The sequence below is a fragment of the Desulfomicrobium escambiense DSM 10707 genome, from assembly GCF_000428825.1.
In the GTDB taxonomy this organism is placed as follows: Bacteria; Desulfobacterota; Desulfovibrionia; order Desulfovibrionales; family Desulfomicrobiaceae; genus Desulfomicrobium; species Desulfomicrobium escambiense.
In genome coordinates this window covers 1-115,343 of the sequence record NZ_AUAR01000002.1, presented here as the reverse complement: position 1 = coordinate 115,343, position 115,343 = coordinate 1, and the positions used below count along the sequence as shown (strand labels likewise).

100 protein-coding genes and 2 tRNA genes (1 of these 102 running past the window's edge) are annotated in these 115,343 nt (G+C 64.7%); 48 read left to right on the top strand and 54 right to left on the bottom strand.

The features are described from left to right. Both G394_RS0102345 and G394_RS0102340 read right to left on the bottom strand, forming a co-directional pair. Positions 1-1,419, bottom strand: the 5' end (the start) of a protein-coding gene (locus G394_RS0102345) for an efflux RND transporter permease subunit (protein WP_028576277.1). Its footprint begins 1,800 nt before the window's first position; only the first 1,419 of its 3,219 coding nucleotides appear in the window; its start codon is at positions 1,417-1,419; its stop codon lies beyond the left edge, outside the window. Positions 1,420-1,421: 2 nt separating this feature from the next. After that, positions 1,422-2,597, bottom strand: coding sequence for an efflux RND transporter periplasmic adaptor subunit (locus G394_RS0102340; RefSeq protein WP_028576276.1), 1,176 nt, complete (start codon positions 2,595-2,597; stop codon positions 1,422-1,424). Positions 2,598-3,449: 852 nt separating this feature from the next. On the opposite strand from G394_RS0102340, the gene G394_RS0102330 reads away from it, so the two are divergent. The 3 genes from G394_RS0102330 to G394_RS19925 are packed head-to-tail and all read left to right on the top strand — an operon-like array spanning position 3,450 to position 7,488. After that, a complete protein-coding gene (locus G394_RS0102330; RefSeq protein ID WP_043774512.1) occupies positions 3,450-4,400 on the top strand; it encodes a DUF4123 domain-containing protein in 951 nt (316 codons plus the stop codon). Next, positions 4,397-5,335: a hypothetical protein gene (locus tag G394_RS21030; RefSeq protein ID WP_156902387.1), complete on the top strand. Its 939-nt coding sequence runs from the start codon at positions 4,397-4,399 to the stop codon at positions 5,333-5,335. Before G394_RS0102330 ends, G394_RS21030 begins: the two co-directional genes overlap by 4 nt. A 20-nt stretch (positions 5,336-5,355) precedes the next feature. Continuing rightward, on the top strand, positions 5,356-7,488 hold the full coding sequence (locus tag G394_RS19925; RefSeq protein WP_028576272.1) for a lipase family protein: 2,133 nt from the start codon (positions 5,356-5,358) through the stop codon (positions 7,486-7,488). A gap of 152 nt (positions 7,489-7,640) precedes the next feature. On the opposite strand, the gene G394_RS0102315 is transcribed toward G394_RS19925, so the two are convergent. From G394_RS0102315 to G394_RS0102305, 3 genes are read right to left on the bottom strand one after another with little or no spacing between them, the layout of a single operon-like run. Next, the gene (locus tag G394_RS0102315; RefSeq protein WP_028576271.1) at positions 7,641-8,840 is read right to left on the bottom strand and encodes an aminotransferase-like domain-containing protein; all 1,200 of its coding nucleotides are present in this window, start codon (positions 8,838-8,840) and stop codon (positions 7,641-7,643) included. Between the two features lie 17 nt (positions 8,841-8,857). Continuing rightward, positions 8,858-9,184, bottom strand: coding sequence for an AzlD domain-containing protein (locus G394_RS0102310; RefSeq protein ID WP_028576270.1), 327 nt, complete (start codon positions 9,182-9,184; stop codon positions 8,858-8,860). Then, positions 9,160-9,882 carry an AzlC family ABC transporter permease gene (locus tag G394_RS0102305; RefSeq protein WP_028576269.1) on the bottom strand — a complete coding sequence of 241 codons (723 nt, stop codon included), beginning with the start codon at positions 9,880-9,882 and terminating at the stop codon, positions 9,160-9,162. The genes G394_RS0102310 and G394_RS0102305 overlap by 25 nt, the downstream gene beginning before the upstream one ends. A gap of 452 nt (positions 9,883-10,334) precedes the next feature. On the opposite strand from G394_RS0102305, the gene G394_RS0102300 reads away from it, so the two are divergent. Further along, positions 10,335-11,765 carry an aminotransferase-like domain-containing protein gene (locus G394_RS0102300; RefSeq protein WP_028576268.1) on the top strand — a complete coding sequence of 477 codons (1,431 nt, stop codon included), beginning with the start codon at positions 10,335-10,337 and terminating at the stop codon, positions 11,763-11,765. A 57-nt stretch (positions 11,766-11,822) separates the two neighbouring features. Further along, entirely contained in the window at positions 11,823-13,121 is a 1,299-nt protein-coding gene (locus G394_RS0102295; RefSeq protein WP_028576267.1) for a radical SAM/SPASM family putative metalloenzyme maturase, read from the top strand. Positions 13,122-13,173: 52 nt separating this feature from the next. Here the strand turns inward: G394_RS0102295 and G394_RS0102290 are convergent, their stop codons facing one another. Further along, positions 13,174-13,515, bottom strand: a complete 342-nt coding sequence (locus tag G394_RS0102290) for a P-II family nitrogen regulator (RefSeq protein ID WP_028576266.1) — start codon at positions 13,513-13,515, stop codon at positions 13,174-13,176. Between the two features lie 13 nt (positions 13,516-13,528). Next, entirely contained in the window at positions 13,529-14,911 is a 1,383-nt protein-coding gene (locus G394_RS0102285; protein WP_043774509.1) for an ammonium transporter, read from the bottom strand. A 653-nt stretch (positions 14,912-15,564) separates the two neighbouring features. Between G394_RS0102285 and G394_RS0102280 the strand changes: the two genes are divergently transcribed. The 3 genes from G394_RS0102280 to G394_RS0102270 all read left to right on the top strand — a co-directional run bounded on the left by G394_RS0102280 (position 15,565) and on the right by G394_RS0102270 (position 19,690). Further along, on the top strand, positions 15,565-16,782 hold the full coding sequence (locus tag G394_RS0102280) for an ammonium transporter (RefSeq protein WP_028576264.1): 1,218 nt from the start codon (positions 15,565-15,567) through the stop codon (positions 16,780-16,782). Positions 16,783-16,804: 22 nt separating this feature from the next. Further along, positions 16,805-17,143 (top strand): P-II family nitrogen regulator, encoded by a 339-nt coding sequence (locus tag G394_RS0102275; RefSeq protein WP_028576263.1) that lies wholly within the window; start codon positions 16,805-16,807, stop codon positions 17,141-17,143. 243 nt (positions 17,144-17,386) lie between these two features. Beyond that, positions 17,387-19,690 carry a [protein-PII] uridylyltransferase family protein gene (locus G394_RS0102270; RefSeq protein ID WP_028576262.1) on the top strand — a complete coding sequence of 768 codons (2,304 nt, stop codon included), beginning with the start codon at positions 17,387-17,389 and terminating at the stop codon, positions 19,688-19,690. 10 nt (positions 19,691-19,700) lie between these two features. Here G394_RS0102270 and G394_RS0102265 read toward each other — a convergent pair whose 3' ends face one another. Next, positions 19,701-21,131 (bottom strand): DNA integrity scanning protein DisA nucleotide-binding domain protein, encoded by a 1,431-nt coding sequence (locus G394_RS0102265; protein WP_028576261.1) that lies wholly within the window; start codon positions 21,129-21,131, stop codon positions 19,701-19,703. A 127-nt stretch (positions 21,132-21,258) separates the two neighbouring features. Here G394_RS0102265 and G394_RS0102260 point away from each other — a divergent pair, with 127 nt between their 5' ends. Beyond that, the gene (locus G394_RS0102260) at positions 21,259-21,807 is read left to right on the top strand and encodes a type I restriction enzyme HsdR N-terminal domain-containing protein (protein WP_028576260.1); all 549 of its coding nucleotides are present in this window, start codon (positions 21,259-21,261) and stop codon (positions 21,805-21,807) included. Positions 21,808-21,822: 15 nt separating this feature from the next. Here the strand turns inward: G394_RS0102260 and G394_RS17615 are convergent, their stop codons facing one another. Both G394_RS17615 and G394_RS0102250 read right to left on the bottom strand, forming a co-directional pair. After that, positions 21,823-22,842 carry a bifunctional heptose 7-phosphate kinase/heptose 1-phosphate adenyltransferase gene (locus G394_RS17615; RefSeq protein ID WP_084435224.1) on the bottom strand — a complete coding sequence of 340 codons (1,020 nt, stop codon included), beginning with the start codon at positions 22,840-22,842 and terminating at the stop codon, positions 21,823-21,825. Continuing rightward, positions 22,839-23,723, bottom strand: a complete 885-nt coding sequence (locus tag G394_RS0102250; protein WP_028576259.1) for a ParB/RepB/Spo0J family partition protein — start codon at positions 23,721-23,723, stop codon at positions 22,839-22,841. The genes G394_RS17615 and G394_RS0102250 overlap by 4 nt, the downstream gene beginning before the upstream one ends. A gap of 93 nt (positions 23,724-23,816) precedes the next feature. Here G394_RS0102250 and G394_RS0102245 point away from each other — a divergent pair, with 93 nt between their 5' ends. Beyond that, positions 23,817-24,227, top strand: a complete 411-nt coding sequence (locus G394_RS0102245; RefSeq protein WP_028576258.1) for a hypothetical protein — start codon at positions 23,817-23,819, stop codon at positions 24,225-24,227. Here the strand turns inward: G394_RS0102245 and G394_RS0102240 are convergent. From G394_RS0102240 to G394_RS17610, 6 genes are all read right to left on the bottom strand, one after another. Then, on the bottom strand, positions 24,203-24,991 hold the full coding sequence (locus G394_RS0102240) for a ParA family protein (RefSeq protein ID WP_028576257.1): 789 nt from the start codon (positions 24,989-24,991) through the stop codon (positions 24,203-24,205). The two genes, G394_RS0102245 and G394_RS0102240, sit on opposite strands and share 25 nt — an antisense overlap. A 36-nt stretch (positions 24,992-25,027) precedes the next feature. Beyond that, positions 25,028-26,035 carry an NAD-dependent epimerase gene (locus tag G394_RS0102235; protein ID WP_028576256.1) on the bottom strand — a complete coding sequence of 336 codons (1,008 nt, stop codon included), beginning with the start codon at positions 26,033-26,035 and terminating at the stop codon, positions 25,028-25,030. A 119-nt stretch (positions 26,036-26,154) separates the two neighbouring features. Next, positions 26,155-26,778, bottom strand: a complete 624-nt coding sequence (locus tag G394_RS0102230) for a hypothetical protein (RefSeq protein ID WP_156902385.1) — start codon at positions 26,776-26,778, stop codon at positions 26,155-26,157. Further along, positions 26,754-27,965, bottom strand: a complete 1,212-nt coding sequence (gene coaBC, locus G394_RS0102225; protein ID WP_028576254.1) for a bifunctional phosphopantothenoylcysteine decarboxylase/phosphopantothenate--cysteine ligase CoaBC — start codon at positions 27,963-27,965, stop codon at positions 26,754-26,756. The genes G394_RS0102230 and coaBC overlap by 25 nt, the downstream gene beginning before the upstream one ends. Continuing rightward, the gene (locus G394_RS0102220) at positions 27,962-28,495 is read right to left on the bottom strand and encodes a hypothetical protein (RefSeq protein ID WP_028576253.1); all 534 of its coding nucleotides are present in this window, start codon (positions 28,493-28,495) and stop codon (positions 27,962-27,964) included. Before G394_RS0102220 ends, coaBC begins: the two co-directional genes overlap by 4 nt. 36 nt (positions 28,496-28,531) lie before the next feature. After that, on the bottom strand, positions 28,532-29,305 hold the full coding sequence (locus tag G394_RS17610) for a hypothetical protein (protein WP_211226208.1): 774 nt from the start codon (positions 29,303-29,305) through the stop codon (positions 28,532-28,534). A 69-nt stretch (positions 29,306-29,374) separates the two neighbouring features. Here G394_RS17610 and rfaE2 point away from each other — a divergent pair, with 69 nt between their 5' ends. Together rfaE2 and G394_RS0102205 are read left to right on the top strand one after the other, a co-directional pair. Then, positions 29,375-29,878 (top strand): D-glycero-beta-D-manno-heptose 1-phosphate adenylyltransferase, encoded by a 504-nt coding sequence (rfaE2, locus tag G394_RS17605; RefSeq protein ID WP_043774505.1) that lies wholly within the window; start codon positions 29,375-29,377, stop codon positions 29,876-29,878. Continuing rightward, positions 29,868-31,643 (top strand): GspE/PulE family protein, encoded by a 1,776-nt coding sequence (locus G394_RS0102205; RefSeq protein ID WP_245578244.1) that lies wholly within the window; start codon positions 29,868-29,870, stop codon positions 31,641-31,643. Before rfaE2 ends, G394_RS0102205 begins: the two co-directional genes overlap by 11 nt. Here the strand turns inward: G394_RS0102205 and G394_RS0102200 are convergent. The 7 genes from G394_RS0102200 to flgB are packed head-to-tail and all read right to left on the bottom strand — an operon-like array spanning position 31,640 to position 37,528. Beyond that, positions 31,640-32,986, bottom strand: a complete 1,347-nt coding sequence (locus tag G394_RS0102200) for a FliI/YscN family ATPase (protein ID WP_028576251.1) — start codon at positions 32,984-32,986, stop codon at positions 31,640-31,642. The genes G394_RS0102205 and G394_RS0102200 overlap by 4 nt on opposite strands. Beyond that, positions 32,983-33,681 (bottom strand): FliH/SctL family protein, encoded by a 699-nt coding sequence (locus tag G394_RS0102195; RefSeq protein ID WP_156902383.1) that lies wholly within the window; start codon positions 33,679-33,681, stop codon positions 32,983-32,985. Before G394_RS0102195 ends, G394_RS0102200 begins: the two co-directional genes overlap by 4 nt. Beyond that, positions 33,674-34,684, bottom strand: coding sequence for a flagellar motor switch protein FliG (gene fliG, locus G394_RS0102190; protein ID WP_028576249.1), 1,011 nt, complete (start codon positions 34,682-34,684; stop codon positions 33,674-33,676). The genes G394_RS0102195 and fliG overlap by 8 nt, the downstream gene beginning before the upstream one ends. Then, entirely contained in the window at positions 34,685-36,295 is a 1,611-nt protein-coding gene (fliF, locus tag G394_RS0102185; protein WP_028576248.1) for a flagellar basal-body MS-ring/collar protein FliF, read from the bottom strand. Between the two features lie 25 nt (positions 36,296-36,320). Then, positions 36,321-36,644 (bottom strand): flagellar hook-basal body complex protein FliE, encoded by a 324-nt coding sequence (gene fliE, locus G394_RS0102180; RefSeq protein WP_028576247.1) that lies wholly within the window; start codon positions 36,642-36,644, stop codon positions 36,321-36,323. Between the two features lie 36 nt (positions 36,645-36,680). Further along, positions 36,681-37,118, bottom strand: a complete 438-nt coding sequence (gene flgC / locus G394_RS0102175; RefSeq protein ID WP_028576246.1) for a flagellar basal body rod protein FlgC — start codon at positions 37,116-37,118, stop codon at positions 36,681-36,683. After that, on the bottom strand, positions 37,118-37,528 hold the full coding sequence (gene flgB, locus G394_RS0102170; protein WP_028576245.1) for a flagellar basal body rod protein FlgB: 411 nt from the start codon (positions 37,526-37,528) through the stop codon (positions 37,118-37,120). Before flgB ends, flgC begins: the two co-directional genes overlap by 1 nt. A 251-nt stretch (positions 37,529-37,779) precedes the next feature. Between flgB and G394_RS0102165 the strand changes: the two genes are divergently transcribed. The 3 genes from G394_RS0102165 to hflX all read left to right on the top strand — a co-directional run bounded on the left by G394_RS0102165 (position 37,780) and on the right by hflX (position 40,717). Then, positions 37,780-38,337, top strand: a complete 558-nt coding sequence (locus tag G394_RS0102165; protein ID WP_028576244.1) for a tetratricopeptide repeat protein — start codon at positions 37,780-37,782, stop codon at positions 38,335-38,337. A gap of 123 nt (positions 38,338-38,460) precedes the next feature. Further along, positions 38,461-39,054 carry an IMP cyclohydrolase gene (locus G394_RS0102160; RefSeq protein WP_028576243.1) on the top strand — a complete coding sequence of 198 codons (594 nt, stop codon included), beginning with the start codon at positions 38,461-38,463 and terminating at the stop codon, positions 39,052-39,054. A 202-nt stretch (positions 39,055-39,256) separates the two neighbouring features. Beyond that, positions 39,257-40,717 (top strand): GTPase HflX, encoded by a 1,461-nt coding sequence (gene hflX / locus G394_RS17600; RefSeq protein ID WP_245578243.1) that lies wholly within the window; start codon positions 39,257-39,259, stop codon positions 40,715-40,717. Positions 40,718-40,971: 254 nt separating this feature from the next. On the opposite strand, the gene plsY is transcribed toward hflX, so the two are convergent. From plsY to G394_RS0102130, 5 genes are all read right to left on the bottom strand, one after another. Further along, positions 40,972-41,559: a glycerol-3-phosphate 1-O-acyltransferase PlsY gene (gene plsY, locus G394_RS0102150; protein WP_028576242.1), complete on the bottom strand. Its 588-nt coding sequence runs from the start codon at positions 41,557-41,559 to the stop codon at positions 40,972-40,974. A 79-nt stretch (positions 41,560-41,638) separates the two neighbouring features. Then, a complete protein-coding gene (locus tag G394_RS0102145) occupies positions 41,639-43,681 on the bottom strand; it encodes a ribonuclease catalytic domain-containing protein (RefSeq protein ID WP_028576241.1) in 2,043 nt (680 codons plus the stop codon). Positions 43,682-43,750: 69 nt separating this feature from the next. Further along, entirely contained in the window at positions 43,751-45,025 is a 1,275-nt protein-coding gene (locus G394_RS0102140; protein WP_028576240.1) for an IMP cyclohydrolase, read from the bottom strand. 125 nt (positions 45,026-45,150) lie between these two features. Next, positions 45,151-45,627, bottom strand: coding sequence for an ecotin (locus tag G394_RS0102135; protein ID WP_028576239.1), 477 nt, complete (start codon positions 45,625-45,627; stop codon positions 45,151-45,153). A gap of 22 nt (positions 45,628-45,649) precedes the next feature. Then, positions 45,650-46,045 carry a DUF6982 domain-containing protein gene (locus G394_RS0102130; protein ID WP_028576238.1) on the bottom strand — a complete coding sequence of 132 codons (396 nt, stop codon included), beginning with the start codon at positions 46,043-46,045 and terminating at the stop codon, positions 45,650-45,652. A gap of 298 nt (positions 46,046-46,343) precedes the next feature. Here G394_RS0102130 and G394_RS0102125 point away from each other — a divergent pair, with 298 nt between their 5' ends. The 6 genes from G394_RS0102125 (at position 46,344) to pyk (ending at position 53,542) form a co-directional block, all read left to right on the top strand. Further along, positions 46,344-47,618, top strand: a complete 1,275-nt coding sequence (locus G394_RS0102125; RefSeq protein ID WP_028576237.1) for an adenylosuccinate synthase — start codon at positions 46,344-46,346, stop codon at positions 47,616-47,618. Positions 47,619-47,652: 34 nt separating this feature from the next. Beyond that, the gene (locus G394_RS0102120) at positions 47,653-48,495 is read left to right on the top strand and encodes a hypothetical protein (protein ID WP_028576236.1); all 843 of its coding nucleotides are present in this window, start codon (positions 47,653-47,655) and stop codon (positions 48,493-48,495) included. Between the two features lie 6 nt (positions 48,496-48,501). Beyond that, on the top strand, positions 48,502-49,737 hold the full coding sequence (gene serB / locus G394_RS0102115) for a phosphoserine phosphatase SerB (protein ID WP_028576235.1): 1,236 nt from the start codon (positions 48,502-48,504) through the stop codon (positions 49,735-49,737). Next, on the top strand, positions 49,737-50,132 hold the full coding sequence (locus G394_RS0102110; protein WP_028576234.1) for an FxsA family protein: 396 nt from the start codon (positions 49,737-49,739) through the stop codon (positions 50,130-50,132). The genes serB and G394_RS0102110 overlap by 1 nt, the downstream gene beginning before the upstream one ends. Before the next feature lie 121 nt (positions 50,133-50,253). Continuing rightward, positions 50,254-52,089: a UbiD family decarboxylase gene (locus tag G394_RS0102105; protein WP_028576233.1), complete on the top strand. Its 1,836-nt coding sequence runs from the start codon at positions 50,254-50,256 to the stop codon at positions 52,087-52,089. Between the two features lie 31 nt (positions 52,090-52,120). Then, positions 52,121-53,542: a pyruvate kinase gene (gene pyk / locus G394_RS0102100; RefSeq protein WP_028576232.1), complete on the top strand. Its 1,422-nt coding sequence runs from the start codon at positions 52,121-52,123 to the stop codon at positions 53,540-53,542. Positions 53,543-53,704: 162 nt separating this feature from the next. Here pyk and G394_RS0102095 read toward each other — a convergent pair whose 3' ends face one another. The 12 genes from G394_RS0102095 to ahbB form a co-directional block, all read right to left on the bottom strand. Further along, positions 53,705-56,689 (bottom strand): AIR synthase-related protein, encoded by a 2,985-nt coding sequence (locus G394_RS0102095; RefSeq protein ID WP_028576231.1) that lies wholly within the window; start codon positions 56,687-56,689, stop codon positions 53,705-53,707. Between the two features lie 20 nt (positions 56,690-56,709). Next, a complete protein-coding gene (locus tag G394_RS19920) occupies positions 56,710-59,211 on the bottom strand; it encodes a sensor domain-containing diguanylate cyclase (RefSeq protein ID WP_084435222.1) in 2,502 nt (833 codons plus the stop codon). Position 59,212: 1 nt separating this feature from the next. Then, positions 59,213-60,193 (bottom strand): polyprenyl synthetase family protein, encoded by a 981-nt coding sequence (locus G394_RS0102085; RefSeq protein ID WP_028576230.1) that lies wholly within the window; start codon positions 60,191-60,193, stop codon positions 59,213-59,215. Continuing rightward, entirely contained in the window at positions 60,190-60,981 is a 792-nt protein-coding gene (locus G394_RS17590; RefSeq protein ID WP_043774500.1) for a 1,4-dihydroxy-6-naphtoate synthase, read from the bottom strand. Before G394_RS17590 ends, G394_RS0102085 begins: the two co-directional genes overlap by 4 nt. Continuing rightward, entirely contained in the window at positions 60,978-61,664 is a 687-nt protein-coding gene (gene mqnB, locus G394_RS17585) for a futalosine hydrolase (protein ID WP_084435220.1), read from the bottom strand. Before mqnB ends, G394_RS17590 begins: the two co-directional genes overlap by 4 nt. A 15-nt stretch (positions 61,665-61,679) precedes the next feature. Next, complete coding sequence (locus G394_RS0102070) at positions 61,680-62,990, bottom strand: nucleotide sugar dehydrogenase (RefSeq protein ID WP_028576229.1); 1,311 nt, start codon at positions 62,988-62,990, stop codon at positions 61,680-61,682. A 58-nt stretch (positions 62,991-63,048) separates the two neighbouring features. Continuing rightward, entirely contained in the window at positions 63,049-63,750 is a 702-nt protein-coding gene (locus tag G394_RS0102065) for a ubiquinone/menaquinone biosynthesis methyltransferase (RefSeq protein ID WP_028576228.1), read from the bottom strand. Then, the gene (locus tag G394_RS0102060; RefSeq protein ID WP_028576227.1) at positions 63,737-63,928 is read right to left on the bottom strand and encodes a hypothetical protein; all 192 of its coding nucleotides are present in this window, start codon (positions 63,926-63,928) and stop codon (positions 63,737-63,739) included. Before G394_RS0102060 ends, G394_RS0102065 begins: the two co-directional genes overlap by 14 nt. A 192-nt stretch (positions 63,929-64,120) precedes the next feature. Further along, entirely contained in the window at positions 64,121-65,833 is a 1,713-nt protein-coding gene (locus G394_RS0102055) for a hypothetical protein (RefSeq protein ID WP_028576226.1), read from the bottom strand. Positions 65,834-66,015: 182 nt separating this feature from the next. Next, complete coding sequence (locus G394_RS0102050; RefSeq protein ID WP_028576225.1) at positions 66,016-66,444, bottom strand: cytochrome c3 family protein; 429 nt, start codon at positions 66,442-66,444, stop codon at positions 66,016-66,018. Positions 66,445-66,549: 105 nt separating this feature from the next. After that, positions 66,550-67,818, bottom strand: coding sequence for a glutamate-1-semialdehyde 2,1-aminomutase (hemL, locus tag G394_RS0102045; RefSeq protein WP_028576224.1), 1,269 nt, complete (start codon positions 67,816-67,818; stop codon positions 66,550-66,552). 22 nt (positions 67,819-67,840) lie between these two features. Beyond that, a complete protein-coding gene (gene ahbB / locus G394_RS0102040) occupies positions 67,841-68,311 on the bottom strand; it encodes a siroheme decarboxylase subunit beta (RefSeq protein ID WP_084435218.1) in 471 nt (156 codons plus the stop codon). Positions 68,312-68,464: 153 nt separating this feature from the next. Between ahbB and G394_RS0102035 the strand changes: the two genes are divergently transcribed. Next, entirely contained in the window at positions 68,465-69,457 is a 993-nt protein-coding gene (locus G394_RS0102035) for an NAD(P)H-dependent glycerol-3-phosphate dehydrogenase (protein ID WP_028576222.1), read from the top strand. Positions 69,458-69,460: 3 nt separating this feature from the next. On the opposite strand, the gene G394_RS0102030 is transcribed toward G394_RS0102035, so the two are convergent. The 4 genes from G394_RS0102030 to G394_RS0102015 form a co-directional block, all read right to left on the bottom strand. Further along, positions 69,461-69,853 (bottom strand): secondary thiamine-phosphate synthase enzyme YjbQ, encoded by a 393-nt coding sequence (locus G394_RS0102030; RefSeq protein WP_028576221.1) that lies wholly within the window; start codon positions 69,851-69,853, stop codon positions 69,461-69,463. Next, complete coding sequence (locus tag G394_RS17580) at positions 69,853-70,266, bottom strand: ATP-binding protein (protein WP_028576220.1); 414 nt, start codon at positions 70,264-70,266, stop codon at positions 69,853-69,855. The genes G394_RS0102030 and G394_RS17580 overlap by 1 nt, the downstream gene beginning before the upstream one ends. 2 nt (positions 70,267-70,268) lie before the next feature. Then, positions 70,269-71,390: a PP2C family protein-serine/threonine phosphatase gene (locus tag G394_RS0102020; RefSeq protein WP_028576219.1), complete on the bottom strand. Its 1,122-nt coding sequence runs from the start codon at positions 71,388-71,390 to the stop codon at positions 70,269-70,271. 74 nt (positions 71,391-71,464) lie between these two features. After that, entirely contained in the window at positions 71,465-72,712 is a 1,248-nt protein-coding gene (locus G394_RS0102015) for a M48 family metallopeptidase (protein ID WP_028576218.1), read from the bottom strand. A gap of 120 nt (positions 72,713-72,832) precedes the next feature. Between G394_RS0102015 and G394_RS0102010 the strand changes: the two genes are divergently transcribed. The 18 genes from G394_RS0102010 to G394_RS0101925 all read left to right on the top strand — a co-directional run bounded on the left by G394_RS0102010 (position 72,833) and on the right by G394_RS0101925 (position 95,097). Continuing rightward, a tRNA-Val gene (locus tag G394_RS0102010) sits at positions 72,833-72,907 on the top strand. A 56-nt stretch (positions 72,908-72,963) separates the two neighbouring features. Continuing rightward, complete coding sequence (thrS, locus tag G394_RS0102005) at positions 72,964-74,898, top strand: threonine--tRNA ligase (protein ID WP_028576217.1); 1,935 nt, start codon at positions 72,964-72,966, stop codon at positions 74,896-74,898. Beyond that, positions 74,882-75,403: a translation initiation factor IF-3 gene (infC, locus tag G394_RS0102000; RefSeq protein ID WP_028576216.1), complete on the top strand. Its 522-nt coding sequence runs from the start codon at positions 74,882-74,884 to the stop codon at positions 75,401-75,403. Before thrS ends, infC begins: the two co-directional genes overlap by 17 nt. A 102-nt stretch (positions 75,404-75,505) precedes the next feature. Next, positions 75,506-75,706 carry a 50S ribosomal protein L35 gene (gene rpmI / locus G394_RS0101995; protein ID WP_028576215.1) on the top strand — a complete coding sequence of 67 codons (201 nt, stop codon included), beginning with the start codon at positions 75,506-75,508 and terminating at the stop codon, positions 75,704-75,706. Between the two features lie 76 nt (positions 75,707-75,782). Next, positions 75,783-76,136 (top strand): 50S ribosomal protein L20, encoded by a 354-nt coding sequence (gene rplT / locus G394_RS0101990; protein ID WP_028576214.1) that lies wholly within the window; start codon positions 75,783-75,785, stop codon positions 76,134-76,136. Then, the gene (gene pheS, locus G394_RS0101985; RefSeq protein WP_028576213.1) at positions 76,136-77,179 is read left to right on the top strand and encodes a phenylalanine--tRNA ligase subunit alpha; all 1,044 of its coding nucleotides are present in this window, start codon (positions 76,136-76,138) and stop codon (positions 77,177-77,179) included. The genes rplT and pheS overlap by 1 nt, the downstream gene beginning before the upstream one ends. Before the next feature lie 18 nt (positions 77,180-77,197). Further along, entirely contained in the window at positions 77,198-79,579 is a 2,382-nt protein-coding gene (gene pheT / locus G394_RS0101980) for a phenylalanine--tRNA ligase subunit beta (RefSeq protein ID WP_028576212.1), read from the top strand. 24 nt (positions 79,580-79,603) lie between these two features. Then, positions 79,604-79,930 (top strand): MerR family transcriptional regulator, encoded by a 327-nt coding sequence (locus tag G394_RS0101975; protein ID WP_028576211.1) that lies wholly within the window; start codon positions 79,604-79,606, stop codon positions 79,928-79,930. A 140-nt stretch (positions 79,931-80,070) separates the two neighbouring features. Then, positions 80,071-80,541 (top strand): PilZ domain-containing protein, encoded by a 471-nt coding sequence (locus G394_RS0101970; RefSeq protein WP_028576210.1) that lies wholly within the window; start codon positions 80,071-80,073, stop codon positions 80,539-80,541. A gap of 28 nt (positions 80,542-80,569) precedes the next feature. Next, a complete protein-coding gene (locus G394_RS0101965) occupies positions 80,570-82,450 on the top strand; it encodes a GspE/PulE family protein (RefSeq protein ID WP_028576209.1) in 1,881 nt (626 codons plus the stop codon). Further along, positions 82,451-83,296, top strand: a complete 846-nt coding sequence (locus tag G394_RS0101960) for an HDOD domain-containing protein (protein ID WP_028576208.1) — start codon at positions 82,451-82,453, stop codon at positions 83,294-83,296. It begins immediately after the preceding gene. A gap of 42 nt (positions 83,297-83,338) precedes the next feature. Next, complete coding sequence (locus G394_RS0101955; RefSeq protein ID WP_028576207.1) at positions 83,339-84,520, top strand: pyridoxal phosphate-dependent aminotransferase; 1,182 nt, start codon at positions 83,339-83,341, stop codon at positions 84,518-84,520. Between the two features lie 13 nt (positions 84,521-84,533). Further along, positions 84,534-86,159, top strand: a complete 1,626-nt coding sequence (pgi, locus tag G394_RS0101950) for a glucose-6-phosphate isomerase (RefSeq protein WP_028576206.1) — start codon at positions 84,534-84,536, stop codon at positions 86,157-86,159. A gap of 88 nt (positions 86,160-86,247) precedes the next feature. Beyond that, positions 86,248-87,684, top strand: a complete 1,437-nt coding sequence (locus G394_RS0101945; RefSeq protein ID WP_028576205.1) for an ATP-binding protein — start codon at positions 86,248-86,250, stop codon at positions 87,682-87,684. Between the two features lie 11 nt (positions 87,685-87,695). Then, the gene (locus tag G394_RS0101940; RefSeq protein ID WP_028576204.1) at positions 87,696-89,072 is read left to right on the top strand and encodes a sigma-54-dependent transcriptional regulator; all 1,377 of its coding nucleotides are present in this window, start codon (positions 87,696-87,698) and stop codon (positions 89,070-89,072) included. Between the two features lie 281 nt (positions 89,073-89,353). Beyond that, on the top strand, positions 89,354-92,281 hold the full coding sequence (locus tag G394_RS0101935; RefSeq protein WP_028576203.1) for a DEAD/DEAH box helicase: 2,928 nt from the start codon (positions 89,354-89,356) through the stop codon (positions 92,279-92,281). Positions 92,282-92,352: 71 nt separating this feature from the next. Next, positions 92,353-93,555: an HlyD family secretion protein gene (locus G394_RS0101930; RefSeq protein ID WP_028576202.1), complete on the top strand. Its 1,203-nt coding sequence runs from the start codon at positions 92,353-92,355 to the stop codon at positions 93,553-93,555. A gap of 3 nt (positions 93,556-93,558) precedes the next feature. Beyond that, on the top strand, positions 93,559-95,097 hold the full coding sequence (locus G394_RS0101925; protein ID WP_028576201.1) for a DHA2 family efflux MFS transporter permease subunit: 1,539 nt from the start codon (positions 93,559-93,561) through the stop codon (positions 95,095-95,097). A gap of 203 nt (positions 95,098-95,300) precedes the next feature. Here G394_RS0101925 and G394_RS0101920 read toward each other — a convergent pair whose 3' ends face one another. Then, a complete protein-coding gene (locus tag G394_RS0101920; protein WP_028576200.1) occupies positions 95,301-95,483 on the bottom strand; it encodes a ferredoxin in 183 nt (60 codons plus the stop codon). A 140-nt stretch (positions 95,484-95,623) separates the two neighbouring features. On the opposite strand from G394_RS0101920, the gene G394_RS0101915 reads away from it, so the two are divergent. Both G394_RS0101915 and G394_RS0101910 read left to right on the top strand, forming a co-directional pair. Beyond that, positions 95,624-96,475, top strand: a complete 852-nt coding sequence (locus G394_RS0101915) for an OmpA/MotB family protein (RefSeq protein WP_169725518.1) — start codon at positions 95,624-95,626, stop codon at positions 96,473-96,475. Beyond that, the gene (locus tag G394_RS0101910; protein ID WP_028576198.1) at positions 96,475-97,332 is read left to right on the top strand and encodes a motility protein A; all 858 of its coding nucleotides are present in this window, start codon (positions 96,475-96,477) and stop codon (positions 97,330-97,332) included. Before G394_RS0101915 ends, G394_RS0101910 begins: the two co-directional genes overlap by 1 nt. 72 nt (positions 97,333-97,404) lie before the next feature. On the opposite strand, the gene G394_RS0101905 is transcribed toward G394_RS0101910, so the two are convergent. From G394_RS0101905 to G394_RS0101875, 7 genes are all read right to left on the bottom strand, one after another. Further along, complete coding sequence (locus G394_RS0101905) at positions 97,405-99,165, bottom strand: aldehyde ferredoxin oxidoreductase family protein (protein WP_028576197.1); 1,761 nt, start codon at positions 99,163-99,165, stop codon at positions 97,405-97,407. Between the two features lie 13 nt (positions 99,166-99,178). Beyond that, on the bottom strand, positions 99,179-100,336 hold the full coding sequence (locus G394_RS0101900) for an iron-containing alcohol dehydrogenase (protein WP_051306888.1): 1,158 nt from the start codon (positions 100,334-100,336) through the stop codon (positions 99,179-99,181). 63 nt (positions 100,337-100,399) lie between these two features. After that, entirely contained in the window at positions 100,400-101,806 is a 1,407-nt protein-coding gene (locus G394_RS17575) for a solute carrier family 23 protein (RefSeq protein WP_043774493.1), read from the bottom strand. Between the two features lie 378 nt (positions 101,807-102,184). Next, the gene (locus G394_RS0101890; protein ID WP_028576195.1) at positions 102,185-104,299 is read right to left on the bottom strand and encodes a sigma 54-interacting transcriptional regulator; all 2,115 of its coding nucleotides are present in this window, start codon (positions 104,297-104,299) and stop codon (positions 102,185-102,187) included. 37 nt (positions 104,300-104,336) lie between these two features. Next, a complete protein-coding gene (locus G394_RS21025; protein ID WP_028576194.1) occupies positions 104,337-105,575 on the bottom strand; it encodes a DUF190 domain-containing protein in 1,239 nt (412 codons plus the stop codon). 436 nt (positions 105,576-106,011) lie between these two features. After that, the gene (locus tag G394_RS0101880; RefSeq protein ID WP_028576193.1) at positions 106,012-106,749 is read right to left on the bottom strand and encodes an ABC transporter permease; all 738 of its coding nucleotides are present in this window, start codon (positions 106,747-106,749) and stop codon (positions 106,012-106,014) included. Beyond that, positions 106,746-107,717, bottom strand: coding sequence for an ABC transporter ATP-binding protein (locus G394_RS0101875; RefSeq protein ID WP_028576192.1), 972 nt, complete (start codon positions 107,715-107,717; stop codon positions 106,746-106,748). Before G394_RS0101875 ends, G394_RS0101880 begins: the two co-directional genes overlap by 4 nt. A gap of 658 nt (positions 107,718-108,375) precedes the next feature. On the opposite strand from G394_RS0101875, the gene yedE reads away from it, so the two are divergent. The 4 genes from yedE to G394_RS0101850 are packed head-to-tail and all read left to right on the top strand — an operon-like array spanning position 108,376 to position 111,085. Beyond that, positions 108,376-109,464, top strand: coding sequence for a YedE family putative selenium transporter (gene yedE / locus G394_RS0101865; RefSeq protein ID WP_028576191.1), 1,089 nt, complete (start codon positions 108,376-108,378; stop codon positions 109,462-109,464). Positions 109,465-109,476: 12 nt separating this feature from the next. Next, positions 109,477-109,695 (top strand): sulfurtransferase TusA family protein, encoded by a 219-nt coding sequence (locus G394_RS0101860; protein ID WP_028576190.1) that lies wholly within the window; start codon positions 109,477-109,479, stop codon positions 109,693-109,695. Next, positions 109,692-110,240 (top strand): putative Se/S carrier protein, encoded by a 549-nt coding sequence (locus G394_RS0101855; RefSeq protein ID WP_043774490.1) that lies wholly within the window; start codon positions 109,692-109,694, stop codon positions 110,238-110,240. Before G394_RS0101860 ends, G394_RS0101855 begins: the two co-directional genes overlap by 4 nt. Next, positions 110,228-111,085, top strand: coding sequence for an NAD(P)H-hydrate dehydratase (locus G394_RS0101850; protein WP_028576188.1), 858 nt, complete (start codon positions 110,228-110,230; stop codon positions 111,083-111,085). The genes G394_RS0101855 and G394_RS0101850 overlap by 13 nt, the downstream gene beginning before the upstream one ends. Before the next feature lie 28 nt (positions 111,086-111,113). Here G394_RS0101850 and G394_RS0101845 read toward each other — a convergent pair whose 3' ends face one another. Together G394_RS0101845 and G394_RS0101840 are read right to left on the bottom strand one after the other, a co-directional pair. After that, positions 111,114-111,875, bottom strand: coding sequence for a substrate-binding periplasmic protein (locus G394_RS0101845; protein WP_084435215.1), 762 nt, complete (start codon positions 111,873-111,875; stop codon positions 111,114-111,116). A gap of 210 nt (positions 111,876-112,085) precedes the next feature. Then, positions 112,086-112,172: transfer RNA gene (locus G394_RS0101840), tRNA-Leu, on the bottom strand. Between the two features lie 201 nt (positions 112,173-112,373). Here G394_RS0101840 and G394_RS0101835 point away from each other — a divergent pair. Then, on the top strand, positions 112,374-113,318 hold the full coding sequence (locus G394_RS0101835; protein WP_028576186.1) for a bifunctional riboflavin kinase/FAD synthetase: 945 nt from the start codon (positions 112,374-112,376) through the stop codon (positions 113,316-113,318). Positions 113,319-113,326: 8 nt separating this feature from the next. Then, positions 113,327-115,144, top strand: coding sequence for a chloride channel protein (locus tag G394_RS0101830; RefSeq protein ID WP_028576185.1), 1,818 nt, complete (start codon positions 113,327-113,329; stop codon positions 115,142-115,144). Positions 115,145-115,343 lie beyond the last annotated feature (199 nt).

Sequence of the window (115,343 nt, the reverse complement as noted above, 5' to 3'; positions counted from 1 at the left end):
GGGCATGATGGCCGCGATGACCGTGAAGGTGGCCAGGACCAGGGGCGCGCGGACCTCGCTCACGGCCTCGATGATGACCTGGGTGAAGGGGCGGCCGGCCGAGCCGGGCAGGCGCACGTGGCGCACGATGTTCTCCACGTCGACGATGGGGTCGTCCACGAGGATGCCGATGCAGAAGATGAGGGCGAAGAGGGTGACGCGGTTCAGGGTGTAGCCCATGAGCCAATAGGTGGCGAGCGTTACGGCCAGGGTCACGGGCACGGCGACCATGACCACCGCGCTGGCCCGGTACCCCAGGAAATACGCCACGATGGCGCCTACGGACAGGGCCGCGATGGCCAGGTGCAGGAGCAGTTCGTCGGACTTGTGCTTGGCCGTCTCGCCGTAGTCGCGCACGATCACGGCCTGGATGTCGTCCGGGATGACCGTGCCACGCAGGCTCTCGATGGTCTGCATGGCCTTGCGGCAGAGGTCCGTGGCGTTGATGCCCGGACGCTTGGCCACGGTCAGGGTCACGGCGGGCTGGAGCCTTCCCGCTTCCGCCCGGACGCCCTTGGCCTCGGCCCGTGGGCCTGGCGCGAAGAACACGTAGTCCTCGGGTTCGGCCGTGGCGTCGCGCACCTCGGCCACGCTGCCCAGGGTCACGGGCCGGCCGTCGCGCACGGCCACGACCGTGGCGGCAACGTCGGCGGCCGAGCGCAAGGCGTTGTCCAGACGCACCAGGCTCGACGCCCCGGCACGGGTCACCAGGCCGCTCTGGTCGGCCTGGTTCTGGCCCGCGATTGCCCCGGCCACGTCCACGCTGTCCAGGTTCAGGGCGCGCAGACGTTCGGGGCTGACGTCCACGGTCAGGGTGCGTTTGCGGCCGCCCGTGACCGTCACTTCCGACACACCCGGCAGGGCCCGCAGGCTTTCGGCCGCCTCGGCCGCGACCATGCGCAGGGTGCGGCCGTCGTGGGCCTCGCCGATGAAGGCCACGGCCAGGACGGGCACGTCGTCGATGGAGCGGGGCTTCAAAATCGGCTGGGAACAGCCCGGCGGAATCCAGTCCAGATGCTGGTACAGCTTGCTGTAGGCCTTGATGAGGCTCTTCTCCACATCCTCGCCGACCAGAAAGCGCACGATCGTCAGGGCCTCGCCGTCCATGCAGGTCGAATAGACGTACTCCACGCCCGGAATCTCCCACAGCAGCTTTTCCATGGGCCCGACGACGCGCTTCTCGATCTCCTCGGGCATGGCGCCGGGCATCCGCACCATGATGTCGATCATGGGCACGATGATCTGCGGCTCCTCTTCGCTCGGGGTGCGCAGCACGGCGAAGACGCCCAGGAAAATGGAGAAGGCGACGATGAGTGGTACGAGCTTGGAGTCGACGAAGCCGGCCGTGAGACGCGTCAGGACGTCGTGGTTGTGAGACATGGTCAGCCCCGCACCAGGCGGTCGCCTTCGCGCGCCACGTCCGGCGCGTCCGTGACCACCTCGTCGCCGGGGGCCAAGCCCGAGAGCACCTCCACCAGCCCCCCTGCCGGCATCGCTCCTGGCCGGTCCGTCCCGGTCTGGAGAACGAAGGTCTGCCCCTCGATGTCGGCCTTCTGGTAGACCCCGCCGGTCTTGACCAGGCGCAGGCGCAGCACGGAATCCCCATCCACGATGAGAGCCGTGGTCAGCTCCCCGCGCCGCCGGATGCAGGACTCCGGCACCAGGAGCTTGGGCCCTTCGGCCACAGGCACGCAGATCTTGCCGAACATGCCGGGCCGTGGGGCGGACTTGAGGGCCGCCTTGACGCGGAAGGAACGGCTGCCGGGGTCGACCTGGCCGATCACGGCCGACAGGGTGGTCAGGAAGGGTGCGGGGGACAGGGCCGGGATGAGGGCGACCACGGTCATGCCCGTTTCGACGCGACCCAGGAGCGTCTCGTCGGCCTGGGCCGTGAGCTCGAAGCCGCTCGTCAGGTCGTCGACTTCGGCCAGGGGCGCCCCGGCCTGCACGAAGGCGCCCAGGTCCGCGTGACGCCTGCTCAGCACGCCGTTCAGGGGCGAGGTCACGGTGCTGTAGCGCATGAGTTCCCGGATCTCGGCGCCCTGGAAACCCGACGCGGAAGACTGGGCGGCCATGGCCTTTTCCTGGTTGGACAAGGCTTCGTACTCGGCCCGGGCGCGGTCCACGTCGTCGCGGCTCACGGCGCTCTGATCCAGGAGCTTCTGCAGGCGGTCCAGGCTGGCCTTGGCCTGGGCCTTGCGCGCGGCCAGGGCCTTGGCCTCCAGTCCGGCCTGTCCGGCCGAGGAACGCACGCTCTGCTCCCGCTGGCGCAACTCCGCGTCGTCGATGCACAGGATGGGTTGGCCCGCCTGCAGGGCGTCGCCTTCCCGGGCCAGGACCTCGACCACGGTGCCGCTCAGCTTGCTGGCCAGGGTCACGCTGTTGCGGGCCTGGACCTGCCCGGGGAGGCTGACGCACTCCTGGGCCGTGGTCGGCTCGATGCGCATGGTTTTGGCCGTGATGGACCGCGGTTCGGGCTGTTTCGGGGCTTCCTGACCGCAGGCGGACAGAAGCAGGATGGCGGACAGAAGCAAGGCGGTGCGGAAGGCTGGACGCATGACGGGCTCCCCGGTGTGAAGGTGTGTCGTCCTGCATGTATACCCTGCAGGACGCGGAATTCAAATACGTTTTGCCGGCATTCCCCTCTCGACCGCGCTTATCGGAAATTGCCCCGCACCTGTTCGCGTCCTGACCATGCGCACGTGTGACGAACGCGCCCTCCGGGCGCCTATGCCGTAAAGGTTCCGGCCTGTCGCTGATTCCTTGTCTCCAGATTCCTCCCGCACAGCGTACGCATGTCCCCGAATTTCCCTGACGTTGCGATGCAGGCACAGTGGGCTGAAAACTCGTGTGCGCACGGCACAGGGAGGTTCAATGAGGCATCCGGCAGCAGACAGCCCGTGGTTCACGTTCGAGACTGCGGCCGCAAGCGGCTTCAGGGCCTATGCCTTCTCCGGCTTTGAGGAAGCGCATCGCGCCTACGAGTTCGAGATCGAACTCGTCCACGGTATGGACGACAAGGTGCAATTCCACAGGGACCGACTGGGGGGCCGCGAAGAGAACACCACCTGCTGGATCCGCACCTCCCAGGGCTGGGCCGGAGGGCAGTTCGGCACCATGGCCATCCCCCGCATCGGCCAGGAGGTGCTGTTGGCGCCCCGGACCGGTTCGTCATCACTGGCCGGGTCTTCAATTCCCGCAACCCGGTCCCGTACCCTCTTCCGGAACACAAGACGAGAACGGTCTTCAAGTCCATATCCACGCCGGGAAGGGAAGGTGCGCTGCGCGGATTCAACGAGCTGCGCATTGAGGACAAGAGAGGCCTGGAAGAGATCTACGCTCACGCTATCCAAGCGAACCTGCATGCTTTTGTGTACCGCATGCGCGACATCCCCGAAGGAGGAATGAACATGCCGGACAACAGCGCCCTCCGCAATTTCCGCAAACTCGCGTCGTCAGACCTTGCCGCCGCGTTCACCGACGCCCGGCATCGCGGCCTGCACATTGACGCCATTGTCGCCGTCGATGCGACCCCGCAGATGCTTGAGGACTATTTTGCCTGGAAGGGTGCCAACGCCTTTCACCCCGTGTTGAAAGATACGCCGTACGCATCGCTTTGGGCTTCGATGCCTTGCCTGAGTCGGATTGGGGCGGATTCCAGACTTGAGACCCATCTCCTTGCCGAGCATTCGGCCTGGGGATTTTTTGCCGTCACGGCGGCAAGCGAGCAGACGCATTGCGGCCACTGGCGGAGCCTGTGCGAAGTCCTTCTGCCGTCGGGCAAGAAATCATTCTTCAGGCTCCAGGACCCTGGTGGGTTGGAGAAGATGCTCCCGGCCTTCAGCGACCAGGAACTGGGCTGGTTTCTCGGGCTTGCCGCGCGTCTGTTCATCCCCATCCGCAATCATGACGGGGGGCGGGCGTGGCTGGATGTCCCGAGTCCGGTCTTGTCCGGGCGCACGGAGCGCGAGTTGGCAGACATATACCGGCCGGCGAAGGGCCGGCCATGGTGGGAGGTGCGGGAGGAGCATCTGGGAGGCATGTCGCAGGAAAACCGGGCGGCTCTGGTCTACAATCTTTCCCAGGATCTCAAGGAAAAGGCACCCGTTGCGGCGTCACTGGCGGCGGATCATTACGGCTCGCTCGAAGCGGCTGTCGGCGAATATGTGGATGCGGCCATGAGATACGGTCTTGCCGATGAAACGCACATATTCATCTTCCTGCGCCTGTGCCTGACCAAGCCCTTCGGCGCCCAGAACGACAGCGCTGTCAAGGATTCCATGCGGGACGCCTCGCAGGACCCCGTCTCGGCCCTCGATCAACTCCGCTTGCTGATTCAGTTGAAGGGAGAATCACGATGATCACGCGGACCAGGGTCTGCCTGTCGGTGCTCGGGCTCCTTCTCCTGGCCTTCCTGTTCGACACCCAACTGATCGTGCTGCGCGACGATGGCCTGTTCACCCTGCACTACAATGTGCCCGACGAGATGAAGGGCAAAATGTATGCGGGGGCGTCCTGGTACAGCGACTCCTTCATGTGTCGCCACCTGAGCTTCGGTTCGGGAAGGTTCGAAGGCACAGAATACGGAGATGCATTCGATAACGTGGAGGAGAAACCAGGGGAATGGGTTTCTCACATTCCTACCAAGGTATGGCACCCCTTCTGTACTTGGGAACTCGGGCTGTTGACCATAGGCATGGATGCCAATGAAGAAAGGACACGATTTTATGATTTGGCGTATGCCTATCTTCTTGAGGAAACAAAGTCAGATTTCGAAAATCCAGCCAAGCAGAAAGACTTTCAAGATTGTCAAAACGAGGCGTTTCTTGTTTGCGATATTTCCGAGTTCGATTCTGAAAAGATATTTCCAGACAAAAAATATGTGGAACAAAGGCGATCATATGAATGCAATAATCCAAAATCACAAGGCTCAACTCATATGTCTGCAACTCCATATGTTGCTCTATATTTAAGAGATTCTGGCAAAATTAATATTAATTTTTCAATAAATAAAATTTTATACATTACAAGAAACTATTATGACAATAATAAATCATTTATTAATTCTTATAATAAGAATATTACTTTTAAAAATAATGAAATAATTTATATTGATTCGTCTTTAACAGAAAATATCTTTTGGAAGATACAAAAAATGCCTGATTCATATGTATTAATATTGGTTAATGCTGGGTTGAAGGAAAAAAATCAAACATCGGTCACAATAACTCCAGAACAACTAAGCTATCTTGCCTCTGACAACGTGTGGGCGTTGCCGGATTTTCTTCAACAGTGAATGGAAGAGGAGGATGCATCATGCAGATTGCCCCAATTCGATGTTTTGAAAGACGCTGCCTGCGGCTCAGGATTGTTGATTTCGAAAACACGCCCATCACCGACCTTGTCCATCCCGAGACCGGTGAAGAGGTTGGAGATCTGCAGATCGTGGCTTACGACGCTGCTGGCGAGCCTCTTGGCGAGCATGTCTGTGCCAAGGGTTCTCTAGCCATCGACCTTTGTCGGATGGATCGGGGGTGGGCCTATCTGGAATTCAAGCCCCTTCCGCGGGCCAGGCCTCACGACTACCCTGGAGACGAGGAATGGGACCAGCTGACCCTGGCCGCGGACATCGTCGCGCACAAGGCCCTCAAGGCCTCGGCCGCCAACGGCCTTCGTCCGAACCAACAGGCGTTGCCCGAGGAACTTCGTGCCGACTGGATCTACCATCGCGTCAGCCACGGCGCTCTCAACATGCCCCGAAGAGTGGACTGGATCGAGGACAGGACGGAGGAAACTCGGCCCAAGCAGCGCTGTGCCTTTCGCTTCCTTTTGGCGGAACAGGAGCGCCGCTGTCCGAAATGCCGCAACCTCCAGACAGCCTATCTGCTCGAGCTTGCTCCACTTTTTTGCTGGATACCCGCTCTGGTCTCGTCCCGGGTCGGCGCCGCCGATGACTGGGACTGCGTCACCGCGAACAATCTGGCGGCGTTTTCCGCCCTGACCTACGCGGACCCCGACACCAGGAGCAAATCCGGGCAGGCAGGCGGTGAGAGGGCTCCCTATGACCAAACCATTCTGTACACCCTGGACAACCTCCGGACCCAACGCGTCAGACCGTACAGGGTCGCCGCGGATTGGATGGACATGGTGCTGCATGAGATGCCGTATTCCTGGCACTATCATGACATGCAATTTATCGGCCCAAAATCCAGAAGTAAAAACCCTACTGAAAGTCAGGCCTTCATGGTCACAAACAGGGACACCATCCTCATTGCCGTGCGCGGAACCGAGGGGCCGCTCAGTCACGACATGATTCTGAACAGCAAATTCTTCATGCAACCCTGTCCGGGAGAGCTTGCGAGCACTGGCTCGGCGCACCATGGTTTTTTGCAATCCTTCGAGTATCTGTGGCCAGTCGTTGAGGAATATTGCAAAAAACACCGTAAAAATTCTGGGGAAGAGATCAAAAGAATTTTTCTGACCGGCCACAGCCTCGGCGGTGCCGTGGCCACACTGTTAGCCTGTGCTCTTTACTTTGAATTCAAGGACAGCCCGGTCACCCTCTACACCTTTGCCAGCCCCCGCGTCGGCGACACCGAATTCGCCAAGCACTGGAACCATCTGTTGCCGCACCTGCGCCATGTGTTCCGCAACGACATCATCCCCGCCGTCCCTCCGGCGGCCCTGGGCTTTCGTCATTTCGGGCATCTGCGACAGATGAGCCTCGTGAAATACCAGTCGGAAGCATACCCATGGATAGGCGATTACGGGTTGCATCAGATCGAAAGCGCCACCGACCGAAGGCGGCGTTACACGGGCGACAACGCCCCGTGGGGGCCGGCGGAGTTGACTGGATACGAGACCACGGAAAGCGGCTTCTCCGAAGTCTTCGAGAAAGAGATGCGAAGAACCCTCAGGCCGCTGAACGGTCTCATTGATCTGGCCGGCATCCGTTTTCATTCCATGGCCGGGAAATACGTCCCCTTTCTGCATCAGGAACTGCGGCAGCGTTACGAATACGCCCGTTCAGGAGGCCTCCTGCTGTCGCGTCACATCCCTGCCCACAAACTGGACCGCAATGACGAATTCAACCAGGAGCTGCTGGCCTACATGCGGCCCGTAACCATGGCCGAGCTGCTGGACCGGCATGTTTCGGAACTCGTCCCCCGGCGGGCTCTGGAGAATGAAATCGTTCGGTTCTGTCGCGACACGGGCCGACTGAACGAAATGGCCCGACAGGGGAAGGAAGTTGAAACGAGGGAGAACGAAGTCCGCCGGGCTCGGCGGATTGAGACTCCGCTGGATGTTTCAAGGGTGCTGGAGATGAAAGAGGGGCTGCCCCACGGATACCTTCACGCCGCATACGAGGCGGAATCGAAGAGGGCGCTTGAAATGGCCGATGAATTCATGCGGCAATGCGTGGCGCAGGAAAATTCAGAATTTGCATAGCGGACGCAGCGCGGCGTGCGCCTTGGAAACGAGGAGGAGTCCTGCGTCATCAGTATTGACGAAATCTCGTAACCTCCTTGAATCCTGAAGAGCTATGGGAAAAAACAGGCCTCGGTCCACGTTCTGGTCCGGGGCCTGTTTTGCGCTGAAGGTCAGGCGGTCTGGGACGCGCTCAGGAAATCCTTCATGCACCGACACAGGCGGGTGATGCCTTCGTCGATGGTCGCTTCGGAGGCGTTGGAGAAGTTCAGGCGCAGGGTGTCTTGGCCGGTGCCGTCGGTGTAGAAAGGCATGCCCGGCACGAAGGCCACCTTCTGCTCTATGGCCAGGTTGAAGAGGTCCATGCAGGAGCCTTTGCCCGCGGGCAGGGTGACCCAGGAGAACATGCCGCCTTCGGGGCGCGTGAAGGTCACGTCTTCGGGCGCTTCGCGCTCCAGGGCGGCGACCATGGCCCGGGCCTGGGCGCCGTAGCGCTCCGTGATTTTCGCGATGTGGTCGTCGATGGAGTGGCGCTTCAGGTACTCGGCGATGACGAACTGGTTGAAGGTCGAGGAGTGCAGGTCCGCGGCCTGCTTGGCCTTGACCGCCAGGCGGATGATCTCGGGAGGTGCGACCATCCAGCCCAGACGGAAGCCCGGCACCGTGATCTTGGAGAAGGAGCCGAGCATGATGCTGTGGCCTTCGGTGTAGGCGTAGAGGGGTTTGTGGTGTTCGCCCGAGAAGCGCAACTCGCCGTAGGGGTCGTCCTCGATGAAGATGGTCTCGGGGTATTTGCGCAACAGCGCGCCCAGAGCCTCGCGTTTGGCCTTGGAATAGGTCAGCCCCGAGGGGTTCTGGAAGTTGGGCACGGCGTAGAAGAGCTTGGGGCGGCCCGTGGCCAGCAGCCTTTCGGCCTGTTCCAGGTTGGGGCCGTCCTCTTCCAGGTCCACGGTCACGAAGCGCGGCTCGAACATGGTGAAGGCCTGGATGGTGCCCAGGTAGCTCGGGCGCTCCAGGATGACCTCGTCGCCGTTCTCGATGAAGAGCTTGCCCAGGAGGTCAAGGCACTGCTGGGAACCGGTGGTGATGAGCACCTGATCCGGGTGCACGGTCACGCCCCGGCGCTCGTAGCGGGCCGCGATCCAGGCCCGCAGTTCGGCGTGGCCTTCGGTGGTGGAATACTGCAGGGCGCGCGCCCCGGCCGTGGCCAGGGTTTCGCGGGCAGCCTCCTGCAGGGCCTCGATGGGGAAGAGGCTCGGGTTGGGCAGGCCGCCGGCAAACGAGATGATGCTCGGGTCCTGGGTGACTTTCAGGATTTCGCGGATGAACGATTTCGGGGTGTTCTGGATGCGTTTGGTGAAACGGAAGCTCATGTGGGCTCCTTGTGGGTTCAGGTAAAAAAGAGTCGGCCCAGGGCCACGCAGCCCATGCCCGTGACAACGGCACCGACGAAGCTCTTGGTCTTCCAGCAGACGAGGAAGGTCGGGATCGCCGCCCACAGGAAGATGTTCCGGAAGGAAAAATCAAGGATTTTTTCCGGGGCCACCAGCGAGGGCAGCAGCATGGCCGAAAGGACCGCCACGGGGATGAACCCCAGCCAGCGGATGACGGGCTCCGGCAGGGTCCGCCGCGCCAGGGCCAGGACGGGCAGTGCGCGGGGAATGTAGGTCACGGCCATCATGCCGAGGATGGTCAGGAGGATCGTCTGCTGGTCCATGCGTGCGCTCCGAGGCCGATGGTTGCGGCGATGATGGTTGCGGCCAGGACGTGGCTCTGGCCGAGGCCCGCGAACATGAGGGCCGTGGACAGGAGGCCGGCGGCCACGGCCACGAGGAGGTGCTGCCTGGATTTGAGCTGCCCCAGCAGCAGTGCGATGAACATGGCCGGCAGGGCGTAGTCCAGGCCGATGGGCCGGATGTCGGTGATGAGGGTGCTGGCCGCCAGGCCCAGGACCGTGCCGCCGACCCAGGCGCTCTGGGCGATGACGTTGATGCCGTACGTTTCGGCCGGGCCGGTCTCGCCCTTGGCGAAGCGGTTCGCGTGCAGGGCGAAGGTTTCGTCCGTCATCTGGTAGGCGAAGAGGGCCAGGCGGGTCTTGCTCCAGGCGCGCAGGAACGGGGCCAGGGCCGCTGACATGAGCAGGTGGCGCAGGTTGACGACGAAGGTCGTGGCCACCACGGCCAGGGGCGCGGCGCCCGAGGCGAAGAGGCCCACGGCGATGAGCTGGGCCGAGCCGGCGAAGACCAGAATGCTCATGAGCATGGTGTTCATGCCCGAGAGACCCGATTTCTGGGCCAGCACGCCGTAGGCGAAGCCCACGGGCACGTAGCCCAGGATGATGGGCAGGGCCTGCCGGAAGGCCGAAGCCATTGGGGATTCGGCGGGATCGGTGGTGGAAAGGGTGGCGCTGTTCATAATCGATTATCCTCTTGAGCCCAACCTAGCCAAAAACTGTTTGCGGTACAGATACAGTTTGCATAAATTTCGACCATAACAGATTGGGGCGGATAGGCCGGAAGGCGTGCGGGAAAGAGAAGAGGCGCTTGGGCGGGAGATCGAGCGGGGGGTTGCCTGGTGTCGGGGGCGGCCGCCCGCCGGAACTCCCTCGCCGGCCTCGTAGAGACGAGCTATTGCGTGCACGTCCATGCTGCGGAGCTTCGTCCGGCGGGCAATGGTTCGTCAAACGATGCCTGGCTCGGTCGGACAGCCGACGGGCCGCCGCCCCCGACACCAGGCAACCCCTGCGGCAGGGCGGTGGATGGGAAGACGGAAAGGCATGGATTCCCGTGCAGCTTCTGGAGAAACGATCATTTGCTGAAGACGGCTTTGTCGGAGACAGACAGCGAGTCACTCGCGAGGACATGGGTATGGAAGATTTCAGATACCGTCAGATCGAACAGAACCTCATGCAGCAGATCGCTTCGGGCACCCTCGGGCCGGGGGCGCGGCTGCCTTCCTTGCGTCATGTCAGCCTGCGCAGCCGGGTGGCCGTCAGTACGGTGCTGCAGGCCTACGCCGAGCTGGAGCGCAAGGGGGTCATCGAGTCGCGGCCGCGGTCCGGGTTTTTCGTGCGCCGCGACGTGCAGGAGCTTCCCCCCACCCCGCGGCCGCCGCGGCCCGTGCTGCGGCCCCATACCATCAACCGCAGCGAACTGATCTCCTCGGTGCTGGAGACCGTGGGCGACCGCGAGCTTCTGCCCCTGGGCATCAACTGCCCGTCCGAGGATCTGCTGCCGTACCGCGAGCTGGCCAAGGTCGCGGCGCGGCTGTCGCGGGAGGACCCCAAGCGGCAGGTGGCCTACCTGCCCGTGGAGGGCAGCCCGGAGCTGCGCCGTCAGCTGTCCCTGCGTGCGGCCCAGGCCGGCCTGGACGTGCGGCCCGAGGAGATCATCATCACCTGCGGCGCCCTGGAAGCCCTGCACGTGGCCGTGCGCAGCCTGGTCCGGCCCGGCGACAACGTGCTCATCCAGGCCCCGTCCTACTTCTGCTTCCAGCAGCTCCTGGAGAATCAGGGCGTGCGCTCCATCGAGATACCGTCACACCCGCGGCACGGCGTGCAGCCCGCCGACGTGGAGCGGGCCCTGGGGCGTTTCGACATCCGGGCCTGCATCTTCACTCCCAATTTCAACAACCCCGACGGCTCCCTGACCCCGGACGAGGCCAAGGCCGAGATCGTCAGGCTGCTGGCAGCCCGCGGCATCCCACTCATCGAGGACGACGTGGCCGGGGACCTGCACTTCGGGCCGACCCGCCCCTCGGTTTTCAAGATGTACGACCAGGACGGGCTCGTGGTCCTGTGCTCGTCCTTCTCCAAGACGCTGTGCCCGGGCTACCGCATCGGCTGGATCATGCCCGGCCGCTTCTACCGCGAGGCCTACGAGGTCAAGGCCACGACCAACGTCTGCTCGGCCACCGTGACCCAGGAGACCGTGGCCGCCTACCTGCGCGAGGGGCGCTACGACCGCCACCTGCGCGCCCTGCGCCGGACCCTGCGCGAGCAGACCCAGGCCATGCAGCTGCACGTGGGCCGCACCTTCCCCGAAGGCACGCGCGTGGCCAGGCCCGAGGGGGGCGGAGTACTGTGGGTCGAGCTGCCGCGAGGCGTGGATTCGGTGGAACTCATGTACCGCGCCCGGGAGGAGGGCATAGGCATCGCGCCGGGCACCATCTTCGCCACCCAGGACCGCTTCGCCGGCCATGTGCGCCTCAACTGCGGCAACCCATGGTCCGACGAGGTGGCCCGGGGGATCGAGCGGCTGGGGGCCTTGGTACATGGGATGGTGCCCGGCGGCGCGTGAGCTCCTGTGTCATTTTGGGCTATTGACGCTGCCCCGGCGGTGTTCAATGAAGCTTCCATGCAACCGACCATATCCGCCCCCCGCAAGCTCTACGTGGAGCTTGCCACCCTGTGCAACCTGCGCTGCGCCATGTGCGTCAAGCACTCCTCCGGCTGGGAGTGCGCCGACGCCCTCATGGATCGCCGGGCCTTCGAGGCCCTGACCCCGGTTTTTCCGCATCTCGACACCTTGAACCTGAACGGCGTGGGCGAATCCATGCTCCACCCGGAACTGGCGTCGTTCATCGCCTTCGCCAGGGCCAGGGTTCCGCAGGGTTGTTCCATTGGATTCCAGTCCAACGGGATGCTGCTGACGCCGCTTCTGGCCGACCGGCTCATGGGCGCAGGACTCGACCGCATCTGCTTTTCCGTGGACTCGCCGGACCCTGACGAACTCGGACGCTTCAGGGCCGGTTCGGAGCTAGGCCGCGTGGCCCGTGCTTTCGACATGATGCGCGAAGCCGCGGCGCGTCAGGGCTCCCGCCCCCTGTCCCTGGGTGCCCAGACCGTGGTCAACGTCCAGACCCATGCGGCGCTGCCGGACATGGTGGCCTGGTGCGCCGATCGCGCTGCCGAATTTGTCATCGTCTCCCATGTCCTGCCCTACAACGCGGCCGATGCGGACCAGAGCCTTTACGTTTCCGTTTCCCAGCGGTGCCTGGATTTCTACCGCGAATGGGAAAAAACCTTCGATGCCGAAGGGCTGGACGTCTCGCATTCGTACCAGGCCTTCTATGCCGTCTTCCGCACGCCACAGCAGCAGCGCCAGGTGGACATCATCCTGGCCATGAAGGAGGACGCACTGCGTCGGGGGCTGCAGTTCAGCCTGCCCAACGTCATGCGCGTTGATTTCGACAGGATGGAGCGGGTGCGTGCATCCTTTGCCCGCGCAGCCGAGGTGGCTCGGGAGCGGGGCGTGCGCCTGGATCTGCCGGAGATTGCGGCCCGCGAGCCGCGCGAGTGTCCCTTCGTCAGCGAGCCGAGCATGTTCGTGGCCTGCGACGGGGCCCTGGCTCCGTGCTATTTTCTCTGGCACAGCTATTCGGCCTGGCCCGCCGGACAGGAGATCCGCGTGCGGCAGCGCCGTTTCGGCTCGGTCCCGCAGGACGACCCCGTGGCGGTTTGGAACGGGGAGGCGTTCACGCGTTTTCGCGACGAGGCCCGCAAAGAGGAATTTGCCCGCTGCGGCGATTGCAGCGTGGCCCCGTGCGACCACGTGCAGGGCTTTCCGGGACCGTTCGAGAAGGATTGCTACGGGCAGACCGTGCCCTGCGGCATCTGCCCCTGGTCCGGCGGGGGCTTCGCCTGCCTGCAATGAAAAAGGGGAGGTCTTGGGCCTCCCCTTTTTCATCGGTATGCCGGATGGTGATCTAGCCCATGGCGGCCGGGCCCGTCTCCTGGGTGCGGATGCGGATGGCGGCGCCGCATTCGAGGACGAAGATCACGCCGTCCCCTTCCTTGCCGGTGCGGGCGCCCGCGTTGATGGCTTCCACGGCCTGTTCGGCGAAGTCGTCGTTGACGCCGATCTCCAGGCGGACCTTCTTCAGCAGGTTCACTTCCATGACCACGCCGCGGTAGGTTTCGGTGAAGCCCTTCTGGCGGCCGCTGCCGAGCACGTTGGTCACGGACATGTTGTAGATCTTCCTGGAATACAGCTCTTGCTTGACCGCGTTCAGGCACTCGGGCCGGATGTATGCGATGACGAGTTTCATGGTCGTTTCTCCCTTATTCGTTGGTGAAGATCTGGAAGCCGTTGTAGGATTCCATGCCGTGTTCGGTGATATCCAGGCCTTTGAGTTCCTCTTCCTGCGTGACGCGGATGCCGATGGTCACTTTCAGGAGGTAGAAGAGGATCAGGCCTGCGCCGAACGCCCAGGCGAAGACCGCCGCCGCGCCGATGATCTGGGTGACGATGAGGTCCGTGCCGCCGCCGTAGAGCAGGCCGATGCTTGAGCCGTAGCCGGGGGCCGCGAAGAAGCCGACCATGATCGTGCCGAACATGCCGCACACGCCGTGCACGGACGATGCGCCGACCGGGTCGTCGATCTTCAGGACCTGGTCGATGAATTCCAGGGACACGACGACCAGGATGCCAGCCAGGAAGCCGATGACCAGCGAGCCGACGGGGGAGACTTCGTAGCAGCCGGCGGTGATGGCCACCAGCCCGGCCAGGGCGCCGTTCAAGGCCATGGAGGTGTCAGGCTTGCCGTGCTTGATCCAGGCGTAGATCATGGCGCCAAGAGTGCCCATACAGCCGGCCAGGCTGGTGTTGACCGCGATGTAGCCGATGGCGCCATTGACGGCCGTGGTGCTGCCGGGGTTGAAGCCGAACCAGCCGAACCAGAGGATGAACACGCCCAGGCCGGCCATGGGGATGTTGTGGCCTGGGATGGCCTTGGCCTTGCCGTCGGGGGAGTACTTGCCGATGCGCGGGCCTAGGACCATGGCTCCTGCCAGGGCCATCCAGCCGCCAACCGAGTGGACCACGGTGGAGCCGGCGAAGTCGATGAAGCCCATGGTTTCAAGCCAGCCCTTGCCGAGTTCCCCCGCGCCCCACAGGGAGCCCCAGGCCCAGTGCCCGGAGATGGGGTAGATGACGGCCGAGACCACGACGCTGACGATGATGTAGGCTGAAAATTTCGTGCGCTCGGCGATGCCGCCGGAGATGATGGTTGCCGATGTGGCCGCGAACACGGACTGGAAAAACCAGAAGGTCAGGTTCCACATCCCCGCGTCGCTGGTCGGGTCGTTGCCGGCCAGGATGAATCCGCTCGATCCGATGAAGCCGCCGATGTCCTGCCCGAACATCAGTCCAAAACCCAGCAGGAAGAAGGCGGGCTGCCCGGCCGCGAAGTCGAGCAGGTTCTTCATCAGGATGTTGCCGGCGTTCTTGGCGCGTGCGAAGCCCATCTCCACCAGCGCGAATCCGGCCTGCATGAACATGACCAGGATGGCCGCCACCAGAGTCCACAGCAGGTTCGCGTTGGACTGGGACAGGGCCTCCCCTTCGGCGAACGCCAGGGTCGGGGTAATGGTTGCCAGGAGTAGGGTCAGAGCCCAGACTTTTGGTCTGAGCAGGGTCGATGTTTGTCTGGTTGCCGCGTACATGATGTCCTCCGTGGTGGTGAGTGTTGATACCCACGCAAAGCACGGAGGATGCCAGTTTCCCAACCTGCTGTTTTTATGATTATTTTTTATACTGACTCGGCTTTGTCTGCGGTATTTGTTATTTTTCTTGATGAAATCGCCTGTTTATTTAGCCATAATTTACAATAATGTTTAATATGTCGCTAACGGCTTATTTTTGCGTAATTTGTGGACGCTTCTTTTTCGTGTAGATTAAATATTTACATAATATCAGAGACTTATAAAATTATCATTTTTGTATTACATAATTGTTCGCTTCTGGCTTGTCCTTTCTTCGTTTTCTTATGGCTTTCCGGCTCGTCCCTTCGGTATTTCACGATTTCGTGGCGTCCTGTTTCGTGTTGGCGGTTGTCGCTCCGTGTTCTGCCCGCGTGAAATGGCAATTGATGAATTTTGAGTTCGGGCCAGGCTACGAAAATGTGTATTATTACATTTCTTGGTGCCGTATCCGGGAAGTTTTTTTGCAAAAAAGGAAATTTGCGGTGTATTGCTGCACGAAATTGTATCTTCTCGTATGGCCGCGGTCAGCCCGAGCAATGGCATCATGCTGTAATTGAATATGTTTTTTCGTTGGCATCGGCCTTGCTTAGCATCGACAAAAATGGAGGTGCTTTGTGAATCCGACCGATACCGCTTTTATAATTGTCTGCGCCGCCTTGGTCATGTTCATGACCCCCGGGCTGGCCCTGTTCTATGCGGGCATGACCCGTTCCAAGAACGCCCTTGGCACCATGATGCAGAGTTTCGCAGCCATCGGCGTCATTTCCCTGGTCTGGATGTTCTGGGGCTATTCCCTGTCCTTCGGCACTGACCTGAACGGACTCATCGGCGGGCTGGACTTCCTGGCCCTGTCCGGCGTGGGCATGCAGCCTCACGAGTCCATCGCCACCAACCTGCCGCACATGGTCTTCATGATCTTCCAGTGCATGTTCGCCATCATCACGCCGGCGCTCATCACCGGCGCCTTTGCCGAGCGCATGCGCTTCTCGGCCTTCCTCATCTTCATCGTCCTGTGGTGCACGTTCGTGTACGCCCCGCTGTGCCACTGGGTCTGGGGCGGGGGCTGGATGTTCAAGATGGGCGCCCTGGACTTCGCCGGCGGGGCCGTCGTGCACATGAGTTCCGCCAGCGCCGCCCTGGCCGCGGCCCTGGTCATCGGCAAGCGCAAGGGCTGGGGCAAGCGCTCCTTCCTGCCGCACAATCTGCCCATGACCATGATTGGCACGGCCCTGCTGTGGTTCGGCTGGTTCGGCTTCAACGCCGGCAGCGCCCTGGCCGCCAACGAGCTGGCTGGCAGCGCCTTCGTGACCACGCACATGGCGGCGGCCACGGCCATGCTGGCCTGGCTCTTCGTGGAGTGGAAGCTTCACGGCAAGCCCACGACCCTGGGCGCGGCCTCTGGCGCCGTGGCCGGTTTGGTGGCCATCACCCCGGCGGCCGGTTTTGTCGGCGTCATCCCCTCGGTGCTCATCGGCCTTGGCGCGGGCATCTTCTGCTACTTTGGCGTGAGCCTCAAATCCCGCTTCGGGTTCGACGACAGTCTCGACGTGGTTGGCATTCACGGCATCGGCGGCATCTGGGGCGCACTGGCCACGGGCCTCTTCGCCACCAAGGCGGTCAACGCCGCCGGCGCAGACGGCCTTTTCTACGGCAACCCCGGCCAGCTCTGGATTCAGTTCGTGTCCGTGGTGGCGACCTTGGCCTTTTCTTTCACCGTGACCTATGCTCTGCTGAAAATTGTCAGCGCCATCACGCCGCTGCGCGTGACCGAGGAAGAGGAAGAAGCCGGTCTGGACGTGGCTCTGCACAGCGAATCCGCCTATCAGGCCTAACGGGCAACCTTTTGGAGGAATCATGAAACGAGTGGAAATAATCACCAGGCCGTACAAGCTTGACGAGATCAAGGAAGCCCTGACGGGCATGGGCATCCAGGGCATGACCGTGACGGAGGTCAAAGGCTTCGGCCGCCAGCGCGGCCACAAGGAAGTGTACCGCGGAGCCGAGTATCAGGTCGACTTCGTGTCCAAGGTCAAGATCGAGATCGTCATCGACGACGAGATCCTCGACCAGGCCCTCGACGTCATCCAGACCGCGGCCAAGACCGGCAAGATCGGCGACGGCAAGATCTTCGTCTCGACTATCGACAACGCCATCCGCATCCGCACCGGCGAGTCCGGCGCTTCGGCCCTCTAGCCGCAGGGGCGGGACGACCTCCCGCTCCTTCACCCCATGACCATCGAATCATTGCGACAGGCCCGCGATGCCTACCGCGCAGGGGAAGCAGACCATACGCATTCCCCTGCGTGGTTTTCCCTTCAGGTCGACGCCTGGATTCACGGGGTCTGCGAGACTAACGCGCCCGACGCCGGCCCCTTCTTGCTCCTCGCTGTCGGGGGGTATGGTCGCGGGGAACTCTATCCCTTTTCGGACATAGACGTGCTCGTCTGCCTGCCTGAAGCCCATGAAAAGGGGCCAGGCGCGGCGGATTCCGAAGCCCTGGCCTCCGCCATATTCCTTCCCCTTTGGGACAGCGGCTTTGACGTGGGGCATGGCATCAGGACCGTGTCCGAAACCATCTCCCTGGCCGGGTCGGACTACGAGGTGCTCTGTTCCCTTCTTGACGCGCGGCTGCTTTACGGCGTTGCGGAGGATTTCGAGCGGTTCCAGCGGCGAGTGCTGCGCGACCTGGTTCGGCCGGTTCGCCCCGCGCTGGTCCACTGGCTGTCCGGGCGGCACGAGGAGCGTCACCAGCGCTTCGGCGACACCTCCCAACTCCTGTCCCCGAATCTCAAAGAGGGCAGGGGAGGGCAACGGGATCTGCAGACCATGCACTGGCTTGATGCTGTCTGGCGCGGCAACGGGGAGCATCCGCCCTTTCTGTCGGAGTCCGAAATTCGTGCGCTTGCTCAGGACGCCGTTTTTCTCTCGCGTGTCAGGAGCGCCCTGCATCGCCTGTCCCGGCGCAAGAACGACACCTTGCACCTGGAGATTCAACCCGAATTGGCCAGCGCCCTCGGCTATGGCCCGAGCAGCGGCAGGTGCGCGGTCGAGCGTTTCCTGTCGGACCTGCACAGGGCCATGTCCGAAATCAGCCTGCTCTGCCGCCTCTGTCTGGGCAAGGCCCAAGCACTGTGCGCCGGAAGCGCTGTTGCAGGTGGGGACGTTGGGCTCGATTTTTCCGTACTGGTGGCCGATCCGGCCAACATCCTGGAACTCTTTCGGCACAGTGCCCAGACGGGCGTGCCCATCGGCTGGCAGACCCGGCGCATCATTCAGGAACGCCTGGCCGAGCTGGCTCCCGATACCGGCTGGCCACGGGTCATTGCCGGACGCTTTGGGGAAATCCTGTGCGGAGCGACCGCAGCCAGTGCGTTGGAACAGATGCTTGAAGTCGGTTTTCTGCGCAGCTTTCTGCCCGAGTTCGGCGGCATCGAAAATCTCGTCCAGTTCGACGCATACCACAAGCTGCCGGCCGGGCCGCATCTGGTCGAAACAGTCAGGCAGCTCGCATCTTTCGACGCCGGGCACGAATTCCTCGGCGACGATCTGGCCGACCTGAGCGATGATCCCTGCCTGCGCTGGGCGGCCCTGCTCCACGACATCGCCAAGGGAGACGACGACCACGCCCGCAAGGGCGCTGAAATGACCCGCATCATCCTGCCCCGCCTCGGCTTTGACGCCGCATTTGCCGCAGAGTGCGCCTTTCTCGTCGAACACCATCTGCTGCTCGTGCACACGGCAACGCGGCGCGACCTGGGCGAGGAGTCCGTCATTCACGGCTTGGCCGCCAAACTCGGCGACGTGCGGCGCCTGCGCCTGCTGACCCTGCTGACCTGGGCCGACTCCATGGCCACGGGACCCAAGGCCTGGACTCCCTGGATCGAGAACCTGCTGCGCGAAACGTATTTCAAGACCTGCCGCGTACTCGAATACGGTTTCCTGTCCGAGGACAACCGCGTCCACCGGCTGAGCCGCCTTCGCGATTCCCTGCGAGCCCAGCGGCCGGGGCACTTCTCCGTTGCCGAGTTCGAGCGCTATCTCGGCCTCATGCCTCCGCGCTATCTGATGCAGACAAGTCCCCGGCGCATCGTCGAGCATATTGAACTTGTCCGCAGTTTCGCCCGGCGCCAGGATGCCCCGCCGTTCCAATTCGCCTGGGAGCACAAGACCAGCACGAAATCCCTGCGCCTGACCCTCGTCTCCACGGACAGGCCCGGACTTTTCGCCCGCGTCTGTTCCGCCTTGTCCCGGCACGGCTTGTCCGTCCTGGCGGCCGAGCTCTGCGTCTGGGACGACAGGACCGTCGTCGACGTTTTTTGGGTCACGGAGCCCCTTGATCCACTTTATGCCGACGAAACCGTGCAGGCCTGCCGTTCAACCCTCGAGCGGCTCTTTCGCGACGAAACCGAACTCGACCGGCTGCCCGTGCAGGTCCCGCAGCGCCTGAAGAAGGTCTTCGCCCTGGACCCGGAACTGGTGCGCGTCGACTTCGACAACGACGCTTCGGACTTCCACACAGTCCTTTCCATCCAGGCACCGGACGTACCCGGATTGCTGGCCACGGTGTCCCTTTCCCTCTACCGGCTCGGTATCGATCTCATTTTCGCCAAAATCGCCACGCAGAAGGACAAGGCCATGGACATCCTGCACATCCGCGAAGGCGGTGAGAAGATTCCATCCGTTGAATGCGAAGCTCTGGCGCGCTCCCTGCGCCTGCTGATCTGCAGTCTGTACGCGTGAAACGCCGGTTTCAGGAGACGGCGTCCTCGATCCACTTTTCGAGAGTGGGGGGGGCGGAGAGGCATTGATACCTGGGCACCCAATCGCAGGCGGCCTTGAGTTCCGTTCCGTGCTGGATGACGGAGATGGGGCGGTCGGAGCTGACCACCACCACGATGACCTGATCGTGGTCGGCCGTGAACCTGAGGGCCGAGTTGAATCGCGCGCCGCGGGACCTGTTCTCCCCGGCCACGGCCCGGCCGTCGAGAAGCGTGGCGAAGGCGTTCAGCTTCAGGTACATCATGTCGATGTGCAGGGCGCCGTCGACCTTGGCCAGCGCCGTGGCCAGCTCCAGGTCCATGTGCCGCTTCAAATCCAGGGGAGATTCCAGGTGCTGCCCGGAAATGCTGGCCAGGGGGCTTCCGTAGTCCAGGACCAGCGCGCAGCCGTGTTTTCTTTCCTGGGCGCTGCTGACCAGCACGCCGACGACCTTCATGATGGAGTACGTCTTGTTCGAATCGAGGTTCAATTCCAGCAGCGCTTCTTCCAATTGCACCAGGTTGGCCTTGCGGGTGGAGGAGTGGTAGCTGCCGTCGGCGAAGCTGCACACCGTCTCGTCTTGCAGGCGGATGAAGCCGTGTCGGCCCCTGAATTCCGCCATCACGGAAAAGTCGGGCATGCGGCCGGTGCCGATGCCGACGATCTGCTGCCCGTCGCTGACCAGTTTGTGCCGGTTCCCTTCCACAGACTGCAGCAGCTTTCTGATGTGTTTGATGTCCTTCATGGCCGGCCGCTCGAATTCCCCGAAGGTGGCCAGGTAGTGCACCCGGTCGATGTGGCTTGGCTCCACGAAGATGAGGTCCCCGTGGGGCCATTTCCCTTCTTCCTGGGTTTTGGAGATGCTCAGGATCGCTTCGAGGAGGGGGTAGATGCGAAGTCCGGTGTCCGGACCGACGCTCAGGTTGCGGATGTCGACGAGGTGGTCGCGCACGGCGTGTGTGGCGAAGTCCTGCAGGACGTAGCTTGATGTCTCCAGGTCCAGGATGCTGCGCGTGCCGAGGTCCTGGGACAGCAGTCTGCAGGCGTATTCCAGCCAGCACTGCGTGGGCCCGGTCGAGCACATGTCCGGGTGCTGCTCCGTGAACCACATCTGGTGGAAAATGTTGCGGTAGTTGCCGCCGTAGGAGACCAGACCGGTCAGGTCGAGGCTCCTGCAGTGCACTGCTTCCTCACGCGTCTCGGCTCTCGTGCACTGCTTCCAGAACCCGTCCTTGAGATACAGCTCCCGCAGCCGCGGCTCGTGGCCCCGCAGCAGGTCGTGCGGATCGTAGACGTGCACAGGACCGTCCTTGCGCATGGCATACACGATCGCCGCCCGGCTCGGACCAGAAAAACGCGTCAGCCCGTTGGCCAGGCCGCCGTGGATGTGGTCGACGCATTTGAGGAAGAACAGGTCCTGCATGACTACCTTCCAGAGGTTTGCGGCGTTACTACCCCACGCTTGGCAACGGGTCAACGCGTACCCGCCGCGATGGCTTGCGTGTCGAGCCGTAAGGCTTATGTTGTGACATGAAACACCGGAGGTACTCATGCATGAAGTCAGCCTGAACCGTGTCATCACGGACTACCTCACGGGCAGGGAAATCATGGACACGACCTACGAGGACCTGCGTCAGGCCTTGGCGCGCATGCTGGTCGAAGACAGGAAATACCCGCGTGAGAGTGTCCTGCCCAAATATGAGCTTGTTTACGAAGTCGGCGGCGAGAGACAGTCGGCTGTTGTCGACCTCGCGGTTTTCGGTCCCGCCGGAGAGCCTTTGCTGGCCCTTTTCTTCTGTCCTGGCGAGGTCGGCACCTTCGTTCGCGAAAGCGTGGCTGCGGCCCGCATCCATCTTCCTGCCCCGTTTCCTCTTGTCGCCGTGACGGATTCCATGGAACTTGTTCTCGTCGAGTCCAGAACTGGCGACGCCATTGCCTCGGGTTTTCACGCCATACCCTTGTGGTGGGATTTAGCGCCCTTGGCCGGGGAGCACCCATGTCCTCCTTTCGGCGAGGAACGTCTGCTCAAGGAGCGAAGGATACTGACTGCCTACACGGGCCTGGGGGGGCCATGCTGCGGCGGAGCGTGCAGCCTGTAACCCCCCGGATGGTTTTTATTCCGATGGTGGTGCGGCCGCGAGGTCGCACCATTTTTCGTGGTGGACCGAAGTCCAGGCGCCGAGTGCCTCGGTCAGCTCCTCCTGGCTCACGCCTACGGCCCCCACCTGTCCCACGACCAACCCTGCGGCGCAGTTGGCCAGGATGCTTGCGCTCAGCAGATCGAGACCGGAGCTGAGCCCCAGGGCGATGGCGGCGATGACCGTGTCGCCGGCACCCGTCACGTCGAAGACCTTCTTGGCCATGGTCGGCAGGTGGAAGACGCCCGCTCCGGGCAGGAACACGGCCATGCCGTCTGCGCCAAGGGTGATGACCAGGGTCTGCAGGCGTCGTTCACGGATGATTTTTTTCCCGGCCTCGATGATATCTTCGCGGGACGTGATGGGCATTTCGGCCCCTTCCGACGCTTCCTTGGTGTTGGGCGTCATGCTGTACAGACCGGAGTAGTGCGGGAAGTTGCATGTCTTGGGGTCGAGAATGACTTTCTGTCCCGGTTTCTTTCGCCCGTGGAACCAGTTCAGAAATTTTTCCGAGATGACGCCCTTGCCGTAGTCTGAGAGAATGACGGTATCGAATTCGTCGATCCTGGCGTCCACGGCCTCGGTCAGTTTCGAAAATTCGAGGCTGTCCAGGGGCCTGTCCGTTTCCCGGTCCACACGCAGCATCTGTTGGTGGGCGGCGATGATGCGCGTCTTGAGGGTCGTCTCTCGGAACTGAGACGTGATCAGGCGGCATTCCACCCCGAGTTCCGTGCAGATTTCGCTCAGATTCCGGCCGTAGGCGTCCTCGCCGCACAGGCTGATGAGGGTCGGCTTGCCGCCCAGGGTGGCGACGTTCTGCGCCACGTTGCCCGCGCCACCGATCTTGAAGCTCTGGTCCGTGACTTTGACGATGGGCACTGGCGCTTCGGGCGAGATGCGTTCGACAACCCCTTTCTGGTACTGGTCGAGCATGATGTCGCCGATGATCAGCACGCGGGAGCCGATCATGCGGGACGCGTTGAAGGCCAGGTTCATGCGTGTTCCTCCTCGGCCATGCGTTCGAGCAAGGCGGCGATCCGTTCTCGCTCCTCGCTGCTGGCATAGGACAGGATGATCTTGCCTTTCTTTAATGACCCGGAATGCTTGATGGAGAAACGTTTGTTCAGCCCCGACAGGACCTTGGCTATATCCTCGGCAACCGGTTTTCTGCGTGTTCCAGCGTTGGCGCCCCGACCTTTCTTTTGCTTGAACTTCTTGATCATCTCTTCCGTCGCCCGGACGTTGAGCCCCTTGGCGACGATGATGGCGGCCACGTCCTCCATGTCCTTTTCCTCGGTCAGACCGAGGAGGGCGCGGGCGTGTCCGGCCGACAGCGTCGCGTCCTCCAGCATGGTCTGCACGGTCTGCGGCAGACGCAGGAGGCGCAGGCTGTTGGTCACGGCAGGGCGGCTCTTGCCGACCTTGTCCGCCAACTCCTCCTGGGTGATCTCGAAATGCTCCTTGATCTGTCCCAGGGCCCGGGCTTCCTCCATGGGGTTGAGATCCTCGCGCTGGAGGTTCTCGATGAGCGCTATGGCCATGCTCTCGTAGTCGTCCATGGTGCGGACGATGCAGTCGATGCTCCTGAGGCCGGCCATCTGGCAGGCGCGCCAGCGGCGCTCTCCGGCCACGATCTCGTATCTCCCGCCTTCGGCCAGAGGCCGCACCAGTATGGGCTGGATGAGGCCCTGGGCCTTGATGGACGCTGCTAGCTCCTCGAGCGCCGCTTGGTCGAAGTGGTGGCGGGGCTGGTGAACGTTGGGGCTCAGGGCCTCCATGTTCAGATTCACGATTTCGGCTTCATGTTCGGGTTCGACATTGCGGCTCTTGATGAGTACATCAAGCCCGCGTCCGAGCCCGCGTTTCTTGAGAGTCATAATCCACCCGCGGATGTTTGCGCCAGGGTCGTTGACCCCGGGCGTTTCGTATTTAGAGAAAAGCTGTTCGTAACTTCAACCTCAGGAGCCCATGTGAACAAGGAAACGGCCATCAGATATGTCGTCGACGCCAAGGGGCAGTCCCAGGGCGTCTTTCTGGAAGAGGAGATGTGGCAGCATGTCGGCAAGCATGTCCTCGCCGTCCTCGACAAGCTTTGCCCTGCGGAGAAACCCTTGGTCGAGCCCATGGCCGACTATGACCTTCTGGTCAAACACTGGGACCTCCGCTACGACCTCCCCACGGACGTGGCCTGCGAAACCTGCGGCGCCTCGACCGAGGACTGGCAGGCCGACGAGCCGCGCAAGTTCACCCTGGCAGCGGCCAACATGGGCGGCCTGCTGGCCTTCAAGTGCGCCGGGTGCGGTTCCCGCATCACCAAGCGCCACTTCAAGGACAAGGTCACGGTCACCTGCGCGCCTCACGCGTCCTGTACCTGCGGCTGAAGCCTAGGGCACTCGATGATCTCCTGGGCCAGGGAAATGTACGACTGGGTGCCCAGGGAGCGGATGTCGTAGAGGATGGCCGGCAGGCCATGGCTCGGGGCCTCCGACAGGCGTACGTTCCGCGGTATGGACGTGCTGAAGACAAGCTCTCCGAAATGGTCGCGCACCTCGCGTTCGACCATGAAGGAGAGCTTGTTGCGTTTGTCGAACATGGTCAGCAGAATCCCCAGGATTTCCAGCTTCGGGTTGAGCCGTTCCTTGACCAATCCGTACGTCTTCATGAGCTGCGCGATGCCCTCCATGGCGTAGTATTCGCATTGCAGTGGCACGAGCAGCCACCGGGCAGCGCACAGGGCGTTGATCGTGATGAGGCCCAGGGAGGGCGGGCAGTCGATGAGGATGTAGTCGAAGTCCTTTTCCAGGCCCTGCACGACGGCGCGCAGCATGAACTCCCGGTCGCGCTCCCCGCTCAGTTCGAGTTCGGCGCCCACAAGGTCCGGCGTCGAAGGCATGATCTTCAAAAAGTCCATGTCCGACCCGACAATGGCCCGTGAGGCCGATCGGGGGTCGAAAAGGGCCTGATACACGGAACTTCGGACGCCGCTCACGTCGACCCCAAGCCCGCTCGACGCGTTGGCCTGGGGGTCGCAGTCGATGACCAGCACCCGCCGCTCCATGGCCGCCAGCGAGGCCGCCAGGTTCACGGTGGTCGTCGTCTTGCCCACGCCGCCTTTCTGATTCGCCAAAACGATTGTCTGCGCCAAAGGTTCGTCCTCCCGGTCCAGTTGTTTCACGGGAAACTAGTTGCGGTAATAGTCCTTGTACCAGTCGATAAACCTCGAAATTCCTTTTTCAATGGTCGTGGACGGCTTGAATCCGACGTCGCGGATCAGGTCGTCGACATTGGCGTACGTGGCCGGCACGTCACCGGGCTGCAGGTCCATGTAGTTGCGCACGGCCTTGCGGCTGAGGGCGTCCTCCAGGACGGTGATGAATCGCTCCAGCTCGACGGTGTTGTTGTTGCCGATATTGTAGAGCCTGTAAGGGGCGGGCGAGGAGGACGGGTCCGGTGCGTTGCCGTCCCACCCGGGGTTGGGTTCGGGGATGCGGTGCACGACGCGGAACACCCCTTCGACGATGTCGTCGATGTAGGTGAAGTCCCGGCGCATCTTGCCGTGGTTGAAGACGTTGATGGGCTTGCCGTCGCATATGGCCTTGGTGAAGAGGTACAGCGCCATGTCGGGCCGTCCCCACGGCCCGTAGACCGTGAAGAATCGCAGGCCCGTGGTCGGCAGTTTGTAGAGGTAACTGTAGGTGTGGGCCATGAGTTCGTTGGACTTCTTGCTGGCGGCGTAGAGGCTGACGGGGTGGTCGACGTTGTCGTGAACCGAGAAGGGCATGTGCGTGTTCAGCCCGTAGACGGAACTTGACGAGGCGTAGACCAGGTGCTCCACGCCGTTGTGGCGGCAGCACTCCAGCAGGTTGGCGAAGCCGACGATGTTGGAGTTTATGTAGGATTTCGGGTTGATGAGCGAGTAGCGCACCCCGGCCTGAGCCGCCAGGTTGACGACGTGGGTGAACCCGAAGGCCTTGAAAAGTTCGTTCAGGGATTCGCCGTCGGCCAGGTCAATGGGTTCGAAACGGAAATTCTGCTCTGTTTCGAGCTGGCGCAAGCGGTCTTTCTTCAGCGCTACCGAGTAGTAATCGTTGAGATTATCGATGCCGTAGACGTCCGCTCCGGCGGCGGCGAAACGCTTGGCGAGGTGAAAGCCGATGAACCCCGCGGCGCCCGTGATGAGAATTTTCATGCGGTGCTCCATGTGAAACGTGACAATGGAGTTCACCTAGCGCAACGAGCATTTCTGAGCAATACGGAATTGTGTGCGTGAAAAATGAGGCAGGTGGAACGGACAGACGGGAGGGAAATTCAGCTGCGGATACCCTGCAGAATCTGCCAGGCGTCGTTTTTGAGCTGCTTGTCGCCAGCGGCCATGTCTTCGAGGTTCGGCAGCAGCCGAAGTTCGGAGCTGCCAAACACGGCAACGGCGTTGCCGGAGTTCGGATCTCCTGAAACGGGCGACGCCGGTCCGAAGCAGATGATGATGCGTGGAACGAAAAACCGCATGCCCTGGGCAAAGAGTTCTGGCGCGACATCGAGGGGCCACGCGCAGATGTCGTTCTCCGGCCAGCCTAGGTGCGAGCGGACGCTGGCCTGGATTTTCCTGAACATGTCCAGGCGCGGGGGCGGGGTGGGCTGCTGCATGTCGGCAAACAGGCCAGCGTAGGTCCACAGCGTGCGGACGGGCGATTGTTTCCCGTGAAACAGGGAGCGCAGAAGCGGCGGCACAGGCTCCTCGGTTTGGCTCGGTTTTTGGGCTGGCCTGCGCGGAGAGGCAGGTAGGGGAACGGTGTCCAGTGCCGTGGCCACGGTGTTTGCAACAGCCGGGGCGGGTTCTTGCAGAGCAGAATCTTTTTGGCGCCAGAGGTGGGTGATGCCGAGACGCTTCAGCGTGCGCTGGGCTTCGGTCAGGGCGTATTCATCGAGATCCAATCCCAGATCCTCCAGGCGATTTCGGTCTTGGGCAACTGCGGCCAGGATTCCCGCCTGCCGTGGCGGTCCATGACGAGCACGCGGTTGGTCGGCGTGGCGAAGCCGGCCCCGGCCTCGTCCACGGGGTTGGCCACGATGAGGTCGAGGTTCTTACGCTCAAGCTTGCCGGCGGCGTTGCGTTCCAGGTCCTGGGCCTCGGCCGCGAAGCCGACGGTCACCTGTCCGGGTTTCTTGCGACCGCTCAGGGTGGCCAGGATGTCGGGGTTGGGTTCGAAGGTCAGGGCCAGGGGCGCGCCGCCTTTCTTGAACTTGCCCAACTCGCAGGCCGGCGGCCGGAAGTCAGCCACGGCAGCCGTGAAGCAGCCGATGTCCTGGGACGGGAACACGTCGCGTGCCGCCTCGAACATCTCCCGGGCCGAGACCACGGGGATGCGGCGGATCATGGCCGGCAGGGGCAGATCCACGGGGCCGGTCACGGCCGTGACTTCAGCGCCGCGCAGGGCCGCGGCGATGGCCAGGCAGGCACCCATGGTCCCGGTGGACGGGTTGGACCAGAAGCGGACGCGGTCGAAATATTCACGCGTGGGCCCCAGGGTCAGCATGACCTTCTTGCCGCGCATGTCCTGGGGCGAGAGGGCGGCCAGGGTGCGGATGAAAATTTCCTCCAGGGGCGCCAGCCGGCCCTGGCCGGTGTCGCCGCAGGCCACGCTGCCGCAATCCGGTTCGATACGGACGACACCTCGCTGTCCCAAGACCTCCCAGTTGTGTCTGGTGGCCGGAGCGGACCACATGCGGGGATTCATGGCCGGCGCCACGAGTACGGGGCCGGGGTAGGCCAGAAGCTGGCAGCTGAGCAGGTCGTCGGCCAGTCCGTTCGCCATCCTGGCCAGCGTGTTGGCCGTTGCCGGGGCCACGACGAACGCGTCGGCCACGGCTGGTTCGAGATGGTCATAGTTCATCCCGGCGGCGAACATGTCCGTGAACAGGGGGTCTGCGCCCAGGGCCCCGAAGGACAGGTCCGTGACGAACCGGCGGGCGGACTCAGTCAGGGTCGCGCCGACCTGGATGTTCAGACGAAGAAAGGCCCTGGTCAGGTCCAGGGCCTTGTAGGCTGCGATGGAGCCCGTGACTCCGAGATGGACGCGTTTCCCGTGAAACGTGTCGAAGAGATAGTGGGCCGGGATCACTGGCTGAGGGTCCTCTCACCTTCCGCGGGCGCGCCCGTGGCCCCCGAGGAGGGATAGGTGTCCATGGGCTGGCCGCCGGTGGAATAGGCCGGGGAGTACGTGTTGCCGACCTTCGGGCTGACCTTGATTTCGAGCCAGGTGTACCAGAGGGGCGTCTCCTCGATGTTGATCATGCAGACCCGGTTGTCCTTGGTGAAGACCAGGAAAAAGCGCTGGTACTTCTGGTAGGTGACCATGGTCCAACCGTCCTTGGGCATGTTGTGGAAGAAGAAGTCGAAGAGGGAAATGGGTTCGGCCCAACCCTTGAACTTCATCGTGCCGAACTTGCCGTCGGCCGTCGGGGTGATGGAGGACTTGTCGGTCTGGATCTCCATCTCTTCCGGGACGCGTATGTCGTTGTAATCATAGAAGAAGCTTTGCTGCACTTTGGGCGCTGCCGGGTCCTCGGAACCGGAGCCCATGAGATCCGATCCGGCGCAGCCCCACGAGGCGAGCAGCAGGGCGAGGACGAGACATTTCAGGTAACGCATGGTGGCATCCTTCACGTTCGTTAAAGTTTGGAAATATCACGAGCCAGTGTTCGAAAACCTAGCATCGCCGGCGGCGATTTCAAGCTTTTTTTCCGGCCGCGGTTCCTTGGCCGCGGCGGCCCGCGCCTTGGACGCTTCGTCGAGCCAGCCGCCCTCCTCCAGGGACTGGGCGGCCAGTTCGTACATGCGGTGCACGCCGTCGCGGTAGACGGCCTCTATCAATTCGTCTGCGTACCCTTTGAACACGCTGCGCACAAGGTCGTTCTGGGCGTACAGAAAACGCGCCAGCAAGGGGTTTTCACGGTGCATGGGAAGATATAGGATGAACATGCGCTTGCAGTGGAAGAGGATGAAGCGCACGCGGCGCACCTCCCGCTCGATGCTTTCGGACGTCTGCCTGATGACGGCGTAGAGTTCGGAGCCGATGTGCTGCTCCTCCGGCGTCAGGGACGTGCTGCGCTGCAGCTGCTTGAAGCGCGGTTTGTAGTTCATCTGCTGGTAGGCGTCCTCCTTGAGCTTGATGCACTCGTGGAAGATGTAGCCCAGAGCCCAGTCCAGGTATTCGCCAAGGACCGACAGGTGCGACGGCTCTTCGTTGCGGAACAGCAGGTGGGACGTGTCCTTGAGGCGCCACAGAGGGCCCTTGCTGTTCTGCCGGCCGAGGATGTCGTCGAAGAAATGGAAGCTGACGGACCCGCTGGCGTCGAATTCGGAAAAATGTGTTTCCATGGCGCTGGCGATTTGGCAGAAATCGCGCAGCACGTCACGGACAAAGGAATCGTGTTTGGTCTGAAGCCAGCTTTTGGACATCGCGTTACCCGGCGGAATTTTCCGCGTCATGTACGGCACGGCCTTGCTCACGTCAAACCCCATGAACCCATGCACGACACCAGGAACAAGATTTTAGGGCGCCACGAGGCGCACAGGCTCGCCGGCAGGGGCGGGGTGGTCTTCACCAACGGTTGCTTCGACATCCTGCACCCCGGCCATGTGGACTACCTCCAGCGCGCGCGGGATTTGGGCGAACGCCTCGTGGTCGGCCTGAACAGCGACGCCTCGGTGCGCCGCCTCAAGGGGCCGACCCGGCCCGTCAACGACGAGGCGAGTCGGGCCATGGTCCTGTCGGCCCTGGCCTGCGTCGACCACGTTGTGATTTTCGAGGAAGATACCCCGTACGAGCTGATCAGGGCCGTGGCCCCGGACATTCTGGTCAAGGGCGGCGACTGGAGCGTGGACCGCATCGTCGGCCGTGACCTGGTCGAGGAGCGCGGCGGCAGGGTGCTGTCCATCCCGCTGCTTCCGGGCCATTCGACCACGGGCATCATCGACAGAATTATGGCCATGAACGCGGGGGGGAGCCATGCAGAGCGGCGTGAAGAATAAGCGGATCACCTATTCCCTGCGGTATCTGTTGGAGACCCTGACGAGCGAAGGGGAAATAAGCGCGGCCCAGGCGGAGATCATCACCGAGCACGCGCGCAGGAACGACATCGACCTGGACTGCGGCGAGGGCATAGACAGCCTCATCCGCTTCAACATCCGCAAGGCGCCCAAGGAACCCGGCGGGCCCGAGATGCGCATCACCGAGGACGTCATCCTCAAGGCCGTGGCGCGCCGCGAGGGGCTGGAGTTCAGGCGCGTGGACCCCTTCGACCTGGACCTGGAGGTGACCACCAGGACCATCTCCGAAAGCTTCGCGCGCATGAACACCCTGGTCCCGATCATGATCCGCGACGGGGAACTGGAACTTGCGGTCTTCAACCCCTTCCGTCCCGAGCTGTGGCACGACATGGAGCGGGTCAGCGACCTGCCTTACAAAGTCTTCCTCTCCACCCGCCAGGACATCAACCGCCTCATCGACGACTATTACCAGTTCCGCACGGCCATCCAGGCCGCCGAGATCGAGTTCATGTCCTCCAACGAGATCGGCAACCTGGAGGCGCGGGTCAAGGTGTCCGACAAGTCGGACCCGGACTCCCAGCGGCACATCATCAAGGCCGTGGACTACCTGCTGCGATCGGCCCTGCGCGAGCGGGCCAGCGACATCCACGTCGAGCCCAAGCGCGACCACGCATTGGTCCGCTTCCGCATCGACGGCATTCTGCACGACCTGCACCGCCTGCCCATGACCGTGCACCTGGCCATGATCAACCGACTCAAGGGCATGAGCCGCCTGGACATATCCGAAAAGCGCCGGCCCCAGGACGGGCGCGTGCAGCTGGTGCTGGGCGGGGTGCCCACGGACGTGCGCGTCTCGACGGTGCCCGTGGCCTTTGGCGAGAAGATGGTCATGCGCCTGCTCTCCAGCGACAGCACCCTCAAGAACCTGCAGGAGCTGGGCATGCTGCCCGAGCAGTTCGAGACCTTCAGTCGCTTCCTGCGCCACACCTACGGCCTCATCCTGGTCACGGGCCCCACGGGCAGCGGCAAGTCCACGACGCTCTACTCGACCCTGAAGGTCCTGGCCAACCCGCAGGTCAACGTGGTCACTCTCGAAGACCCCATCGAAATGGTGGTGGACGACTTCAACCAGATCGGCATCCAGTCGCGCATAGGCGTGACCTTCGGGCAGATGCTGCGCCACATCCTGCGCCAGGACCCCGACATCGTCATGATCGGCGAGATGCGCGACCTGGAGACGGCGGAGCAGGCCGTGCAGGCCGCCCTGACCGGGCACATCGTCTTCTCGACCCTGCACACCAACGACGCCAGTTCCGCCCTTACCCGCCTGCTGGACCTGGGCCTGGACGCCTACCTCATCAACGCCGCCGTCATCGGCTGCATGGCCCAGCGCCTGGTGCGCAACATCTGCCCGAACTGCAAGGCGCAATTCAAGCCGGACTACGACGAGATCACGGCCCTGGGGCTGGCGGGCTACATCGCCAAGGACCAGATGCTGTGGAAGGGGCGCGGCTGCGATCACTGCCGCCAGACGGGCTATTACGGGCGCACGGGCATCTTCGAGATCCTGCCCTACGACACGGAGGTCAAGGAGGCCATCCGCCGCAACGTGGACCTGGCGGACCTGCGGTCGCTGGTGCGCAGGAAGGGCGTGCGCTCCCTCATGGACGACGGCATGGAGCGCGTCGTCCGCGGGGTGACGACCTACGAGGAGGTGCTGCGTGTGGCCGGAGGTTCCATCGATTAGGCGCGTGGCCTGACGGACTTGTGGACGGGTTGCCCCGTGAGCTTCTGCAGGGCGTCGAAGGACTGTTCCAGGGTGGATCGCTCTTCGATGTTCTGCTGAAGGTAGTTTCTGATGGGCGAGATCATCTCCAGGGCCTGGTCGATCTCGGCGTTGGTGCCCTGGGCGTAGGCGCCGATGTTGACCATGTCCTCGACGCGCCGGAAGGTTGACAGATGCCGGATGAGCTTGCGCCCGGCGGCGATCACGGGGCCGGGGGTCACGTCTGAGGCCAGGCGGCTGACGCTCTTGAGGACGTCGATGGACGGGTAGTGGCCCTGGTCCGCAAGGTCGCGGGTCAGGACGATGTGCCCGTCCAGGATGGACCGCACGGCGTCGGCCACTGGCTCGTTGAAGTCGTCGCCCTCGACCAGCACGGTGTAGATGCCGGTGATGCTGCCCTTGGCCGACCTGCCGGCCCGCTCGAGCAATCGCGGCAGGTGGGAAAAGACCGTCGGCGTGTAGCCCCGCGTGGTCGGCGGCTCGCCCGCGGCCAGGCCCACCTCGCGCGCGGCCATGGCGAAGCGCGTGACCGAGTCCATCATGAAGAGCACGTCCTTGCCCTGGTCGCGGAAGAACTCGGCCATGGCCGTGGCCGCGTAGGCCGCGCGCATGCGCACCAGCGGGCCCTGGTCCGAGGTGGCCACAACCAGGACCGACCGCGCCAGCCCTTCGGGCCCCAGATCCTTCTCGATGAAATCCACCACCTCGCGGCCGCGTTCGCCGATGAGCCCGATGACGTTGACGTCGGCCGACGTGTAGCGCGCGAACATGCCCATGAGCGTGCTCTTGCCCACGCCCGAGCCGGCCATGATGCCCACGCGTTGGCCCTTGCCTAGGGTCAGCAGCCCGTTGATGGCGCGCACGCCCACGTCCAGGGGGTCGGTGATGCGCGGGCGGGTCAGCGGGTTGGGCGGGTCGGCGTGCAGGGGATAGTGGCGGGCCGGGTGGAGGGTCACGCCGGGGTCGAGGCTTGCACCGAAGGCGTCGACGGCGTGGCCGAGATAGCGCTGGCCCACGGGGAAATGTGGCGGTGTGCTCGTGTTGCGGATGAGGCTGCCGGGCCGGATGCCGCGCATCTCGCCGTAGGGCATGAGCAGCATGACGTCGTCGCGGAAGCCCACGACCTCGGCGTTGATGACCGGCCGGTTCGGGTCGCCGGGCAGCAGCTGGCACACGGAGCCCAGGGGGGCCTTGATGCCGCGGCCTTCCGCCACCAGGCCCACGACCTTGGTCACCTTGCCGTAGGCCTGGGCTGGCTGCAGGCCGGAGAGGAGCTGCAGCGTGCCGTCCAGGTCGGCCGTCATGAATTGTCCTTGAACCCTTCGAGGATGGCCCTGACCTGCTCGAAGCGGCTGGTCACGGAGTTGTCCACCAGGCCGTCTCCGCTCTCGACGCGCACGCCGCCGAGTTCGAGGTCCGCGCACTGGCAGACACGCAGTTCGGGCAGATCGGGACGCTGCTCCCGGGTCTTCTCGACGAGGCTTCTGGCCAGATCCAGGTCAGCCGGGCAGACGTGGACCGTGATGCAGCCCGTGGTCTGCAGCTGAGCGATGGCCTCCTCGAACAGGGCGTTCAGCACGCGTTCACGCTCCTCGTCGAGCATGACGCCGAGAGTTTTCTCGAAGGCCAGCTGCAGGACCCGGAAAAGGGACTGCCGGTGTTCGGCGTAGACACGTTCCTTTTCGGCGGTCAGCGCGGCCTTCAATTGGCCGAGGAAACCCGAAACCTTGGCGGCCTCGGCCTCGGCGAGTGCCTTGACTTCGTTCCGGGCGTCCGCCAGCCCCTCGTCCCTGGCCTGGCGCCGGATCTGCTCGGCCTCCGCCAGCGCCTGGGCCAGAATCTCCCTGGCCATCTGCTGCGCGCGTTCCCGTACCTGTTCCATGTATCTGGCCTCTGTTTCGTCGTTCCAGGTTGCGGACGCGGGGCGGTTCATGACGCTGAAATCGCCGTGGCGCATGCCGCGGATGAGCCTTCCGGTGAGGGGAGGGTGCTCAGACAAGGACTTCGCCTCCGCTGCCGGCGATGACGATGCGGCCCTCGGCCTCCAGGCGGCGCACCTGCTTGACGATGTTCTGCTGCGCGGACTCGACTTCCGAGAGCTTGACCGGGCCCATGATCTCCAAGTCCTCGCGGATCATGTTGCCGGCGCGTTCGGACAGGTTCTTGAAGAACTTCTCGCGCAGTTCCTCGGGAGCCGTCTTCAGGGACATGGTCAGGTCCTCGTTGCTGATTTCCTTCAGAATTTCGCGGATGCCGCGATCGTCGATCTTCATGATGTCCTCGAAGACGAACATGAGCTGCTTGATCTCTTCGGCCAGCTGCGCGCTCTCCTCTTCGATGTCGGCCATGATCTCCTCTTCGGTGGCGCGGTCGATGGCGTTCAGAATCTCGGCCACGGAGCTCACACCGCCCACCTTGCGGCCTTCCTTGCCGCCGATGGCGATGAGCTGGCTCTGCAGCACGCGGTCCACCTCGACGAGCATCTCCTCGGCCACGGCCTCCAGTTTGGCCAGGCGGATGAGCACCTCGGCCCGTACGCCCGGGCCCATGTTCTGCAGCAGGTTGCCGGCGCTTTCGGGCGGCAGGTGGCCCAGGATGAGGGCCAGGGTCTGCGGGTGCTCGTTGCGCAGGATCTGGGCCAGGATCTTGGGGCTGACGTTGCCGAGTTCCTTGAAGGGAACCGGGCCCGAGTCGAAATCGAGTTCGTCCAGGATGTAACGGGCAGTGTCGGAGTCCAGGTTGGAGGAGATCATCTTGCGCACCTGTTCGGGGCCGCCGTAGAGCATCTCCTTGCCGATGGTCATGGCCTGGTTGAATTCCCGCAGCACTTCTTCGGCCTGTTCCTTGCCCACGGAGTCGAGCTTGGCCATGGCCCGGGACACGGCCGTGATCTCGGCGCGGTCGAATTTCTTGAAAACTTCCGAGGCGAAGGCGTCGCCAAGGGCCAGGATGAGGACGGCCGTTTTCTGGGGGCCCGTGAGCTTGCCGACTGGTGCAGCCATTTATGCTTCTCCCTGGGTCAGCCACTGGCGCATGATCATGACCGCCTGGTCCATGTTCTGATCCACCAGCTGCTGCGCCAGATGCTTGGCGTTCTCGATGCGCTTGACCGCGTCCACCGCGGCCAGGTCCTCTTCGGTCATGCCTTCGGTCAGGGCCATGAGCTCCTGGGCCGCGCCGAGTTCCTGGGCCTCCTGCACCGTGGTGGGCTCCGTGACCTTGGGCCGGATGAGGGCCAGGACCACGGGACGGGCCACGAAGAGCAGGAAGAGCAGGATGACCAGCGTGTTCAGAAGCGGCTTGCCCAGGAGCTGGAAGTACCTGGAGGCCACGTCCAGCAGCGGGGCCTGCTCGGCTCCTGCCGGCTCGCCGAAGGAGATTGATGACACCTCGATGGCGTCGCCGCGCTGGTCGTCGAAGCCCACCGCCCGCTGGGTCAGCTGGCGCAGCTGGGCTAGCTGGTCGGCGGGGAGGGCCTCGAAGGCGAAGGTCCCATCCTGCTGCTGCGTGTACTTCCCGTCAACCAGAACGGCCACGCTCAGGCGCTTGATGCTGCCGACCTGCGAGACGATCTGCTGCTCCTCGCGGTTGATATCGAAATTGGTCGTGGCGGAGGTGCGGGTGCTGGACTGGGCCGTGCCCGAGGCCGTCCGGTCGTTCTCACCCTGGTAGTTGGGGTCGGGCGTGCCGCCGGCGACATTGGCCGAGCCGCGGCTCTCCTCCTCGCTCTTGACCTCGCTGCGGACCACGGCGGACTTGGGGTCGAAAATTTCCTTGCGGATGGTCGTGCGGTTGAAGTCCAGGTCGGCGTTGACCCGGGCGATGACCCGGCCGGGGCCGACGATGGGCACCAGAAGCTGCTCGATGCGTTGTTCGAGGCTGCGCTGCAGGCCCGTCTGGTATTCGAGCTGCGTGGACGTCATGCCCGTCATGTCCGTGTCGGACTTGGGCTCGTACAGGACCTTGCCCCGGCTGTCGGCCAGGGTGATGTGTTCGGCCGTCATGCCTTCGACGCTGGTGGACACCAGGTTGACGATGGCCTGGACCTGCTGGGACGAAAGGGAGCGGCCGCCTTTGAGCTTGAGCATGATGGCTGCCGACGGCGGGGCCTGCTCCTCGACGAAGAGGCTCTTGCTCGGCAGCACGAGATGCACTCGGGCGTTGTCGACTTCGGCCAGCTCCGAGATGGTGCGCGACAGTTCGCCCTGCAGGGCGCGCTGGTAGTTGATGCCCTGCACGAAGTTGGTCTGGCCGATGTTGTTCTCGTCGAAGAGCTCGAAGCCCACGCCCTGGCCGTGCAGGGAGCCTTCGCCGGCCAGCTTGAGCCGGGCCTCGTAGACCTGGTCCGCGGGCACCAATATGGCCGTCCCGCCTTCGGAGATCTGGTAGGGGATCTTCTCCTTCTGCAGGTAGCTGACCACGCTGGCGGCGTCTTCCTGGTAGAGCTGGCTGTAGAGGACCTTGTAGTCGGTTCTGTTCATCCAGAAGATCATGCCGAAGAACGTGACGATGAGCGAGGCCAGCAGCCCTCCGAGGAGGATGCGCTGGGCCAGGGATTTGTTGGTCCAGAAGTCCGTGGCCTTGGCCAGAGTGGTCTGCAGAAATGGGGGCATGGTGCGTCCTCGTTGCGATTACGGATCAGAACTGCATCCGCATGAGTTCCTGGTAGGCCTGCATGACCTTGTTGCGCACGGCCGAGGTCATGTCCATGGCCAGTCCGGCCTTCTGCAGGGAGATCATCAGTTCGTGCACGTTCTGGGATTTGCCCGAGGCGAAATCCTGGATCATGCGCCCCTTTTCGGCCTGCATGTCGTTGACCGTGGCCAGGGACTCCTCGATGGTCTCGGCGAAGGACCGTGTCGCCTCGGCCGTGGCGCCCTTCTTGGCGCCGAGCCCCTTGGGATTGTTCAAAAGCTCGCTGGCCGCGGAATAGGCCTTGATGGCCATCGGTGACACCGCCATGGAACTCCTCCTTCGTGCTATCCGTCAGTGTGTGGCCTAGCGGCCGATTTCCAGGGCCTTGGTGAACATGTTCTTGGACGTGGTGATGGTCGAGACGTTGGCCTCGTAGGCGCGCATGGCCTGGAGCATGTTGGTCATCTCCTCCACCACGTTGATGTCCGGGTAGCTGACGTAACCTTCCTCGTTGGCGTCAGGGTGTCCGGGCTCGTAGACCTGCTTCAGGGGCCTGCGGTCGTTCTGGATGGATTCGACCCGCACGCCCTTGACGTCCTGGTCCAGGGCCGCGTTCATGGCCTTGGAGAAGGGGCTGTCAACCTCGGTCTCCTTGAAGATGGCTTCCTTGCGGCGGTAGGGGCCGCCGCCCACGGTCCTGGTGGTCTTGGCGTTGGCCAGGTTCATGGAGATGACGTTCAAATGGGTGCGCTCGGCCTTGAGGGCGGACGCGCCGATGTCGATGGATGTCATGAAGTCCATTATTTGCCTCCATCCTGTATGATCTGCTTCATGCCGGCGAAATTCTTCTGCATGACCGTGGTCAGGGCGCTGTAGAGCAGGTTGTTCTTGGCCATGGCCGCCATTTCCGTGTCCAGGTCCACGTTGTCCACGCCCTGGATGACCCTGGGCGTCAGGGATTTGGTCACGCTGGCTTCGGTCTGTTCCGGCGAGAAGGGCGCCGGGAAATGGTCCGGATGCGTCCTGGCCATGGCCCCGCCCTCGGCCAGTCCCAGGGCGGCCTGCAGGTCCTTTTCGAACTCCAGGTGCCGCGCCTTGTAGCCGGGCGTATTGATGTTCGCCATGTTGGCGCTGACGATGTTTTGACGCTGGAGCTGGAAATCCATGACCTTGGCCGTCAGATCCAGGTGTTCAGGAAACAGGCTTTTCATCGGTAACCCCTTGTCATTCCGGCATGTGCTTGGCCGCGCAGCGGCGGAGCCGGGTCGTTGACGACGACGGTTTTGCAATGACCATTCCAGAAACGAGGAAGTCGGGATACGCGTGTTAATCCGGCATATTGGCAATGGAAATGGGGCGACGGGGCTCGGCGGCGATGGTGGTTCGCTCGGCTGGCATCAATGTTGCTTGGCGTCGGGTGGATGACAAAGCATACCCGATCTGACGACAAGGAGGAGGAACCATGAGTTCGCATCTGGATTACGAAATCAACAAGGAACTTGGCGAGTGCTATCTTTTCATGGGTGAGCTGGACAAGGCCGAAAGCTATTACCATAAGGCCGCGGGCAGCAACGGCGTCCACCCGGACCCGTATCTGGGTCTGGCGACCATCGCCGTGCAGCGCGGTGACCTGGACCAGGCCATGGCCATGTACCGCAAGGCCGACGGCATTTCGTCCTCGGACAAGTCCCTGGCCGGCATGGGCCTCATCTGCGTCCAGCAGGGCCGGCATGAGGAGGCCTTCGACCTGCACGGCCGCGCCCTGACGGCCAACCCCGAAAACCTCATCGCCCTTTTCGGGCTCGTCCAGACGGCCCACATGCTGGGCCGCACCGGCGAGGCCATCGCTCCCCTGGAGCACTACCTCGAACTCAACCCCGGCAAGAGCGAGGTGCGCTACGCTCTGGGCGGCTGCCTGACGACCTGCGGCCGGCCGGACGAGGCCAAGGCGCAGCTGGAACGCCTGCTGGAGATGGATCCCGCCTACGGACCGGCGGCCGAGCTCCTGGCCCAGCTCTAGAGCGGTTCCGGTTCCCCTCCGACGCGGTCGGGTCCCCGGGTTTCGGGGCCCGACCGCGCTGTTGCATATTGCGGTCAAAGCTGGCAGTGCACGGCGAACATTCTTTTCGTGAGGGGAAATACCATGAACATGCTGCCTATACGCCGGGCCATCCTGAGCGTCACAGATAAATCCGGACTCGATGACTTTGCGCGATTTCTCCAGGAGCAGGGCGTCGAGCTCGTCTCCACCGGCGGCACGCGCAAGAAGCTCGTCCAGGCCGGCCTCAAGGTCCGATCCGTCAGCGACGTGACGGGCTTCCCGGAAATCCTCGGCGGCCGCGTCAAGACCCTGCATCCGCACGTCCACGCCGGCATCCTGGCCGACAAGGACGATCCCGCCCACATGCGCACCCTCAAGGATCTGCGCCTGGCGCCCTTCGACCTCATCTGCGTCAATCTCTACAATTTCGCCGACGCCGTGCGCCAGACCCTGGAAGACAAGCAGGCCGTGGAACAGATCGACATCGGCGGCCCGACCATGCTGCGCGCCTCGGCCAAGAACTTCCACTCCGTGGCCGTCATCCCGGACCCTGCGTACTACGTCGAGTGCATGCAGGAGATGAAGGCCAACGGCGGCAGTCTCTCCCTAGAATTCCGCAAGCGCATGGCCGTGGCCACCTTCGCGCTGACGTCGCAGTACGACCGCATGATCACCGAGTACCTGAGCCGCCCCTAGGGGCGGCCCCGCCGGCCCGAACCGGCGACGGAGACACGCCATAGCTTCCAAACCCCTCGGCAACCTCACGGGCCTCAAGCCCAGCCAGACCGCGGCCATCTCGCGCCTCTACAACCGCCGTTTCCCCGACCAGGGCGGCTTCACCCCGGACCAGGCCCGCGAGCTGGCCATCCTGAGCCGCGGCGTCGGCCGCCAGCTGGGCGTGCTCATCAACCGCAAAGGCGTGCCGGTCATGGTCATCGTCGGCGAGCAGGACGGCATCCTCATCCCCGAGCTGTCCCGCCACCGCCAGGCCGAGTCGCGCCTGTCGGGCCTGCGCCTGCTGCACACCCACCTCGACTCCTCGCTCCTGACCCAGGAAGACCTCATGGACATGGCCTTCCTGCGCCTGGACGCGGTCTGCGTGCTGACCGTGAGCTCGGACGGCGCGCCGCGCACCTGCCAGTTCGCGCACCTGCTGCCGCCCAACGCCGACGAGTTGCCCTATCAGGTGCACCCGGCCATGATCTGGGACGAGGTGGATTTCGATTTCGGGGCCAGCGCCAAGGCCCTGGAGGACGAACTGGCCCGTACGGGCCAGACCGTGGCCTCTTCCGCGCGCGAGGGCGCGGCCATCCTGGTCAGCGTCGGCTCCCAGCCCAAGGGCGTGCAGGAGCGGTCCCTGGCCGAACTGGCCGAACTGGCGGCAACGGCCGGTTTGGAGGTGGTCGGCACGGTGGTGCAGCGCGTCAGTCAGGTCAACCCCAAGCTCATCCTGGGCCGGGGGAAGCTGGCCGAACTGGAAGTCCTGGCCCTGCAGAAAAACGCGGCCACCCTGGTCTTCGACCAGGAGCTGACCCCGACCCAGCAGCGCAACGTCAGCCAGATCACCGAGCGCAAGGTCCTGGACCGCACCCAGCTCATCCTCGACATCTTCGCCCAGCACGCCCAGACCCGCGAAGGCAAGCTGCAGGTGGAGATGGCGCAGCTCAAGTACATGATGCCGCGTCTGGTGGGCCAGAACCGCGCCCTGAGCCGCCTGACGGGTGGCATCGGCGGCCGCGGGCCGGGCGAGACGCGGCTTGAGATGGACCGCCGCAAGATCCGCGCCCGCATCGCCCAGATCAAGACCGAGCTCGGCAGCGTGCGCAAGCACCGCAAGGCCACGCGCAGCCGCCGCGACAAGGCCGGGCTGCCCGTGGTCTCCCTGGTGGGCTACACCAACGCGGGCAAGTCCACGCTCCTCAATACCCTGACCCAGAGCGACGTCCTGGCCGAGAACAAGCTCTTCGCCACCCTGGACCCCACCAGCCGCCGTCTGCGCTTCCCCGAGGACCGCGAGATCATCCTGACCGACACCGTGGGCTTCATCCGCCACCTGCCCGCCGACCTGCGCGAGGCCTTCATGGCCACCCTGGAGGAGCTGGAGGGCGCCGACGTGCTCGTGCACGTGGCCGATGCGTCGCACCCCGAGATGGAGGCCCAGCTCGAAGCCGTGGAATCCATCCTGCGCGACCTGTCCATCGATACCATCCCCCGCGTCCTGGCCCTGAACAAGGTCGACCGCATCTCCGAAGAGACCCGCGAGGCCCTGGCCTTCGTCCATCCCGACGCGGTCTTCATCTCCGCCATAGAGCGACCCTCCCTCGCCACCCTGGTCGAACGCGTCAAAGCGCTGCTGTGAACGCATTTGGGGCCGTGCCGCGAGGCCGGCCCGAAATGCATGGATTCCCGCCTTCGCGGGAATGACACATAAGCAGCGTCTGGATCAGACGTCGTGCCAGCATGATGACCGGGGCGTGCGCCCTGAAGCCCCGTCATTCCCGCGAAGGCGGGAATCCATCTTCCCTTCCGCAGCGTCACATTCCCCGGCACACAAAAGAAAAAGCGCGGAAACCCCGAGGTTTCCGCGCTTTGGCGTCGATACGAAAAAACCGGTTATTCCTTCTTCTTCCACGGGTGCTCCGTGCCGACCATGAGGCGCTGGATGTTCGCCGAGTGCTTCCAGAAGATGAGGGCCATGAGGACCAGGGCCATGGGGATGGCGCCGAAGAGGCCCTGGAAGAGCAGGACCACGGGCATCAGCGCCACCATGACCAGGGAGGCCAGGGACACGAAGTTGTAGAAGTACAGGGCCGCCAGGAAGGCCAGTCCGCAGATGATCACCGCCCAGGGCGAGATGGCCAGGAAGGCGCCGACCCACGTGGCCACGCCCTTGCCGCCCTTGCCGTGCAGGAAGACCGAGAACATGTGGCCGCAGACCGCGGCCGTGGCGACCAGGGTCAGGAAGAAGTACGAATCCGAGAAGCTCGTGGCCAGCAGCACGGGGATGAACCCCTTGAGCACGTCCAGGGCCAAGGTCATGGCCCCGTATTTCGTGCCGCACAGGCGGCCGACATTGGTGGCGCCGATGTTGCCGCTGCCCTCTTCGCGAGGGTCGATGCCGCAGCAGGTGCGGGAAATCAGAAGGCCGAAGGGCATGGCTCCCAGAAGGTAGCTGATCGCGAGCCAGAATATTGTCACCATGTGCGCTCTCCTTGGTCTTTGGATTTTGGGGATGTCATGTGCCGCATTTCACTACGGCAAAACCGGTGGCCGGACAAGTTCATTCCTCTTCCCAGGCCTCGACGGTCCTGATCTCGTTGTTCAGGGGGTCGACCTTGCCGATGCGGATGGAAAAGCGTTGCCCCAGCCGTATCTTGTCGCCGAAGATCTTGCGCGGGGCCTTGAGGAAGAGCTGCAGCTCCGGCAGGGAGATGGTCACCAGCACGGACCCCGGGTCCACGATGAGACCCGACCAGCGCATCTTCTTGAAATTCTGCCGGAAGTACTCGTACTTCCAGTATCTCGGACGCATGCGCTGGACCTGGCCGACCAGTTCCGCGCGGCTGGAGAGGACCGGCAGCAGGCTCTCCAGTTCGGACTGGCTCAGGAGCCGTCCGCGGCCTGTGAGCCGGGCCACTATCTGGGCCATGTTGATGAAGTCCGAGTAGCGGCGCAGGGGCGAGGTCACTGGCGCGTAGGCCTTGGCCCCGATGGTGGCGTGGCGCCGCGGCTCGCACTCCAGGATGGAGGGGCCCATGTTGTTGATGATGCGGTAGATGTCCGTGGGCTCGCTCCACACGCCGGCGCTCTCGGCGGGCAGGGTGATGTTCTGGGTGCGGTAGAGCAGGGCCGTGCCCGTCTCCAGGCCCCAGGAGCCCATGGCCTTGTTGGCCAGGATCATGAATTCCGAAACGATGGTCTGGGCTTCGGGCGTTGACGGACTCTGCACGATCCCGACCTGCGGGTTGGCAGGGTCGCCGTCGAGCACGACCCGCGGGTCGGGCTGGTCCATGATCACGGCGTGTTCGCAGATGCGCGCCTGGCGCAGCAGGTGGGCCAGGTCACGGGCGTCGCGGAGCATGTCGGACGCGCCCTCGGCGATGTCCGTTTCCACGCCGGTGTAGGTCAGATTGGCCGCGACTCGCACCCAGGCGACTTCGGGCGCGAAGCCCCGCAGGTCGCCCTCGGGGTCGAGGTCGAAGGTGATGACCAGGGCCGGCAGGTCCTGGCCGGCGTTGAGGCTGAAGAAGCGGGTCCCCAGTTCCTCGGGCAGCATGTGGCTCGTGCCCTCGGGCAGGTAGAGGGAGCTGAAGCGGTGCTGCACGGCGCGGTCCAGGGGGCTGCCGAACTCCCATTCCAGGCAGGGGCAGGCCAGGGCCAGACGCAGGCGGAAGCCGTTTTCGTCGCGCGTGAGTTCAAAGCCGTCGTCGATGTCCTGGGTCGTGGCCGAGTCGATGGTCACGATCTCGGCCATGGGCTCCTGGCGCCCCTGCAGGACGCGTTCCTTCTGGGCCTCCACGGCCCCGGCGAAGGGTTCCGCCCAACCGGGGTCCCAATCGTACTGCGCGCGGCAGAGATGAAAATTGAAGTGGGCCGGCACGATGCCCCAGGCCTGTGCCAGGAACAGGGCCAGATGGGGCTCCTCGGGCAGGCCCTGGGTCATGGTCTTCCACAGGGCGTCCGAGTCCCGGTCGTCGGGGTTGCACAGGCGGGTCATGAGCAGGTCGCGGATGCGCGCGGTCTGCTCCTCGTCGGGCTCGGGCAGGGCGCTGCGACGCTTGCAGAAGGCGTCCCACAGCCCCTTGAGAAAAACCTGGCCGAAGCCCACCAGGCGTTCGCGCTCCTGGGCCTTGCGCAACTCCTCCTGACGGCGCTCCACGGTCTCCTGCGGGTAGATTTCGAAGGCCGGCGGCGAGAACTTGAAATGGGTCTTGGTCTGCAGGAGCTTGCGCCCCAGGGCCGCAAGCTGGTCGGGGTTCGGGTCTTCGAACACCAGGCTCGCGAACCAGCCGATCTCCGCCTCGTCGACCTCGCCCTGTGCCAGGTCCCAGATCTCCAGGGCGTCCACGGCCTCGGCCAGGCGCTCCCGGCGGCCGTTGTGGGTGCGCAGGAGGTCGAGCATGTCCTGGCGGCTGGAGCCGGCCGCGCACTGCGGCCCGGTCCACGGCAGGGCGCGCGAAACCGGGAGTTTGAGTTCCCGCTGCCCGGCCGTGAAGACCCGCAGGCGCGGGCCCTGCACGTCGAGGACCCAGGCCGTGACGGGCTGGTTGTCCTGCAGGAACTCCATGATGCAGCCCGGCTGCAGGGTGGGGGAGGTGGACATGTGAGACCTTATGCGCGTCGCGCGCGGGCCGGCCGGAGCCGGCCCGTAAAGGCGGCCCGGAGGCCGGGTTTAGTGTTTGAAGGAGCGCTGGCCCGTGAAGACCATGGCCACCTGCGGGGTGGCCTCGTTCACGGCCTGGATGATCTCCCAGTCGCGGATTGACCCGCCGGGCTGGGCGATGGCCGTCACGCCCTGGGCGATGGCCAGGTCCACGCCGTCGCGGAAGGGGAAGAAGCCGTCCGAGACCAGGACCGTGCCGGGCAGGCCGCCCTTGTCCGCCTCGGTCTTGGCCAGGATGTCCTGCAGCGATGCGTCAAGGGCCTCGTCGTCCCTGGCCTTCATCTTGAGCTCGTACAGAGACAGGTTGTGGCGCACGAAGGCCAGCCGGTCGGCGTACTTTGTGTAGGCCTTCTGGATGGTCAGCTCCACGCAGCCCACGCGGTCCTGTTCGCCCGTGCCGATGGACACCGTGGCCCCGTCGCGGGCGAAGATGATGGAGTTGGAGGTCACGCCGGCCTCCACGGCCCAGGCGAAGAGCAGGTCGTCGGCCTCGGCCGGCGTGGGCTTGCGGGCGATGTACGTGGTGCCATCCTTGACCGTCTCGGCCGGCAGGAAGTCTTCCTCGGCCAGGATGCGGTTGCGGAACGAGGCCTGCACGATGAGGCCGCCGTCGACCAAAGACTTGATGTCCAGGAAGGGCGTGCCCACGATCTTCTCCAGTTCGGCCAGGGCCGGGATGCGGATGATGCGCAGGTTCTTCTTGGTCGTCAGCACCTCCAGGGCGTCGGCGTCGAAGGCCGGGGCCGCGATGACCTCGAAGTAGCTCGAGTTGATGAACTCGGCGCAGGCCTTGTCCAGGGTGCGGTTGACGACGATGGTCCCGCCGAAGGCCGCGATGCGGTCCGAGGCGAAGGCGCGGCTCAGGGCCGTGAGCAGGCCCTCGGCCGCCCAGGCCGCGCCGCAGGGGTTGTTGTGCTTGAGGATGATGGCCGCGGGCTTGGCCGTGAGGTACTGCAGCATGTTGATGCCGTTGTCCACGTCCGTCAGGTTGATCTTGCCCGGGTGCTTGCCCGACTGGATCAGGTTCTCCTCGGTCAGGGCCGAGACGAGCTTGTGCTGCCCCTGCTGGAAGGCCACGCCGTCCATGGCGAAGGAGCTCTCGGCCACCTCGTAGAGGGCCGCGGGCTGGTCCGGGTTCTCGCCGTAGCGCAGGCCCTTCTGTTCGCCGCCGATGTTCCAGGTCTTCTTGGCGTAGCGGATGGTCTGGTCGCCGATGGTCAGGGTCAGGTCGGCGGGAAAGGAGTCCCTGTTCAGGGTATGGTACATCTTCTTGAGATCGCTCATCAAAGTTCTCCGGAAAAATGGATTGTCGTATCGCCCCGGCCGGTCATGCCGCGCGAATCCACGTGCCCCTAGCACAGGCCCGCCTGGACGGCAAATCCTGTGCCAGGGCGTCAAACGAGAGGGAATCAGCCCTGCGGCATGGCCTGCGCCCGGGCGTCGGCGCGCCAGACCCGCCAGCGCACCTCCACGCCCGCCGGAGCATAGACCACCACGGGCAGGCGGCTGTTGTAGCGGATCAGGTACGGTTCCCCGGCCAGGGCGATGAACCGTTCGACCTTGGGCGCGGCCGGGTCCACGGCCATGCGGGTGCCCGCCATGGGTCCCAGGGTGGGCAGAATGTAGCGCGTGTACCCCCAGCCGGGAATCGTCTCCGCCGCGATCTCGCCGCCGAAGAAATACCTGTTGGCCGCGTCCGTCAGGACCGCCTTGCCGAGGATCAGTTCGACCTTGAGCCGGACTTCGTCGGCTTCGGCCGGAAGCCGCAGGACATGACGCGTCATGCCCTTGTCGACCGCCGGGAAGGCCTGCATGTCGTCCTGGGCCCACAGGGGGGAGGCGCCCAGGAGGATGGCCATCAGGATCGGGAGAAATGTTCCGCGCATGGGGTGTCCGGGCCGCAGCCGTTCAGATGAAGGTGACTTCGCGCGTATGCGCCGTGACGACGTAGCAGCGCTCGGTGTTCGCGGCGGCGTCGGCCGGCACGATGAAAAATCCCGGTCTGCCGGGCTGGTAGCCCGTGGTGGTGCCGACCAGGATCTCGCCGTCAGCGAAGACCACCTTGAGCTTGCGGCCCGGAGCGGGCTTCGTCGAGTCGAAGTCGTTGGCCAGGACATGTTTGGGGTCACCGGAAAAATCGCGGACGAAAAAGAGGGCCTTCAGCTCCTTGAGGCTGACCTCCACCAGGCGCGTTGCGCCGTTTTCCGTGACGCTGACGTGAAAAAGGTCCTTCGTGGGAAAAAAGTCCACCGTCGTGCCTTTGACCATGCGGCCGTCTGCATATCGCGCCACGATTTTGTTCATTGGTGCTCCTGCGATCCGGTACGCCCGTTTCGGCTGGGTCGCGAACGGGGAACGGCGTCATGCGGGGCGCTGCCGGGATGCTTGAGGTTGGTGTGACAGATTGTCCTGAGATTCATCATTGGCTGAAGATATTGCATGTGTACGCATACGGCAATGTTTTTGCCGCTCGTTTCCCCTCGTTGCCGGATGTGAAAATCGGATCCGACATAATTTGACTTCAGGGCCCGCGCCCCGTAAAGAAGGGAGCCATTTGCCATTGCGCTGACGGCCAATATATCAAGACGAGGAGATCGGATTCATGGCGAATATCGTAGTCATGGGCGCCCAGTGGGGCGATGAGGGAAAGGGCAAGATCGTTGATCTGCTGACCACGGACGTGGCCGCCATCGTGCGTTTTCAGGGCGGCAACAACGCCGGGCATACCCTGGTCGTGAGCGGGAAGCAGACCATCCTGCACCTCATCCCCTCCGGCATCCTGCATCCCGGCAAGAAGTGCCTCATCGGCAACGGCGTGGTGCTGGACCCCTTCGTGTTCTGTCAGGAGATGGACAAGCTCGCCGCCTCGGGCATCGACGTCAGCCCCGCGCGGCTCATGATCAGCAAGAAGACCCAGCTCATCATGCAGTATCACCGCGCCATCGACGGGGCGCGTGAAAATTTCAAGAGCGGTTCCGACAAGATCGGCACCACGGGCCGCGGCATCGGTCCCTGCTACGAGGACAAGGTCGCCCGCATCGGCATCCGCGCCGCGGACCTGGCCGACGAGGTCCTGTTGCGCCACAAGATCGAAAAGGCCCTGGTGGAGAAGAACGCCCTCCTGGCGGGTCTTTACGGCCAGGAGCCCCTTTCGGCCGAGCAGATCTTCACCGACCTGCTGCCCGTGGCCCGGCGTCTCGTGCCCTACCTGGGCGACGTGTCCTCGGCCATCCAGGAGCTCTCGGCCCAGGGCATCCTCTTCGAGGGCGCCCAGGGCACGCACCTGGACATCGACCACGGCACCTACCCCTTCGTGACCTCGTCCAACACCGTGTCCGGCAACGCTTCGGCCGGCTCCGGCTGCTCGCCGCGCATGCTCGACCGCATCGTGGCCATCGTCAAGGCCTACACCACCCGTGTCGGCGCGGGCCCCTTCCCCACGGAGCTGTCCGATGGCCCCGGCGCGTACATGCAGGAGAAGGGCGCGGAGTTCGGCGCCACCACGGGCCGCAAGCGCCGCTGCGGCTGGCTGGACCTCGTGGTCCTGCGCGAGTCCCAGCGCCTCAACGGCCCCACGGAGATCGCCCTGACCAAGCTCGACGTCCTGGGCGGCCTGGATGAGCTCAAGCTCTGCACCGCCTACCGCTACAAGGGGCAGGAGGTGGCTTACCCACCCCAGGAAGAGAACGGCATGGCCTACGTGGAGCCGATCTACGAGAGCATGCCCGGCTGGAGCGAGGACATTTCCGGCTGCCGCAACTACGCGGAGCTGCCAAAGGCCACGCGCGACTATATCGAGCGTATCGAGGCTGTTCTCGGGATCCCCGTGTCCATCGTCTCGGTGGGTCCGGACCGCGACCAAACCATTCTCAGATAAACCCGGGGGAGGTCCGCCTCCCCCTTTTTTTCCCATGTCCGCACCCTGGCAGCACGCCCTCACCACCCAGCCCCGCATCGCGGGCTTCCTGGACCGGCTGGCCGGCAACCCGCCCCGTTCCTTGCTCCTCGAAGGAGGGACAGTCGAGGAACGCCTGGCCCTGGCCCGCTTCTGGGCCGCGCGCCTCATGTGCCGCGAAACCTCCCCTCCGTGCGGACAGTGCCGCATCTGCCAGCAGGTCGCCGAGGACGCCAGCCGCGACCTTTTCCTGCTGAACGGCGCCCAGGGCGCCATTACCATCGACACCGTGCGCGAAGTGCGCGCCGTGCTGGGCGACCCGCCCGCCGGGCGCGGGCCGCGCGTCATCATCCTGGCCGAGGCCCAGGCCCTGGGCGACGGTGCGGCCAACGCGCTGCTCAAGTCCCTCGAAGAGCCCATGCCCGGCAACGTTTTCGTTCTCCTGGCCCCCAGCCGCGAGATTCTGCTGCCGACCCTTGTCTCCCGCAGCTTCGTGCTGACCCTGGGCTGGCCGCGCGGCGACCGTGAAAATTCGGAACTGCGCGAGTGGCTGCAGGCCCTGGCCGAGTTCATCCAGTCCGGCCGCGGCCCCTGGCTCGAATGGACGGGTCGCAAGGGCAACGTGGACGCGCACCTGGCCGACGGCGTCCTGCGGGAGGTGCAGCGCTGTCTGGTCCAGGCCGGCTACGGCAACCCCGAAACCGCCCTGGCCCGGCTGCTGGCCTCCCGCCTGGACGTGGTCGCCGTGCGCCAGGTCGGCGTCGTCGTCGAAAACGCCCTGGAAAGCCTGGAAGTCGGCGCCAACCCTGCCGTCGTGCTGGAATGGGCCGCCATCCGCATGTGGAACCTTCTGCACTAGAGAGCTATGCGCGAAATCATCCTCATCCAGATCTCCGGCACGGACCGGGACGGCCTCTTGGCCGGCATCATGGGACAGCTGGCCGCCTCGGGCGTGACCGTCCTCGACATCAGCCAGTCCGTCATCCACGACGACCTCTCCCTGGGCGTGCTCATCGAGGTGCCCCGCGAGAGCGAATCCTCGCCGATCCTCAAGGACCTCCTGTTCTGGGCCCACAACCAGGGCCTCAACCTCAAGTTCACGCCCGTCACCGAGGACGACTACGAACGCTGGGTCGGCATGCAGGGCCGCAAGCGCCACATCGTGACCGTGCTCGGCCGGACCATCACCGCCGCCAACCTCGCGGCCATGGCCGAGGTCATCACCGGCAACGGCCTGAGCATCGACTGCATCACGCGCCTCTCGGGACGCCGCTCCCTGGCCGTGCCCCCGGCCATGCCGCGCTCCTGCCTCGAATTTTCCGTGCGCGGCACGCCCGCGGACATCTCGGCCATGCGCGCCGCCTTCCTGGACCTGTCCCGCGAGCAGGGCATCGACATCGGCTTCCAGGAGGACAACGCCTTCCGCCGAATCCGCCGTCTGGTCTGCTTCGACATGGACTCGACGCTCATCCAGGCCGAGGTCATCGACGAGCTGGCCAAACGCGCCGGCGCCGGCGAACAGGTCGCGGCCATCACCGAGGCCGCCATGCGCGGCGAGTTGGACTTCTCCCAGAGCCTGCGCAAGCGCGTGAGCCTTCTCGAAGGCCTGGCAGAATCCGTGCTGCAGGACGTCGCCGCCACCCTGCCCATGACCGAAGGGGCCGAGCGCCTCATCCGCACCCTGAAGAGCCTCGGCTACACCATCGCCATCCTCTCGGGCGGGTTCACCTACTTCGGCCGCCGCCTGCAGGAGCGCCTGGGCATCGACTACGTCCACGCCAACGAGCTCGAAATTCGCGACGGCAAACTGACCGGCGGCCTGGTCGGCGACATCGTCGACGGCCCCGGCAAGGCGCGCCTCCTGAAGGAAATCGCGGCCAAGGAACACATCTCCCTGTCCCAGGTCATCGCCGTGGGCGACGGCGCCAACGACCTGCCCATGCTCGACGTGGCGGGTCTGGGCATCGCCTTCCACGCCAAGCCCGTGGTCCGGCAGGGCGCGGGCCAGGCCATCTCCAACGTGGGCCTCGACGGCGTTCTCTACTTCCTGGGCCTGCGCGACCGCGAAACCATGGACCAGCTGGCCGGCAGGGAGGCCTGATGTTCGGCAAGCTCTTCCTTCTCTTCGCCGTCATCCCCGTGGCCGAAATCTACGTCCTCGTCTCCGTGGGCGGCGTCATCGGTGTCCTGCCTACCGTCGCCCTGGTCCTGCTGACGGCCCTGGCCGGCGCGCACCTGGCGCGCATGCAGGGCCTGGCCGTCATGATGCGCATCCGCGAGAACCTCGCCCAGGGCTTCATGCCCGCCGAGGAACTCCTCGACGGCCTGCTCATCTTCCTGGCCGGCATGACGCTCCTGACCCCGGGCTTCCTAACCGACATCATGGGCCTGCTGATTCTCCTGCCCGCCACCCGCAACATCTTCAAACGCTGGCTGCGCAAGAAATTCGACGAATGGCGCCAAAACCCCAACGTGCACATAACCTTCTACAGGTAAGGCATGCCTCCGGCGGGCAGGGGGCGCGCCCCCTGCACCCCGAACAGGTTTTGATCGTGCCCGTCCGTGTCCGTCCATATCGTCCATACAGTCCACCAAGCCCAGTTCGGGAGCCCGCCCCATGATCTACCGCAACCTCAAGTCCTGCCTCGATGATCTCGAGCGCTCCAAACAGCTCGTCCGCATCGACACCCCCGTCGACCCCCATCTCGAAGTCGGCGCCATCCAGCGCCGCGTCTTCAAGGCCGGCGGGCCGGCGCTTCTGTTCACGAACGTCAAGGGGACGTCCTTCCCCATGGCCGCGAACATTTTCGGCACCCTGGAGCGGACGAGGTTCATCTTCCGCTCCACGCTGCGCCGCGTCGAGGCCATGCTCTCGGCCAAGGCCGACCCTGCGGCCGTCATGAAGAAGCCGTGGCTGTGGCCAGGCCTGGCCCTGGGCGGCTGGCACACCATGCCCAAAAGCGTGAAGACGGGGCCGGTCATGGCCCGCACCACGTCCGTCTCGAAGCTGCCGCAGCTCGTGTCCTGGCCCATGGATGGCGGGGCCTACGTCACGCTCCCGCTGGTCTACACCGAGAGTCCGTCCAAGCCCGGCTTCATGGGCTCGAACCTCGGCATGTACCGCATCCAGCTCTCGGGCAACGACTTCGAGCAGGACAGGGAAGTGGGGCTGCACTACCAGATCCACCGTGGCATCGGCTACCACCACGCCGAGGCCATCGCCCGCGGACAGAAGCTGCCGGTGAACGTCTTCGTCGGCGGGCCGCCGGCCATGACCCTGGCCGCCATCATGCCCCTGCCCGAGGGCATCGCCGAAATCCTCTTCGCCGGCGCCCTCGGCGGGCACCGCATCCCCATGGTCACGGGCCGCGGCCGCCTGCCCGTCCTGGCCGAGGCGGACTTCTGCATCCGCGGCCACATCGACCCCACGGCCCAGAAGCCCGAGGGGCCCTTCGGTGACCACCTCGGCTACTACAGCCTGGTCCACGACTTTCCCGTCATGCGCGTCGAGGAGGTCCTGCACCGCGAGGACGCCGTCTGGCCCTTCACCACCGTGGGCCGGCCGCCCCAGGAGGACACCATGTTCGGGGCCTTCATCCACGAACTGACGGCCGAACTGGTCCCCCAGGTCTTCGGCGGCGTGCACGAGGTCCACGCCGTGGACGCCGCAGGCGTGCACCCGCTCCTGCTGGCCGTGGGCAGTGAGCGCTACGTGCCCTACGCCGGCGAGCGCCAGCCCCAGGAGCTCATCACCAACGGCCTATCGCTCCTCGGCACGACCCAGACCTCCCTGTCCAAGTACGTCATCATCGCCGCCCGCGAGGACGAGCCGTCCCTGTCCTGCCACCACGTGCCCGAATTCTTCCGTCACGTGCTGGAACGCCTGGACCTCTCGCGGGACCTGCACTTCATCACCCGCACGACCATGGACACCCTGGACTACTCCGGCATCAGCCTGAACCAGGGCTCCAAGGTCCTGTGGACCGCCGCCGGCGGCCCCAAGCGCAGCCTGGTCACGAGCGTCCCGGCCTTGAACCTGCCCGAAGGCTTTCACGGCCCCCGCGTCTTCGCTCCTGGCATCCTGGTCCTCTCGGGCCCGGCCCACGGTCAGCCCCGCGACACCCACGACCCGGCCATGGAAGAACTGGCCGGGGCGCTGACCGCCCAGGGGGGGCTTGAGGGCTTCCCCCTCATTGTCGTGGCTGACGACGCGGATTTCACGGCCGCGAACTGGGACAACTTTCTCTGGGTGGCCTTCACCCGCTCGGACCCGGCCACGGACACCTACGGCGTGAACGGCTTCACTCGCTGCAAGCACTGGGGCTGTTCGTCCATGGTCGTCGACGCGCGTCTCAAGACCTACCACGCGCCGCCGCTGGCGGACGTTACGGAAATCGAGAAAAAGGTGGACGCCCTTGCCCTGCCCGGCGGACCCCTGTATGGAATCCTCTAGTCATCCAACACACAGAACTGAGGATATGCTTATGCGCACGAAAATAGTGGCCACGCTGGGCCCGGCCTCCATGGACCAGAACGTCATGAAGGAGATGGTGGAGCTCGGCGTGCGGGTCTTCCGCCTCAATTTCTCCCACGCCGACGCGGCCTATTTCGGCCCGGTCATCCAGAAGATCCGCGAGGTCGAAAAGCAGACAGGCATCCGCCTGACCGTCATGGGCGACCTCTGCGGCCCCAAGATCCGCATCGGCGAGGTCAAGGGCTCGCCCCTGCAGATCCGCAAGGGCGCCTACGTCTGCCTGGGCACGCCTGACATGGAGGACAGGAACGAAAGCGACATCTTCATCAGCCTCGACGTGCCCGAACTCCTCGAAGGCCTGGCCGAAGGCATGCCCGTGTCCCTGTCCGACGGCATGCTGCAGTTCACCGTGGTCAAGGTCATCGTGCCCGACCGGCTGGTCATGATGGAGGCCCTGAACGGCGGCATCCTGACCTCCAACAAGGGCATCGCCTTCCCCGGCAAGACCCTCAAGGTCGCGGCCATGACCGACAAGGATCGCCGCGACCTGCACCAGGGACTCGACATCGGCATCGACGCCGTGGCCCTGTCCTTCGTGCAGAGCAAGGACGACATCGAGGACATCAAGACCGAGATCGCCCGCCACGGCACCTGGATTCCCGTCGTGGCCAAGGTCGAGCGCAAGAACGCCGTGGAGAAGCTCGACTCCATCCTCGAGGTCGCCGACGCCATCATGGTCGCCCGCGGCGACCTGGGCCTGGAATGCAGCCCGGCCGAACTGCCCATCATCCAGAAAAAGATCCTGCGCTCCTGCCGCCACGCCCAGAAGCCGGCCATCGTCGCCACCCAGATGCTCCTGTCCATGGTCAAGAACCCCATCCCCACGCGGGCCGAGTCTACGGACGTGGCCAACGCCATGCTCGACGGCGCCGACTGCGTCATGCTCTCCGAAGAGACCGCCATCGGCAGCTACCCCGTGGAGGCCGTGCGCTTCATCAACGAGATCGCCCAGTACGCCGAACCCTACTACCTGGAACGCATCGGCGGCCCCTTCATGCCTAAGGCCGAGAAGAACCCGCCAAAATTCCTGGCCTACTCGGCCTGCCTCATGGCCGACAACGCCGACAGCGCCGCCCTGGTCTGCCACTCGACCACCGGCGCCACGGCCCGCTACATCAGCTCGCGACGCCCGGCCCAGCCCATCTACGCCATGACCACCGACGCGCGCATCCTGCGCTGGATGAACTTCTTCTGGAGCATCAACCCCGTCGAAAGCCCCCTGGAACCGCGCAGCCACCAGAAACGCGCCGAGAAATTCGTCCAGGAATACGCAGGCTTCAAGCCCGGCGAAAACGTCATCATCGCCAGCGGCCAGGCCACCCCGGGCATGGGGACCGTCATGACCAACGAGATCAAGGTGTATTATAAGTAGTAGAAGATGCCTCCGGCGGGCAGGGGACTCGTCCCCTGCACCCCTTGCATGGGGTATGGAACTTCAAACGCGAGACGGGCGACCCATTGGGCCGCCCGTCTCGCGTTTACAACCTGTTGAATGGGGTGCAGGGGGCGCGCCCCCTGCCCGCCGGAGGCATGCTTAAAAATCCAACGTCTTCTTCCAAGCTACGGCCAAGTCTTCGACTGCGGAGCCGGCTAGGGTGGTGGCGCCTGCGCGCAGGGTGAGTTTGCCGTCGGCCGTGGTCTGTCCGATGGGGGCCAGGAAGTCGCCGGCGAAGAGGGCTTCGAAGGCGGCGCGGTTTTGGTCGGCCACGGTGACGACGAAGCGGCTGGCCGATTCGCTGTAGAGGCGTTGTTCGGGCAGGGGGCAGTCCAGGGCCGGAACCTTGTCGACGTCGATGTCGGCGCCGGTGCGGCCGGCCAGGGCCATTTCGGCCACGGCCACGGCCAGGCCGCCGTCGGAGACGTCGTGGGCCGCGGTCAGCAGGCCCGAGGTGATGGCCTGGTGCATGCGCTCGTAGCGGGTGCGGGCCGAGACGGCGTCGACCTGCGGCACGGCGCCGCACACGCCGAGGTGGTCGGCGTATTCGGAGCCGCCCATTTCGTTGCGCGTGAGGCCGAGGACGTAGACCGTCTCGCCGGGGCGTTTGAAGTCCGAGGTCATGGTCTTGGTGCAGTCGTCGATGACGCCCATGACGGAGAAGAGGACCGTGGGCGGGATGGAGATCTTGGTGCCGCCGCCGGTGTAGTCGTTCTTCATGGAGTCCTTGCCGGAGACGCAGGGCACGCCGTAGGCCAGGCAGTAGTGGGCCAGGGCCTGGTTGGCGCGGACCAGCTGGGCCAGCTTGTATTCGCCGTCCGGGGTCTTTTCGGACTGGACCGGGTCGCACCAGCAGAAGTTGTCCACCCCGGCCATGTGGCGGATGTCCGCGCCCGTGGCCACGGCGTTGCGTACGCCTTCGTCGATGGCGTTGGCCATCATCCAGTACGTGTCCAGGTCGGAGAGCTTGGGGCAGATGCCGTTGGCGATGACCAGGGCCTTGTCGCTGCCGAGCTGGGGGCGGACCACGGCCGCGTCGGCCGGGCCGTCGTTCTTGGCGCCGATGAGGGGCTTGACGACGCTGCCGCCCTGGACCTCGTGGTCGTACTGGCGGATGACGTATTCGCGGGAGCAGATGTTCAGGCGTCCGAGCATGGTCTGCAGGAACTCCTGGTGGTCAGCGATCCGGGCTTCGGGGGCCTGGCCGCAGCAGCAGGTCTGCGGGCGCTCCCAGGCGGCCTTGAGGCGCATCTGCGGGGCGCCGTCATGCAGGAAGGCCATGTTCAGGTCGGCCACGATCCTGTCGCCGTAGCGCACGTGCAGGTAGCCGGAGTCCGTGAAGCAGCCGAGGTCCGAGGCCTCCACGCCCATTTCCGCGGCCAGGTCCATGAAGGCCTGGAGGCTGGCGGGCGGCACGGCCAGGGTCATGCGCTCCTGGGCCTCGGAGACGAGGATTTCCCAGGGCCGCAGGCCGTCGTACTTGAGGGGCGCCTTGGCCAGGTCCATGTCGCAGCCGCCGCAGTCCTGAGCCATCTCGCCCACGGAGGAGCTGAGGCCCCCGGCGCCGTTGTCGGTGATGGCGTTGTAGAGGCCAAGGTCGCGGGCGCGCATGAGGAAATCGTACATGCGGCGCTGGGTGATGGGGTCGCCGATCTGCACGGCCGTGGCCGGCGAGCCCTCGTGCAGTTCCTCGGAGGAGAAGGTAGCGCCGTGGATGCCGTCCTTGCCGATGCGGCCACCGGTCATGATGATGCGGTCGCCGGGGAGGGCCTTCTTCTCGTGGCTCGGCCGGCCGGCCACGGTGGCCGGCATGGTGCCGACGGTGCCGCAGAAGACCAGGGGTTTGCCCAGGAAGCGCTCGTGGAAGACGATGGCGCCGTTGACCGTAGGGATACCCGACTTGTTGCCGCCGTGCTCCACGCCCTCGCGCACGCCCTCGAAGACGCGGCGCGGGTGCAGCAGGCGCGGTGGCAGCTCGCCTTCATGGAAGGGGGAGGCGAAGCAGAACACGTCGGTGTTGCACAGGAGGTTCGCGCCCATGCCCGTGCCCATGGGGTCGCGGTTCACGCCGACGATGCCGGTCAGTGCTCCGCCGTACGGGTCCAGGGCCGAGGGGCTGTTGTGCGTCTCGACCTTGATGCAGACGTTCATGTCGTCGCTAAAGCGGATGACGCCGGCGTTGTCCTTGAACACGGACAGGCAGAAATCGTCCTTGCCCATGCGTTCGCGGAGCTGCTTCGTGCTGCCCTGGATGAAGGTCTTGTAGAGGCTGTTGATCTCGGCCGTGGTGCCGTTCTCACGGTTCTCGTAGGAGATGCGCGAGCTGAAGATCTTGTGCTTGCAGTGCTCGGACCATGTCTGGGCCAGGCATTCGAGCTCGGCGTCCGTGGGCGCGGCGGGCAGGCCCTTGGCCTTGCGGTGGGCGACGACCTCGGGGCGGGCGTAGTAGTCCCTGATGCAGCGCATCTCTTCGAGGCTCAGCGCCAGGGTGTTCTCGCGGCTCAGGCGCATGAGGGTCTCGTCGTCCATGGCCGAGAGATCGACGGTCTCGACGGTATCCGAGGCCTCGCCGGTCACGGCCGCGGTGCGGGCCGGGAAGCCGGGGTTTGCGGCCCAGGATTGCCGGTCGGAGATCTGGAAACGCTGGATGAGCTCGTTGGCCAGGAGGTCTTTGGCGATATGCTCCACCTGATGGCGGTCCAGCTTGCCCGAGATCAGGTACTGGGTGGAGGTGTAGACGGCGATTTTGGCGTCCTTGTCCAGACCGAGCACGGTGCGCAGGGTCTCGCGGGCCGTGCGTCCTTCGTTGTCCGTCACGCCGGGCCGGAAGCCGACCTCGATGAGCCAGTCGAAATCCGAGGCGGCAGGAGTGGTCTGGGCCGTGTGCAGGGCCGGGTCGTGCAGGGCGCCGGCCTCGATGGCCTGGTCCGCCTGCGCCGCGGTCAGCCCTTCGACGGTGTAGACCCGGACGATCCGGACCTGATCCACGTGAAGTCCCAGTTCACCATGTATCTTGTGGGCCGTCTTGTTGCCCTGGGTATCTATGACTGCCTTGCGCAGAGCCACTTCGACTCGGATCGGCATGCTGTTCTCCTGGGTGGTGCTTAGTTTACTGGTGTGTTGGTCTGCAGATGCACAATGGCGTTTCCGCCCTGCGCCTTGGCCTGATAATTGGCTTTATCGCAGCGTTCAAGCAGGGAATGGGCCGTGTCCTCGGGCTCGAGCAGGCTCATGCCGATGCTCAGCGTCACGGAACCGTTGTGCAGGGTCTTGAATTCGTTCTGGATTCGCTCCGCCACGGTCAGCAGGCTCGCCGCGCTGGAGTTGCTCGAAATGATGACGAACTCGTCGCCGCCGAAGCGGCAGGGGAAGTCGAGGCCCTTGCGCAGCACGCTGCGCAGCAGCTGCCCGAGTTCCTTCAGGGCCTTGTCGCCGCCGTGGTGTCCGTAGGTGTCGTTGAAGACCTTGAACTTGTCGATGTCGAAGAAGATGAGCCCCAAGGACGTATCGGTGCGGCGGGATCTCGACAGTTCGCGTTCCAGCAGGGGCTGGAGGTGGTGGCGGTTGAAGACCTGGGTCAGGGAGTCGAACAGGGCCTGCTCCCGGATTTTGCGCTCCAGCCTGCGGATGGCGGAGATGTTGCGGCCGACGACGAGACCGTAATCGGCGCCGTGGGCAAACCGGGAAAAAACCAGCTCCAGCTGCAGGTGCTCGTCATCGAGGACGATCTGGACCTCGACGGCGTTCTGGCTCTGCTCCAGGAACTCCATATCCCAGGGCTCTTCCTGCAGGTTTATGGGCCGTGTCAGCGTGAAGAGGTTGCGGCCTTTCAGGAATGCGCCATGGCGTCCCGAGGCGAAGGTGATGACTCCCTTGCGGTCGGTGGTCATGACCAGATCCTGCATGGTGGACAGCAGGTTGTTCAGGAAGTCTCGCTGATGCAGGGCCTCGATTTCGTGGATGCGGATTTCGCTGAGATCCTGCACCACGGTCAGGACATTGGTTCGTGAGCCCTGGCGGATCTTGTAGCTTGAAAGGGCGAAGGGCGACGAAGGCGCATCGGATGGCCCCAGAGGGGCGTGTATGACGCAGTGGGTGCTTTGCGTGGGGTCGAGGAGGAACATGCGCCACCCGTGCCGGGCGCTCTGGAACTGTTCAAGCTGCATGCCCCCGCGCAGCCTGTCCTCGAGCTGGGCGGAACTGCCCAGGAAGCGGGCGAAAGTCGGGTTGGCGCGCAGAATGCGGCCGTCCGTATCGAGCAGGGCGACTCCGGTGGGCAGGATGTCGAGTAACTCCGCCTTGATCTCGAGCTGCGCCACCGTGGTGATCTGCCGCCACAGGCTCCGGGCCAGCAGTCTGGCGTAGAGGGCCGTCTCGGCCCTGGCCTGTCCCGGGCCCTGCAGGCCTGACAGCCGCAACTCGCCGGCCACGCCGTCCTCGGTCTCCAGGGGAACGGTGAACTCGCCGTGTGATTTGAAGTCGTTGATGGACTGCGCGACGGTCGGGCCGCTCACGCCGTCCTCGGCCAGGACGAAGCGCTCCCAGTGCTTGTTGGTCGGCGCGCCGAGGATGATCTCCCCCTTGCGGCAGTTCCAGTTCCAGCGCAGGTGCCGCCCGATGCAGGTCGCGATGGCCGCGTTGCCGCCGGTCAGCCCCTCGATCTCCTTGGCCTGGTAGTGGAAGTCCTGGATGGCCTGCAGGGAGTGGTCGTAGTAGCGGTTTTCCGGGGGCAGCTCCGTGATGTTCATGGCCGAGCACATTTCGGCGAAAAGCGACGAGCAGTGCTGCCGCAGGCCTTCGACACCCTCGGGGGGCAGCGCGCCGGCCTTCTTCAGCAGGAAGTGCAGCTGCGCGAGGCCGTCGGGGGCTGGGTCGGTGCGGAACTCCACCTCGGCCCAGCGGGTGCCGAAGATCACGGCCTGGGTCAGGGGCGGGTGGTCGAAGAGGTTTTCGAGGTCGTGGTGGGCGGTGATGGCCGCGACCATGTGCGCGGGGAAATTCCATTCGGCGAGGAGTTCGGCCGTCAGGGCGCAGTGATCCTCCGGCAGGCACTCCTGCCAGCACATGAAGGACGGTCCCGTGTTGACGAAGTCCGGCCGGGAAAGGAGCGGCCGCAGGTCTTCCGGGTAGCTGGCGGCGTAGAGGAGCAGGGACAGGTCCTTGACCAGGGCGCAGATGTATGCCGTCTCCGCTTCCTTGGGGCAGAGGCGCCGGGCGATGAGTTCCGCGCCCAGGGCCGCCCAGACGATGACCCGCCAGTTGGCGAAGGTGTCGAAGCCGTGCTTTTCCAGGGAGGCGTTCAGGTTCTTCTGCAGGGAGAGGGACAGGGCGATGCGCAGGATCTCGTTGTTGCCGAGGATGATGGCCGCGCGCTGGAGGTCCGAAATCTTGCTGGTCTGGCCGTAGTAGGGTGAGTTGACCAGGGAGAGGATGGCCGTGGCCAGGGCGGGGTCCGCCTTGAGGATGGAAGCGATGACCCCGAAATTCGGGTCGGGTTTGACCGCTTCCTGGAGGAGTCCGGCCGTGGCGGGGGAAAAGGTCGCTTTCAGGCTGGCACGCAACGAAGTCGTGAAATTGCGCGGAGGAAGGCGATCCTGTTGTGTCATGCTATTTGTCCCGCTTCAGCACGAAATCGATCATGGCTCCGAGGAGGTTTTTTTCCAGGCACACGGGTAGCACGTCCAGGGCCCGGCTGGCTAGTGCCAGGTAGGTTTTGGCCTCGTCGCGGGTCCGTCCGGCAAAGCCCCCGGTCACGATGTCGGCGATGATCCGGTCCTGCCTGTCAACGGGCAGGTCAGCTGCGGTCAGGTCCCGGACCGTGATGCTACGCTCGTTTGCGGGTAGGGATTCGAGGTACAGGAGCAGGGGCAGGGTGAACTTGCCCTCGCGCAGGTCGCCGCCCAGGGGCTTGCCCGAGGTGCCGGCCTCGGACGTGTAGTCCAGGGCGTCGTCCACGAGCTGGAAGGCGATGCCGAGGTTCAGGCCGAATGCTCTGGCCGCGACGCACTGGCGCTGCGAGGCCCCGGCGGCGATGGCGCCGAACTCGCAGGCCGACTGGATCAGGTAGGCCGTCTTGCCGGTGATGATCTCGAGGTATTCGGCCCGGCTTAAGCCCGCGTTGCGCACGGCGGCGATCTCCATGATCTCGCCGCTGGCCGTCTCCATGATGGCTTTGGAGATGCAGGATGTCAGGGCCGGGTTCCCGGTGCGGGCCACGATTTCGTTGGCCAGGGCCAGGAGGGCGTCGCCGGCCAGGATGGTCGGGGTGACGCCGAAGCGCATGTGGGCGGCCTGCCGGCCGCGGCGCAGGTCGGCGTTGTCCAGGATGTCGTCGTGCATCAGGGTGGCCGAATGCAGGAATTCCAGAGAGCTGGCCAGGGTGTACAGGTCGTCGCCCCTGAAATTCAGGGCGCGGGCGAAGAGGACGGTCAGCATGGGCCGCAGGCGCTTGCCGCCGGCGTCCATGACGTGCGCGGCCACGGGCCGGACCAGCGGGTGCAGGGCGTCTATCTCCCGCAGGATGGCGGCGTTGATGGCCGGAAGCTCCTTGAGGAAGGCGACCTTGAGTTGGGCGAAGGCGTCGTTCATGACAGATCCCGGAATGTTTGCAGCAAGTTGAGGGCGGCCTGGCCGTCTGGCCCCATGTCCAGACTGAAGTCGTTCACGTAGGCGGCAATATGTTGTTCGAGCGTGGCCTCGTCAAGCTCTCTGGCCATGGCTGCGATGAAAGGCATGACCGACGGCCTGTCCGACCGGGCGTGCAGGATGCTCGCGCGGATGCCGTCGGCCAGGGCCGCGTGGACGCTGTCGCCGAGCTCCCGTTTCGCCACGATGCAGCCCAAGGGCAGGGGCAGGCCCCCGGTCTCCTTGCGCCACCACTGACCGAGGTCCGTGTGCAGGGCCAGACCGTACCGGTCGTAGACCAGCGCCGTTTCGTGGATCAGCAGCCCCGCATCGACCTCGCCGGCCTGCACGGCGTCGACGATGGCGTGGAAGATCATGGGCACCGGCGTGAAGTTCCCGTGCAATGCCGCGTTCAGGACGCGCATGGCCGTGGTGTCCAGGCCGGGGACGGCGATCCGGCGGGGCTCGCCGCGGAAACCCTCACGGGTGACGAGCTTGGGGCCGTGCTCCAGGCCGAAGGCTCCGCCGCAGGGCAGGATGGCGTACCTGTCCTGCAGTCGCAGGGCCGCGGCGGCGCTGACCTTGACGACATCCCACGCGCCGCTCAGTGCGCCCTGGTTGAGCTCCTGTACGTCGTGCCAGAAAAAACGGCTGTCCCGGCCGGCGGGGGCGGGCGAGAGGCCCAGCACCCATGCTCCGAAAATGAAGGTGTCGTTGGGGCAGGGAGAGATGGCCACGGAAAGCGGGTTCATGCGGCAGCTCCGGTCAGGGTCGGCAGGACGGACTCCAGAGAGTCCAGGGCCAGGCGGAAGTTCCAGCGCGCCTTGTCGCGCACGCCGACGGGATTGGAGACGGTCCGCGCTTCAAGAAAGGGTATGCCCTTACGCCGCGCGGCCAGGGCCAGGCCAAAGCCCTCCATGTTCTCCGTGGCGGCGTCGTAGCGGGCCAGGAGGATCGCCGCGCGTTGCGGGTCGCCCGTCACGCCCGCCACAGTCAGGCTCGTGCCGCACGGCCAGCTTTCGGGGAGCCGCAGGCCCATGCTGCGGGCTGCGGCCGACGGGTCGAGCTCCAGGCGGTTGACTTGGGGCAGCGGCAGGTCCTGAAGCATCTGAAAACCGAAGGGCTCCTCGGCCCCGTCCGAGCTGTGCACGCCGTATTCGGGCCAGATCTCGGCGCTGGCCACGCAGATAGCGCCCAGAGATGCACGCGGGTCGAAGCTCCCGCAGATGCCCAGGTTGACGATGCCGGCCGCCGCGGGGTGGCGCTCCAGAAGCTCGCCCGCGCGCAGGGCCGCGGCCACCGGACCTACGCCCGTCACGCAGGCCAGGAAGTCGAGGCCCGCGAAGTCGAATCGCGTGTCCCCGTCCGGTTTGCGTCCCGTTCGGGTCATGACGTGACGGCATTCAAGCTCCGTCGCGCAAGCCAGGATGATCATCGTCGCCGCGCCCGCCTACAGCCGCCAGTACGTGAAGCGGCGCGACAGGGCGTCCCTGTTGAGGAACCCCTTGACATCGATGATTATCCCGGCGCCAGGGTTTCTGAACATGCCCGCCAGGCGTTCGGCGTCGAGTGACGCGAACTGGGCGTGGGAGACCGCGAGGATGACGGCGTCGAGGTCCTTCATGGCGTCAAGGGGGAGCAGGTCCACGCCGTACTCGTCCTTGGCCTCGGCGGCGTCTGCCAACGGGTCGTGGACCAGGACCTCCACGTGGTAGTCGGACAGTTCGTGGACGATGTCCTCCACGCGGCTGTTGCGCAGGTCCGGCACGTCCTCCTTGAAGGTCAGGCCCAGCAGGCCCACGCGCGCGCCCTTGATCTGGCAGCCGGCGCTGATCATGGCCTTGATGGTTTTCTCGGCCACGAACTTGCCCATGCCGTCGTTGATGCGGCGCCCGGCCAGGATGACCTGGGGGTGGAAGCCGATGGATTCGGCCTTGAAGGTCAGGTAGTACGGGTCCACGCCGATGCAGTGCCCGCCAACCAGGCCCGGCCGGAAGGGCAGGAAGTTCCATTTGGTGCCCGCGGCCCGCAGGACCTCGTTCGTGTCGATGTCCATGCGGTCGAAAATGAGCGCCAGCTCGTTCATGAGGGCGATGTTCAGGTCGCGCTGGGTGTTTTCGATGACCTTGGCGGCCTCGGCCACCTTGATGCTCGACGCGCGGTGCACGCCTGCCTTGACCACCGTGCCGTAGAAGCGGGCCAGGAGGTCCGCCGTGAGCTGGTCCTGGCCAGCCACGACCTTGACGATGCTTTCCAGGGTGTGCACGCGGTCGCCGGGGTTGATGCGCTCCGGGGAATATCCCACGGTGAAGTCGCGGCCGCACTTCAGGCCGGATTTCTGCTCCAGCAGGGGCACGCAGATCTCCTCGGTCAGGCCGGGGTAGACCGTGGACTCGTAGACCACGATGCTGCCGGGGCGCAGGTTCTCGCCCACCGTGGAGCTGGCCCCGACAACGGGCCGCAGGTCCGGCTTGCGGTTGCCGTCGATGGGCGTGGGCACGGCCACGACGACGACGCCCGCCTCGCGCAGGCGTGCGGGGTCGTCGGCGTAGTCGACCCGGGCCGTGGTCAGCCGGGCGGGTTCCACCTCGCGGGTGGAGTCCTGGCCGCTGCGCAGTTCCTCGATGCGTCGGCTGGAGATGTCGAAGCCGATGACGCGAAAGTGGTCTCCAAGGGCCACGGCCAGGGGCAGGCCCACATAGCCGAGCCCCACCACGGCAACGGGGGTTGCGCCGGATGCGATGTCGTCGAAGGTGATCATGATTCTTTATGCTTCAAGCGGATTATTGGGGTTTGCGGGCAGGCCTTCCGGGGTGCGTTCACTCCGGCTTCCTGGCCACATGGATGTACACGATCCCGGAGCTGAGGGCCTCATAGCCGACCTGGTCGAAGCCGGCTCCGGCGAGTTCGCCGGCCAGGGCCCGGGCATCAGGAAAGGCCAGGATGGTGTCGGCCAGGTATTGGTAGGCCTCTGGGCTCTTGGAGAAGAAGCGGCCGATGCGCGGGAGCACCGTGCCCAGGTAGAAGTTGTACAGGCCCTGCCAGATCCTGGCCTTGCCCGTGCCGAACTCCAGGATGCACAGGCGGCCGCCGGGGGCCAGCACGCGCAGGATTTCGCGGTAGGCGTCGGTCCTGGGCAGGATGTTGCGGATGCCGAAGGCGATGGTCACGGTGTCCACGCACCCGTCGGGCAGGGGCAGCGCGCGCCCGTCGGCCTGGACGGGCAGGATGGCCGGTTCCCCGACGATCTTGCTTTTGCCCTTGCAGAGCATGGCCCGCGAGAAGTCCAGGCTCAGTACCCGCAGTTCCGGGTGCTGCCGGCGGATCTCCCGGCTCACGTCGAGGGTGCCGGCGGCCAGGTCCAGCGCCGTGCGCGTGTCCCCGGGGCGGACGCAGCGTACCAGGCGGCGGCGCCAGTAGATGTCCTGGCCCACGCTCAGGAAGTGATTGAGGAAATCGTACCAGGCGGCGATGTTGTCGAAGAGGCCGGAAACCCGCTTCCCGTGGTCATTCGGATTCAACGGAGGCGTCCTTGTCTGTGGTCGGCGCAGGGCCCGTCTTGGTCACGGTGCGGTACACGTCGTCGTAAATGGGTTCGAAGTATTCGGAAAAATTGGAGGGGGAGATGCGTCCCACCTCGATGAACTTGACGACGATTTCCTTGGCGACCTGCAGGGCCTGCTTTTGGATCTGGTCCATGGCTTTCTCGCTGGTTGAACATGGGAACAAAAAAAAACCGCCCGGGGGGAATGGTGTCGACCTGCTTTGGGGAAACCGGGCGGTTCAAAAAAGAAGGAAAAACCCTGGAGCCCTCCCTTCATTGTTTTCAAAATTCCTAGCACGCCCCTTTTCGGGAGTCGAGAGCCGAAGGGGCGTCCCGGCCGGACGGGGTCAGGCCCCCAGTTCCTTGAGCAGGGCCTGGATCTCCTCACGGATGACGCGCCCCACAACGGCGGGCACCTGTTGCCGGACATGCGCTTCAAGCTCGGTCTTGAGTGCGTCCGGGGCGGGCATTGCCTCCAGCCTGGCGGCCAGGGCCTCGATCTCCTCACGCAGCCGCTCCTCGCCTTCGCGCAGGTCGGCCAGGTCGGCGTCCTTGCGGGCTATGGCCGCCTGTACGCCGGCTAGGCTCTGTTCCAGCCCCTGGGCCATGGTGCGCAGGGCGCCGAGCCCGCTTTCCAGTTCCTGCAGCGCCGGTGCGGTCGTCGAAGCCAGCTTGGCCAGGATTTCCGGCATGGCGTCGATCTGATTCTGCATGGCGAGGAGGTCCTGCTGCAGCTTGGCCGTTTCTTCGGGCTGCACCATGAGGGCGGACTTCGCCTCAACGGTGGCGAGAATCTCGTCGCGCAGGGCCCGGGCCAGGGGCAGGGCATCGGGAGAGTCGGGCAGCGCGGTCAGCACCTGCTCCGGGCTGATTTCCACGGTCGGTTCCGGCCGGGTCTCCAGGTCCGCGATGCGTGCCGAGAGCTCCGTGGCGCCTTGGCGGAGATCCGCCAGCTCCGGGTTCGAAGCCGCTGCGGCGAGCCTGTCGTCCACGGCCTGCATGATGCCGTCGCGCAGGGTCCGGGCCATGGGCAGGTCATCGGGGGAGTCGGGCAGCGCGGCCAGCACCTGTTCCGGGCTGATTTTCACGCTCGGTTCCGGCCGGGTCTCCAGGGCCGCGATGCGTGCCGAGAGCTCCGTGGCGGCTTGGCGGAGATTCGCCAGTTCCGGGTTCGAAGCCGCTGCGGCGAGCCTGTCGTCCACGGCCTGCATGATGCCTTCGCGCAGGGCCCGTGTCATGGGCAGGTCGTCGGGGGAGTCGGGCAGGGCGCCGAGCACCTGCTCCGGCCTGATTTCCGGCTCGGGCACGGGCCTGGCCTCCAGGGCGTCCAGCCGTGCGCTCAGGATTTCGAGTTCGGCCTGGGAAACGGACGGCTCCGGCTGTTCGGGAGCCGCGGCTGTCGGTTGCGCCGGCTCGGGCTGAAGTTCGACGGCCGTCTCGAATCGTGGGGTCACGGTTTCGATGTCGAGATCAAGGCCTTCCGGAGAGGGAAATATGGGCGCTTCCGCGGCCTTGATCGCCTGGCTGTCCGCAGGCGGGACCAGCACGGTTTCGGGGATGTCGGCCAGCAGTTCGTCGGTCAGTTCCAGAAGGTCCGGGGCCGAGTCGTCGGCGTCGAGTCCGGGGACCTCGAGGTCGAGATCGATGATCTCTTCGGTTGCGGGAATATCCGTCGCGACAGCCTGTCCCTGCGACTTTTCGTCCAGGAGCATGTCCAGGGAGTCCTGAGTCGAGTTGGCGTCGTCGAGCTGTAGCGAGCCGAAAAGATCATCCAGGTCGGAGAGGTCCGCCTGCGGCGATGCCGACTGCGCGGCCCTGGTCACGCCGGCCTGCCGGCTTTCGGCAGGGAGCGTGTCGAAAGGAATGTCCGTTTCGCCCGCATGGACTGCCTTCAGCGTGGAGTCCGTGTCGCGCAGGAGGTTGTCGAGTTCCTCGTCCAGGCTTCTGGCGTCCACCGCCCTGTCCATGGCGAAGTCGAGGCCCGGCGCCTCGGGCGCTCCTTCCTCCACGATGTCCGTGAGTTCCAAGATGTCGTCCGTCGGGTTGTGCGGTGTGTTCATGGCGAGATCCTTTCTTGACGTTGGGGCATCGGCATTTCCTAGCAGGAAGCGTCGGCAAGGGCAATGTACGGTGCGGGCTATCCGATTTCCCGCCGAAAAAAAAGCCCCTGCCGCAGGGTCTGCGGCAGGGGCGAACCAAAGGCCGGCCTTTGCTTGTGCTGATCGAAATTTCGGGTGCTACCCTACTTGGTGTGACACTTGCCACAGGCGGTGGGGCCGGTGGGCTTGTTTTCCTTCTTCAGAGCCTTGTGGCACTCGATGCACTGAGTGTGGAAGGCGTTCTCAACCAGCTTGACGTCCTTGGCGTTATCCTTGCCACGAGCCTCCAGAGAGTCGTGACAGCCGGCGGACGTGCACTGCTTGACCTTGCCGCCGTCGGCGTCAAGGGTGTGGTGACATTCCTTGCACTCCACGGCGGCGTGCTTGGAGTGCGGGAAGGCAACGGACTTCTGCAGAGCGCCGGGCTTGCCGTCCTTTTCCTTGGTCTTCATGCCTTCGGGGGCCTTGATGACGTAGTCATCCTTGGGGGCGTCGGCGGCGAACAGGACCGGGGCGGCGATCAGGGACAGGAGCGCCGCGCAGATCAGGCTCAACAACAGTGATTTTTTCATCCTCTTTCTACCTCCAGAAAGAAACGTTACAAAAAGCACAAGCTGGGACGTTTATATCGACGGTCTTGGTCTTCAGTCAAGGATGCCGAGAAATTGGGTTCCACTTCAGAACCTGACCCTCTTCGCGGCGTCCAAGGTGCGTTCCAGGTCTTCGTCGCTGTGGGCGAAGGACGTGAAGGCGCATTCGTAACCGGACGGTGCAAGATAGATGCCCTGCGCGCGCATCTGCTGGTAGTAGGAGACGAAAAGTCCGCTGTCGGCCGTCTGGGCCGATGGGAAGTCCGTCACCGGCGTTTCGGTGAAGAACAGGGTGAAGATGGAGGCGATGTGGTTGCGCGTGACCGGGACGCCCTTGCTGTGCAAAATGTTCTCGAGTTCCCGCGAAAAGGCCTCGGTGCGAACGGCCAGGGCCGCGTAGTCGCGGGACGCCAGGGCCTTCAGGGTGGCCAGGCCCGCGGCCATGGCCAACGGGTTCCCCGAGAGGGTGCCGGCCTGGTAGACGGTGCCGCTGGGCGCGATGTGGCTCATGATCTCGCGCTTGCCGCCGTAGGCGCCCACGGGCAGGCCGCCGCCGATGATCTTGCCCAGGCAGGTCAGGTCGGGGTCGATGCCGAAGGCCTGCTGGGCGCCGCCGAAGGCCACGCGGAAGCCCGTTATGACCTCGTCGAAGATCAGCAGCGCGCCGTAGGCCCGGGTCAGTTCGCGCAGACCTTCCAGGAATCCGGGCTTGGGCAGGACCATCCCCATGTTGCCGGCTACGGGCTCGACGATGACCGCCGCGATGTCGTGGCCGTGGTTCGCGAACAGGGTTTTGACGGCGTCCAGATCGTTGTAGTGGGCCAGGAGGGTGTGCTTGACCACGTCCTGGGGCACGCCGGGCGTACCGGGGATGGACTGCGTGGCCACGCCCGAGCCGGCGCTGGCCAGGAAGGCGTCGGCATGGCCGTGATAGCCGCCGTGAAATTTTATCACGCCGTTTCGGCCCGTGTACCCCCGGGCCAGGCGCAGGGCGCTCATGGTCGCCTCGGTGCCCGAGCTGACCATGCGGACCATGTCGATGCCCGGCACCGCGTCCACCACGGCCTGGGCCAGTTCGACCTCCAGGCGGCACGGCGCGCCGAAGCTCGTGCCGCCCTGGGCCGTGGCGGCGATGGCCGCGGCCACGTCGGGATGGTTGTGTCCCAGAAGCATGGGGCCCCAGGACATGACGTAGTCGATCAGCTCCTGTCCGTCCTCGGTCACGAGTTTGCTGCCCGAGGCCCTGGCGATGAAGAGCGGGTCGCAACTGACGCTGCGGCAGGCGCGCACGGGGCTGTTCACGCCGCCGGGGATGAGGGTCTGGGCTTTCTCGAAGAGTTCCTGGGATCTGGTCATGGGGCTTTCTCCAAATGCGGGGCTAAAAATATTCCATGGACGTCTTCTTCAGCTCCTTGATGCTGAAGAGCATTTCGTACTGCGTCACGCCGGTCTGCTCCACGAGCTCGCGCACGACCTGCATGCAGTCGTCGCGGCTCTTGCCGTGGATCATGGTGTACATGTCGTAGGGCCAGTCCATGCAGTTGGGGCGCAGGTAGCAGTGGGAAATCTCCGGGCGCCGGGCCATGATGCGGCCCACCTCGTCAGGGTCGAAGCCCTCCTCGATGTACCAGGCGACCATGGCGTTGAAGCCGTACCCGGCCTGCTGATGGCGCAGGGTGGCGCCGAAGCGGCGGATCTGGCCGCCTTTCTTCAGTTTCTTGAGCAGTTCGAGGACTTCCTCCTCGGTGCCGCCGGCCTGGCGGGCGATGTCCGCGTAGGGGGTGGCGCTGTCGGGCAGGGTGTCCTGGACGATGCGTAGGATTTCGTGTTCGGTCTGGGTGAAATGCACGGCTATTCCTCGTGTTGCGCCGGAGGCTTCCGGTCATGTTTCGAGGTCGCTCCTTACCCGTTTCGCCATATGCTGACAAGAGGACCCTTTACAGAAACGGGCGCATCCTCGATAGTGCCGTCTTGCCGACATCGAGGAAACCTGGAGGGTTGCGTGAACGTCGCGGTGCTTGGAGGAGGAAGCTGGGGCACGGCCCTGGCCAACGTGCTGGCCCGGAAAGGGGAGGACGCGTGCCTGTGGACGCGCAGGGAAGACGCGGCGCGGGAAATCGTCGAGTCCGGCACCAACTCCCGCTATCTCCCGGGGCAGGCCTTGTGCCGGGACCTGCGGGCCAGCGCGGACCTGGCGGCCGTGCTCAAGGACGCCCGGTGCGTCGTGCTGGCCGTGCCGTGCCAGAACCTGGGCGCTTTCCTGCGCGAAAACAGGGCGCTGTTCCCCGCGGGCGCCGGTTTCGTCTGCGCCAGCAAGGGCGTGGAGCTGGGGACGTTCCGCACCATGGGCCAGGTGGTCGCGGCCGAGCTTGCCGGCCTTGATCCCCGGTACGCGGTGCTTTCGGGACCGTCCTTCGCCACGGAGGTTGTGGCGGGCCTGCCCACGGCCGTGACCCTGGGCTGCGCGGATGCGGATCTGGCCGACCGGGTGCAGACCCTCTTTTCCACCGAGACCTTCCGCGTCTACGTCAACGCCGACGTCACGGGCGTGGAGCTGGGCGGGGCGGTCAAGAACATCATGGCCATCGCCTCGGGCATCTCCGATGGCCTGGGCTTCGGCCAGAACGCGCGCGCGGCCCTCATCACCCGCGGCCTGTCCGAGATGTCGCGCCTGGGCGCGGCCCTGGGCGCCAACTCCGCCACCTTCATGGGCCTCTCGGGCATGGGTGACCTGGTCCTGACCTGCACGGGCGACCTGAGCCGCAACCGCCGCGTCGGTCTGGCCATCGGCCGCGGGCAGACCCTCGACGAGATCCTGGGGGGCATGCACAACGTGGCCGAAGGGGTCAAGACGACGGAAGCCGTGTTCGCCCTGGGCCGCAAGCTCGGCATCGAGCTGCCCATCACCGGGCAGGTGCATGCGGTGCTCTTCGAGGGCAAGAACCCGGCCGAAGCCGTGCGCGAGCTGATGACGCGACCTTTGCGCGAGGAGTGAGGGTCAGGACAGGATCGTGACCTGGAGGGTGCGCCTGCGGGGCCCGTCGAACTCCCCGAGGAAGACGTGCTGCCAGGTCCCGAGCACGAGTCGCCCCCGCTCGACGATGATCTGCACCGACGAGCCCAGGAGCGTGGCCTTGATGTGCGCGTCGGAGTTCCCTTCGGCGTGGCGGAAGCCCGCGTGCCTCGGCACCATGACCCGCAGATGGGCCAGGATGTCCCGGCAAACGTCGGGGTCGGCCCCTTCGTTGATGGTCAGGCCCGTTGTCGTGTGCGGCGTGTAGACCGTCATGAGCCCGGACTGCGCGCCGGACTCCCGCAGCAGTTCCTCCAGGCGGCCGGTGATGTCGATCATCACCTCCCTGGCGTCGGTCTCCACCTGAAAGCTGTGCATCACTCCCTCCGGTATTCAAGTCTCAGGGCGTTGCCCCGGTCGTTGTAACTGACGGCGCGGGCGTAGTTGCGGTAGATTTCGTGCCCCCGCCCGCGGATGTCGTCGACGCCGCTGCTGACCTGCATGTGTCCCTGCCAGTCGAAGCCCGGTCCCTGGTCCTCCACTTCCAGATCGTACCCTCCGTCCGTGGCGGTGAACCTGAAGGATACCCGCTTGGCCGGGTCCAGTCCGTTGCCGTGGATCATGGCGTTGTTTAGGGCCTCCCTCGCCAGGAGGGAGACGGCGAAGAGGTGTCCCTGCTCCCCGCGCTCCTCCAGGAAGAGCCGGATGCGCTCCACGCAGAGGTCGACGTTGCTCAGGTCCGTGTCCATCTCCAGATCGAAGCCGTGGTGCAGGGGCGTGAAGTCGAACATGTTCAGACCTCCAGGGCCAGCAGGATGGTGTCGTCCCCGCGCGGCGCGCCGGGGGGAACGAGGGCGGCGTGGATTGCCTCCACGGCCCGGGCCATTGGCAGGCCGCGATGGGCGGCGCAGGTCGCGGTAAGGCGTTCCAGGCCTTCCTCCCGGGTCATCTTTTCGTCGCCGAAGCCCTCGATGAGTCCGTCGGTGTACATGAAGAGCCGGTCGCCCGGGTTCACGGGAATGGACAGGGCTTCGAACAGGACCGAGTCGAACACGCCGAGCAGGTCCCCCGTGGCCTGGAGGGTCTCCACGCCGCCGTCGGCGCGCAGCAGGACCGGGGCGGGGTGGGCGGCGTTGACGTAGTGCAGGGTGCGCTGTTCGCGGTTCAGGCGGGCGAACCCCGCCGTGATGTGGGTGCCGCCGGTCAGGATGCGGCACAGGACGCTGTTGATCATGGTCAGGCTCTCGGACGGGGAGGTGACCACGTTGCAGTTCTGGCTGAAGAGGGCCTTCAGGGCCGAGGTCACGTAGGACGTGCCCAGGTCGTGCCCGCTGACATCGGCCACGATGTAGTCGAAGGACGCGCCGCCCACGCGCAGAACGTCGTAGAAGTCGCCACCCGCCTCCAGGACTGGCTCGAAGTGCACGGCGAAACCCGCCTCGGGCAGGTCGCCGGGCTGGACCAGGAGGGCCTGCTGGGCGTCCTGGACCTGGGCCAGGCGCTGGGCCTGGGCTTCGATCAGGGCCTTGTAGGTCAGCCGCAGCTTGAGGTGCACCTTGACCCGCGCCAGGACCTCGGCCTTCTCGAAGGGTTTGGACACGAAGTCCACGCCGCCGACTTCCAGGCCGCGGACCTTGCTGGAAGTGTCCGTCAGGGCCGAGATGAAGATGACGGGGATGTCCGAGGTCCGGGGGTCGTGCTTGAGCAGTTCGCAGGTGACGTAACCGTCCTCGCCGGGCATGAGCACGTCGAGGAGGATGAGGTCCGGCGACTGCTCCAGGGCCGCGGCGCGCGCGGCCGGTCCGCTGGTGGCCGAAATGGTGCGGTAGCCGCCTTTGGTAAGCACGATGTCGAGCAGCTTGATGTTCAGCGGTTCGTCGTCGACGATCAGGATGCAGGGTGTCGTGTCATTCACGGTGCGCGCCTGGCTTGGGGTGGAGTGCATGGCAGCGTGGATAGCCGAAATCGGCGGAATTGCAAAGACGGCCGTCACTTGCGCGCGGATTTGCCGGAGTCTGCCAGGGCCGCGATCCTCGCGCCCAGCGGGGGATGGCTGTAATGAAAGAAGACGTACCAGGGGTGCGGGGTGAGGTTGGCCAGGCTCTGGCTGGATATCTTCTTCAGGGCGCGGACCAGGGGCTCGGGCGAGGGGAGGTGCGCCGCGGCGAAGCTGTCGGCCTCGAATTCGCGGCGGCGCGAGAGCCCGGCGAAGAATGGTGTCAGCACCAGCGACACCGGGGAATACAGCAGGAGGAAGAAGACCAGGCCCGCGTGCACGGGCATGGCGGTCATGCCGAAGGCCTCGTACAGTCCCGGCAGGGTGATCGCCTGGCCCATCAGGGTGAGGAGCAACCCCGTCTGCAGGATGGACAGGACGAGCCCCCTGGTGATGTGCCCCAGGCGGTAGTGTCCGATTTCGTGGGCCAGGATGGCCTCGATCTCGTCGGCCTCATGGGCCGCCAGCAGCGTGTCGTAGAGGGCGATGCGCTTGGTGCGTCCCAGGCCCGTGAAGAAGGCGTTGGCCTTGGTGGACCGCTTTGATCCGTCCATGACGAAGACGCCGCCGAGGTCGAAACCCGTGCGCCGGGCCAGGTCCCGCAGCCTGTCCAGCAGATTGCGGTCCTCGAGGGGCGTGAAGGTGTTGAAGAGGGGCATGATCAGGGAAGGCGCGAGGAAGGTCAGGGCAACGGAGAAGATCGTCGTGACCGCCCAGCACAGCGTCCAGGCCCATGGACCGAAGGACGAGAAGAGCCAGAGCACCGCGGCCAGCAGGGTCAGGCCCAGGGCGGCGGCCAGGAGGTACCCCTTGAGCCTGTCCAGAATGAAGGTGCCTGGCGTGGTGGTGTTGAAGCCGAAGCGGGCCTCGAGCACAAAGGTCCTATATATGGAGAAGGGCAACCCCAGCAGTTCCGAGCCGGCGAAGAGCAGGCAGAAGAAGGCCAGTCCTGTCAGGATGTCGCTGTCGCCGATGCGGGCCAGTCGGTCGGCCAGGGGAAAGCCCCCCGCCAGGATGAAGGCCAGGGTGGCCGCCGTGCCTACGGTCTGCTCGATCATGTCCCATGCGCCGCGGGCGCGGGCGTAGTCCTGGGAGCGGCGGTAGGCCTGCGGGTCGTGGACGTCGGCGAGCAGAGGTGGGGCGGACGGGGCGAGGGATTGGAGGTTGAGCCACTCAAGGAAGAGGCTCCAGCCTGCGCCCAGGATGACGGAGGAGAGGACGATGATGAGATATGGGTTCATTGCGGCTCCGTGGATGTTGACCGGTGGGCCTGCGATGGCAGTTCCGAAAAAAAATCGCAAGACGTGAAAAAAGAGTGTTGACATGCTCGCAAATGCGGGGATATATGCGGCTCTCCATTTAGGCGCGTAGCTCAGTGGGAGAGCACTTGCTTGACGTGCAAGGGGTCAGGAGTTCGACCCTCCTCGCGCCTACCAAAAAAGAACTCATAGGGAGGCTCAAGCCTCCCTATCGTGTTTGTGAGGCAAGGCATATGGCTCAGATTCAGGGACAGGACATCGAGATCCAGGCGGGGCAGACCTGCGCCGACGCGCTGCGCGGCGTGCTTTCCGGCAAGAAGATGAAATCCGTGGTTGCGTGCGAATGCGACGGAATCCTCGTCGATCTGGCGCAGACCGTGCCGGCCGGGACCGCGACCCTGGAGCCCGTGTTCCTCGAAACCCCCAAGGGCCTGGCCGTCCTGCGCCACAGCGCCGCCCACGTCATGGCCGAGGCCGTGAAGGAGCTTTTCCCTTCCGCCAAGGTCACCATCGGCCCGGACATCGAAAACGGCTTCTACTACGATTTCGATTACGAGCGCCCTTTCACTCCCGAGGACCTGGAGCAGATCGAGGAGCGCATGCGCGCGTCCGTGGCCGCCAACCGCCCCTTCTCCCGCGAGGAGATGAGCGCGAGTGAGGCCAAGGCCCTGTTCGCCTCCATGGGTGAAACCTACAAGCTCGAAATCATCGACGACCTCGGCGCGGACCGCGTGTCCGTGTACCGCCACGGCGACTTCGCCGACCTCTGCCGTGGCCCGCACCTGCCCTCCACGGGTTTCCTGCAGGCCGTGAAGCTGACCTCCGTGGCCGGCGCCTACTGGCGCGGCGATTCCTCCCGCCCCATGCTGCAGCGCATCTACGGTACGGCCTTCGCCACTCCCAAGGACCTGAAGGCCCACCTGGCCATGATCGAGGAGGCCAAGAAGCGCGACCACCGCAAGCTCGGCCCCCAGCTCGACCTTTTCAGCTTCCACGAACGTGGCGGCGCGGGCATGGCCTACTGGCACCCCAAGGGCGGCCTGTTGCGGACCATCCTCGAAGATTTCGTGAACAAGGAAATGATCCGCCGCGGCTACGGCATCGTGCGCACCCCCCAAATTTTGAAGCGCGACCTGTGGGAGACCTCCGGGCACTACGCCAACTACCGTGAGAACATGTACTTCACGGAGATCGACGAGGTCCCCTACGGCGTGAAGCCCATGAACTGCGTGGCGCACATGCTCATCTACAACACGAGCCAGCGCAGCTACCGCGACCTGCCCGTGCGCCTCTTCGAGTTCGGCGTGGTGCACCGCCACGAGCTTTCGGGCGTGCTGCACGGCCTCATGCGCGTGCGCCAGTTCACCCAGGACGACGCCCACATCATCTGCCGTCCGGATCAGCTCCAGGACGAGATCAAGGGTGTCATGGCCTGGATCCAGGACCTCATGGGCGTGTTCGGGTTCGAATACACCATGGAGATTAGCACCCGCCCCGAGAAGTCTATCGGCTCCGACGAGGACTGGGAGCGGGCGACGGCCGCCCTCATGGACGCCATGAACGAAATGGGCCTGCCCTACGCCATCAACGAGGGCGACGGCGCCTTCTACGGACCCAAGATCGACGTCAAGCTGCGCGACTGCCTGGGCCGCCTGTGGCAGTGCTCGACCATCCAGGTCGATTTCACCTTGCCGGATCGTTTCGACTTGGTATACGTGGGCGAAGATGGCGAACGGCACCGGCCTGTCATGGTGCACCGCGCCATCATGGGGTCGGTGGAGCGGTTCATCGGCATCCTCACGGAACATTTCGCCGGGGCCTTCCCGGCTTGGCTCGCGCCCGTGCAGGCCCGCATCCTGACCGTGACCGACAGCCACAACGAATTTGCCCGTTCGTGCCAGGAAGCGTTGCGGCGCGAAGGGGTGCGCGTGGAACTGGATCTGCGCAACGAGAAGCTCGGGTACAAGGTGCGCGAGGCCCAGCTGGAGAAGATTCCGTACGCACTTGTCATCGGTGATCAGGAAGTCGAGCAGGCCAGCGTCAATGTGCGCGCGCTCGGCGGCACCAATCTGGGTGCCATGCCCATCAATGCCTTCGCCGCCCTGTTGCGGGAAGAGTGCGAGAAACCCTTTAAAAATGGAGGAATGAGATATTCTTTCAGCTGCTAAGGCCCGCCGGAACAAGCAAATCAGGGCCAAGGAAATCCGGGTTGTAGGAGATGACGGGAACCAGTTGGGCATCATGAGCGTGCCCGAGGCTCTGGAACGTGCCGAACAATTGGGTCTTGACCTGGTCGAGGTGGCGCCAAACGCCAAGCCGCCGGTCTGCAAGATCATGGACTACGGCAAGTATCTCTACGAGGAAAAGAAGAAGTCCCAGGAAGCCAAGAAGCGCCAGACCCAGATTCAGGTCAAGGAAATCAAGTTCCGGCCGCACACCGACGACCACGACCTGATGACCAAGGTCAAGCACATCCGCCGCTTCATCGAAGACGGGGACCGTTGCAAGGTCACGGTCTTTTTCCGTGGGCGCGAGATGGCGCACAAGGATCGCGGACAGGTCATCCTGGACCGGGTGGTCGAAATGCTCGCCGATGTGGCCAAGGTCGAGCAGACTTCCCGTGTCGAAGGCCGGACCATGTTCCTGCTGCTGGCAGGGCTTCCCAAGAAATAGGCTCCCTTCCCGCCCCCAAAGAAAAATTTCCCGCCGTTTTGGCGGGAGGGAGCAGTATTGCCGGCCGCTCACGCGGCCATACGAGTCGTCCGAGGAGGAACTATGTCAAAGGTCAAGACCAACAGAAGTGCAGCCAAGCGTTTTCAGGTCACGGGCAGCGGCAAGGTGAAGAGAAGCCATGCCAACATGCGCCACATCCTGACCAAGAAATCCGCGAAGCGCAAAAGACAGCTGCGTCAGTCCACCACGGCTGCCCAGTCCTGTGTTGCCGCCATTCGCCGCTTGGTCCCGTACATTTTCTAGTTTCCGGCATCGGGCCGGAGCCTCAGCTCAGCGCATAGTCTTTTCCCACTATGCCTGACATTGAAAGGAGAACACCATGAGAGTCAAAAGAGGAAAAACAGCCCACAGAAGGCACAAGAAGTTTCTGACCCTTGCCAAGGGCTACCGCGCAGGCCGCAGAGTCCTGTACCGCACCGCCCGCGAAACCGTCGAGCGCGCCTTATGTTTCGCCTACCGCGACCGGAAGCAGAAGAAGAGAGCCTTCCGCAAGCTGTGGATCGTGCGCATCAACGCCGGCGTGCGCCAGTACGGCCTGACCTACAACCGCTTCATGCACGGCCTGAAGCTCGCCGAGATCAATCTCAACCGTAAGGCCCTGGCCGACATGGCTGTCTATGAAAAGGACGCCTTCGCCAAGCTGTGTGAAATGGTAAAATCCAAGGCGAACTAGTGGCTCACGATATCACTTGCAAGCTGGAAAGCCTGGTCCCGGAGCTGACTGAAGCCCTGGGCCAGGCTTCTTCATTGGAAGAGTTGGAGGAACTGCGCGTCCGCTTTCTTGGCCGCAAGGGCCTCCTGGCCGACCTCATGTCCGGGCTGACGGCGCTTTCGCCCGAGGAACGCCCGGCCGCAGGCAAGGCCGCCAACCAGGTCAAGACCGCAATGACCTCCCTGTGGGAGGATCGGCTGGCCGCCCTCAAGGCGCGCGAACAGGAGAAGGCCCTGGGCGCCTTCGACCCCTCGTTCCCGTCCTGGCAGCCGGACCTGGGTTCCCTGCACCCCGTGACCCGCGTGACCCGCGAGATCTGCGCGGTCTTCACCGGCCTGGGTTTCGAGGTCGTGTCCGGTCCCGAGGTCGAGAACGACTTCAACAACTTCGAGGCCCTGAACCTCCCGCCCGAGCACCCCGCCCGGGACATGCAGGACACCCTCTACATTTCCGACTCCATCCTGCTTCGCACCCATACCTCGCCCCTGCAGGTGCGGACCATGCTGGCCCGCAAACCGCCTCTGGGCGTTGTCGCGCCGGGCAAGGTCTACCGCCGCGACTCGGACATCACGCACACCCCCATGTTCCATCAGGTCGAAGGGCTGCTCGTGGACACGAACGTGACCATGGCCGACCTGCGCGGCATCCTCACGGCCTTTGTCCAGACCGTGTTCAGCCATGACACCAAGGTCCGCTTCCGGCCGAGCTTCTTCCCCTTCACGGAGCCCAGCGCCGAGGTGGACATCAGCTGCGTCATCTGCGGCGGCAAGGGCCGCGTGAACGGCGAGCCCTGCCGCGTGTGCAAGGAGACGGGCTGGGTGGAGATCCTGGGCTGCGGCATGGTCGACCCGGCCGTGTTCGAGAAGGTCGGGTACGACCCGGAAGTCTACACCGGCTTCGCCTTCGGCCTCGGGGTGGAGCGCATCGCCATGCTCAAGTACGGCATCGGCGACCTGCGCATGTTTTTCGAGAACGATCTGCGCTTCCTCCGGCAATTCGCCTGAGCGACATAGGGTTTCACCATGCTTTTGAGTCTCAACTGGTTGCGGGAATTCGTGCCCTACACGGGCGACGCCCAAACGCTGGCCGACCGGCTGACCATGCTCGGCCTCGAGGTCGAGGAGATCGGCCACCCCTTCGCCGCCCTGGAGAAGATCGTGGTCGGCTTTGTCGCCGAGTGCGCGGCGCATCCTTCCTCTGACCACCTCTCGGTCTGCAGGGTCGACATCGGAACGGGCGAACTGCTCGACATCGTCTGCGGCGCGCCCAACGTGGCAGCGGGCCAGAAGGTGCCCGTTGCGCCCGTGGGCACGATCATGCCCGGCGGCCTGGAGATCAAGAAGGCCAAGCTGCGCGGCCAGACCTCGTGCGGCATGATCTGCTCCGAGCGCGAGATGGGCCTGGGCGAGAACCATGATGGCATCATGGTCCTGGACGCCGACCTGGCCGTGGGCACGCCCATCTGCGAGGCCCTGGGCCTGGACCGGACCGTTCTCGACGTGAGCATCACGCCCAACCGCGCCGACTGCCTCTCGGTTCTCGGCCTGGCCCGCGAAGTGGCGGCCGCCTTCGGCCTGCCCCTGTCCGTGCCGCAGACGGAGCTGACCGAGGGCGGCGACGCCTTCGAGAATTTCCGCATCGAACCCGACCCGGCCCTGTGCCCCCTGTACCAGGCCCGGCTCATCCGCGGCGTGAAGATCGGGCCGAGCCCGGCCTGGCTGCGCTACCGGCTCATCGCCGTGGGCCTGCGGCCCATCAACAACATCGTCGACGTGACCAACTACGTCATGATGGAGTGCGGCCAGCCCCTGCACGCCTTTGACCGCGACCTGCTGCGCGGCGCCCGCATCCGCGTCGGCCTGGCCGAGGACGGCATGCGCCTGATAACCCTCGACGGCCAGGAGCGCCTGCTTACGGGCCGCGACCTGCTCATCTGGGACGACGAGCGCCCGGTGGCGCTGGCCGGGGTCATGGGCGGGGCCAACTCCGAGATCGGCGACGGCAGCACCACGGTCCTGCTGGAGAGCGCGGTCTTCGACCCGGCCTCCATCCGCAAGACGGCCCGCAGGCTGGGCCTGTCCAGCGACGCCTCCTACCGTTTCGAGCGCGGGGTGGACCAGATTGGCAACACCCACGCCATGAACCGCGCGGCCGCGCTCATGGCCGCGGTCTCGGGCGGCGTCGTGGCCCCAGGCGTGGCCAAGGCCGAGCCCAGTCCCTATGCGGCGCGCGTCATCAATTTCTCCCCGGCCAAGGCCACGAAACTTCTGGGCGTGGACATGGCTCCGGGCTTCTGCCGCGAGACCCTGGCCAGCCTGGGCTGCGCCATCGACGAGGGCGAACCGTGGAAGGTCACGGCCCCGTCCTTCCGCCTGGACCTGGAGCGTGAGGTGGACCTCATCGAGGAGGTGGCCCGCGTCTACGGCATGGACCGCATCGAAGCCGTGCTGCCCACGGTCAAGAAGAGCCTCCGGGACCTGGACAAGGCCGACCCGACGTTTGCCTTCCTGAACCAGGTCAAGGAGTGGGGACGCGGCATCGGCCTGGCCGAGGTCGTCAACTACAGCTTCGTCGGCACGGCCGACCTGGACCGCTGCGGCTTGCCGGCCGAGGGACGCGTGCACATCTTCAACCCCTTGAGCGAGGAGATGAACGTCCTGCGCACGGAACTGGCCCCGGGGCTGCTGGGCTCCCTGCGCCAGAACATGAGCCAGGACAATACGCGCATCCGCATCTTCGAGGTGGCCCACACCTTTGTCCAGGACCCGGACAGCGACACCCTGACCCGCGAGAACAATCGCCTGGCCATCCTGCTGCACGGCGGCCGTTTCCCGGCCCGTTACCCGTATCCCGAAGGGGGCCTGGGCTACGAGGACGTGAAGGGCCTGGTGGAGCACCTGCTCATGAGCCTTGGCGTGGGCGCGGCCGCCTTCGAGCGCGGCGGCGAGCATCCCTATCTGGCGCCGGAGGTGCTGGTCCGGACGGGCGAAACGACCGTCGGCCGGCTCGGACGGATCCGCGAGGACCTGGCCGACGCCTATCAGGCCAGGGGCGAGGTCTGGTTCGCGGACCTTGATCTCGATTTGCTCATGAGCCTGCGCCGCAGCGCCGCGTTCCGGGCCATCCCGAGATTCCCGGTCGTGCGTCGCGACATGACTCTCGTCGCGGCGCCAGGCCTTGCAATCGGCGCGGTAGTTGATACGGTCAAGGCAATGAACGAGCCCCTGCTCGAGGACGTCTACCTTGTGGACATCTTCACTCCCGCGGGGAGCGAGGAGCGCAACCTGTCCTATCGGTTCGTTTTCCGCCACCCGGAGCGGACCCTGAAGGACAAGGAAGTGGAGAAAATCAACCAACGCATCGGCCAGCATCTGGTCGCAAAGCTGCCTGTCCGCTTTTCCTGACAGGCCCTGCGGCCAGGAGGGAACGTGCTCAGACCCGTAACGCCCGCCGCGGAAAAACGCCTGCGCATCGGCCAGGTCGCCAGACATCTTGGCGTCGAGCCCTATGTGCTGCGCTTCTGGGAGGAGGAGTTCCCCCAGCTCCAGGCCGCCCGGACGACCAAGGGCCAGCGGTATTACACCGAGGAGCATGTCCGCCTGCTGGAGAAGATCCGCCACCTGCTCTACGTTGAGAAGCTGACCATCAAGGGCGCCCGGCAGAAGCTGGAGGGCGCCGAGGCGGTTCATGTCCCGCTGGAAGCCATCCGGCGCGAGCTGGAGGACATCCGGCGCCTGCTCATCCGAAAACCCTGATCTGTCGCCAGGTCGGGGTTTTTTTGCGATGCGGGCGCAAGGCGGCCGGCCTTTACATGCTGGAGTTCAGACCGTAGCATGTTCATATATCTGTCACATTTCGGCCGGGTTGACTGCGAAGACGGGAACAAGGGGAGGCCATGGACAAAGTATATGCCGACAAGCAGGGAAAGGCTGTTTTCCAGTGTCCGGAGTGCGGGTTCAAAACGGCCTTCGATGCTTCCAGCTACCGCGAGAAAGACAGCCGCATCAAGATCAAGTGCCGTTGCGGCGTGAGTGTTCCCGTTCTCATCGAATTCCGTGCGTATTATCGCCGACCGGTTGCCCTGTCCGGCTGGTGCCATGTGCACAGGACCGAGGAGCTTCTGGAGATTCGCGTCAACGACCTGTCCATGAGCGGCCTGTCCTTTACCGCCGAGGGCGGTACAGGCGAGAGCCCGGCCGAGCTTGAAGTCGGCGACGCCCTCACGGTGCAGTTTCGGTTGGACCGTCCTCCGCACGATCTGATACAGAGGCGTGGTGAGGTGCGCAATATCAGGGAGACCGCCGTCGGAGTGCGATTCTCCAAAAGCGAATACGACAAGGAACTGGGTTTCTACCTTTTACGCTGAAGCGCCGGGAGCGTGACGGGCGGCGGACATGAATCTGGATAACGGCAACGGACAGGCTTTCAACCCCATCATCTCGCTTCTTGTCCGCGAAGGGTTCCTGAGCGAGCAACAGGCGGACTATGCGCGACGCGTGGCCTCCAGGCTGCATATGGCCAAGCCGTTGTCCGAAGTGGTGCTCGAGCTCGGCTATGTCACGGACGAGCAGATGCGCCAGACCATCCGCCGCAACCAGGGCGAGCTGCGCATCGGCGACCTGCTGGGCGGGCTCGGCTATCTGACCGACGAGGAACTGGACCGCGCCTTGGCCTTGCAGGCCCAGGAGGGGCGCCAGCAGAAGCTCGGCGACATTCTCATCCAACATAAATTTCTGGCCGACGACAAGCTGACGGAAATCCTGGCCCTGCAGCTCGGGCTGCCGGTTTTGGAGCTGACGGCCAAGGAGCCCGACCCCGGCCTGCTCGGGCGCGGGCCGGTGGAGTATTACGAGCAGTACCGCTTCGTGCCCTACGACATGCAGACGGACGGCTCCATCCGCATCGCCTTTGTCGATCCTCTGGACCCGCGCAGCCTGGACGCGGCGCGGGACTATTTCGGCAAGAACATCGTCGTGTGCATCACCCGGGTCAGCCAGCTCGACGAGATCCTGGCCAAGCGCAAGGAAGAGCTGCGCCTGGGCGCGGCCTCGGACCAGGGACGCCTCAACGTCGTCGAAATCGCCAACACCATCGTGCTGGCCGCCTTCAAGCGCGGAGCCAGCGACATCCACGTCGAGCCCATGTCCGACCGTCTGCGCGTGCGCTTCCGCGTCGACGGGGTCATGGTCAATTTCCGCGATTACCCCATCGGCGTGGTCGCGTCCCTGGTCAGCCGCTTCAAGATCATGTGCGGCGCCGACATCGCCGAAAAGCGCCGCCACCAGGACGGCCGGCTCATCTTCAACCATATGGGCGTGCAGATCGACCTGCGCATGTCCTTCTACGTCACGGTCTACGGCGAACAGATCGTCATGCGCCTGCTCAAGAGCCAGGAGGAACTCCTGCCCATGCACGAGCTGGGCATGCTGCCGGGCATGCTGAACCGTTTCATGGAGGAGGCCCTCGACGCGCCTTCGGGCGTGATCATGGTCACGGGCCCCACGGGCTCGGGCAAGTCGACGACGGTCTACAGCTGCATCAACTACCTGAACCGCCCCGACGTGAGCATCATCACGGCCGAAGACCCCGTGGAGTACAAGGTGCGCGGCATCGGCCAGTGCTCCATCATGCCCTCCATCGGCCTGACCTTCGAGGAGACCCTCAAGCACATTGTCCGCCAGGACCCGGACATCGTGGTCATCGGCGAGGTCCGCGACCATTTTTCGGCCGTCATGTGCATCCAGACCGCCCTGACCGGCCACAAGGTCCTGACGACCTTCCATACCGAGGACAGCATCGGAGCCTTGGTGCGCTTGCTTGATATGGACATCGAGCCATTTCTGGTGTCCTCGACCCTGTCCTGCGTTCTGGCGCAGCGTCTCGTGCGCAAGGTCTGCCCGCACTGCGCCGTGCCCTATCAGCCCGACCTGAGCCAGCTCAGGCGCATCGGGTGCACATACGGCGACCTGGCCGGGGCGGAGTTCCGCAAGGGCCGGGGGTGCGCCGCCTGCCGGCACAGCGGCTACAAGGGCCGGCTCGCCGTGTACGAAATGCTCATCCCCGAAGTATTCATCCGCGACGCGGTCCTGCAGCGCAGGACAACCCATGAACTCCGGGAGATCAGCCTGGAGAAGGCCGGCCTGGTCTCCCTGCTCGAAGACGGCATCACCAAGGCCGCTCTCGGGATCACCACCGTGGACGAAATCCTGCGGACCCTGCCGCGCGTGCACAAGCCTCGGCCCCTGGTCGAGCTGCGCCGCATACTCGGAGCGTAAATGTTCGAAATAGCATCCATTCACGACCGCGTCCGGGAATTCCTGGACGAGCCGGGGAGCGACCTCCCCGTTTTCGATCGCACGGCGCTGCTCGTCCATCAGGAGGCGTCCAGGGAGGACCCGGACACGGACAAGGTCGTGAACCTCATCATCCAGGACCAGGTGCTGGTGGCCGAGGTCCTCAAGGTCGCCAACTCCTCGTTTTTCCGCGGCATCAAGAAGATCAGCCGCATCCAGGACGCCGTGGTCCGCATCGGCCTGCGGGAGGTGGTCAACTGCGTCATGATGGCCACGCAGCGCAAGAACTACGCGTCGCGCAATCCCTTCGTGCAGCAGTACACCAGCACCCTCTGGAGGCACTCCGTGGCCTGCGCCTTCGGCGCCCAGTGGCTGGCCAAGCGCTGCGGCTACGAGGACCTCGCGCCCGAAGCCTTCATCGCCGGGCTTATCCACGACGTGGGAAAACTCCTGGTGCTCAAGGCCCTGGTCTCCGTCGGCGAGAAGGACCGAGGCGCCCCCCGCATCACCAGGACGGCGGCCGATGAGTTCGTTGACGCCATGCACCCCGAATGCGGCTTCCTGCTGCTCGAAAAATGGAATCTGCCGGAGCCCTACTGCGTGGTCTGCCGCGACCATCACCGCCAGGACTACGACACGTCGAACCTTCTGCTCGTCCTTGTCAGGCTGTCCAACCTCGTCTGCATGAAGCTCGGCATCGGCCTGCGGCAGGACCCCGGCCTGATCCTGGTGACGTGCAGCGAAGCCGGACTGCTGGGCCTGACCGACATTACCCTGGCCGAACTCGAGATCGCCGTGGAAGACCACGTCGCCAAAACGGAAATCTAACACCAACCCAATCATCCGTCTCAAAGAGGAGACCCGACGACCATGAAACTGGCGCAACGCATCACCAGCATCAAGCCTTCCGCGACCCTGACCATCAACACCAAGGCCCAGGAGTTGCGCGCCGCCGGTCGGCAGATCGTCAGCCTGGCCGTCGGCGAGCCCGACTTTCGCACACCCGAGCACGTCTGCGAAGCGGCGCGTCAGGCCATGGAGCAGGGCTTCACCCGCTATACCCCGGTACCGGGCATCCCCGAACTGCGCACGGCCGTGGCCGGGTATTTCGGCACATTCTACGGCGTGGACGCGGCCATGGACAACGTGGTCGTGACCAACGGCGGCAAGCAGAGCCTCTACAACCTGTTCCAGGTGCTCCTCGACCCTGGCGACGAGGTCATCGTCCCGGCCCCCTACTGGGTCAGCTATCCGGCCCTGGTGCAGCTGGCAGACGGCGTGCCGGTCTTCGTCGCCACGGAGCCGCAGAACGACTTCCTGGTCAGCGTGGAGCAGCTGGAGGCGGCCCGCACGCCGCGCACGCGCTGCCTGATCATGAACACCCCGTCCAACCCCACGGGCTGCCATTACACGCAGGAGCAGCTCGACGCCATCGCGGCCTGGGCCGTGGACAGGGGCATCTTCGTCATCGCCGACGAAATCTATGACCAGCTGGTCTACGCCCCGGCCAAGCCCGCCTCCCTGGCGCCGTGGTGGCAGCGGCATCCCGAGAGTTTCGCCGTGGTCAACGGCCTGGCCAAGAGCTTCGCCATGACCGGCTGGCGCGTGGGCTACACCCTGGCCCACGCCGATCTGATCAAGGCCATGACCAAGATTCAGGGCCAGTCCACCTCCAACATCTGCTCCATCGCCCAGAAGGCCGCCCTGGCCGCGCTGACGGGCGGCTGGGAATGCCTAACGCCCATGCTCGCGGCCTTCGTGCGCCGCCGCGACCTCGGCCTGGCCAAGGTCCTGGCCTGGGGCGACGTGATCTGCCCCAAGCCGGCCGGCGCCTTTTACCTGTTCCCGCAGGTGGACGCCTACTACACGCCCGAAGTGCCGGATTCGACCGCGCTGTGCGGCCTGCTGCTGGACAGGGCCGGCGTGGCCCTAGTCCCCGGCGCGGCTTTCGGCGACGACCGTTGCATCCGCATTTCCTACGCCCTGGACGACGAGACCCTGTCCGACTGCCTGGACAAGGTCGGCCAGGTGCTCCACGACCTGAAGAAATAACCGGAGGTGCCCCGTGATCGATCAGACCGCCCCCTGGAAAGCGCTTGCCGACCATGTGTCCGAAGTACCGAACCTGCGGGAGCTCTTTGATCGGGACCCGGGGCGCTTCGAGCGGTTTTCCGTTTCTGGCGCCGGAATCTTCCTGGACTATTCCAAGAACCTGATCACCGAGAAGACCGTCTCCCTCCTGCTGGAGCTGGCCCGCGAGGCCGATGTGGCCGGACGGATGCGGGCCATGTTCGCCGGGGAGCGCATCAACTCGACCGAGAACCGGGCCGTGCTGCACACCGCCCTGCGCAGACGTGCCGATGAACCCCTCATCCTTGACGGCGTCGACGTGGTCGGCGAGGTGCACGCGGTGCTCGGGCAGATGGACGCCTTCACGCGGCGCGTGCGGTCCGGGGAGTGGAAGGGGTACACGGGCGGGCGCATCACCGACGTGGTCAACATCGGCATCGGCGGGTCGGACCTGGGCCCCTGCATGGTCACCGAGGCCCTGGGCTTCTACCGGCACAAGGACATGCGTTTTCATTTCGTGTCCAACATCGACGGCACGCACATCGCCCGCGTGCTCGAGTCGGTGCGGCCGGAATCGACCCTCTTCATCATCGCCTCCAAGACCTTCACCACCCAGGAAACCCTGACCAACGCCCACACGGCACGCGCCTGGTTTCTGGACTCCGGGGCGGGGGAGGGCGACGTGGCCAGGCATTTCGTGGCGCTGTCGACCAACGAGAAGGCCGTCACGACCTTCGGCATCGACCCGGCCAACATGTTCGCCTTCTGGGACTGGGTCGGCGGGCGCTATTCCCTGTGGTCCTGCATCGGCCTGTCCATCGCCCTGGCCGTAGGCATGGACAATTTCCGCGAGCTGCTGGCCGGGGCGCGGGACATGGACGAGCACTTCCGTACGGCCCCCTTCGAGCGGAACATCCCGGTCCTGCTGGCCATGCTCGGCGTGTGGTACCGCAACTTCCTGGGCTTCGAGTCCCACGCCATACTGCCCTACGACCAGTACCTGTCGAGGCTGCCCGCCTATATGCAGCAGGCCGACATGGAAAGTAACGGCAAGGGCGTGACCCGGAGCGGCCAGCCCGTGACCTGCGCCACCGGTCCCATCCTCTGGGGCGAGCCCGGCACCAACGGCCAGCACGCCTTCTACCAGCTCCTGCATCAGGGCACGACCGTGGTGCCCTGCGACTTCCTGGCCGCGGTCAACCCGCTGCACGACATCGGCGAGCACCACACCATCCTGCTGGCCAACTTCCTGGCTCAGACCGAGGCCCTCATGCGTGGGCGGACCCTTGAGGAGGCCGAAAGGGAGCTGTCCTCCCTGCCGCCGGACAAGCGGGCGGCCCTGGCCCCACACAAGGTCTTCCCCGGCAACCGCCCGACCAACTCCATCCTCTACGACCGCCTGACCCCGCGCGCCCTGGGCAGCCTCATCGCCATGTACGAGCACAAGATCTTTGTGCAGGGCAGCGTGTGGGGCGTCAACTCCTACGACCAGATGGGCGTGGAACTCGGCAAGCAGCTGGCCGGGGTCATCCTGCCGGAGCTGCAGGGCAAGGGCGCGGCAACGCACGACTCGTCCACCAGCGGCCTCCTCCGCTACTGCCTTGACCGGCGCAGGGCCTAGGCCCTATCGTCGGTGAAACACGCGGGGCTTCGGCCCCGCTCCCCGTGCGGGGCAGCGCGCCCGTCCACATTTTGCACCCGGCCACAGCATGAAGCTCAACCCCTTTCGCGTCGATCCGGCCCATCCCTTTCAGTTGGTCAAGTTCCTGTCCATCAGCACCCTGGTGCTGATCCTGGGTTCGAGCAGCCTCATGTCGGTATTCATGACCAACTACGCCAAGAGGGCGCTGCTGAAGAAGAACACGGCCTTTGCCCAACTCCTGGCCGAAAACCTGAACCACCAGATCTACCGCCGCTTCACCCTGCCCGTGGTGCTCGGCTTCGGCCGGGTGGAGCTCAAGCGCAAGGACCAGTACGAGCGGCTGGAGCAGGTCATCGAGTCGACCATCCATTCCTTCCACGTCCGCGAGCTGCGCATCTTCGACGAGCAGAGCGAGGTGGCCTACAGCACCGACGCGAACCAGATCGGCAATACCGACATGGGCGGCAAGGAGGTGCGCGAGGCCATCGAGAAGGGCGAGCGCAGCTTCGTGCTGCAGAACAACCTGAACGTATGGGATGTCGTTTTCGCCTTCGACCTGCAGCCCGGGGACGTGGTCCTGCGCACGGTCCATCCCCTGCGCGCCGAGCGGGACCTGCGCTTTCGCGACCAGCCCGGGCCGCTCCTGGGCGTGCTCGAGTTCACCCAGGACATCACCAGCGACTACGAGACCGTCCTGCACCTGCAGCGCCTCATCATCCTGACCACCTTCCTCGGTTCGGCGGCCCTCTACGCCCTGATCTTCTTTCTCATCCGCAAGGCCGACCGCGTGCTCGACGAGCGCCTGCGGGACAAGGAACGTCTGGAGAAGGAGCTGCAGCAGAACGAGAAGCTCGCGTCCATGGGACGCATGGTCGCCAGCATCGCCCACGAGATCCGCAACCCCCTAGGCATCATCCGCAGCAGCGCGGAGCTGCTCCTCAAGCGCGAAAAGGCCCAGGGCGGAGGCAACGCGAGCATTCTGGAGGCCATCTTCCACGAGTCCAAGCGCCTGAGCCAGACGGTCAACGACTTCCTCGACTACGCGCGGCCCAGGCAGCCGTCCCTGGAGGACGTGGATCTGGAGAAGGTCATCCGCCATGCCGTGGGCTTCCTGACCCAGGAAGGGCAGGAGCACGGCGTCAGCGTGGAGAGCACGCTGCCTCCGGGCTACATGGTCCAGGGGGACCGGGACCTTTTGTACCGGGGCTTCTACAATCTCATCAGCAACGCCATTCAGGCCTGCGACGGGGGCGGGCGGGTCGGCATCGCGCCCGTGTGCCACGACGGCCAGACCGGCGTGCTGATCCGGGACACGGGGCCCGGCTTTGACGCCAAGCAGCTCGAACGCTACATCGAACCCTTCTTCACGACCAAGGAGACGGGGACAGGCCTGGGACTGGCCATCACCAACTCCATATTCCAGATTCACGGCGCGGAGCTGACCCTGCGCAACGGCGAGAACGGAGGCGCGGAAGCCCTCGTGGTCTTTTCCGAGCCGTGCTAGGACACATTCCCATGGGTAATCACATCCTCATCATCGACGACGAAAAGAACTATCTGCTCATCCTGGAGGCCATCCTGCAGGAGGAGGGCTACACCGTCACGGCCCTGTCCGATCCGGTCATGGCCATGACCTATCTCGACGAGTCCGAGGTGGACGTGGTCATCACGGACATGAAGATGCCCGGCATGACCGGCCAGGAGGTCCTGGAGTCCGTGCGCAAGCGCCACTCGCACATCCCGGTCATGATCATGACGGCCTTCGGCACCATCGACCGGGCCGTGGAAGCCATGAAGAGCGGGGCTTTCGACTACATCACCAAGCCCTTCGCCAACGACGAGATCCTGCTTTCGGTGCGCAAGGCCCTGAAGCTGTCCCACGCCGAGCGCCAGAACCGGCTGTTGCGCGAGAGCCTGGCCGAGAAGTTCGGCAAGGAGACCATCATCGGCAACTCCAAGGCCATCCAGGACGTGCTGGCCCTGGCCGGCAAGGTGGCGCCGACGCGCAGCACCGTGCTCATCACCGGCGAGTCCGGCACGGGCAAGGAGCTGGTGGCCCGCGCCATCCACATCGCCTCGGACCGCAAGGACATGCCCTTCGTGTCCGTCAACTGCATGTCCCTGAACCCCGGCGTGCTGGAAAGCGAGCTCTTCGGCCACGAGAAGGGCTCCTTCACCGGCGCCATGGCCCTGAAGCGCGGCCGTTTCGAGCTGGCACAGGGTGGAACCCTGTTCCTGGACGAAATCGGCGAACTCTCCCTGGAGATGCAGGTCAAGCTCCTGCGCGTGCTGCAGGAGCGGGTCATCGAGCGCGTCGGCGGCACCGAGACCATCGCCGTCGATTTCCGCCTGGTGGCCGCCACCAACAAGAACCTGCAGGACGAGATCGCGGCCGGCAAGTTTCGCGAGGACCTTTTCTACCGACTGAACGTGGTCAACATCCACCTGCCGCCCCTGCGCGAGCGGCGCGAGGACATCCCCATCCTGGCCAGCCATTTCCTGCGCAAGTTCTCCCTGGAGAACAACCGCGTGGTGCACGGCTTCACCCCTGGGGCCGTCGACTATCTCTCGGCCTACGAGTGGCCGGGCAACGTGCGCCAACTGGAGAACGTCATCGAACGGTGCGTGGTCCTGTCCAGCCGCGACGTCATCGACGTCGAGGACCTGCCGCCGGAACTGCGTGACGAGGAGACGCAGTTCAAGAGCGCCGTGGACCTCCTGCCGCTGAAGATCAACCTGTCCGAGACCCTGGAGAAGATCGAGGCCGCGCTCATCCGCCGGGCCATGGTCCATTCGGGCTTCGTGCAGGTCAAGACGGCGGAGATGCTCGACGTGTCCAAGAGCCTGCTGCAGTACAAGCTCAAGAAGTACAAGATCGCAGCCAAGAACTGAGATGCCTTGTAGGTTTCGAAGTATGCTGGCGCGGTATGGACAGAAGGGCGGTCGTGGCTCGAAAGGCCTGGATTCCCGCCTGCGCGGGAATGACCCCGAGGCAGGGCGGCCATCCGGCTTTATTCCTCGAGCCCTGGATGATGTCTCGTCGTGTCGCCCTGTCGATGCGTCATTTCCGCGCAGGCGGGAATCCATCTTTTATCCTCGATGAACGCAAGTGATGCCACGGTGAAGGAAATTTTCCACCAACCAGGGTTTCCGATGTCCTCATCGGAGCGAGCATGACCGAGGCCACCGTCGCGGATCTCCTGGCCCTGGTGGAGCAGACGCCCTGGCTGTCCGTGGACATCGCCGGGCGGCGCTTCTTTCCGGGCCGAGAGCCGCGCTTCGGCACGCCCGGGCGTCCCTGGCCAGCCCCGCTGCGCCGGGGGCTCGACCTCATGGGCGTGGGCGAACTCTACGAGCACCAGGTCCGGGCCACGGATCTGGTGCGCTCGGGCCGCCACGCCGTGGTGGCCACGCCCACGGCCAGCGGCAAGTCCCTGATCTACAACCTGCCCGTGCTCGAGGCCTGTCACGCCGACCGCTCGGCGCGGGCGCTGTACCTCTTCCCCCTCAAGGCCCTGGCCCAGGACCAGCGCCGGGCCCTGGACGCCCTGGCCGCGAGCCTCTTCCCCACGCCGACCTCGGCCATCTACGACGGCGACACCCCGTCCTCCCAGCGCACCCGCATCCGGCAGAACCCGCCGAACATCCTCTTCACCAACCCGGACATGCTCCATCTGGGCATCCTGCCGAGTCACGAGCGCTGGGCCGGGTTCTTCGCGAACCTCCGCTTCGTGGTCGTGGACGAGGTGCACACCTACCGCGGCGTCATGGGCTCGCACATGGCCTGGGTCTTCCGCCGCCTGGTGCGCATCTGCCGTCTGTATGGCGCCGCGCCGACCTTCGTCTGCTCGTCCGCTACCATCGCCAACCCAGAGGAACTGGCCGCAAGCCTGACGGGCCTGCCCATGACCGCCGTCCTGGAGGGCACGGCCGCAGCCCCGCCCAGGCACATGCTCCTGATCAACGGCGTGGACGGCGCCGCCCGCAAGGCCATCGGCCTGCTGCAGGAGTCCATGCGCCTGGGCTTGCGGACCATCGTCTACTGCAAGTCCCGGCGCATGACCGAACTCATCGCCCTGTGGACGTCCCAGCGTGAGGCGGGCGAGCAGGAACGTATTTCCGCCTACCGCGCCGGCTTTCTTCCCGAGGAACGCCGCGAGATCGAGGCCCGGCTCTCCTCGGGCGACCTGCTGGCCGTGGTCTCGACCAGCGCCCTGGAACTGGGCATCGACATCGGCGGCCTCGATGTCTGCATTCTGGTCGGCTATCCCGGCTCCATCATGGCCACCCTGCAGCGTTCGGGACGTGTCGGCCGCGGCGGGCGCGAAGCCGCGACCTTCCTCATCGGCCACGAGGACGCCCTGGACCAGTATTTCATGCACCACCCCGACGAGTTCTTCGCCATGACGCCCGAGCGGGCCGTCATCAACCCCGGCAACCCCGTCATCGCCGCCCGCCATCTCCAATGCGCCGCGGCCGAGGCGTCCCTGCACCAGAGCGATCCCCTGGCCCTGGAGAACCCGGCTCTGGTCGCCGGCCTCGTTCGCAGAGGTGAACTGCTGCAGAGCCGCGACGGCCAGGAGTACTTCTCCGCGGCCAGACAGCCCCACCGCGGCGTGGCCCTGCGCGGCACTGGCTCGACCCTGGCCATCCTGGACATGGACAGCGGCGAGCGCATCGGCCTGGTGGACCGCTTCCGGGCCGTGTTCGAGACCCACCCCGGCGCCGTCTACCTGCACCGCGGCGCGACCTACGTCGTCGCCGACCTGGATCTGCAGACCGGCATGGCCCGGGCCCGACGGGTCAAGGTCTCCTGGTACACGCGGGTGCGGCACGAGAAGTCCACGGAGATCATCCGCATCGACGCCTCACGACCCGTGTTCGGGGCCATGGTTTATCTCGGGGAGCTCCGGGTCACGGACCAGGTCACGGGCTACGACCGCATCGGCGTGCGCGGCGGTCGTAACCTCGGCACCGTGCCCTTGGACATGGACCCCCTCGTCTTCGTCACGCGCGGCGTGTGGATCGCCATCCCGGAGACCGTGCGGCGACAGGTCGAGGCGGAGATGGCCCACTTCATGGGCGGCATCCACGCCCTGGAGCACGCCGCCATCGGCATGATGCCGCTTCTGGTCATGACCGACCGCAGCGACCTCGGCGGCATCTCCATCCCCTTTCACCCCCAGGTCGGCAGCGCGGCCGTGTTCATCTACGACGGGTTGCCCGGCGGCTGCGGCCTGGCCGACCAGGCCTACGCCGCCTTCGAGACCCTGCTGCACAGGACCTTGCAGGTCATCCGCGACTGCGGGTGCGAAAACGGCTGTCCCTCCTGCGTGCACTCGCCCAAGTGCGGCTCCGGGAACAGGCCCATCGCCAAGGGCGCGGCCTTGCGGGTGCTGGAGGGGGTGATGGCCGGTCCGGCGCCGGTGGGCGGGGTGGGGGAGATGCCTCCGGCGGCCGGGGGGCATGATGCCCCCCGGACCCCCCCAGTAGGGTTGGGGGATGAAGATAGCGGGGATGTGCGTGTGCAGGGGGCTAGGCTGCCGGAGGGGTTTCGGTTTGCGGTGCTGGATCTGGAGACCAGGAGATCGGCCCAGGAGGTCGGGGGATGGCACCGGGCGGACCTCATGGGCGTGAGCTGCGTGGTCGTGTACGATTCCGGCACGGAGTCCTTCCGGGATTACCTGCAGGAGGACGTGCCGCGGCTGGTGGGCGATCTGGTCGAGTTCGACCTGGTGGTCGGCTTCAACATCGCGCGCTTCGACTACGCGGTCCTGCGGGGCTTGAGCCGTTTCGACTTCGCCTCCCTGCCCACCCTGGACATCCTGGGGGACATTCACGCCACCCTCGGCTACCGCCTGTCCTTGGACCACCTCTCCCGCGAGACCCTCGGCGCGGCCAAGAGCGCCAGCGGCACCCAGGCCCTGACCTGGTGGAAGGAGGGACGCATCGACGACATCGTCGCCTACTGCCGCCAGGACGTGGCCGTGACCCGAGACCTGTTCCTCTACGGGCTGCGCCACGGTCATCTGCTGTTTCGCAACAAGGCCGAAAAGACCGTGCGCGTGCCGGTGGACTGGGGTCGGCTCGCTGGCCGTTGATGCGGGGGCTTGCCAAAGGCGGCCGGGACGGTTTACCGCGCTTGTGCTCCAAATTTCGGGAGGAGAAATCCATGACCACCGCCAATGACGCGGGCCCGGCCAACGCCAGGCCGGGCCGCAAGAGAATGATCCTTCTGGCCGTCCTGGCCCTCGTGGCCGGGTTCGGGCTCGTGCAGTACGTTCGCGGCATGGGCAAGGTGTCCACGGACGACGCCTTTGTCGACGGCCGCATCTACCAGATCACCCCGCGAGTCGCCGGCTACATCGTGCAGGACCTGGTAGAGGACAACCAACTGGTGGAGGAGGGACAGCCGCTGCTGACCCTCGACCCCGTCGGCTACGAGGTGGCCGTGGCCCAGGCCCGGGCCGATCTGGCCGCGGCCGAGGCGCAGCTGGCGTCCTTGCGCAAGGGCGTGCCCCTACAGAAGAACCAGACGGAATTTCAGGTCGCCGGAGCCCGGGCCCAGCTGGAAAGCCTGATGAAGAGCCTGGACCAGGCAAGGCTGGAGGAGGCCGCGGCCGGACAGCTGGTGTTGCAGGCCGAGGCCGAACTGCGCAACGCGGAACTGAATTTTACCCGCCTGTCCGAATTGCGGGCCGGCGGGATCATCGCCCAATCGGCCCTGGATGAGGCGCAGACGGCTCTCGACGCCGCCCGCGCCCGGACCGGAGCCGCCCGCGACAGGGCCCAGGCCGCGGGGCGCAACCTGGCGTCCCTGGGCGAGAATGTGGCCCGCCTGCAGGCCAACATCGATCTGGCCCGGACTGGGCATGACGTGGCCGACATCAAGGACCTCGAAGTGGCGGCCCAGCAGGCCCGCGTGGAACTGGCCCGGGAGAGGGTGCGCAAGGCGGAGCTCGATCTGGGCTACACCCGCATCCTGGCCCCGGCCAAGGGCCACGTCACCAAAAAGAAGATCCAGGCCGGCCAGCTGGTGGACGCCGGCCAGCCCCTCATGGCCCTTGTCCCTCTGGACCCGGGCGAACTTTGGGTCACGGCCAATTTCAAGGAGACCCAGTTGGCCAGGGTGCGTCCGGGACAGAAGGTCGACCTGGAGGTCGACACCTTTCCCGGAAGGGAGTTCACGGGGCGCGTCGAATCGGTCATGGCCGGCACGGGCGCCGTCTTCTCCCTGTTCCCGCCCGAGAACGCCATGGGCAACTACGTCAAGGTCGTGCAGCGCATTCCGGTCAAGATCGCCCTGGACCCGGTCAACGGGACGCAGCAGTTGCGCCTGGGCATGAGCGTCGTCCCGACCATCCACCTGGATTAGGCCATGGCCGACGAACGCGTCACGGGCAAGTGGCTGGTGACCCTGAGCGTCATGATCCCGACGCTCCTGGAGATCCTCGACACGTCCATCGCCAACGTGGCCCTGGGGCATATCCAGGGCTCCCTGTCCGCCGGGCAGGACGAGGTGACGTGGGTCCTGACCTCGTATCTCGTGGCCAACGCCGTGGTCATCCCCATGAGCGGCTGGCTGTCCAGGGTCATGGGGCGCAAGAACTACCTCATGGCCTCGGTCACGGTCTTCACCGTGGCGTCCATGTTGTGCGGCCTGGCCAGGAGCCTGGAGGCCCTGGTCTTCTTCCGCATCGTCCAGGGTCTCGGCGGCGGCGGGCTGCAGCCCATGTCTCAGGCCATCCTGCTCGAAACCTTCCCGCCGCGCCAACGCGGTCTGGCCATGGCCATCTTCGCCATGGGCGCGGTCCTGGGCCCCATCCTCGGGCCGCTTCTGGGCGGATACATCACGGACAACTATTCCTGGATCTGGATTTTCTACATCAACGTGCCCCTGGGCATCGTCGCGCTGATGATGTGCTGGGCCTTCATTTTCGACCCGCCGTACCTGCAGCGCCGGGAATCGGGGGAAACGGTCGATTTCATGGGCCTGGCGCTGTTGTCCGTGGGCCTGGGCTGTCTGCAGGTGGTGCTGGACAAGGGGCAGGGCGACGACTGGTTCGCCTCGAACCACATCGTCGTCATGAGCGTCGTGGCCGCGGTCTGCCTGATCAGCCTGGTGTGGTGGGAATTGCGGCACCCGAACCCCATCGTCGACCTGCGCATCTTCCGCCAGCGCAACTTCGCCGCGGGCAACGTGGTCATGTTCTTCGGGTTTTTCGCCTTTTTCGGGTCCATCGTGCTGCTGCCCATGTTCCTGCAGAATCTCATGGGCTACACGTCCTATCTGGCGGGGCTGGTGCTGGGCCCCAGCGGAGCCATCATGCTTGTCCTGCTGCCTTTCGTCGGCAAGATGACGGAGCGGATCGACGCCAGGTTCTTGCTCTGCTTCGGGTTGACGGTCTCGGGCCTGTCGCTCGTCTTCATGTCGCACTTCACGCTGCAGATCGACATCGGCACGGCCATTTTGGGGCGCAACATTCAGGCCATCGGCATCGCCTTCTTCTTCGTGCCCCTGTCCTTCCTGACCATGTCCTCCCTTTCGCGGGCGAGCATGAATAACGCCTCGGCCCTCTTCAGTCTGCTGCGCAACCTCGGCGGCTCTTTCGGCACGGCCTTCGTGACCACGCTCCTGGCCAGGCGGGCCCAGATTCACCAGAGCCATCTCGTGGAGCACCTCACCCCCTACGACCCCGCCTTCACCCAAGCCCGCGACGCGCTGCAACACTACATGGGCCTCGACCCCATCGAGGCCGCGGGTCTCATCTACCGTTCCATGCAGCAGCAGGCCGGTTATATGGCCTACGTCGACGTCTTTCATGTCCAGGCCATGCTCTTCTTCGGCCTGGCCGTCTTCATGTGGATCTTGCGCCGTCCCGATCACGGCGGGCACATGCCCGAAGGCGTGCACTAGCCGGCTTGCGGCAGGAAGACCGCGCGGACGCGCGTGTCGGAAATGTCGCCGCAGTTCGGGACGGCCTGTGCCATGCGGAGAGTTTTCAAGGCCTGAGTGGCCCGCAGTCTGCAGGTATTTCACCCGCATAAAGCGCAAGCATGTGTTGCGGACATGAAAAAGGGGAGCCTCGCTCCCCTTTGCCTTGAGAAGGAAAAGCCGGGTTATTCCTTGCTGATGGCCGAAACCGGGCAACCGTCGATGGCGTCCTGCACGCAGTCGGCGTTGGAATCCGGGGCCTTGACCATGGCCTTTTCCTCGCCGTCCATCATGGCGAAGACTTCCGGGCAAAGCTCGACACAGGTTTCGCAGCCGATGCATTCATCGTGATCGATAACAATAGCCATGTTTCCTCCAGGTTGGGGTTGACGTTTAGTTCAATTCATACAGGCTTTGAACTGTCCCCGCAAGCCGGAACGTATTTCGCGGGTCTTTCTCGGTGAGAAGGTTTGGCATGGATTTGGCTCAGTCCCGGGCGGAGGAATCCATGCGAGAACCAACACCAGAGAACATTCGAGACATCTCGGCACGGCTGGCGCGGCCCGAGTCGGAGCGGCAGCCCGGTGGAGGCTGGGAGCCGCGCTTGGGCGACGGGAGCCTGGCTGGTCAACAGTTTGACATCTTTGCCCGCGAGCCCCGGCCCAAAGCGGCCGCATGGGTCGTCTGCTGGTCGGACCTGATGATGACCATGTTCATCATGTTCGCCGCGCTCTACGCCTTCCAGACGCCGAAAATCCAGTTTAAGTCGGTAACGGACCTGCCCGTCCGGGTCGAAGGGGGCGGGGAGTTGCCCCTGCCCGCGCCGCCGGTCGAGTCCATGTTGGGCCGCATCCATGACCGCGTCCGCGACATGATCGAGCGCTCCCGCTTGGACGGGGCCGTGACCGTGCAGCTCGTGCCCGAAAAGTCCCTGCACGTGACCCTGGCCGGGGATTTCCTCTTCGGACCCGGCGGCGCTGCGCTGCGGCCCGACGTCAAAAGTGCGCTGCTCGAACTTGCCGCCATCTTGCGCAGTGCGCCCCACGCCATGGCCGTGGTCGGCCATGCCGCGCCGGGGGAAGCGGGCGGCGACTTCGCCGCGCCGTGGCGGCTTTCTTCGGCCAGGGCCATGGAGGTGGCAATGTTTCTGGTCACGGACGCCGGCTTTCCTCCGGAACGGCTTCTCGTGACCGCCTACGGGGACCAGCGTCCTGTGCAGGCAGGCGACGCTGCGCAGCGCAGTCGGCGGGTCGAGTTGGTGCTCAGCGCCGAGATCCCGACGGACCCGCTGCCTTCGGCCGTGGAAGGCGGCGAAGGCGGTTTCCGGCGCTGGGTGGCGTCATCCGGGGGAGGGCGGTGATGGATCGGAAATCCTTTTTTGGTCTTGTGCTCTGTGGTGCGGTTTTCGTCGCCGGATTCGCCATCAGCGGGAATGTGGCCCAATACTTCAACCTGGCCGCCATCTTCGTGGTGGCCGGGGGGACGCTTGGCGTGGCCATCGCCAGCTTTCGCATGCAGCGGCTGCAGTATGTCGCCAGGGTGCTGCGCAACTCGTACCGGGCGCGGATGAAGGAGCCGGCGGAGATCGTCGAGATTCTCGTGGACCTTTCGGTCAAGAGCCGCATCCGGGGCCTGCACACCCTGGCCGAAGACGAGCGCGAGACGTCCATCATGTTCCTGCGCCGCGCCTTGGGTTTCGTCGTGGACAACTACTCCCGGGAGCAGACCGCGGACATCCTGAACACGGAAATGTTCTTCTTCAAGCAGCGCCGCGACGAATCCGAGCGCGTGCTGCGGGTGCTGGCCGAGGTCTGCCCGGCCATCGGCCTGGCCGGGAGCGTGGTCGGCCTCATCGGCATGCTCTCGGGCGTAAACGACACGAGCGTCGTCCTGTCGACCATACCCATCGCCCTGACCTCGACCCTCTACGGCGTGCTCCTGGCCAATTTCGTCTTCCTGCCCATGGCGGCGCGCATCCGTGAGGTCACGGACCACGAGCTGCTGCTGCAGAAGATCATCGTCGAAGGCGTACGCGCCATCCAGAGCGAGCTGAACCCGCGGGTGCTCGAGGTCAAGCTCAAGTCCTTCCTCACCCCCGCCGCCCGCCAGGGCCAGCTCGTGTCCCTGGCGCGCATCAAGGAGCGTTTCCAGATCGAGGACCGGGTGGAGGACATGCCCGCCATGCCGACACCCGAGGAGATCGGGGTGGCGTTGTAAGCGGAAGGGCGGAAACGGAAACATTCCCGCCTCCGCCCTGTCCGGCTTGAGCCGCCTCGGGATGTCCAGGCGTCACGTGCCAGGTGCGCCGTCCTTCCATCCTCGGGCCTGGTAGTATTCTTCGACCATGTCCGACACCTCCCGCCTGGTGATGGCCGCCCCCGTTTCGGGCAGCGGGTGCTCGGTGAGGAAGAGCGGGAGTTCGTCGTCCTTGCGGGTCAGCCCTTCGCGGATGTTGAACCGCCTGGTGTCATCGGCCACGGCCGAGGCCATGCGGACCATTTCCGCTTCGTCCAGATCCAGCCCCGTCAGGCACTTCGTGATGGTTGCCAGTTCCCCCCACTGGTACAAATCCCTGTAGAACCGGCAGAGGATCAGCATGTCAAAGTAGGTCAGGCGATCCTCCCATACCTTGAAAACACCCGCCTTGCCCGTGGTTGTTTGGGGATCGACCATGCCTGAGAGCTCCGGCTTGTAGAACGTCGCCCGCAGGTGGCAGGCGCCGCGGTCCGAGGTGGCGTAGGCCAGTCCCATGCCTTTCAGGGCGCGCGGGTCGTACCCGGCCGGTTCGAGCCCTTTGACATGGACGCTCACGTCCTCCATGCCCCAGACTTGGGCCGCATGGCGGATGCCCTGACCCAGCGTCGCCCCGATTCCCCGTCCGGCAGCGATGTCCCGGAGCAGTCCCGCCACGCCTTCGACATCCCCGTAGTCGAGTTTCAGGTCGATACGTCCCCGGCGCGAGGCCTCGATGGCCAGGCCGGCAAGGTTGCCGGAAGTGATGGTGTCCATCCCCAGCCGGTCGCAGAGGTCGTTGAGGTAGATGATGTCTTCGATGTCCCTGATTTCGCAGAGTCCGCCGAAGGCATAGATGGTTTCGTACTCGGGCCCCTCCACGGTCAGCCCGGCGCGCGGCCCCTCCTTGACGGTCGAGAGCCTGCCGCAGGCCATCAGGCACTTGGCGCAGGCCTTGGGGGTAACGTCGCAGCGGGTGTGCAGCGCCGTGCTGTTGATGCCGTCCCGATGGTCAACGCGCCCGCGCTGCCAATATCTGGACGGAAAGGCGCCGGCCTCGTTCAGCAGGTCGACCAGGCCGGTGGTGCCGACCTTCCTGTAAACCTGCACCCCCTTGTCCTCCTTGGCCCTTGCCGTGATGGAGCGGGAGAATTCCTTGAGCAGCACCGAATCGGCGACACTCCTGCGTGCCCGGCCGTGGAAGGCGACGGCCTTGACCATCTTGGCGCCGAGAACCGTGCCGACCCCGGTTCGCCCGGCGCTGCGCCAGTAATCGTTTTCGACGACCGCGAAGCGCACCAGATTTTCGGCCGCCGGGCCGATGACCACCGGGCCGCATTTTTCCGCGCAGGCCTCCATGACTTTTGTCCTGACGGCGTCTTCCGTGGCGAATGTGTCGAGTCCCCAGAGGTCGTCGGCGGGGAGGACGCGCACGTCCGTATCGCTGATGTCGATCCAGACGGGCGATTGCGCCGCGCCTTTGATGATGACGATGTCGTAGCCGGCCGCGTCCATGAATTCCGGGGTGTGGCCTCCGCTGTAGGACTCGGAGTACAGGCCGGTCTGGGGGGATTTGGTGTACACGCCGTAGCGTGAAGACCCCCAGATCGCGCTCCCCGTGATCGGCCCCGTGGCGAAGATGATGGCGTTGTCGGGACCCAGAGGGTCGCAGCCAGGAGCCGTTTCTTCCAGCAGATAGTGGGTGGCGAGGCCCTTCCCGCCGAGAGTCCGGGCGAGCAGGACGTCATCGATGGCGAAGACGTCGTGCCTTCCCGTGCCGAGGTTGATCCGCAGGCCGCGATTGTAAAACCCGTGCATGTGCTCCTCCCGTTTACAGGACCGCGCGGTAGATGGCCTCGGCATCGGCCAGTTGAAGCTTGCGCGGGTTGTTGGCCAGGAGTCTCGTGACCTTCATGACGCCAGCCGCAAGTTCCGGCACATCCTTGTCCTTGACGCCGAACTCGCCCAGATGCCGCGGCACGCGGAGATCGTCGGACAGTTCGCTCAGGGCGTCTATGGCGACCTGGGCCGCCTGCCTGGTGCTCAGGCCTGCGGTGGGGCGGCCGAACATTCCTGCGATGGCGGCGAAGCGCTCCAGATTGCCGATCATGTTGAACTGCATGACCGGGACCAGCATGATGGTGTTGGCGATGCCGTGCGGGATGTGGAATTCCGCGCCGATGGGATAGGCGAAGGCATGCACCGCGGTCACGCCGGCGTTGGCGAAGGCCATCCCGGCCAGCATGCTGCCGCGCAGCATGTTGGAGCGGGCCGTGATGTTTTCCCCATCTGAGAACGCGGTCCGGATGTTGCCGTAGATGATGCGGATGGCCTCCGTGGCCAGGATGTCGGACATGGCCGTGGCGTTTCTCGACGTGTAGGCCTCCACGGCGTGGATCAGGGCGTCCATGCCAGTCGCAGCCGTGACCTTGGGCGGCAGCCCGATGGTCAGTTCGGGGTCCAGCAGGGCGCAGGAGGGGTAGAGGAAGGGGCTGACGATGCCTTTCTTGAGCTTCTCGTGATGGTCTGAGAGGATGACGATGGGCGTGACCTCGCTGCCCGTGCCGGCCGTCGTCGGGATGAGGATCAGGGGCAGGCCGGGTTTCTGGATGAGGTCGATGCCGAACATGGCCGTCACCGGGGTTTCATTTGTGGCCATGACGCTGACCACCTTGGCGATGTCCAGGGACGAACCGCCGCCGATGCCGATGACGGCCTGGGCCCCGGCTTCGCGCAGTCTGGCGAGGGCCGCGTCGGCCAGTTCGAAGGGCGGATCGGCCTCCACCTGGTCGAAGAGTGTCGTGGCGACGCCGCCTTCATGGAGAATGTCTGCCAGCCTGGTCACGATGCCCGTGGCCTTGAGGCCTGGGTCCGTGATGACAAGCGCCGAGGACGCGCCCAACCGGGCGATTTCTTCGGTGATTGTCGTGAGGGATCCGGGACCCATGACGAGGCGGGGGGTTGTGGTGAATATCTCTCGCTGTTTCATGCTGACTCCTTTGAACGGTGCGCCCGGCCGAAGCCGGGCGTACGTTGTGGTGAGGTATGCGGATCAGGCGGATTCTTCGCAGACTTTTTTGGACTTGAGGTCGTCGGCCCAGAGCGGTCCGGACTGCGTGTCGCCCTTGAAGAAGTCGGCTCCGTAAAGGACCAGGCAGGCGATGACGCCGGCGCCGAAGGCCCAGGCCGCGCCCTTGGAAACCAGGATGCCGGCCACGATGCCGGCGATGCCGAGATCCTTGAGGCTCTTGGCTTCGCGGGCGCCGATGTACACGGACACGAAACCTTGGATGATCATGGTCAGGGACAGGGCTGCGGGCAGGATGGGCTTGGTCACGGTCACGATGGGCATGAGCCAGTAGCCGGTGAACGTCCCCCAGCGGAAGGAGCCCACGCCGCCGAAGATGGAGTCCATGGAGTCGCGGCCTTTTTTCCAGCGTTCGTAGGTGACGACGGTCATGGCCGCCCAGATGGGGCCGCACATGGAGATGTCGGGCCCGAGGATGGACATGACGGAGTTGCGTGCGCCGACGATGATGTGGGCCCGGTCGGGATTGTAGTCGACGGGCTCGTCCGGACGGATCGGGTCGGCGTCGTGGATGATGCCCTGGGCCTGGACCGCGTCGCCGAAGATGACGATGTAGGCCGCCAGGACCATGGGGAAGGATTTGAAGAACAGGGCCAGGGGAGGCCAGCCCAAGGTGCCCCACGGCACCCAGTCGGTCCACAGGGCGACGAAATCGGGCTTCGAGAAGCCCCATTCCATGTTGAAGGGCGCTTCGCCGACCAGGGGCGCGATGATGATGGCCGCGATGATGGCCGGCAGGATGCCGAGGTTCGAGATCTTGCGGAACAGGGGATGGTCGGTGGACCAACGCCGGAACAGGGGGTTGTACATCATGAACAGGGCCACCAGGGCGCAGACGCTGATGGTGATCGGCATGCTGTAGAACCGCCCGCCTTCCTTGAAGATGAGCTGGATGGCGGCCACGCCCGCGCCGAGGATGACTCCGGCCTTGATGGCCCGGGGGATGAGGTTGATGACCCGCTGGGCGAGCCCTGTGGCACCGAGGAAGATGCACCACAGGCCCAGGGTCAGTTCAAAGGCGATGAGGGCGTGCATGCGTTCGGGGCCGGCCGGAAACGCCGAGCAGTAGGCGATGAGGAGCGGGATGGCCGGTGTGACCCAGCCCGGGACGACGGGGTCGCCGAAAAGGGAATGCCACAGGTAGAGGAATCCGTTCAGGATGACGATGGCCAGGGCGACCTCGAAGGGCATGCCCAGGGTGTCTTGCAGGACGGGAATGATGGACAGGCAGACGGCACACATGATGAGGCCTTGTAAGTAGTCTGCCCATTCCCATCGGTAGTGGATTCCCGGGATGCGGAACTTCAATTTTCCCAATGGGATGTAGGGTGGTTCCTGTCCGTGCTGCCGTCGTTCTGTCCAGTTCGCCATGCTCATCTCCGCGTGAAAAGGGTGAATTGCGATGCGTGGCCGCGTGTCGCGCGGCGCCTTCTCCAGACACATATCACGGGCGCTTCGAGACGTGCGCCATATCCCGGTGCAGCCTGCGGTCCGCAAGCGCTCCCGGGTCGTGGTCGAGGAACGTGTCCGCTATTTACAAGAAGAGTGCCGGAAACCGTGTGTGCGGGAAATGGTAGGGAAAAGCTTTTTAGTCCATGATTTCAGATTGTTGGCATTGAGCCGGGTGCGTGTCGTTGTCCAGGCCCGGCCATGGCGATGCAGTACTGCATCGCTATAAATAGGCAACATTCCGGAAAAACGGGGAATACCCTGTGAAGAGAGGCAAAAAGGCATCGATGCGCTGGCGCATCACTGATGCGTTGGCGCATCGGAATTTTCGTGCATGTGCAGGCCATAGCGGCGGGCCTTGCGCACCACGGTGGATTGGTTCACCCCCAAGGCGCGGGCTGCGGCTCTGCTGCCGGGGTTGTTGCGCAGGGCCAGGGCCAGGGCCTGTTTTTCCGCACGCTCGACCGCGTCCCGCAGTGTCCCGGACAACGGCTCCTGGCAGGCCGTTTGCGCGGCGTCCGACGTGCCCATGGTTTTGTACACGTCCGCCCTGGTGATGACCTCCCCCTTGGCCATGACCACCAGCCGTTCCATGGTGTTGCCCAACTGGCGAACATTGCCCGGCCATTGGGCGGTTATGAGCAGATCCATGGCTTCCGGTTCGATCTGCTTGTTCAGTCCGTACTTTTGATTGTAGCGCCCGAGGAAGTGATAGATGAAGTCGATGACGGCATCCTGTCGTTCCCGCAGCGGCGGGATGAAAAGGGGAACGACGTTCAGGCGGTAGAAAAGGTCGCTGCGAAACTGGCGAGTTTGAACCATCTCTTCCAGGTCCCTGTTGGTGGCGGCGATGATGCGCACGTCGATCGGGGTTTCGCTCACTCCTCCGACCTGCACGATGGTCCGCTCCTGCAGCACGCGCAGGAGCTTGGCTTGGAGGGCGAGGGGCATCTCGCCGATTTCGTCCAGGAAAAGTGTGCCTCCGTTCGCGGTTTCGAAGACCCCCTGCTTGCCGCTGCGCAGGGCCCCGGTGAAGGCCCCGGCCTTGTAGCCGAAGAGTTCCGACTCCAGAAGCTGTTCGGGGATGGCCGCGCAGCTGATCTTGATGAAAGGGCCGGCGTGCCGGTGGCTGTTGGCGTGGATCAGGCCCGCCACAACCTCTTTGCCCACCCCCGACTCTCCCGTGATCAGCACCGACGAATCGACCTGCGCCAGCCGCATGGCCTGATCGTGAACCTCCTGCATTTTTTTGGAGCGGATGATGATCTCGGGACTGGTGTTGATGTTGCGTCTGAGCGAGTCCAGTTCCCTGCGGTAATGGTTCTGCAGCTCGGCCAGTCGTTCCAGTTCGAGCTGCAGCCTGCGCAGTTCCGTCACGTCACGGACGTTGGTGACGACGCGCCAGATCCCGCCGTCATCGTCGAAGATGGGGTTGCCTGTGACGACGATGGTCTTGGAGTCCCTTACCTTCTGAATGATGGTTTCGATCCTCCTGCTCTGCAGCACCTTCATGGTCACGGATTCGTCGTAGAATCCCTCGTGGACGAGTTCCGACATGGTCTTGCCCAGGACTTCCCGGGCGCGGATGCCGGTGATGCGTTCGTAGGCGCGGTTGATGCGCAAGGCCCGTCCCTTGCCGTCGGTGATGAAGATTCCGTCGAAGGAGGAGTCGATGATGGCGTCGAGTTCCTTGGACAGGCTGCGCAGCTTGGTCAGTTCCCTGGCGCGCAGCATCTCCTCCTGGACGTTGCGCAGCAGCACCATGCGATCCGATGTGCCGTTCGGGAAGCTCGCCGGCCAGGTGATCGGCAGGAAGCGCGTCTCGTCGCGCCAGGCGATGATAATGGATTGGCTGTCCAGGGGCTCCGTTTCGATCCCGAAGCCCGCCTCGGTCAGGACCTGCGACAGGGGCTTGCCCAGTACGTCCGCCGTTTCGGCCGTGCAGGACACGGCCGCGGTGGCGTTGAACCAGCGCACGATCCAGTCTTCGTCCACAAGGAAGGCCGCCTCCGGCAGATCCTGAAGCGCGGCGTACGCAGGAATCTTGCTGGATATCCTGCCGCCCTTGATGATGTCGTCGACGGCCATCATATCGATGCCGCCCAGGATCTGCGCGCCGTCCACCACCGTCAGGAATGAGCTGCCGTACCGCTTGAGTTCCTCCACAGCGGTGTCGGGATGGACCGAGCACATCATGGGGCGGACATGGAGGGAAATGGGATCGGAAAGCTCCGCGCCGGCGGCCAGAGCCTTGAGGAGTTCCTCGTAGGAAAAGACGCCGGTTGAGAACCCGTGTTCGTTCACCACCTGCGCCCCGCGCACCGTTTCCCGGCGGAAGAAGCCGGCGGCCTCTCGCAATGACGTGCCCTCCCGCAGGGTTTTGACAGGCGTCTGCATGATGTCGCGAACTTTCATGGCGTACTCGGCGGTATCGGTTGTCGGGTTCTTTGGTTCACTGCCTGGCCAGGGCCTTGAGCACGGCGTCGCGGTCGACGATGCCGAGCAGTCGGCCGTCGTCGTCCGTGACGACGACGCGCTTGATCTTTTTCTCGATCAGCGTCCCGATGACGTGGGCCAGGGGGGCGTCGGGCCGTGCGGTGACGACGCGTGTGGTCATGACGTCCCGGGCAGTGCCTTCCAGGGCGGGAAGGCCTGGCTCCTGACTGGTCAGGGCCCGCACCAGCCGGGCCACCAGGCCTGGAGATTCCTTTTGCACGAAGCTGCGCAGCAGGTCCCAGTCGTGGACCAGACCGAGGACCTTGCGCTCCGCGTCCACGATGACCACTCGCCGCAGGGGAGAGCGGACGAGCTGATCCAGGATGTCGGCCAGGGGGGTGTCGGGCCCGGCTGTGGGCACGTCTGTGAACAGGGCGTCTCGGGCCGTGGAGTGCAGTCCCGGAGGCAGGATTTCGAGATGCCCGGCCACGGACGAGGCTTTGGCGATGGTCGCCAGCACGTCGGTGCGGCTGACGATGCCCAGGAGCGTGCCGTCGTCGGCCGTGACGGGCAGACGCTTGATGTTCTTGCCGGCCATGATTTTCAGGGCGTCGACCACATCGGTCTTGATGTTCAGGGTCCGGGCCGGGGAGGACATGATGTCCTGGGCGACGAGGCCCGCGAACCCGGACGCCGCGCCCTGTTCGCAGCGCTGCTCGAAGGGCAGCTGCCCCTGCATGTCCAGGCGCAGGGGCATCCGGGCGCGGGTGAGCAGGTCGCCGCCGGTGACGATCCCCGCGATGTTTCTGCCGTCCATGACCGGCACGGCCTTGACCTCCCGGCGCAGAAGCAGGTCGACCACTGCGGGCAGGGGCGTACGGATGTCCACGGTGGCGACATGCTCAGTCATCACGTCGCGGATGCGCAGGGGCAGATGGAAGACGGCCTGCCCGTCCTGCATGACGATGCTGCCTTCCTCGACCATGGCGTCGACCACGGGCAGGAAGGATTCGACGCGCGACGGCGTGTCCACGATCTCGACGATGACCGGCAGGTCTTCGGCCAGGCGCAGGATCTTGGCCGTGTGCAGCAGACTGCCAGCCCCGAAGCCCATGAAACCCCGGCAGACCGAAGCTCCGGCCATGCCGCGCTGTCTGGCTTCCTCGACGATGGCTTCGTGGAGCGGCCGGCCCTTGTGGCGTGCGGCCTCGCCCACGAACACCTTGAGAATTTTCACGTCGATCGATTTGAGCATGTCGCCTCCCTGAGAGGATTCTGCCCCGGTCCGAGCCCGGGAACAAGGCCGCGCGACGGCGTTCTGTCCTCCGAGACTGAGGGCCAGGCGCTGCCGTTGCGCGCCGCGCAGCAGTTCTCCGCTTGAAGATGAAGGTCGAAAATGTCGGGAAGGCACCCATGAACCCGGTCAGGATGAGAATCCGGGCCAGGGAGGAGATGAGACCGCGTTCCGCGGACAGCATCCATAGGCCGAAGAGGAAAGAGTCGAGGGTGCCCACGGCCCGGTGCTGCGTGGACGGCGCCCGAGAGCCGGTAGCCTAGTGTGTCGGCGGCTTTGGCCAGGGCGACGAGGAAGAGTTTCTGCATGGCGTCTTGGCGAGGGGTTGGTGCCCAGGGGGAATACCAGACCGCGTCTGCGGCGGTCCCAGACAGTGACCATGCCCCGCATCAGGCGGTTATGCAATCCATTTGCGCTTGACGTTCCACAGGCTGCCCATGAACAGGGCCGCGCAGAACGCGCCGAGCGCAAGGAAGTCCAGGGTCAGGGGCATGGCGTGGACCCCGTTCACGGCTCCGTGGAGGATGTCCGCGCCATAGGTCAGGGGCAGGGCGTAGGACAGGGGGCGCAGCATCCACGGCAGGCTGGCAACGGGCACGAACAGACCGCAGAGGAAGATCATCGGGAAGCGGAAGAAGTTCGAGAAAGTCTGGGCCTCGAACACCTCGCTCACGGCCACGGCGATGAACAGGCCCTGGAAGGTCGAGGCCACGGCGATCATGACCGTGGCCAGGGTGAACATCCCCCAGACGACCTGTTGCAGGTCCGTCAGCCATGCGGCCAGCAGGACCGGAACGAACGCGTTCAGCGTCTCGAAGACGATGGCGCCGCCGGTCTTGGCCAGCATGATCAGTTCCAGGGGCATGGGTGCCAAGAGCAGGCGCTCGAAGGATCTGGTCTTCTTTTCAAAGGTTACGGTCACGGCCAGCATGGACGTGGTGCCGAAAAGAATGGACACGGCCACCACGCCGGGCAGCACGCCGGCCAGGCTCTCCATCCCGCGTCCGGACTTGATGAAGAACATGCCGGTCCAGGCCAGGGGGAAGATGAGGCCCCAGCTCAGGTTCGGCGGCTTGAGATAGTAGGTCCGCACATCCTTGAGCATGATGTTCCAGAACGCGATCCACGTCTTCATTGCCCGCCTCCCTTTTTCTCCTTTTCCTTGCGCAGGGACGCCGCCTCCAGGCCGGTGACGCGCACAAATACGTCCTCCAGGGACGGACGCAGCCGTCGCGCCTCGGCCACCTCCCCGCCATTGTCCTCCAGGAAGCGCACCAGCGGGCCGACGCGGACCGGGGCGTCCGACTCCACCCGCAGCAGCGCCGGTTCGGGGCGGGTGAACTCAAGGTTCAGGAACTCGGCCTGGAGCCTGTCCAGAATGTCCCCAGGCATTCCGCAGCAGCTGACGATCATGATGTGCCGGGACTGGACCGGCTGGAGCAGGTTCTCGACCGTGTCCGTGTGCACGATGCGCCCGGCCACCAGAAAGGCGATGCGGTCGCAGAGCCGTTCGGCCCCTTCTATGTAATGGGTGGTCAGAAAGACCGTGGTGCGGGTCTTGAGGCCCTGGACGATCTGTCGCAGCTGGCGCGCGCTGGCCACATCCACGCCCGTGGTCGGTTCGTCGAGGAACAGGATGTCGGGGTTGTGGATGATGCCGGCGGCGATGGTCAACTTGCGCTTCATGCCCTTGGAGTACCCGGCGAAGGGGCGGTCCGCCGCCGCCTCCAGTCCGAAGGAGGTCAGCAGCGTCCTGGCTCGCAGGATCCGTTCCGCCTTGGGCAGGCCGTAGAGGGCCGCACAGAAGCAGAGGTTCTCGAAGCCCGTCAGCTCCGGGTAGAGGTTGCTCTCGTCCGGCACCACGCCGATGAGGTGCTGGGCCGAACGGGGTCGGGCCACGCAGTCCATGCCCTGAATGACGATGGACCCGGCGTCGGGCCGGGCCAGTCCCGTGAGCATGTTGATGGTCGTGGTCTTGCCCGCTCCGTTGGGACCGAGCAGGCCGAAGACCTCGCCCTGTTCAACGGTGAAGGAGATGTCGGATACGGCATGGACTGTCCCGAAGGATTTTTTGAGTCCGTGAGCGTGGATGGCCTTGGTCATGGCGCGATTCCTGTGATGGGTGCAGGGGCGGTCGCAGGCGGGGCCGGTTGCCCGCGGCGAGCGACCGCCTTGAGATTGGGAGGCCGGCATGATTCTGTCAATGCACAATTTTCGTTTTTTTGAGTTACTGGAGACGCAAATCTGGGACACGGGGCATTCTTTCTCATTTTTAAGGCATTATGCTTTGTATCAGCGACTGAAATTAGGATATTATGCGCGAGTGATGCTTGTATATCGGATCATATTTGTCTGAATTGGTGTATTAATTTCATCGCGATTCAGTCGGCATAAGCGACGCATGATGAAGTTATGTTCATGATGCGTGCAAGACTTATTCATTGATGATGTCTATTGGACATATTGTTGTTTTCAAGCGTACTTTTTTGAGCATACCGACGTCCGTACACGGAGTGTCAATGGAGCTTTGTTTTTTCTGTCCAGTCGTCTCCGCGTCCTTTCTTTCAGCCAGTTGGGAGATTTGCGGCTCTCTGGAGTTGGAAACGGATCGGGACGGCGGCAAGAGGTTGCGTGGAAAGGTTCGTGCGGCGTGCCCGCTGTGTGGCGGAGAGCACGTGTACGATCCTGACGAACTGGCGTGTCCGTTGAGTTTTCGCGAGACCGGCTTCGACGGGATGGGCAACATCAAAGGAGGAGAGTGATGGCGCGTGAGGTGAAGAATGTTTTTGCCACAACCGCAGGGATTCTGTGCGTGGGTGCCGTGATCGGGGTGGTTGCCGCATTTTTGCAGAAATCCGGAAACCCGGCGAACATGGCCATCTGCGTGGCCTGCTTTGGCCGCGACATCGCGGGCGCCCTCGGGCTGCACCGGGCCGCGGTGGTGCAGTACATGCGCCCGGAAATCATCGGCTTCGTGCTGGGCTCCTTCGCGGCGGCCCTGGCGTTCAAGGAGTTCCGGCCGACAGGCGGGTCCGCGCCGCTGACGCGTTTTTTCCTCGGCATGATCGCCATGATCGGGGCGTTGGTCTTCCTGGGCTGTCCTTGGCGCGTGATTCTCCGACTGGCCGGCGGCGACGGCAACGCGCTGTTCGGGCTGCTGGGCCTGGTGACCGGCGTCTGGATCGGAACCCTGTTCTTCAAGGCCGGTTTCAACCTGGGGCGCAGCCAGGCGCAATCGACCAGCGCCGGAGTGCTCATGCCTCTGCTGATGCTCGGTCTGCTGGCCTTGAGGGTGGTGTTCCCGCCCGTTGCCGGCGAAGCCCAAAGCGGCGTTCTCTGGTACTCCCTGCAAGGGCCCGGTGCGGCGTACGCCCCGCTTGCGATTTCCCTCGTCGCGGGCCTGGGCATCGGATTTCTGGCCCAGCGCAGCAGGTTCTGCACCATGGGCGCCATCCGTGACGTCCTGCTTTTCAGGCAATGGTACCTCATGTTCGGTTTTCTGGCCCTGCTGGTCGCGGCATTGGCGACCAACGTCCTCCTTGGCCAGTTCAAGCCCGGATTTGAAGGCCAACCCGTGGCGCACACCATGTGGTTCTGGAATTTCGCCGGTATGCTCATGGCCGGGTTGGCCTTTGCCCTGGCCGGCGGATGCCCCGGCAGACAACTCTTCATGTCCGGGGAGGGGAACAGCGACGCCGGGGTGTTCGTGCTGGGCTCCCTCGTGGGCGCCGGCGTGGCGCATAATTTCGGCCTGGCCAGTTCGCCTCAGGGGCTTGGCCCCCACGGCCTGGCCGGGGTCGTCATCGGCATGGCCGTGTTGATCTTCATCGGATTCACGAATCGGAAATAGGGGAGGTCGGCGATGAAACAGACAGTGGACGCCAGGGGATTGTCCTGCCCCCAGCCGGTGCTCATGGCCGTACAGGCCATGCGTGCGGCAGGGGCCGGGGAACTCGAGGTCCTTGTGGACAATGACGCCAGTCGGGAAAACGTTTCCCGGGCTGCGCGGAGCCAGGGCTGGGAGGTGGCCGTCGACGAGCTCGCCGGCGGGGAGTTCAGGCTGGCGCTGGTCAAATCATGACGTGGCTGCGCAATCTCCTTGCCCGCAGGCCCCGGCCCGTCCAGGGGCTTTCGGACAAGGGGATGCTCCTGTTCCCGAGCACCGGCGAGGTCATCAAGGCCGAGGCGGTCCTGCGCCGGGCCGGGCTGGAGGTGGCGGTCAAGGGGCCGCCGCCGGATTTGCGCCAGGGGTGCGACATGGTTGTCGAATTCCTGCTGGTGGAGGAGATGCGGGTGCGGGAGGCGCTGGCGGATGGCAACCTCCAGCCGCTGCGCGTGGCCGTGGCCCAGGACCATCTGCTCGAGGCGGTCTCGCTGTACCGCATCAAGGAGCTGGGGCCCTACCTGATGGTTCGCGCCGCCAACATGAAGGTCACCGTGGACCGGCGGGACCAGCGCATCGTCAACGTGTCCGGCGGCGGATGCCCGGATGTGCCCTTTCTGGCGGAAGCGCTCGTCGGCAAGACCCTTGACGACGCGCCCGAGCCCCGCAGTCTGGGACAGACTCTGTGCGGCTATGCCCTGCAGCTGGCCTTCGAGGAGGCGAGACGCGTATGTCGTGGCTGATCGTCGGCACCGTGCCCAGACAGGATTTTGGCCTGGCCTGGGGGGCGTATGCCGTCCGGGGTCGGGAGATCGACATGGGCGGCGTTTCCGTGGGTGTGGCCAGGGGGACGCCGGCCCTTATGGCCACGGCCCATGCGGCGGCCCTGGTGCTGGGCGTCGAGCCGCCCGAGGCCCTGCTCGTCGGCGACACCGGGACGGGCGAGGGCAGTCGCGCCCTGTACGCGCGACTTGTCGGGGACGTTGGCCTGGTCCGTCATGCCGGGGTGACCTTTCATTATCTCATGCCGGATGTCGTCTGGCACAACAGGATTCTCTGGGGACTGGAGGGGCTTGCCCACCGCCCGCTGCTGGTCGCCGACGCAGGGTTCATGTACGCTGCCAAGATGAGCGGCTACGCCTCGCACTACGACCTGTTCACTCCCGATGTCGGTGAAATGGCCTTCCTGGCCGACGAGGCGGCCCCTCATCCGTTCTACACGCGGGGGTTCCTGCTCCAGGAGGACGAGCGGGTTCCGGAGCTGATCGCGGCGGCCCACGCAGGCGAGAACGCCGCACGGCATCTGCTGGTCAAGGGCCAAACGGACTATGTGGTCGCCTGCGGGCGGGTCGTGGCGACGCTGAACGAACCCGACACTCCCGCCATGGAGCACATCGGCGGCACGGGGGATACCCTGACGGGGCTTGTCACCGCACTTCTGGCTTCCGGCATGGATGTCCCCGAGTCGTGCCGGATCGCGGCGCTGACCAATCGGCTGTTGGGCCTTTTGGCCGACCCCACGCCGGCCTGCGGCGTGGCCGAACTCCTTCCTTTCCTGCCCAAGGCTCTCGAACGGGCCCTGCGGTAAACGTCCCGGACTCAGCCGCATCGGCGGATTACGGCTTCGGGGCGATATCCCCGATCTCGGTGAGGATGGCCTGGTCAACCTTGCGGATCAGGGCGTCGTCGACGGTCTTTGCGTACATGATGTGCCTGCTGTTGCCCTGGGGGATGTCGCTCATGGCCTTGAGGGCGAAATTTTCAGGCGAGGCCTGCGCTTCGTGCAGCAGGGCGTCGATCTCTTCCGGCGGGAGCAGGAAGAAATCGAACCGGCCGGATTCGAGCATTTTGGTCAGGCGTACCGAATCTGCCGTGACGTGGACGATTCTGTCGGGGTATTTGGCCAGAATGGCGTCGATCTGCGGCCCGTCAGACAAGCCGGCGACCCTGCCCATCAAGAGCTTTCCGTCCGCCATCAGCGCTTCAAGGGTCTTGTAGGGACGGAACAGGTCCTCCTTTTCGCGCAAAAAGAACACGCCGACGGGTCGGTTGATGTAAATGGGCAGGGAGAAGCGGGCGAATTCTTCGCGCTCCGGCGTTTTGAACCAACCCAGGGACGCGACGGGCTGGCCGGTTTGGATGTCGAGCAGGATCCGCTTGGCCGGTACGAAGTGGAATTCGGCCTCGACACCCGCCTTGGCGAACACCCTGCCGGCCAGATCGACAATCAGTCCCGCCGCCCGTCCGTCCGGCAGAGCGTGGTAGTAGGGCGGGTATTCAAAGTAGAGGACTTCCAGCGGCTGCGCCGACGAGACGGAAGGCAGCACGAGCATGGCTGCAAGAAGCCGGAACATGTTTTTCCAAAGACTCGGGCGCATTATAGGCTCCTGAAATGATCGGGGTTGTCGTCCTCGTCGGTGTCGTCATACATCTACGAAATTCCCCTCGCCTTCAGCAACCGTTTCGGGGGGGCAGGCCTTAGGTTCAATCGTAATCATGCCCGGCCCCGGCGTACTTCTCGGACAGTGGCCACGTCCGGAAAAAAAGAAAAAGGGTTGCGGCATTTCTGCTGCAACCCTTTGACTTTCTGGTGCCGAAGAGAGGACTCGAACCTCCACCGGGGAACCCCGACTAGACCCTGAACCTAGCGTGTCTACCAATTCCACCACTTCGGCGTGACGTGAGAAGCGTGTTTATGTGAGAGGCCTACCTTTGGCAAGCGTTTTGTTCAGATTTTTTTAATAAAATTATTTTACTCATTATTTCATATTATTATGAATGGAGCGTCGAGATTTTCCTTCGGGACGACCTTTGTTGAAGCCTGGGTTCTTTTGGTATAGAGGCGAGGCAGCCTGTTTTCGGGAGGGAGACATTACATGCATTGCGTCACATGGCCGGACCAGATCGGCGGCCTGGAAAAGGGGTCCTGCGTCACTATCGGCAATTTCGACGGGGTCCACATCGGACACCAGCGACTGATTGCCCGCGTGCGGGACCTGGCCGCCGGCCTTGGCGTTCCGTCCGTGGTCATCACCTTCGAACCGCACCCCCTGCGTTTTTTCACGGGCAAGAAGACGCCCCCGTTCATCACGCTCTACGAGCAGCGGGCCGAGCTGATCAAGGCCCTGGGCATCGATCACCTGCTTTGTCTGGAGTTCAACCAGGAGCTGGCGAGCATGGATCCTGCGGAGTTCGTGCGTCGCATCCTGGTGGAGGGACTCCAGGTCAGGGAGCTTGTCATCGGCTACGACTACGCCTTCGGCAAAGGCCGCGCCGGGAACTACGGGCTGCTGACGGTGCTCGGGAAGCAGTGGGGTTTCGGCGTGGAGCAGTTGGAGCCGGTTATGGTCGACCAGGCCATCGTCAGTTCGACGCGCATCCGCGATCTGGTCGAGGCCGGCGACGTCTGGGCGGCCAAGCCGCTTCTGGGTCGGTTCTATCGCGTTTCCGGCGCCGTCGTGCACGGTCAGAACCGCGGCGGCAGGCTGCTGGGCTTTCCCACGGCCAACGTCCATCTTGTGGACGAGTTGTTCCCCAAGACGGGCGTTTACTGCTGCTGGGCCGAGCTTGACGGTCAGGTCCATCAGGCCGTGGCCAATATCGGGTACAACCCCACCTTCGGCAATGATGTGCTCTCGGTCGAGGTGCATGTCCTCGATCTGGACCGGGACCTCTACGGCAAGACCCTCAAGGTTCATTTCGTGCAGCGTCTGCGCGGGGAGCGCAAGTTTTCCAGCCTCGACGAACTCAAATCCCAGATAGGCAAGGACGTTGCCTTGGGGCGGACCATCCTGGCCCTGCCCGAAGCCCGCCTGGTCTGAGGGTTTTCATGCGCGCGTTTCTCCGCATCCTCTTCCGGCCCTATACGGACCTGGTCCGCAGCTATCATTCCATCCTGAGCTTCAAGTGGCTGGCCCTGGGCGTGGTCGTCGGGGCCCTGACGGGTCTTGGCGCCGTGGCGTTCTACGTCGGCGTCGAAGCCCTGGGCCACCTGCTGCTGCGCCACTTGGCGGGCTTCTCTCTGCCCGTTCCCGCCGGCGAGCAGCTCATGTCCGGTGATCCCGGCACCTACAAGCCCTGGCTGCTCTTTCTCTTTCTGGGCGGCGTGGGCCTTCTGACCGGGTGGCTGGTCCACCGTTTCGTGCCCCAGACCCGCCATGGCGGCACCGACGGCACGGACTCCATGATCAAGTGCTTCCATCGCCAGGAAGGGCATCTTGCCCCGGTGGTGCCCCTCATCCGGGTCGGGACGTCCGTGCTGACCATCGCCGCCGGGGGCAGCGCCGGTCGAGAGGGACCCATTTCCCTGCTCGGGGCGGGCTTCGGTTCCTGGCTGGCCGGGAAACTCCGGCTTTCGGTCAAGGAACGTCGCATCATGCTTCTGGCCGGCGCCGCAGGCGGGCTCGGGGCCATTTTCCGCGCGCCCCTCGGGGGGGCGCTCACGGCCGTGGAGGTCATCTATCGCGAGGACTTCGAGGCCGAAGCCCTGCTGCCCTCCATTCTGTCTTCGGTGGTCTCCTACTCCATCTTTACCCTGATATTCGGATCCGAGCCCATTTTCGGGATCCCCAAATTCGAGTTCTCGGATATCCGCGAGCTGCCCGTTTACGCCTTGCTGGGACTGGTTTGCGCGGTTTCGGGCTGGTTCTATGTGAGCACCTTCCGGGCCATCAAATACAGGGTGTTCTGGCCTCTGACGGACCGCTTCGGCTTCATCCCGGCCATGACGCTGGGGGGATTCGGCATGGCCGCACTGGGAGTCGCCTTCCCCGAATTGCTGGGCGGCGGCACCGGCTGGCTTGAGCTGGCCATGCTCGGCAAGCTCTCCGTAGCCATGATGATTGGAATGGTAGTCGGCAAGACCCTGGCCACCTCGTTGGTCATAGGCTCGGGCATGAGCGGCGGCATGTTCGCCCCGGCCCTCTTCGTCGGCGGCATGAGCGGCGGCGTGGTCGGCACTCTCGGACAGCGCTTTTTTCCCGGCGTGGTCACGGAGCCGGGCGGTTACGTGCTGGTGGGCATGGCCGCCTTCTTTTCCGGCGTGGCCAACGCGCCCATCGGGCCCCTGGTCATGGTCTGCGAGCTGACCCAGGGCTACGGGCTGCTGGCGCCCCTCATGCTGGCCTCGGCCGTGACCCTGGTCCTGGGGCGCAACGTGTCGCTCTACGAGAATCAGGTGGACAACAAGTTCGAGTCCCCGGCCCACGTCAGCGACGCGACCATAAACATTCTGGAGCGGGAGCAGGTCCGGGACCACTACAAGCCCGGCCGGGTCAGCATCGTGGAGGAGGGCACGCACTTCGGGGCCCTGACGGACATCATCGTCAACGCGAGCGAGCTCTGCTTCCCGGTGCGCGGCGCTGACGACAGGATAACGGGCATTCTGGCGGTACAGGACCTGCGCAAGGTCCTGTACGAGGAGAGCCTGTGCGAGCTGCTGGTGGCCGGCGACGTCGCGCGCAAGGCCGTGCTGTTGCGCCCCGACGAGGACCTGTACACGGCTCTGCTGAAGTTCGTGGAGTCCGACCTGGCGCAGTTGCCTGTCGTGGACAGCGAGGACCCGACAAAGGTCTTGGGGATGCTGGCCAGGGAGGATGTCTTCACGGCCTACGCCGTGACGCTCAAGGCAATGAAGGCGCAGGCCTGAAACTGCCAGGGCGTCAGCCGCCTCGGTTCGGGCCTGTGGCCGGAAAAACGAATCCCCGCCTTGTGAGCGGGGATTCGTCGTTGGTAGGTCCTTGAACCGAGGGCTAGACCTTTGCGGCCTGCAGTTCTTCCGCGGTGTAATCCCAACCGACGTTGTGGGGCGGCAGGAGTTCGGTCTGGAAGAAGCGGGGCAGCTGGTC

Bases quoted from the DNA above. Each gene is read 5' to 3' on its own strand.
- G394_RS0102340 (WP_028576276.1), bottom strand. From the start codon at position 2,597: ATGCGTCCAGCCTTCCGCACCGCCTTGCTTCTGTCCGCCATCCTGCTT.
- G394_RS0102330 (WP_043774512.1), top strand. From the start codon at position 3,450: ATGCCGGACAACAGCGCCCTCCGCAATTTCCGCAAACTCGCGTCGTCA.
- G394_RS21030 (WP_156902387.1), top strand. From the start codon at position 4,397: ATGATCACGCGGACCAGGGTCTGCCTGTCGGTGCTCGGGCTCCTTCTC.
- G394_RS19925 (WP_028576272.1), top strand. From the start codon at position 5,356: ATGCAGATTGCCCCAATTCGATGTTTTGAAAGACGCTGCCTGCGGCTC.
- G394_RS0102315 (WP_028576271.1), bottom strand. From the start codon at position 8,840: ATGAGCTTCCGTTTCACCAAACGCATCCAGAACACCCCGAAATCGTTC.
- G394_RS0102310 (WP_028576270.1), bottom strand. From the start codon at position 9,184: ATGGACCAGCAGACGATCCTCCTGACCATCCTCGGCATGATGGCCGTG.
- G394_RS0102305 (WP_028576269.1), bottom strand. From the start codon at position 9,882: ATGAACAGCGCCACCCTTTCCACCACCGATCCCGCCGAATCCCCAATG.
- G394_RS0102300 (WP_028576268.1), top strand. From the start codon at position 10,335: ATGGAAGATTTCAGATACCGTCAGATCGAACAGAACCTCATGCAGCAG.
- G394_RS0102295 (WP_028576267.1), top strand. From the start codon at position 11,823: ATGCAACCGACCATATCCGCCCCCCGCAAGCTCTACGTGGAGCTTGCC.
- G394_RS0102290 (WP_028576266.1), bottom strand. From the start codon at position 13,515: ATGAAACTCGTCATCGCATACATCCGGCCCGAGTGCCTGAACGCGGTC.
- G394_RS0102285 (WP_043774509.1), bottom strand. From the start codon at position 14,911: ATGTACGCGGCAACCAGACAAACATCGACCCTGCTCAGACCAAAAGTC.
- G394_RS0102275 (WP_028576263.1), top strand. From the start codon at position 16,805: ATGAAACGAGTGGAAATAATCACCAGGCCGTACAAGCTTGACGAGATC.
- G394_RS0102265 (WP_028576261.1), bottom strand. From the start codon at position 21,131: ATGCAGGACCTGTTCTTCCTCAAATGCGTCGACCACATCCACGGCGGC.
- G394_RS0102260 (WP_028576260.1), top strand. From the start codon at position 21,259: ATGCATGAAGTCAGCCTGAACCGTGTCATCACGGACTACCTCACGGGC.
- G394_RS17615 (WP_084435224.1), bottom strand. From the start codon at position 22,842: ATGAACCTGGCCTTCAACGCGTCCCGCATGATCGGCTCCCGCGTGCTG.
- G394_RS0102250 (WP_028576259.1), bottom strand. From the start codon at position 23,723: ATGACTCTCAAGAAACGCGGGCTCGGACGCGGGCTTGATGTACTCATC.
- G394_RS0102235 (WP_028576256.1), bottom strand. From the start codon at position 26,035: ATGAAAATTCTCATCACGGGCGCCGCGGGGTTCATCGGCTTTCACCTC.
- G394_RS0102220 (WP_028576253.1), bottom strand. From the start codon at position 28,495: ATGCGTTACCTGAAATGTCTCGTCCTCGCCCTGCTGCTCGCCTCGTGG.
- G394_RS17610 (WP_211226208.1), bottom strand. From the start codon at position 29,305: ATGTCCAAAAGCTGGCTTCAGACCAAACACGATTCCTTTGTCCGTGAC.
- rfaE2 (WP_043774505.1), top strand. From the start codon at position 29,375: ATGCACGACACCAGGAACAAGATTTTAGGGCGCCACGAGGCGCACAGG.
- G394_RS0102200 (WP_028576251.1), bottom strand. From the start codon at position 32,986: ATGACGGCCGACCTGGACGGCACGCTGCAGCTCCTCTCCGGCCTGCAG.
- fliG (WP_028576249.1), bottom strand. From the start codon at position 34,684: ATGGCTGCACCAGTCGGCAAGCTCACGGGCCCCCAGAAAACGGCCGTC.
- fliF (WP_028576248.1), bottom strand. From the start codon at position 36,295: ATGCCCCCATTTCTGCAGACCACTCTGGCCAAGGCCACGGACTTCTGG.
- fliE (WP_028576247.1), bottom strand. From the start codon at position 36,644: ATGGCGGTGTCACCGATGGCCATCAAGGCCTATTCCGCGGCCAGCGAG.
- flgC (WP_028576246.1), bottom strand. From the start codon at position 37,118: ATGGACTTCATGACATCCATCGACATCGGCGCGTCCGCCCTCAAGGCC.
- flgB (WP_028576245.1), bottom strand. From the start codon at position 37,528: ATGAAAAGCCTGTTTCCTGAACACCTGGATCTGACGGCCAAGGTCATG.
- G394_RS0102165 (WP_028576244.1), top strand. From the start codon at position 37,780: ATGAGTTCGCATCTGGATTACGAAATCAACAAGGAACTTGGCGAGTGC.
- G394_RS0102160 (WP_028576243.1), top strand. From the start codon at position 38,461: ATGAACATGCTGCCTATACGCCGGGCCATCCTGAGCGTCACAGATAAA.
- plsY (WP_028576242.1), bottom strand. From the start codon at position 41,559: ATGGTGACAATATTCTGGCTCGCGATCAGCTACCTTCTGGGAGCCATG.
- G394_RS0102145 (WP_028576241.1), bottom strand. From the start codon at position 43,681: ATGTCCACCTCCCCCACCCTGCAGCCGGGCTGCATCATGGAGTTCCTG.
- G394_RS0102140 (WP_028576240.1), bottom strand. From the start codon at position 45,025: ATGAGCGATCTCAAGAAGATGTACCATACCCTGAACAGGGACTCCTTT.
- G394_RS0102135 (WP_028576239.1), bottom strand. From the start codon at position 45,627: ATGCGCGGAACATTTCTCCCGATCCTGATGGCCATCCTCCTGGGCGCC.
- G394_RS0102130 (WP_028576238.1), bottom strand. From the start codon at position 46,045: ATGAACAAAATCGTGGCGCGATATGCAGACGGCCGCATGGTCAAAGGC.
- G394_RS0102125 (WP_028576237.1), top strand. From the start codon at position 46,344: ATGGCGAATATCGTAGTCATGGGCGCCCAGTGGGGCGATGAGGGAAAG.
- G394_RS0102120 (WP_028576236.1), top strand. From the start codon at position 47,653: ATGTCCGCACCCTGGCAGCACGCCCTCACCACCCAGCCCCGCATCGCG.
- serB (WP_028576235.1), top strand. From the start codon at position 48,502: ATGCGCGAAATCATCCTCATCCAGATCTCCGGCACGGACCGGGACGGC.
- G394_RS0102110 (WP_028576234.1), top strand. From the start codon at position 49,737: ATGTTCGGCAAGCTCTTCCTTCTCTTCGCCGTCATCCCCGTGGCCGAA.
- G394_RS0102105 (WP_028576233.1), top strand. From the start codon at position 50,254: ATGATCTACCGCAACCTCAAGTCCTGCCTCGATGATCTCGAGCGCTCC.
- pyk (WP_028576232.1), top strand. From the start codon at position 52,121: ATGCGCACGAAAATAGTGGCCACGCTGGGCCCGGCCTCCATGGACCAG.
- G394_RS0102095 (WP_028576231.1), bottom strand. From the start codon at position 56,689: ATGCCGATCCGAGTCGAAGTGGCTCTGCGCAAGGCAGTCATAGATACC.
- G394_RS19920 (WP_084435222.1), bottom strand. From the start codon at position 59,211: ATGACACAACAGGATCGCCTTCCTCCGCGCAATTTCACGACTTCGTTG.
- G394_RS0102085 (WP_028576230.1), bottom strand. From the start codon at position 60,193: ATGAACGACGCCTTCGCCCAACTCAAGGTCGCCTTCCTCAAGGAGCTT.
- G394_RS17590 (WP_043774500.1), bottom strand. From the start codon at position 60,981: ATGAACCCGCTTTCCGTGGCCATCTCTCCCTGCCCCAACGACACCTTC.
- mqnB (WP_084435220.1), bottom strand. From the start codon at position 61,664: ATGATCATCCTGGCTTGCGCGACGGAGCTTGAATGCCGTCACGTCATG.
- G394_RS0102070 (WP_028576229.1), bottom strand. From the start codon at position 62,990: ATGATCACCTTCGACGACATCGCATCCGGCGCAACCCCCGTTGCCGTG.
- G394_RS0102060 (WP_028576227.1), bottom strand. From the start codon at position 63,928: ATGGACCAGATCCAAAAGCAGGCCCTGCAGGTCGCCAAGGAAATCGTC.
- G394_RS0102055 (WP_028576226.1), bottom strand. From the start codon at position 65,833: ATGAACACACCGCACAACCCGACGGACGACATCTTGGAACTCACGGAC.
- G394_RS0102050 (WP_028576225.1), bottom strand. From the start codon at position 66,444: ATGAAAAAATCACTGTTGTTGAGCCTGATCTGCGCGGCGCTCCTGTCC.
- hemL (WP_028576224.1), bottom strand. From the start codon at position 67,818: ATGACCAGATCCCAGGAACTCTTCGAGAAAGCCCAGACCCTCATCCCC.
- G394_RS0102030 (WP_028576221.1), bottom strand. From the start codon at position 69,853: ATGCACAGCTTTCAGGTGGAGACCGACGCCAGGGAGGTGATGATCGAC.
- G394_RS17580 (WP_028576220.1), bottom strand. From the start codon at position 70,266: ATGTTCGACTTCACGCCCCTGCACCACGGCTTCGATCTGGAGATGGAC.
- G394_RS0102015 (WP_028576218.1), bottom strand. From the start codon at position 72,712: ATGAACCCATATCTCATCATCGTCCTCTCCTCCGTCATCCTGGGCGCA.
- thrS (WP_028576217.1), top strand. From the start codon at position 72,964: ATGGCTCAGATTCAGGGACAGGACATCGAGATCCAGGCGGGGCAGACC.
- rpmI (WP_028576215.1), top strand. From the start codon at position 75,506: ATGTCAAAGGTCAAGACCAACAGAAGTGCAGCCAAGCGTTTTCAGGTC.
- rplT (WP_028576214.1), top strand. From the start codon at position 75,783: ATGAGAGTCAAAAGAGGAAAAACAGCCCACAGAAGGCACAAGAAGTTT.
- pheT (WP_028576212.1), top strand. From the start codon at position 77,198: ATGCTTTTGAGTCTCAACTGGTTGCGGGAATTCGTGCCCTACACGGGC.
- G394_RS0101970 (WP_028576210.1), top strand. From the start codon at position 80,071: ATGGACAAAGTATATGCCGACAAGCAGGGAAAGGCTGTTTTCCAGTGT.
- G394_RS0101965 (WP_028576209.1), top strand. From the start codon at position 80,570: ATGAATCTGGATAACGGCAACGGACAGGCTTTCAACCCCATCATCTCG.
- G394_RS0101960 (WP_028576208.1), top strand. From the start codon at position 82,451: ATGTTCGAAATAGCATCCATTCACGACCGCGTCCGGGAATTCCTGGAC.
- G394_RS0101955 (WP_028576207.1), top strand. From the start codon at position 83,339: ATGAAACTGGCGCAACGCATCACCAGCATCAAGCCTTCCGCGACCCTG.
- G394_RS0101945 (WP_028576205.1), top strand. From the start codon at position 86,248: ATGAAGCTCAACCCCTTTCGCGTCGATCCGGCCCATCCCTTTCAGTTG.
- G394_RS0101940 (WP_028576204.1), top strand. From the start codon at position 87,696: ATGGGTAATCACATCCTCATCATCGACGACGAAAAGAACTATCTGCTC.
- G394_RS0101935 (WP_028576203.1), top strand. From the start codon at position 89,354: ATGACCGAGGCCACCGTCGCGGATCTCCTGGCCCTGGTGGAGCAGACG.
- G394_RS0101930 (WP_028576202.1), top strand. From the start codon at position 92,353: ATGACCACCGCCAATGACGCGGGCCCGGCCAACGCCAGGCCGGGCCGC.
- G394_RS0101925 (WP_028576201.1), top strand. From the start codon at position 93,559: ATGGCCGACGAACGCGTCACGGGCAAGTGGCTGGTGACCCTGAGCGTC.
- G394_RS0101920 (WP_028576200.1), bottom strand. From the start codon at position 95,483: ATGGCTATTGTTATCGATCACGATGAATGCATCGGCTGCGAAACCTGT.
- G394_RS0101915 (WP_169725518.1), top strand. From the start codon at position 95,624: ATGCGAGAACCAACACCAGAGAACATTCGAGACATCTCGGCACGGCTG.
- G394_RS0101910 (WP_028576198.1), top strand. From the start codon at position 96,475: ATGGATCGGAAATCCTTTTTTGGTCTTGTGCTCTGTGGTGCGGTTTTC.
- G394_RS0101905 (WP_028576197.1), bottom strand. From the start codon at position 99,165: ATGCACGGGTTTTACAATCGCGGCCTGCGGATCAACCTCGGCACGGGA.
- G394_RS0101900 (WP_051306888.1), bottom strand. From the start codon at position 100,336: ATGAAACAGCGAGAGATATTCACCACAACCCCCCGCCTCGTCATGGGT.
- G394_RS17575 (WP_043774493.1), bottom strand. From the start codon at position 101,806: ATGGCGAACTGGACAGAACGACGGCAGCACGGACAGGAACCACCCTAC.
- G394_RS0101890 (WP_028576195.1), bottom strand. From the start codon at position 104,299: ATGAAAGTTCGCGACATCATGCAGACGCCTGTCAAAACCCTGCGGGAG.
- G394_RS21025 (WP_028576194.1), bottom strand. From the start codon at position 105,575: ATGCTCAAATCGATCGACGTGAAAATTCTCAAGGTGTTCGTGGGCGAG.
- G394_RS0101880 (WP_028576193.1), bottom strand. From the start codon at position 106,749: ATGAAGACGTGGATCGCGTTCTGGAACATCATGCTCAAGGATGTGCGG.
- G394_RS0101875 (WP_028576192.1), bottom strand. From the start codon at position 107,717: ATGACCAAGGCCATCCACGCTCACGGACTCAAAAAATCCTTCGGGACA.
- yedE (WP_028576191.1), top strand. From the start codon at position 108,376: ATGGCGCGTGAGGTGAAGAATGTTTTTGCCACAACCGCAGGGATTCTG.
- G394_RS0101860 (WP_028576190.1), top strand. From the start codon at position 109,477: ATGAAACAGACAGTGGACGCCAGGGGATTGTCCTGCCCCCAGCCGGTG.
- G394_RS0101855 (WP_043774490.1), top strand. From the start codon at position 109,692: ATGACGTGGCTGCGCAATCTCCTTGCCCGCAGGCCCCGGCCCGTCCAG.
- G394_RS0101850 (WP_028576188.1), top strand. From the start codon at position 110,228: ATGTCGTGGCTGATCGTCGGCACCGTGCCCAGACAGGATTTTGGCCTG.
- G394_RS0101845 (WP_084435215.1), bottom strand. From the start codon at position 111,875: ATGCGCCCGAGTCTTTGGAAAAACATGTTCCGGCTTCTTGCAGCCATG.
- G394_RS0101835 (WP_028576186.1), top strand. From the start codon at position 112,374: ATGCATTGCGTCACATGGCCGGACCAGATCGGCGGCCTGGAAAAGGGG.
- G394_RS0101830 (WP_028576185.1), top strand. From the start codon at position 113,327: ATGCGCGCGTTTCTCCGCATCCTCTTCCGGCCCTATACGGACCTGGTC.